Annotated in this window: 107 protein-coding genes, 1 tRNA gene and 3 pseudogenes (2 of these 111 running past the window's edge); 64 read left to right on the top strand and 47 right to left on the bottom strand. The window is 69.4% G+C overall.

Annotated elements, in window-relative coordinates:
• The 9 genes and pseudogenes from B116_RS0108850 to B116_RS28190 all read left to right on the top strand — a co-directional run.
• Positions 1 to 1019, top strand: the end of a protein-coding gene (locus tag B116_RS0108850) for a ribonucleoside-diphosphate reductase subunit alpha (RefSeq protein WP_027659845.1). 1468 nt of this gene lie to the left of the window's left edge; 1019 of the gene's 2487 nt are visible here — the last part of the coding sequence; the start codon falls outside the window, past its left edge; the stop codon is at positions 1017 to 1019.
• Positions 1016 to 2089, top strand: coding sequence for a ribonucleotide-diphosphate reductase subunit beta (locus B116_RS0108845; protein WP_027659844.1), 1074 nt, complete (start codon positions 1016 to 1018; stop codon positions 2087 to 2089). The genes B116_RS0108850 and B116_RS0108845 overlap by 4 nt, the downstream gene beginning before the upstream one ends.
• A 173-nt stretch (positions 2090 to 2262) precedes the next feature.
• On the top strand, positions 2263 to 2784 hold the full coding sequence (locus B116_RS27380; protein ID WP_155255731.1) for a hypothetical protein: 522 nt from the start codon (positions 2263 to 2265) through the stop codon (positions 2782 to 2784).
• Between the two features lie 91 nt (positions 2785 to 2875).
• Complete coding sequence (locus tag B116_RS0108840) at positions 2876 to 3712, top strand: ABC transporter ATP-binding protein (RefSeq protein WP_027659843.1); 837 nt, start codon at positions 2876 to 2878, stop codon at positions 3710 to 3712.
• On the top strand, positions 3709 to 4470 hold the full coding sequence (locus B116_RS0108835; RefSeq protein WP_027659842.1) for an ABC transporter permease: 762 nt from the start codon (positions 3709 to 3711) through the stop codon (positions 4468 to 4470). Before B116_RS0108840 ends, B116_RS0108835 begins: the two co-directional genes overlap by 4 nt.
• A gap of 26 nt (positions 4471 to 4496) precedes the next feature.
• Positions 4497 to 5267: a MerR family transcriptional regulator gene (locus tag B116_RS0108830; protein ID WP_027659841.1), complete on the top strand. Its 771-nt coding sequence runs from the start codon at positions 4497 to 4499 to the stop codon at positions 5265 to 5267.
• 112 nt (positions 5268 to 5379) lie between these two features.
• On the top strand, positions 5380 to 5694 hold the full coding sequence (locus B116_RS0108825) for a WXG100 family type VII secretion target (RefSeq protein ID WP_027659840.1): 315 nt from the start codon (positions 5380 to 5382) through the stop codon (positions 5692 to 5694).
• Positions 5691 to 7318 (top strand): annotated as a pseudogene (locus B116_RS24855) (alpha/beta hydrolase). The gene B116_RS0108825 and the pseudogene B116_RS24855 overlap by 4 nt, the downstream one beginning before the upstream one ends.
• Before the next feature lie 12 nt (positions 7319 to 7330).
• Positions 7331 to 7834: a hypothetical protein gene (locus B116_RS28190; RefSeq protein ID WP_027659839.1), complete on the top strand. Its 504-nt coding sequence runs from the start codon at positions 7331 to 7333 to the stop codon at positions 7832 to 7834.
• Between the two features lie 138 nt (positions 7835 to 7972).
• Here the strand turns inward: B116_RS28190 and B116_RS0108810 are convergent, their stop codons facing one another.
• Both B116_RS0108810 and B116_RS0108805 read right to left on the bottom strand, forming a co-directional pair.
• Entirely contained in the window at positions 7973 to 8155 is a 183-nt protein-coding gene (locus tag B116_RS0108810; protein ID WP_026322036.1) for a DUF397 domain-containing protein, read from the bottom strand.
• A complete protein-coding gene (locus B116_RS0108805) occupies positions 8152 to 8961 on the bottom strand; it encodes a helix-turn-helix domain-containing protein (protein ID WP_027659838.1) in 810 nt (269 codons plus the stop codon). Before B116_RS0108805 ends, B116_RS0108810 begins: the two co-directional genes overlap by 4 nt.
• Before the next feature lie 242 nt (positions 8962 to 9203).
• Here B116_RS0108805 and B116_RS26410 point away from each other — a divergent pair, with 242 nt between their 5' ends.
• Positions 9204 to 9443: a hypothetical protein gene (locus B116_RS26410; RefSeq protein ID WP_082312760.1), complete on the top strand. Its 240-nt coding sequence runs from the start codon at positions 9204 to 9206 to the stop codon at positions 9441 to 9443.
• Positions 9440 to 9778 carry a hypothetical protein gene (locus B116_RS28185; protein WP_027659837.1) on the top strand — a complete coding sequence of 113 codons (339 nt, stop codon included), beginning with the start codon at positions 9440 to 9442 and terminating at the stop codon, positions 9776 to 9778. Before B116_RS26410 ends, B116_RS28185 begins: the two co-directional genes overlap by 4 nt.
• Positions 9779 to 9814: 36 nt before the next feature.
• Here B116_RS28185 and B116_RS0108795 read toward each other — a convergent pair whose 3' ends face one another.
• The gene (locus tag B116_RS0108795; RefSeq protein ID WP_018724500.1) at positions 9815 to 10012 is read right to left on the bottom strand and encodes a hypothetical protein; all 198 of its coding nucleotides are present in this window, start codon (positions 10010 to 10012) and stop codon (positions 9815 to 9817) included.
• 102 nt (positions 10013 to 10114) lie between these two features.
• On the opposite strand from B116_RS0108795, the gene B116_RS0108790 reads away from it, so the two are divergent.
• On the top strand, positions 10115 to 10810 hold the full coding sequence (locus B116_RS0108790) for a pentapeptide repeat-containing protein (protein WP_018724499.1): 696 nt from the start codon (positions 10115 to 10117) through the stop codon (positions 10808 to 10810).
• A gap of 124 nt (positions 10811 to 10934) precedes the next feature.
• Here the strand turns inward: B116_RS0108790 and gadC are convergent, their stop codons facing one another.
• Positions 10935 to 12482 (bottom strand): putative glutamine/gamma-aminobutyrate antiporter GadC, encoded by a 1548-nt coding sequence (gene gadC / locus B116_RS0108785; protein WP_050591845.1) that lies wholly within the window; start codon positions 12480 to 12482, stop codon positions 10935 to 10937.
• A gap of 229 nt (positions 12483 to 12711) precedes the next feature.
• Here gadC and B116_RS0108780 point away from each other — a divergent pair, with 229 nt between their 5' ends.
• The 3 genes from B116_RS0108780 to B116_RS0108770 all read left to right on the top strand — a co-directional run bounded on the left by B116_RS0108780 (position 12712) and on the right by B116_RS0108770 (position 15524).
• Complete coding sequence (locus B116_RS0108780) at positions 12712 to 14112, top strand: amidase (RefSeq protein WP_027659835.1); 1401 nt, start codon at positions 12712 to 12714, stop codon at positions 14110 to 14112.
• 333 nt (positions 14113 to 14445) lie between these two features.
• The gene (locus tag B116_RS26400; protein ID WP_027659834.1) at positions 14446 to 15207 is read left to right on the top strand and encodes a hypothetical protein; all 762 of its coding nucleotides are present in this window, start codon (positions 14446 to 14448) and stop codon (positions 15205 to 15207) included.
• Between the two features lie 116 nt (positions 15208 to 15323).
• Positions 15324 to 15524: a hypothetical protein gene (locus tag B116_RS0108770; protein ID WP_223874535.1), complete on the top strand. Its 201-nt coding sequence runs from the start codon at positions 15324 to 15326 to the stop codon at positions 15522 to 15524.
• Positions 15525 to 15754: 230 nt separating this feature from the next.
• Here the strand turns inward: B116_RS0108770 and rpsD are convergent, their stop codons facing one another.
• A complete protein-coding gene (rpsD, locus tag B116_RS0108765; RefSeq protein WP_018724495.1) occupies positions 15755 to 16363 on the bottom strand; it encodes a 30S ribosomal protein S4 in 609 nt (202 codons plus the stop codon).
• A gap of 48 nt (positions 16364 to 16411) precedes the next feature.
• Between rpsD and B116_RS0108760 the strand changes: the two genes are divergently transcribed.
• The gene (locus B116_RS0108760; RefSeq protein WP_018724494.1) at positions 16412 to 17122 is read left to right on the top strand and encodes a DUF2470 domain-containing protein; all 711 of its coding nucleotides are present in this window, start codon (positions 16412 to 16414) and stop codon (positions 17120 to 17122) included.
• 68 nt (positions 17123 to 17190) lie between these two features.
• On the opposite strand, the gene B116_RS0108755 is transcribed toward B116_RS0108760, so the two are convergent.
• The 4 genes from B116_RS0108755 to B116_RS0108740 all read right to left on the bottom strand — a co-directional run bounded on the left by B116_RS0108755 (position 17191) and on the right by B116_RS0108740 (position 20879).
• The gene (locus B116_RS0108755) at positions 17191 to 18093 is read right to left on the bottom strand and encodes a DUF2470 domain-containing protein (protein WP_027659832.1); all 903 of its coding nucleotides are present in this window, start codon (positions 18091 to 18093) and stop codon (positions 17191 to 17193) included.
• 299 nt (positions 18094 to 18392) lie between these two features.
• Positions 18393 to 18689, bottom strand: coding sequence for a DUF1540 domain-containing protein (locus B116_RS0108750; RefSeq protein ID WP_018724492.1), 297 nt, complete (start codon positions 18687 to 18689; stop codon positions 18393 to 18395).
• A 379-nt stretch (positions 18690 to 19068) separates the two neighbouring features.
• Entirely contained in the window at positions 19069 to 19884 is an 816-nt protein-coding gene (locus tag B116_RS0108745) for an ABC transporter permease (RefSeq protein ID WP_027659831.1), read from the bottom strand.
• Positions 19881 to 20879 (bottom strand): daunorubicin resistance protein DrrA family ABC transporter ATP-binding protein, encoded by a 999-nt coding sequence (locus B116_RS0108740; protein ID WP_027659830.1) that lies wholly within the window; start codon positions 20877 to 20879, stop codon positions 19881 to 19883. The genes B116_RS0108745 and B116_RS0108740 overlap by 4 nt, the downstream gene beginning before the upstream one ends.
• 149 nt (positions 20880 to 21028) lie before the next feature.
• On the opposite strand from B116_RS0108740, the gene B116_RS0108735 reads away from it, so the two are divergent.
• Positions 21029 to 21817: a TetR/AcrR family transcriptional regulator gene (locus B116_RS0108735; RefSeq protein WP_027659829.1), complete on the top strand. Its 789-nt coding sequence runs from the start codon at positions 21029 to 21031 to the stop codon at positions 21815 to 21817.
• 108 nt (positions 21818 to 21925) lie between these two features.
• A pseudogene (locus tag B116_RS26395) lies at positions 21926 to 22069 on the top strand (SigE family RNA polymerase sigma factor); the annotation flags it as partial.
• Positions 22070 to 22336: 267 nt separating this feature from the next.
• Here the strand turns inward: B116_RS26395 and B116_RS0108725 are convergent.
• On the bottom strand, positions 22337 to 23563 hold the full coding sequence (locus B116_RS0108725; RefSeq protein ID WP_027659827.1) for a hypothetical protein: 1227 nt from the start codon (positions 23561 to 23563) through the stop codon (positions 22337 to 22339).
• A gap of 104 nt (positions 23564 to 23667) precedes the next feature.
• Between B116_RS0108725 and B116_RS0108720 the strand changes: the two genes are divergently transcribed.
• The 3 genes and pseudogenes from B116_RS0108720 to B116_RS24850 all read left to right on the top strand — a co-directional run bounded on the left by B116_RS0108720 (position 23668) and on the right by B116_RS24850 (position 26975).
• The gene (locus B116_RS0108720) at positions 23668 to 24420 is read left to right on the top strand and encodes a DUF5131 family protein (RefSeq protein WP_027659826.1); all 753 of its coding nucleotides are present in this window, start codon (positions 23668 to 23670) and stop codon (positions 24418 to 24420) included.
• A 145-nt stretch (positions 24421 to 24565) separates the two neighbouring features.
• Positions 24566 to 25654, top strand: a complete 1089-nt coding sequence (locus tag B116_RS0108715; RefSeq protein WP_050591843.1) for a three-Cys-motif partner protein TcmP — start codon at positions 24566 to 24568, stop codon at positions 25652 to 25654.
• 301 nt (positions 25655 to 25955) lie between these two features.
• Positions 25956 to 26975: pseudogene (locus B116_RS24850) on the top strand (phosphatidylinositol-specific phospholipase C domain-containing protein).
• Between the two features lie 79 nt (positions 26976 to 27054).
• Here B116_RS24850 and B116_RS0108705 read toward each other — a convergent pair.
• Complete coding sequence (locus B116_RS0108705; RefSeq protein ID WP_018724485.1) at positions 27055 to 27693, bottom strand: TetR/AcrR family transcriptional regulator; 639 nt, start codon at positions 27691 to 27693, stop codon at positions 27055 to 27057.
• A gap of 113 nt (positions 27694 to 27806) precedes the next feature.
• Here B116_RS0108705 and B116_RS0108700 point away from each other — a divergent pair, with 113 nt between their 5' ends.
• Entirely contained in the window at positions 27807 to 28283 is a 477-nt protein-coding gene (locus B116_RS0108700; protein WP_018724484.1) for a peroxiredoxin family protein, read from the top strand.
• Positions 28284 to 28335: 52 nt separating this feature from the next.
• Here the strand turns inward: B116_RS0108700 and B116_RS0108695 are convergent, their stop codons facing one another.
• A complete protein-coding gene (locus B116_RS0108695) occupies positions 28336 to 28542 on the bottom strand; it encodes a hypothetical protein (RefSeq protein WP_027659824.1) in 207 nt (68 codons plus the stop codon).
• 625 nt (positions 28543 to 29167) lie between these two features.
• Positions 29168 to 29509, bottom strand: a complete 342-nt coding sequence (locus tag B116_RS0108690) for a hypothetical protein (protein ID WP_027659823.1) — start codon at positions 29507 to 29509, stop codon at positions 29168 to 29170.
• Between the two features lie 147 nt (positions 29510 to 29656).
• Here B116_RS0108690 and B116_RS0108685 point away from each other — a divergent pair, with 147 nt between their 5' ends.
• On the top strand, positions 29657 to 31093 hold the full coding sequence (locus B116_RS0108685) for a helix-turn-helix domain-containing protein (RefSeq protein WP_027659822.1): 1437 nt from the start codon (positions 29657 to 29659) through the stop codon (positions 31091 to 31093).
• A 3-nt stretch (positions 31094 to 31096) separates the two neighbouring features.
• Here the strand turns inward: B116_RS0108685 and B116_RS0108680 are convergent, their stop codons facing one another.
• Positions 31097 to 31663 (bottom strand): NUDIX hydrolase, encoded by a 567-nt coding sequence (locus B116_RS0108680; RefSeq protein WP_027659821.1) that lies wholly within the window; start codon positions 31661 to 31663, stop codon positions 31097 to 31099.
• A gap of 370 nt (positions 31664 to 32033) precedes the next feature.
• Between B116_RS0108680 and B116_RS28965 the strand changes: the two genes are divergently transcribed.
• The 6 genes from B116_RS28965 to B116_RS0108655 all read left to right on the top strand — a co-directional run bounded on the left by B116_RS28965 (position 32034) and on the right by B116_RS0108655 (position 37930).
• Positions 32034 to 32531, top strand: coding sequence for a cell division protein SepF (locus tag B116_RS28965; protein ID WP_155255730.1), 498 nt, complete (start codon positions 32034 to 32036; stop codon positions 32529 to 32531).
• Positions 32532 to 32576: 45 nt separating this feature from the next.
• Complete coding sequence (locus tag B116_RS27375) at positions 32577 to 33392, top strand: SLATT domain-containing protein (protein WP_155255729.1); 816 nt, start codon at positions 32577 to 32579, stop codon at positions 33390 to 33392.
• 616 nt (positions 33393 to 34008) lie between these two features.
• The gene (locus B116_RS0108670; RefSeq protein ID WP_027659820.1) at positions 34009 to 34395 is read left to right on the top strand and encodes a hypothetical protein; all 387 of its coding nucleotides are present in this window, start codon (positions 34009 to 34011) and stop codon (positions 34393 to 34395) included.
• 582 nt (positions 34396 to 34977) lie between these two features.
• Positions 34978 to 36519, top strand: coding sequence for a replication initiator (locus B116_RS0108665; RefSeq protein WP_027659819.1), 1542 nt, complete (start codon positions 34978 to 34980; stop codon positions 36517 to 36519).
• Positions 36516 to 36713 (top strand): excisionase family DNA-binding protein, encoded by a 198-nt coding sequence (locus tag B116_RS0108660; RefSeq protein WP_027659818.1) that lies wholly within the window; start codon positions 36516 to 36518, stop codon positions 36711 to 36713. Before B116_RS0108665 ends, B116_RS0108660 begins: the two co-directional genes overlap by 4 nt.
• Positions 36713 to 37930, top strand: a complete 1218-nt coding sequence (locus B116_RS0108655) for a tyrosine-type recombinase/integrase (RefSeq protein ID WP_027659817.1) — start codon at positions 36713 to 36715, stop codon at positions 37928 to 37930. Before B116_RS0108660 ends, B116_RS0108655 begins: the two co-directional genes overlap by 1 nt.
• A gap of 75 nt (positions 37931 to 38005) precedes the next feature.
• Here the strand turns inward: B116_RS0108655 and B116_RS0108650 are convergent.
• A tRNA-Pro gene (locus B116_RS0108650) sits at positions 38006 to 38079 on the bottom strand.
• Between the two features lie 69 nt (positions 38080 to 38148).
• On the bottom strand, positions 38149 to 39042 hold the full coding sequence (locus tag B116_RS0108645) for a metallophosphoesterase (protein ID WP_027659816.1): 894 nt from the start codon (positions 39040 to 39042) through the stop codon (positions 38149 to 38151).
• A gap of 25 nt (positions 39043 to 39067) precedes the next feature.
• Between B116_RS0108645 and B116_RS0108640 the strand changes: the two genes are divergently transcribed.
• A complete protein-coding gene (locus tag B116_RS0108640; RefSeq protein WP_027659815.1) occupies positions 39068 to 39523 on the top strand; it encodes a GatB/YqeY domain-containing protein in 456 nt (151 codons plus the stop codon).
• Positions 39524 to 39592: 69 nt separating this feature from the next.
• Here the strand turns inward: B116_RS0108640 and B116_RS0108635 are convergent, their stop codons facing one another.
• Positions 39593 to 42013, bottom strand: a complete 2421-nt coding sequence (locus B116_RS0108635) for a penicillin-binding protein (protein WP_027659814.1) — start codon at positions 42011 to 42013, stop codon at positions 39593 to 39595.
• 405 nt (positions 42014 to 42418) lie between these two features.
• Between B116_RS0108635 and B116_RS0108630 the strand changes: the two genes are divergently transcribed.
• Positions 42419 to 42739 carry a WhiB family transcriptional regulator gene (locus B116_RS0108630; protein WP_018745148.1) on the top strand — a complete coding sequence of 107 codons (321 nt, stop codon included), beginning with the start codon at positions 42419 to 42421 and terminating at the stop codon, positions 42737 to 42739.
• Positions 42740 to 42805: 66 nt separating this feature from the next.
• Here B116_RS0108630 and B116_RS0108625 read toward each other — a convergent pair whose 3' ends face one another.
• From B116_RS0108625 to B116_RS0108615, 3 genes are read right to left on the bottom strand one after another with little or no spacing between them, the layout of a single operon-like run.
• Positions 42806 to 43957: an ArsA family ATPase gene (locus B116_RS0108625; RefSeq protein ID WP_026321486.1), complete on the bottom strand. Its 1152-nt coding sequence runs from the start codon at positions 43955 to 43957 to the stop codon at positions 42806 to 42808.
• 54 nt (positions 43958 to 44011) lie between these two features.
• Positions 44012 to 44989, bottom strand: a complete 978-nt coding sequence (locus B116_RS0108620) for an ArsA-related P-loop ATPase (RefSeq protein WP_027659813.1) — start codon at positions 44987 to 44989, stop codon at positions 44012 to 44014.
• A 20-nt stretch (positions 44990 to 45009) separates the two neighbouring features.
• On the bottom strand, positions 45010 to 45603 hold the full coding sequence (locus B116_RS0108615) for an Rv0361 family membrane protein (protein ID WP_027659812.1): 594 nt from the start codon (positions 45601 to 45603) through the stop codon (positions 45010 to 45012).
• A gap of 314 nt (positions 45604 to 45917) precedes the next feature.
• Here B116_RS0108615 and B116_RS0108610 point away from each other — a divergent pair, with 314 nt between their 5' ends.
• From B116_RS0108610 to B116_RS0108575, 8 genes are all read left to right on the top strand, one after another.
• Positions 45918 to 46307: a hypothetical protein gene (locus B116_RS0108610; protein WP_018721049.1), complete on the top strand. Its 390-nt coding sequence runs from the start codon at positions 45918 to 45920 to the stop codon at positions 46305 to 46307.
• A gap of 48 nt (positions 46308 to 46355) precedes the next feature.
• Entirely contained in the window at positions 46356 to 46511 is a 156-nt protein-coding gene (locus B116_RS27370; RefSeq protein ID WP_012184767.1) for a DUF4177 domain-containing protein, read from the top strand.
• Positions 46508 to 46969 carry a RidA family protein gene (locus B116_RS0108600; protein ID WP_027659811.1) on the top strand — a complete coding sequence of 154 codons (462 nt, stop codon included), beginning with the start codon at positions 46508 to 46510 and terminating at the stop codon, positions 46967 to 46969. The genes B116_RS27370 and B116_RS0108600 overlap by 4 nt, the downstream gene beginning before the upstream one ends.
• A gap of 113 nt (positions 46970 to 47082) precedes the next feature.
• Complete coding sequence (locus B116_RS0108595) at positions 47083 to 47910, top strand: MBL fold metallo-hydrolase (protein ID WP_018721047.1); 828 nt, start codon at positions 47083 to 47085, stop codon at positions 47908 to 47910.
• Positions 47907 to 51479 (top strand): adenylate/guanylate cyclase domain-containing protein, encoded by a 3573-nt coding sequence (locus B116_RS0108590; RefSeq protein WP_027659810.1) that lies wholly within the window; start codon positions 47907 to 47909, stop codon positions 51477 to 51479. The genes B116_RS0108595 and B116_RS0108590 overlap by 4 nt, the downstream gene beginning before the upstream one ends.
• Positions 51480 to 51610: 131 nt before the next feature.
• A complete protein-coding gene (locus tag B116_RS0108585) occupies positions 51611 to 52090 on the top strand; it encodes a hypothetical protein (protein WP_027659809.1) in 480 nt (159 codons plus the stop codon).
• Positions 52091 to 52159: 69 nt separating this feature from the next.
• On the top strand, positions 52160 to 53656 hold the full coding sequence (locus B116_RS0108580; protein ID WP_033667438.1) for a serine/threonine protein kinase: 1497 nt from the start codon (positions 52160 to 52162) through the stop codon (positions 53654 to 53656).
• A gap of 96 nt (positions 53657 to 53752) precedes the next feature.
• A complete protein-coding gene (locus B116_RS0108575; RefSeq protein WP_027659807.1) occupies positions 53753 to 54373 on the top strand; it encodes an HAD-IA family hydrolase in 621 nt (206 codons plus the stop codon).
• Between the two features lie 15 nt (positions 54374 to 54388).
• Here B116_RS0108575 and B116_RS0108570 read toward each other — a convergent pair whose 3' ends face one another.
• A complete protein-coding gene (locus tag B116_RS0108570; protein ID WP_018721042.1) occupies positions 54389 to 54772 on the bottom strand; it encodes a nucleotide pyrophosphohydrolase in 384 nt (127 codons plus the stop codon).
• 145 nt (positions 54773 to 54917) lie between these two features.
• Here B116_RS0108570 and B116_RS0108565 point away from each other — a divergent pair, with 145 nt between their 5' ends.
• The gene (locus B116_RS0108565; protein WP_223874534.1) at positions 54918 to 56927 is read left to right on the top strand and encodes a DNA/RNA helicase domain-containing protein; all 2010 of its coding nucleotides are present in this window, start codon (positions 54918 to 54920) and stop codon (positions 56925 to 56927) included.
• A 43-nt stretch (positions 56928 to 56970) separates the two neighbouring features.
• Here B116_RS0108565 and B116_RS0108560 read toward each other — a convergent pair whose 3' ends face one another.
• From B116_RS0108560 to B116_RS0108540, 5 genes are all read right to left on the bottom strand, one after another.
• Positions 56971 to 57669 (bottom strand): copper homeostasis protein CutC, encoded by a 699-nt coding sequence (locus B116_RS0108560; protein WP_027659805.1) that lies wholly within the window; start codon positions 57667 to 57669, stop codon positions 56971 to 56973.
• Positions 57666 to 59843, bottom strand: a complete 2178-nt coding sequence (locus B116_RS0108555) for an ABC transporter ATP-binding protein (protein WP_027659804.1) — start codon at positions 59841 to 59843, stop codon at positions 57666 to 57668. The genes B116_RS0108560 and B116_RS0108555 overlap by 4 nt, the downstream gene beginning before the upstream one ends.
• Before the next feature lie 12 nt (positions 59844 to 59855).
• Positions 59856 to 60758 carry an ABC transporter permease gene (locus B116_RS0108550; RefSeq protein WP_027659803.1) on the bottom strand — a complete coding sequence of 301 codons (903 nt, stop codon included), beginning with the start codon at positions 60756 to 60758 and terminating at the stop codon, positions 59856 to 59858.
• Positions 60755 to 61714, bottom strand: coding sequence for an ABC transporter permease (locus tag B116_RS0108545; RefSeq protein WP_018721037.1), 960 nt, complete (start codon positions 61712 to 61714; stop codon positions 60755 to 60757). Before B116_RS0108545 ends, B116_RS0108550 begins: the two co-directional genes overlap by 4 nt.
• A gap of 73 nt (positions 61715 to 61787) precedes the next feature.
• Positions 61788 to 63590: a peptide ABC transporter substrate-binding protein gene (locus B116_RS0108540; RefSeq protein ID WP_027659802.1), complete on the bottom strand. Its 1803-nt coding sequence runs from the start codon at positions 63588 to 63590 to the stop codon at positions 61788 to 61790.
• 292 nt (positions 63591 to 63882) lie between these two features.
• Between B116_RS0108540 and B116_RS0108535 the strand changes: the two genes are divergently transcribed.
• From B116_RS0108535 to B116_RS0108520, 4 genes are all read left to right on the top strand, one after another.
• Entirely contained in the window at positions 63883 to 65028 is a 1146-nt protein-coding gene (locus tag B116_RS0108535) for an ROK family protein (protein WP_027659801.1), read from the top strand.
• Between the two features lie 13 nt (positions 65029 to 65041).
• Positions 65042 to 66511 (top strand): M81 family metallopeptidase, encoded by a 1470-nt coding sequence (locus B116_RS0108530; protein ID WP_027659800.1) that lies wholly within the window; start codon positions 65042 to 65044, stop codon positions 66509 to 66511.
• Entirely contained in the window at positions 66508 to 67482 is a 975-nt protein-coding gene (locus B116_RS0108525) for an ROK family protein (protein WP_018721033.1), read from the top strand. The genes B116_RS0108530 and B116_RS0108525 overlap by 4 nt, the downstream gene beginning before the upstream one ends.
• A 260-nt stretch (positions 67483 to 67742) precedes the next feature.
• Positions 67743 to 69155 carry a hypothetical protein gene (locus B116_RS0108520; protein WP_027659799.1) on the top strand — a complete coding sequence of 471 codons (1413 nt, stop codon included), beginning with the start codon at positions 67743 to 67745 and terminating at the stop codon, positions 69153 to 69155.
• Positions 69156 to 69456: 301 nt separating this feature from the next.
• Here the strand turns inward: B116_RS0108520 and B116_RS0108515 are convergent, their stop codons facing one another.
• The 8 genes from B116_RS0108515 to B116_RS0108480 form a co-directional block, all read right to left on the bottom strand.
• On the bottom strand, positions 69457 to 70620 hold the full coding sequence (locus B116_RS0108515) for an acyl-CoA dehydrogenase family protein (RefSeq protein WP_027659798.1): 1164 nt from the start codon (positions 70618 to 70620) through the stop codon (positions 69457 to 69459).
• Entirely contained in the window at positions 70617 to 72683 is a 2067-nt protein-coding gene (locus tag B116_RS0108510; protein WP_027659797.1) for an ATP-binding protein, read from the bottom strand. The genes B116_RS0108515 and B116_RS0108510 overlap by 4 nt, the downstream gene beginning before the upstream one ends.
• A 59-nt stretch (positions 72684 to 72742) precedes the next feature.
• Positions 72743 to 74344 (bottom strand): acyl-CoA carboxylase subunit beta, encoded by a 1602-nt coding sequence (locus B116_RS0108505; protein ID WP_027659796.1) that lies wholly within the window; start codon positions 74342 to 74344, stop codon positions 72743 to 72745.
• Positions 74341 to 75504, bottom strand: a complete 1164-nt coding sequence (locus B116_RS0108500) for an acyl-CoA dehydrogenase family protein (RefSeq protein ID WP_018721021.1) — start codon at positions 75502 to 75504, stop codon at positions 74341 to 74343. Before B116_RS0108500 ends, B116_RS0108505 begins: the two co-directional genes overlap by 4 nt.
• Positions 75501 to 77273 carry an acyclic terpene utilization AtuA family protein gene (locus B116_RS0108495; RefSeq protein ID WP_397540680.1) on the bottom strand — a complete coding sequence of 591 codons (1773 nt, stop codon included), beginning with the start codon at positions 77271 to 77273 and terminating at the stop codon, positions 75501 to 75503. The genes B116_RS0108500 and B116_RS0108495 overlap by 4 nt, the downstream gene beginning before the upstream one ends.
• Positions 77270 to 78079 carry a TIGR03084 family metal-binding protein gene (locus tag B116_RS0108490; RefSeq protein WP_027659794.1) on the bottom strand — a complete coding sequence of 270 codons (810 nt, stop codon included), beginning with the start codon at positions 78077 to 78079 and terminating at the stop codon, positions 77270 to 77272. Before B116_RS0108490 ends, B116_RS0108495 begins: the two co-directional genes overlap by 4 nt.
• Positions 78080 to 78116: 37 nt before the next feature.
• Entirely contained in the window at positions 78117 to 78722 is a 606-nt protein-coding gene (locus B116_RS0108485) for a TetR/AcrR family transcriptional regulator (protein ID WP_018721018.1), read from the bottom strand.
• Positions 78723 to 78862: 140 nt separating this feature from the next.
• A complete protein-coding gene (locus tag B116_RS0108480) occupies positions 78863 to 79540 on the bottom strand; it encodes a Crp/Fnr family transcriptional regulator (RefSeq protein ID WP_018222205.1) in 678 nt (225 codons plus the stop codon).
• Positions 79541 to 79757: 217 nt separating this feature from the next.
• Here B116_RS0108480 and B116_RS0108475 point away from each other — a divergent pair, with 217 nt between their 5' ends.
• The 6 genes from B116_RS0108475 (at position 79758) to B116_RS0108450 (ending at position 85178) form a co-directional block, all read left to right on the top strand.
• On the top strand, positions 79758 to 80528 hold the full coding sequence (locus tag B116_RS0108475; RefSeq protein ID WP_027659793.1) for an adenosylcobinamide amidohydrolase: 771 nt from the start codon (positions 79758 to 79760) through the stop codon (positions 80526 to 80528).
• 54 nt (positions 80529 to 80582) lie between these two features.
• Positions 80583 to 81743, top strand: coding sequence for a CapA family protein (locus B116_RS0108470; protein WP_027659792.1), 1161 nt, complete (start codon positions 80583 to 80585; stop codon positions 81741 to 81743).
• A 27-nt stretch (positions 81744 to 81770) separates the two neighbouring features.
• Complete coding sequence (gene nth, locus B116_RS0108465; protein WP_033667435.1) at positions 81771 to 82589, top strand: endonuclease III; 819 nt, start codon at positions 81771 to 81773, stop codon at positions 82587 to 82589.
• On the top strand, positions 82586 to 83200 hold the full coding sequence (locus B116_RS0108460) for a TlpA family protein disulfide reductase (protein WP_027659790.1): 615 nt from the start codon (positions 82586 to 82588) through the stop codon (positions 83198 to 83200). Before nth ends, B116_RS0108460 begins: the two co-directional genes overlap by 4 nt.
• Positions 83201 to 83243: 43 nt before the next feature.
• Positions 83244 to 83936: an NUDIX hydrolase gene (locus tag B116_RS0108455; RefSeq protein WP_018721013.1), complete on the top strand. Its 693-nt coding sequence runs from the start codon at positions 83244 to 83246 to the stop codon at positions 83934 to 83936.
• Positions 83937 to 83999: 63 nt separating this feature from the next.
• Positions 84000 to 85178 (top strand): MarP family serine protease, encoded by a 1179-nt coding sequence (locus tag B116_RS0108450; RefSeq protein WP_018721012.1) that lies wholly within the window; start codon positions 84000 to 84002, stop codon positions 85176 to 85178.
• A 5-nt stretch (positions 85179 to 85183) separates the two neighbouring features.
• Here B116_RS0108450 and B116_RS0108445 read toward each other — a convergent pair whose 3' ends face one another.
• From B116_RS0108445 to B116_RS0108435, 3 genes are all read right to left on the bottom strand, one after another.
• Positions 85184 to 85906, bottom strand: coding sequence for a phosphatase PAP2 family protein (locus B116_RS0108445; RefSeq protein WP_027659789.1), 723 nt, complete (start codon positions 85904 to 85906; stop codon positions 85184 to 85186).
• A 138-nt stretch (positions 85907 to 86044) separates the two neighbouring features.
• Positions 86045 to 87331, bottom strand: a complete 1287-nt coding sequence (gene mycP, locus B116_RS0108440; RefSeq protein ID WP_027659788.1) for a type VII secretion-associated serine protease mycosin — start codon at positions 87329 to 87331, stop codon at positions 86045 to 86047.
• 202 nt (positions 87332 to 87533) lie between these two features.
• The gene (locus B116_RS0108435; protein WP_018222215.1) at positions 87534 to 88040 is read right to left on the bottom strand and encodes an inorganic diphosphatase; all 507 of its coding nucleotides are present in this window, start codon (positions 88038 to 88040) and stop codon (positions 87534 to 87536) included.
• A gap of 463 nt (positions 88041 to 88503) precedes the next feature.
• Here B116_RS0108435 and dacB point away from each other — a divergent pair, with 463 nt between their 5' ends.
• From dacB to folE, 6 genes are all read left to right on the top strand, one after another.
• Positions 88504 to 89889 carry a D-alanyl-D-alanine carboxypeptidase/D-alanyl-D-alanine endopeptidase gene (gene dacB, locus B116_RS0108430; RefSeq protein WP_018721009.1) on the top strand — a complete coding sequence of 462 codons (1386 nt, stop codon included), beginning with the start codon at positions 88504 to 88506 and terminating at the stop codon, positions 89887 to 89889.
• A gap of 89 nt (positions 89890 to 89978) precedes the next feature.
• Positions 89979 to 91049, top strand: a complete 1071-nt coding sequence (locus B116_RS0108425; RefSeq protein ID WP_027659787.1) for a zinc-dependent metalloprotease — start codon at positions 89979 to 89981, stop codon at positions 91047 to 91049.
• A 10-nt stretch (positions 91050 to 91059) separates the two neighbouring features.
• A complete protein-coding gene (gene tilS, locus B116_RS0108420; protein WP_027659786.1) occupies positions 91060 to 92061 on the top strand; it encodes a tRNA lysidine(34) synthetase TilS in 1002 nt (333 codons plus the stop codon).
• 136 nt (positions 92062 to 92197) lie between these two features.
• On the top strand, positions 92198 to 92770 hold the full coding sequence (hpt, locus tag B116_RS0108415; protein WP_027659785.1) for a hypoxanthine phosphoribosyltransferase: 573 nt from the start codon (positions 92198 to 92200) through the stop codon (positions 92768 to 92770).
• A 359-nt stretch (positions 92771 to 93129) separates the two neighbouring features.
• On the top strand, positions 93130 to 95139 hold the full coding sequence (gene ftsH, locus B116_RS0108410; protein ID WP_018721005.1) for an ATP-dependent zinc metalloprotease FtsH: 2010 nt from the start codon (positions 93130 to 93132) through the stop codon (positions 95137 to 95139).
• Positions 95140 to 95174: 35 nt separating this feature from the next.
• Entirely contained in the window at positions 95175 to 95834 is a 660-nt protein-coding gene (folE, locus tag B116_RS0108405) for a GTP cyclohydrolase I FolE (protein ID WP_026321477.1), read from the top strand.
• A 75-nt stretch (positions 95835 to 95909) separates the two neighbouring features.
• On the opposite strand, the gene B116_RS0108400 is transcribed toward folE, so the two are convergent.
• Together B116_RS0108400 and B116_RS0108395 are read right to left on the bottom strand one after the other, a co-directional pair.
• Complete coding sequence (locus tag B116_RS0108400; protein ID WP_027659784.1) at positions 95910 to 96815, bottom strand: hypothetical protein; 906 nt, start codon at positions 96813 to 96815, stop codon at positions 95910 to 95912.
• On the bottom strand, positions 96812 to 99352 hold the full coding sequence (locus tag B116_RS0108395) for an FtsK/SpoIIIE domain-containing protein (RefSeq protein WP_027659783.1): 2541 nt from the start codon (positions 99350 to 99352) through the stop codon (positions 96812 to 96814). Before B116_RS0108395 ends, B116_RS0108400 begins: the two co-directional genes overlap by 4 nt.
• A 193-nt stretch (positions 99353 to 99545) precedes the next feature.
• Here B116_RS0108395 and B116_RS24845 point away from each other — a divergent pair, with 193 nt between their 5' ends.
• The gene (locus B116_RS24845) at positions 99546 to 100121 is read left to right on the top strand and encodes a hypothetical protein (RefSeq protein WP_033667433.1); all 576 of its coding nucleotides are present in this window, start codon (positions 99546 to 99548) and stop codon (positions 100119 to 100121) included.
• Between the two features lie 2 nt (positions 100122 to 100123).
• Here the strand turns inward: B116_RS24845 and B116_RS0108385 are convergent, their stop codons facing one another.
• Genes B116_RS0108385 through B116_RS0108355 form a run of 7 tightly spaced genes read right to left on the bottom strand, consistent with a single transcriptional unit; the run spans position 100124 to position 108369 of the window.
• Complete coding sequence (locus tag B116_RS0108385; protein WP_018721001.1) at positions 100124 to 100717, bottom strand: hypothetical protein; 594 nt, start codon at positions 100715 to 100717, stop codon at positions 100124 to 100126.
• Positions 100718 to 100729: 12 nt separating this feature from the next.
• Positions 100730 to 101893, bottom strand: a complete 1164-nt coding sequence (locus B116_RS0108380; RefSeq protein ID WP_027659781.1) for a M23 family metallopeptidase — start codon at positions 101891 to 101893, stop codon at positions 100730 to 100732.
• On the bottom strand, positions 101890 to 102444 hold the full coding sequence (locus B116_RS0108375; RefSeq protein ID WP_027659780.1) for a hypothetical protein: 555 nt from the start codon (positions 102442 to 102444) through the stop codon (positions 101890 to 101892). The genes B116_RS0108380 and B116_RS0108375 overlap by 4 nt, the downstream gene beginning before the upstream one ends.
• Entirely contained in the window at positions 102441 to 104384 is a 1944-nt protein-coding gene (locus B116_RS0108370) for a hypothetical protein (protein ID WP_027659779.1), read from the bottom strand. The genes B116_RS0108375 and B116_RS0108370 overlap by 4 nt, the downstream gene beginning before the upstream one ends.
• A 1-nt stretch (position 104385) precedes the next feature.
• Entirely contained in the window at positions 104386 to 107646 is a 3261-nt protein-coding gene (locus B116_RS0108365; RefSeq protein ID WP_027659778.1) for an ATP-binding protein, read from the bottom strand.
• Positions 107647 to 107680: 34 nt separating this feature from the next.
• Positions 107681 to 108043, bottom strand: coding sequence for a hypothetical protein (locus B116_RS0108360; protein ID WP_018720996.1), 363 nt, complete (start codon positions 108041 to 108043; stop codon positions 107681 to 107683).
• A gap of 14 nt (positions 108044 to 108057) precedes the next feature.
• Complete coding sequence (locus B116_RS0108355) at positions 108058 to 108369, bottom strand: hypothetical protein (protein WP_018720995.1); 312 nt, start codon at positions 108367 to 108369, stop codon at positions 108058 to 108060.
• 340 nt (positions 108370 to 108709) lie between these two features.
• Between B116_RS0108355 and folP the strand changes: the two genes are divergently transcribed.
• The 6 genes from folP to B116_RS0108325 all read left to right on the top strand — a co-directional run bounded on the left by folP (position 108710) and on the right by B116_RS0108325 (position 112755).
• Positions 108710 to 109603, top strand: coding sequence for a dihydropteroate synthase (gene folP / locus B116_RS0108350; RefSeq protein WP_027659777.1), 894 nt, complete (start codon positions 108710 to 108712; stop codon positions 109601 to 109603).
• Complete coding sequence (gene folB / locus B116_RS0108345; RefSeq protein ID WP_027659776.1) at positions 109603 to 109965, top strand: dihydroneopterin aldolase; 363 nt, start codon at positions 109603 to 109605, stop codon at positions 109963 to 109965. Before folP ends, folB begins: the two co-directional genes overlap by 1 nt.
• Entirely contained in the window at positions 109962 to 110489 is a 528-nt protein-coding gene (gene folK, locus B116_RS0108340) for a 2-amino-4-hydroxy-6-hydroxymethyldihydropteridine diphosphokinase (RefSeq protein WP_027659775.1), read from the top strand. Before folB ends, folK begins: the two co-directional genes overlap by 4 nt.
• A 67-nt stretch (positions 110490 to 110556) precedes the next feature.
• Positions 110557 to 111048 carry a DUF3180 domain-containing protein gene (locus B116_RS0108335; protein WP_027659774.1) on the top strand — a complete coding sequence of 164 codons (492 nt, stop codon included), beginning with the start codon at positions 110557 to 110559 and terminating at the stop codon, positions 111046 to 111048.
• Between the two features lie 121 nt (positions 111049 to 111169).
• Complete coding sequence (locus B116_RS0108330) at positions 111170 to 112375, top strand: ABC transporter permease (RefSeq protein ID WP_033667431.1); 1206 nt, start codon at positions 111170 to 111172, stop codon at positions 112373 to 112375.
• 74 nt (positions 112376 to 112449) lie between these two features.
• Positions 112450 to 112755 (top strand): hypothetical protein, encoded by a 306-nt coding sequence (locus B116_RS0108325; protein WP_018720989.1) that lies wholly within the window; start codon positions 112450 to 112452, stop codon positions 112753 to 112755.
• Here the strand turns inward: B116_RS0108325 and B116_RS0108320 are convergent.
• Complete coding sequence (locus B116_RS0108320; protein ID WP_027659772.1) at positions 112733 to 113788, bottom strand: ABC transporter ATP-binding protein; 1056 nt, start codon at positions 113786 to 113788, stop codon at positions 112733 to 112735. The genes B116_RS0108325 and B116_RS0108320 overlap by 23 nt on opposite strands.
• A 2-nt stretch (positions 113789 to 113790) precedes the next feature.
• On the opposite strand from B116_RS0108320, the gene B116_RS0108315 reads away from it, so the two are divergent.
• Positions 113791 to 114329, top strand: partial view of an ABC transporter permease gene (locus B116_RS0108315; protein ID WP_018720987.1) — the 5' portion only. 151 nt of this gene lie beyond the right edge of the window; the window shows 539 of its 690 coding nt (coding positions 1-539); it begins with the start codon at positions 113791 to 113793; its stop codon lies off the right edge, out of view.

Here is a 114329-nt window from a genome sequence, read left to right as displayed (position 1 = left end):
GGGTGGACTGGGTGAAGCTGCGGGACACCGTCCGTACCGCGATGGTCTTCCTCGACCGCGTGATCGACATCAACTACTACCCGGCCGAGCAGGCGGTGGCCTCCAACCCGCGTTGGCGGCCGGTCGGGCTCGGGTTGATGGGCCTGCAGGACGCCTTCTTCACGCTGCGGTTGCCGTTCGACTCGGCCGAGGCGCGGGAGCTGTCCACCCGGGTGCAGGAGGAGATCTTCCTGACCGCCCTGGAGACCTCCGCCGGGCTCGCCGAGCGGTTCGGCCCGCATCCCGCGTACGCCGAGACCCGCGCGGCCCGGGGCGAGCTGCACCCGCAGCTGTGGGGGACCGAGCCGGCGCAGCCGAAGCGGTGGGCCGAGCTGAAGGCGCGGGTTGCGGAGCACGGTCTGCGGAACTCGCTGCTGGTGGCGATCGCCCCGACCGCGACGATCGCCTCGATCGCCGGCTGCTACGAGTGCATCGAGCCGCAGGTGTCCAACCTGTTCAAGCGCGAAACCATGTCCGGCGAGTTCCTTCAGGTCAACACCTACCTGGTCGGTGAGCTGAAGGCGCGCGGGTTGTGGACGGCCCCGATCCGGGACGAGATCAAGCGGGCGGAGGGGTCGGTGCAGGGCATCGCCGAGCTCCCCGCCGAGGTGCGGGAACTGTTCCGGACGGCGTGGGAGCTGCCGCAGCGGGCGCTGATCGACTTGGCCGCGGCCCGTGCCCCGTACATCGACCAGTCTCAGTCGCTGAACCTGTTTCTGGCCGCGCCGACGATCGGCAAGCTCTCCTCGATGTACCTGTACGCCTGGAAGTCCGGGCTGAAGACCACCTACTACCTGCGGTCCCGTCCCGCGACCCGGATCCAGCAGGCCACCGTCGCCGTCACCCCGACCGCGCAGCAGACCACCGCGTCGTCGGCCCAGCCGGCCGGTGCCGCGGCGTCGACGCTGTCTGGTTTCGCCGACGCCGAGGCGCTGGCCTGCTCCCTGGAAAACCCCGAAAGCTGCGAGGCATGCCAATGACCACCGACGCCGAGTTCCGTACCGCGACCGCCGACACCCGTACCGCGACCGCTGGGACCGGTGGCGAGCGGCAACTGCTGCTCGACCCCGGCATGGACCTGACCCTGCGCCCGATGCGGTACCCGCACTTCTTCGACCGGTTCAAGGAGGCGATCAAGAACACCTGGACGGTGGAGGAGGTGGACCTGCACTCCGACCTCGCCGACCTGGCGAAGCTCTCCCCGGCCGAGCGGCACCTGGTGTCCCGGCTGGTCGCGTTCTTCGCCACCGGCGACACGATCGTCGCCAACAACCTGGTGCTCAACCTCTACCAGCATGTCAACTCGCCGGAGGGCCGGCTCTACCTGTCCCGGCAGCTCTTCGAGGAGGCGGTGCACGTCCAGTTCTACCTGAACCTGCTGGACACCTACGTGCCGGAGGAGAAGGAGCGGTTCGCGGCGTTCGCGGCGGTGGAGAACATCCCCTCGATCGCGCGCAAGGCCGAGTTCTGCTTCCGGTGGATCGACTCGATCTTCGAGCTGCGGGAGCTGCGGACCCGGGCGGACCGGCGGGCGTTTCTGCTCAACCTGATCTGCTTCGCCGCCTGCATCGAGGGCCTGTTCTTCTACGGCGCCTTCGCCTACGTCTACTTCCTCCGCTCCCGGGGCCTGCTCAACGGTCTCGCGTCCGGCACCAACTGGGTGTTCCGCGATGAGTCCATGCACATGGCCTTCGCCTTCGACGTGGTGGAGACCGCCCGTGCCGAGGAGCCGGACCTCTTCGACGCCGACCTGGAGCAGCAGGTCAGGGAGATGATGGCGGAGGCGGTCGACTGCGAGGTGCAGTTCGCCGCGGACCTGCTTGAGCAGGGAGTCTCCGGGCTCTCCCTGACCGACATGCGGGAATACCTCCAGCACGTCGCGGACCGGCGGCTGGTCACGTTGGGGATCACCCCGATGTACGGCAGCCAGAACCCGTTCGCCTTCATGGAGTTGCAGGACGTACAGGAGTTGTCGAACTTCTTCGAGCGGCGGGTTTCGGCGTACCAGATGGGCGTCAGCGGGAGCGTCACCTTCGACGACGACTTCTGATCCCATGAGAATAGTTGGCGGGACTATTACCGTCCTTCAGAACGAACCGGCATTGATGTGAAAGGGTGAGATCAACACCTTCGACCTGTTTGTTACCATCAAGGGTTCTGGAGTAGTGCAGATATGTGGGGTGTGCTACCAATGGCGCTGATAACTGGTGAAGGTGATTTCGTGTGAGGGGCTGGATTACTTGGACTAGTGGATTCTTGCTCTGTCTGCTGGTTGTATTCATGGTAGTGATGTTTAGCCTCAATTCAGCGAACGGTTGGGGCGAGTTGCTGGGTATCGCGACATTCTTCACTCCTATCTGCTACTTGATCTCAATTTTTACCCTGTTTCCTTATGTTCGGGCTACCTCGTCCGGGCTGGTCGTAGTCAATCCCGATAAGATTTTCCGTATTCCTTGGCGTAATGTCAGAGAGCTTTCCGCCGATCAAGGTCTGTACGTTGAACTGACCAACGGGGAGAAGGTCTATAGTTTTGCTTTCCAAGTCTCAATGATTGGGAAATTTCTGCGCTACCCCGGAGCCCGTCGGGCCGTGCGCAAGATGGAAAAGATTCGCGCTAAGGGGGTTGACAGTGGCGGGGGGCTTGATGTGGATTCAGCAGTTCCCTGGCGTCGTCATACAAGTTTTGTTATGGGTTTCTGGGTGACGTTTGCATTGATAATCCCTTCTTTGGTCCGCCTTCCTTAGCCGCCACCCCATCGACACGGTTCGGTTCTTGCTTCGGTCAAACATGTTCGGGCTTGACCTTGACGCAGCGTCAACCCTGCACGCTGGGGTCATGTCGATAGATCTTCAGCGGACGCCGGGGCGGAGCCGGGAGCCGGCGATCCAGGTACGTGGCCTGCACAAGTCCTTCCAGGAGCTGCGGGTGCTACGCGGCGTCGACTTCGACGTCGCGCCGGGCAGCGTCTTCGCGCTGCTCGGCTCCAACGGGGCGGGCAAGACCACGGTGGTACGGATCCTCTCCACGCTGCTGCGCCCGGATGCCGGAGCGGCCACCGTGAACGGCTTCGACGTTGCCGCGCAGGCGGGAAAGGTGCGTGCGTCGATCAGCCTGACCGGGCAGTTCGCCGCGGTCGACGAGATCCTCAGCGGGCGGGAGAATCTGGTGCTGGTCGCCCGGCTGCGGCGGCAGCGGGAGCCGGGTCGGGTCGCGGATGACCTGCTGGCCCGCATCGCCCTCACCGACGCGGCGAACCGCCGGGTGGCGACGTACTCGGGTGGGATGCGTCGTCGCCTCGACCTCGCGATGAGTCTGGTCGGGAAGCCGCTGGTGATCTTCCTCGATGAGCCGACGACCGGGCTGGACCCGCAGGCGCGGCTGGAGGTGTGGCAGGCCGTCCGGGAACTCGCCGGCCAGGGTACGACGGTGCTGCTCACCACCCAGTATCTGGACGAGGCCGAGCAGCTCGCGGACCGGATCGCGGTCCTGCACGAGGGGCGCGTCATCGCCAACGGCACGCTCGCCGAACTCCGGCGGCTGTTCCCGCCCGCGACCGTGGAGTACGTCGAGAAGCAACCGTCCCTGGAGGACATCTTCCTGGCCATCGTCGGCGGGGACACCGCCGTGCCGACCGCATCGACCCCGGTACGAGCAGCTAAGGACCCCCGATGACCGGCAACTTCTTCAGCGACACCACCGCCCTGACCCAGCGTTCCCTGCGCCACATCGGCCGCAGCCCGGACACCATCATCACGACCGCGATCACGCCGATCGCCCTCATGCTGCTCTTCGTCTACGTCTTCGGCGGTGCGGTCGAGGCCGGCTCGGATAACTATGTGAACTACCTGCTCCCCGGCATCCTGCTCATCACCGTGGCGTCGGGCATCTCCTACACCGCGTACCGGCTCTTCCTGGACATGAAGGGTGGCATCTTCGAACGGTTCCAGTCCATGCCGATCGCCCGCTCGGCCGTACTGTGGGCGCATGTGCTGACCTCGCTGGTCGCCAACCTGATCTCGCTCGTGGTGGTGGTGCTGGTCGCCCTCGCGATGGGCTTCCGCTCCGGGGCGGGCGTGCTGGCCTGGTTGGCGGTCGCTGGGATCATGCTGCTCTTCACCCTGGCCCTGACCTGGCTGGCCGTTATCCCCGGGCTGACCGCGACGTCCCTGGAGGGGGCGAGTGCCTTCTCCTATCCGCTCATCTTCCTGCCGTTCATCAGCTCGGCGTTCGTACCCACCGAGAGCATGCCCGGTCCGGTACGCGCCTTCGCCGAGAACCAGCCAGTCACCTCCATCATCGACACGGTCCGCAGACTGTTGGCGCAGCAGCAGGTCGGCGCCGACCTGTGGATCGCTCTCGCCTGGTGCGTCGGCCTGCTCGCCGTCGCGTACGTCGTAGCCAGGGCCGTCTACCATCGCAAGGTCAGGTGAGGTTGGGTCCCGGCGGGGAGGTAGCCATGCTGACGATCGGGCGGCTGGCCTCCTACGCCGGGGTTTCCATCCGCGCCGTGCGGCACTACCACCAGATCGGGCTCCTGCCGGAGCCGGAACGCGACGCCTCCGGCTACCGGAGCTATGACGCCGCCGCGGTGCTGCGCCTGATCCGGATCCGGACCCTCGCCGAGGCCGGCGTCCCGCTGGCCCGGGTCCGGGAGCTGCTCGATGCCGACCCCGAGACGTTCGCCGCCGCGAGGATCGAGGTCGACCGGGAGCTGCGGGCGCGGATCCGCACCCTCCAGGAGCACCGGCGGCGGGTCGCGCAGCTGGGCTCCGTCGAGTCACTGGCGGTCCCCGAGGAGGTGGCCGACTACCTGGAACGCCTCCGTGGCATCGGCGCACCGCCGATACTCGTCGAGGCGGAGCGCGACGCGTGGATCCTGCTGGCGGCACGCTTCCCGGAGACGATCACGGCGATCATCGCCGACAAGGTAGCCCAACTCGCCGACCCGCGGGTCCGTCGGCTCTACCAGCTCCTCAGCCGACTCACAGTGGAACCGGAAAACGACGATCTACTGTGCGAAATCGCCGACCTGCTGAGCGACCAGTACGACGAGGCGGCGGCGAACGGAGTGCTGGACCAGCAGGACGAGTTCATTCCCGACCAGGCGTTCTACCGGTTGCTGGATTCGTACTCCTTTGCCGCCCACCCCGTCGTCACCCGGCTGGCCGAGTTGCTCACCGAACGTGGCTGGACCGGATGGAGCCGGGTGGAGAAGCGCATGCCTTGAGTCGGGGCCAAACCCTTGCACTCATGGTCACTCTGGATGATCGATCACGACGTGTGCTGTTACATCCAAGGTGGTGGACCTCCGGTATTGTGCGGGGTCGCACGAGGGGGAGGTGCTGATGCATCCGGGATTCGCGGTTGATGTGGACGCCCTGGGGAGTGTGGGGGCGCAGGTGGAGGCGACTGCGGCGATGTTGCGGGAGTCGGTGCGGGTGGCTGGTGCTGGGTTGGCGCCGTCGTCGCCGCCGGGTTCGGCTGCGGTGGTTGCGGTGCAGGGAGCGGAGCGGGCGTGGTTGGCGGAGCTGCGTCGGCTGGTGAGGGAGTTGGATGGCTTCGGTGCGGACTTGAGCGCTTCGGCGCGGGAGTATCGGGCCGTGGATGAGGCGAATGCTGACGGGTTGCGGCGGATGGGGGTGCTACCGCGGTGAGTGATCTGACGTTGCGGGATGTGCTCGAGTTTCGGCCGGATCCGTGGCATGAGTCGGCGCGGGTGTGGGGTCGGCTGGCGCAGGGGATTGACGATGCCGCTGAGCAGCTGATTCGGGGGAGTCGGGATCTTGTTCATGTCTGGCCGGACGGTCGGGCTTCCGCGGCTGCGGTGGGCAAGGGCGAGGCGTTACGGGCCGAGGTGAGTAACGCGTACAACCCGGCGAGGCGGGTCGCGGATGTGTTGGAGCAGCATGCGTACGCGATGGTGGGGTTGCGTCGGCAGGCGGAGGAGATTGTCGCTTCGGCGCGGCTGGCTGGTTATCAGGTGGACCTGGTGACTGGGGCGACTGCTCCGCCGCCGTCGGCGGATATGGCTGGTGGCTTGGATCGTTCCAGTCGGGCTACCGAGTCGGTGCTGCAGTATTTGCCGACGGTGGTGGGGTATGCGCGGGCGCAGGATGATGCGACTGCTAATGCCATCGCGGTTAATATGCCGTCGCCGCGGGTGGGTTTCGGGTCGGGCCGGCTTGGTGGGGTTTCTCGTGCGGTGTTGGAGGCGCAGGCGGGGCGGAGTCCGGCCGAGGTACATGCGTGGTGGGAGTCGTTGACTCCGTTGCAGCAGGAGCAGGTGTTGCGGGGGTTCCCGGACCTGGTCGGGCAGCTGGACGGCATTCCGATCTCTGATCGGATGTGGCCAATCGTGCGGTGCTGGATCGCGAACGCAGTCTGATCCAGCAGCAGTTGAGCGAGTTTGAGGCTAAGCGTGAATTCATGAAAGATAGGTTCGAGCGGGGGGAACCCTGGGACCCTCAGTATATCGACTATCTGGGCTCTCCTGCCAAGGAGGCTGAGCTGGCCAGAAAGCTGCGGGGAATCGACGCGATTACCGCCCGGTTGAACGATGCGGGCCAGCCGGACGCCTACCTGATCGGGTTTTCCACTGATGGGGACGGCCGGGCGATCGTTTCGGTCGGCAATCCGGATACTGCCGATAACGTGCTCACTTATGTGCCTGGCACCGGCGAGCAACTGTCCAGTGCCGGTGGCGGGCTGAACCGGGCCGACGAGATGGCCGAGGACGCCGCCCTAGAGGCGGGGGGCGAGATAACCTCGGTGGTCTACTGGTATGGCTACGACGCACCGGACTCGATTCCTGCTGCTGGTCGCGAATCCTATGCCGAGGACGGTGGTCCGATCCTCGACAGGTTCCAGAGTGGGCTGAGGGCCACTCACGATGGGGAGAGCCCGTCGCGCAACACGGTGCTCGGTCATAGTTATGGTTCTACGGTTATCGGTCACGCTGCTCGGGGTTCCGATTTCGATGCCGATGCTGTGGTGTTCGTTGGTTCGCCTGGCGTTGGCGTTGATCATGTCTCCGAGTTGACTGGAGTGCACGCCGATCAGGTCTGGGCGACCACGGCGAAGCATGACGTTATTGGTTTGGTGCCGGACTGGGGTTCCACGCACGGCAAGGACCCTAGTGAAGCCGACTTCGGGGCGCGGGTCTTCGCCAGTGACCAGGGTAGCTTCTTTGATATGACTGGCGCACATTCCGCCTATTGGGAGGCCAAAAACAGCGCGCGTGAGAACATCGCGATGATCGTCACCGGTCAAGCTGGATAAGGGTGAACTGACATGGCGTGTCGGCGTGTAGGTGCCGTGCTGGCCACGGCTGTCGGGATCGCATTGGCGATATCTGGCTGCTTGGGGAAGGGTGGGGAGTTGCAATCCACGGAAACGCTCGCGCAAGCGGCTGAACGAGTTGACGAGCTTCTGGAGGAGGCGATCACCCAGCTACCTTCCGACGCTACTATCGATAGACGCCTGAGTGTGGATGGTGCGCCGTGTGATCATTCCGGCGGGCCGGTGCTATCGGAGCGGAACACCGAGGTTATTCCGTCCGTCTCTGGTATGTGGTCGGCGACTGACGTCTTACCTATCCTTTCTGAGTTCTGGGAGCGAAAGGGCTACCAGGTTGTCGTAGACGATAATTCCAGAAATCGGCACCGCTACTTCGTTCAAGATGAGAACGGCTACCAGGTTTTTGTCCGAATTTATGATCGAGGTGAGCATTACCAAGCCTATCTTGGTGCTAGTTCGCCCTGTGTGTGGGAGTTCGGGACGCCAGACCCGCAGTAGTAGCTGCGAGGCAGTGGGCAGGTGCGGCCGCATCGTGGTCGCCGGTGGGTGACGGCTGTGCCGAGCAGCGGGTCCACCCGTTCGGGGCCAGTAGGAAGACCCGGTCTCCGTGGGGAGCCGGGCCTTCCTTGGTGCTAGTCAGTGTCGCTTGGCGAAGTCGACGAAGTTCTGCCACACCGTCGGGTTGAACTGGAGGGTGCCGCCGTCCCGGTCCTTGGTGTCGCGCACGAGCACGACGCTGGGCAGGTTGTCGGCCACCTCGACGCACGACCCACCGTTGGTGCCGGACCGCGTTGATTTGTGCCACCGGGCACCAGTCATGTCCATGTCTGCGCCGCCTTTTTGATCAGGTCGAGGGACTGCCTGCGGGGGAGGGTCACACTCCGGATCGCCTCCCACGTTCGCTGGAGGGTAGCAAGGTCATCGGCTCCGTCCACCACCTGCGCGCGCACCTGGTGGTCCAGGTGGGTCACCATCGAGCCGTCACCGAGAGTGGCCAGGATGAAGCCGCCCTGCAATCCAGGGTAGATTCCGGCTTCCTCGGGCACCACGAGGATCTGCACATGCGGTAGCTCCCCCATCTTCACCAGGTGGGCGACCTGCTCGGCCATCACGCCCGGCTGGCCGACCACTGGCCGGCGGAGCACCATTTCGTCAATGACTGCCACCAGTGGTGCAGCGGAGTCGCGAGTGAGGATCGCCTGCCGTGCGAGCCGGGATTGGACGCGCTGCTCAACATCAACAGGTTGGAGGATGTCCGTGGTGAACATTGCGCGTGCATACGCCTCGGTCTGAAGCAGTCCGGGTACGAAAGCCGGCTCGTACCAGCGGAGTAGTGTCGCCTCCTGCTCGCACTCGATCCACTCGCGCAACCAGTCCGGGTCGGCCTTGGCGAGTTCTCGGAGCATCCGGCCGACTCGGCCGTCCTGGCCCTCCCGGAACGTGGGGTCGTGGGCCCGGTCGACCGCGACCGCGTAGTCCGGCGTGAGTGGACGCCCGCCGGTCTCGACGGCGCTCACGTGCGACGCCGAGTAGCCGATGCTGCGCCCGAAATCCTCCTGGCTGAGGCCCAGGGTTTGCCGTAGTAAGCGAAGCTCCATCAGCACGTAGTCCATGACACTGCCCATCGCTGCCCACTCTCTGCTCGGTTTTTCGCGCGTCTCCTCACGACCGCCCAACGCTGCCCAATCAGGCCCAAGATCTGCTCGATCAGCGTGAGCAGGTATCGAAACCAGGCCGGTCCTATCGAGACTGTCACTCATGCGGACCTGTTCTTCGCCGAGCGTAGCGGGGATGGGTCCTGCCCAGGGCCCCGCCCGCATTCGGCAAGAGCGGGTGGGGACCTGTCCAAGAACACAAGGAGGTAGTCGTGAAGATCCGTTGGTTCAGCCGGCACCGGAGGAACAAGCCGCCGGCCGGGGCGCACCGATCGAACGCCCCGTACCGCCCCCCAGCACCATCACCAAACCGGCCAGCGAACCGCCCAGCGAACCTGCCGGTCAACCTGCCGGCCTGGATGACTCAACCCACCCTCGCCGACCCCCGACCCGGACGGGTCGGCTGGCTCACCCCCGCCCAACAATGGCGCGCCAACGGAGGCCACTGGTGAACTCCCACCACCTCCCCCAACCACGACTCGGCCCCCACCCCCAACACCCCCGCCACCGAGCAGGAAACCGACCACCCCACACACCCCTACGACCCACCTGGACCTGCCGCGCCTGCGGCCACCCCTGGCCCTGCGCCGAAGCCCGCCTCCTCCTCAAAGCCGAATACGAAACCCGACAGTCAAGCCTGTCCATCTACCTCGCCGGACTCCTCTACGAAGCCATGCACGACCTCTACCACCTCAACCCCCACGACGGACCAAACCCCCGCGAACTATTCGACCGATTCGTCGCCTGGGGACCATTCCGGCGGTCGGCCGGAACGGCGCCGGGGTGAGGCCCGCGGTGCCAGACCGCGAGCCCTAATCGTCGGTTAGCCGAGCACGACCTCATGTCGGTACGCCTGCACCCGGGCGCCGTCGACGAGGACAACCTCCACGCGGCTCCCATCGTCGGCGCGCCGCTGCACGGCGTGAATCGGCTTACCGGCATGTTCGGCGATCCGGTCCTGGTCGGCGCGATCGGGCCGGAAGACCCAGTTCAGGTTTACGGGATTGTTCGACACCTGCACCCCCGGGTTGGCACGTTTGTTCGAGCGCCGAGTTTAGTCCCGCCAGCGCCCCGCGTCGGTGCGCGACACGTCGACCGTACGGTCAGAGCCAGGTCCTAGGGTGTGGGTGTGCCTGCCCGATCCTCTTCACTGCGACGTGCCACCGGCTCACGCAAACAGCGAGAACCCCGTAGCCCGGTCCCGCCGGCCGAGGTCAGCCTCTGCGAGGCGACGGCCCTGGAGCCGGAGTCGACGCTGGAACACCAGGCCCTCTACCGGGTGCGGTTGGCCGGCCAGGATGCCGCCACGGTGACCTTCCGGCAGTGCCGCTTCCGTGGCGCAGACCTCTCCGAGTGCCGGCTGGATCAGGTGGTGTTGACCGACTGCCTGGTGACGGATTCCAGCTGGGCCAACCTGCGCGCCGACGGCGGAGAGCTGGCTCGGGTGCGGCTGGAGCAGTGCAGGATGACTGGCGTGACATTGGCGGACGGCGTACTGCGGGATGTCACCCTGGTGGGGTGTCGCGTGGACCTGTCGGCGTGGCGGATGACGACATTCGACGCGGTGCGGTTCGAGGACTGCAACCTTCAGGGCGCCGACTTCACCAACGCGGACCTGCGGGGTGCGACGTTTCGGAGCTGCGACCTGACCGGGGCGGTGTTTCATCACGCGTCGATGGAGGGCACCCGGTTTCGGGGCTGCACCCTGGCCGGTGTCGGCGACTTCTCCAGTTGGCGGGGCGCGGTGGTGGACCACGAGGATCTGATCAGCCTCTCGTACGGCCTCGCCCAGGCGGCCGGCATCCGCGTGGAGAGCTGACAGCGGGCTGCCGGCAGTGCGGTCCCGATGACGACTGTACTGCTGGGGGTCTCCGTACCAGCTATCCGACTCTTTGAAGCAGTGCCCGGCGGTGAGGACGTAGCACCCGTGTCGGTCCTCTTGCTCACTCGTCGGCGGCATCGGCTTCCGCGTCAGCTTCGGCGCGTCGGTGCCTCGGCGTAGGAGTGTCGCCGGAGCGGTCGCCCCGGGCCTCGGCGGCGAACAGTGCGACCTCGCTGCCCGGGTCGCGCCAGTGCGGCTCGCGACGCGCGAACAGCAGAAGTGGAGCTGTGATGATCAGGGCAGCCAGCCCGACGAGGAGGCCGAGGTAGAGGGCGGGGCTGCCGATACCGATCTGGCTTGGCGGCACGAGGCTGGAGGCGAGGGCAAGTGCCGAGGCGACGAAGCCGGCTCCGCCGATGATCCATATGCCGACGAGTCCGCCCGGCACTCGGTATGGCCGTGGTCGGTCGGGTTGACGGTAGCGAAGGTAGATCGCCGAGGCGAACATGATCAGGTAGACGACTAGATAGAGGAGCCCGGCGAGTTGGCTGAGGATCTGGAAAGCCGCCTCCACCGACGGCATGAAGACGAACACCACCGCCACGGCACTGACCGCGAACGCCTGAACCAGCATGATTCGGAGGGGCATCCCATTCTTGTTGGCGGCCTGGTAGAAGGGGGGAAGGTAGCCTGCTTTCGCCACCGCGTGCAGGGCGGTGGATGGGCCGGCCACCCAGGTGACGATGCCGGCCAGGACGCCGATCGCAAGTGCGCATGCCAGAATCGGCGTTGCCCAGGACAGGCCAAACCAATTGAACACGTCGATATATGTGATGAGTAGGGACTGAGTGCTGCCAGTCTCGTTTCTTGGTACGACGAAGGCGATCGTGAGTGTTCCCAGGATGAGAATGACTGCTGTACCCAGTGCTGCGATCAGTATCGCCAGCGGGTAACCCCGATCCGGGTTTTTCACGTCTTGCACGTGGACCGCGTTCATTTCCATGCCGGAGTAAAAAAGAAAAATGCTCGCGGCGAGCGCCAGATTGCTGAGGCTGCTCAGGTCGGGAATCGCGTCATCCCAGTCCAGTCGGATCTGCGGCGTGCCACCGGAGATCAGGTAGGCGAAGCCGAGGGTGATGAGGGCGGCAGCAGGGATGATCGTTCCGACAATTCCACCCCACTTTGCGATGCGGGTGAAGGCGGCTACCCCACGGGCGGCGATGGCGGTCGCGAGCCAGTAGACCGCAAGCACGGAGAGTAGTACGTAGAGCTGGTTGCCGGAGAGCTTCTCGTCGACCGGGGCCTGCGGACCGGTGTATGCCAGCGAGATCGCGGCGAACGTGAGAACCAGGGGGAACCAGATCGTCACCTGCGCGATGAGCAGGAAAATGGCGAGGAACCCCCAGCGGGCCCCGAACGCCTCTCCGGCCCACCTGAACACGCCGCCCTTCTCGGGCCACGCGGTGGTGAGTTCGGCGGCGACCAGCGAGACCGGAATGAGGAAGAAGACTGCCGCAAAAAGATAGAAGAAAGCTGCGCTCAATCCATACTCGGCCTCGGTCGGCGGGGCGCCCAGGCTGAGTACCGCGACGATGTTGAGCATCGCCAGCCCGACGACCGTGATCGTGGCCGGGCTCTTGGCCGATGGCATCACGTCTGAGGAAGCCATCGCGACCCCCGGCGGTAGCCAAGCTCCGTCCGGCTCACCCTACGTGGTACCCGTAATCCGGCGCGGGCGAATCCCGAGCCAGGTCGCGAGGTGGTACTGCCAGTGTCACCTACTGGGCTGGCCGCTGCGGCGGTGCGGAACGAGACGGCTGAGGCGGTGCGAAAAGACAAGACTGCTCATTCACTGACGGAGCCTCTACGTTCGTCGCATGACTGAGCGGCAAGGTGATATGTCGGAGTTGTGGATGCTGAGCGTAAGAGAGTTGGCGCAGCAGATCAGAACGGGTCAGGTTTCCAGCCGCGAGGTGGTGCAGGCACATCTGCAACGGATTGACGAGATCAATCCTGTCGTGAACGCCCTCACCGCCGTACTCGACGAGCAGGCCCTGGCCGCTGCGGACGCGGTCGACCAGGCGTTGCGGTGCGGCGAAGAGCCTGGGCCACTGTGCGGCATACCCATGACGGTAAAAGAGAACATCGACGTCGCCGGCTCCGCAACGACACAGGGTATCGCCGCGCTACGCGATGCCGTCGCCACTCAGGACGCACCGCATATCGCCGAGCTTCGCGCGGCAGGGGCGATACCGATCGCCAGGACCAACATGCCCGAGTTCGGGATGCGGTGGCACACCACCAACGGGCTGCATGGTGCCACCCGCAGCCCATGGTCCGCCGAGCACACCCCGGGCGGCTCCAGCGGGGGCGATGCCGTCGCGGTCGCCACGGGCCTGGCCCCGCTCGGGCTGGGCACTGACGGCGCGGGCTCACTGCGCTGGCCAGCGCAGTGCTGCGGCGTGGCGGCCCTGAAACCCTCGCTCGGCCGGGTAGCGCAGAGCGATGGTCGTCGGCCGACGCCATTCGCATTTCAACTGCTGGGGGTGCATGGTCCCATCGCGCGCCATGTCGACGATCTTCGCCTGGCGTTCTCGCATATCTGTGCGAGCGATGGGGGCGATCCGTGGCATGCGCCGGTTCCGCTCAACGGACCGCCCGTGTCACGGCCGATCCGAGTGTCCATGGTCACGGCACCAGGGGGGATCGACATTCACCCAGCGGTACGGCACGCGCTACGACGGGCAGCCGACCTGCTCGCCGACGCCGGCTACGTCATTGAGGAGTGCGACGCTCCTGCACTGGAGCGAGCGGGTGAGATCTATACCCAGATCATGGCGCGCTATGGCCGTGTGCAACGGGAGCAGCCACCCGTAGAGACGGTCGCCTCCGACGAATTCGCCCGCTTCTGGCACGTGTATGAACCGTTCTGGAACCGGGCCCAGGGGGAGCCGGCATTCGATCCGATGATGGAACGAGCAGCTATTGCCCGCCGATGGAGTGACTGGTTTGGTCGAACGCCTCTGGTGCTGGCCCCGATCCGTACGCAGCCGGCGTTCGTGCTTGGATGTGACCTCGATCCCGTCTGGCTGTCCGACTTTCCCGCGACGATGCGGTTGGCCGTGGCCGTCAATCTGCTCGGACTACCTGCCGTCGCGGTCCCAACCGGGGAAACCGACGGCCTCCCGCACGCCGTGCAGGTCATTGGACCACGCTTCAGGGAAGATCTCTGCCTTGATGCGGCCGCAGCGATCGAAGCTCGCATCCCGTCGTTTGCACCGATCAATCCGCGCCCGTAGTAACCGTATCCCGATCATGATGCTGGTGATCATGCTGGCGGAGTCGTCGGTTCGGGCCTCGCGGTCGCGGACGAGTCGGCCCTGACGCATGAGCCAGCGAGGACCGCCGAAGCGCGCCAGAGGCGCTGGAAGTCCATCTGATACATTCAGTTTTGTCGAATTCTCTACAGTGGCAGTAGTTTCCAAAAATTGACCCTCAGGCGTACGGTGACCAGAGGCTGGCGTTGATCCATGAAACTGTCGATGCTGCCAGTTTCGGACTGCCGGGTTTCTCGGCAATGTCGCATGGGAGGGATGGGCACAATGAGGCTCGTTGATCTCGACAAAAGGAATGTGACCAAGGCGGAGATCCAGAAGACGGACGAGTACAAGGAGCTGTGTCGAAGCAACGGGCAAGACCACGTCCTCACAGCGTGCATCCTCGTCCTTCGCGGTGACTTCGCCGAATTCAGTGACGCCATCACTCAGGCGAAACTGCAAATGGGGGTCGCCCATACTGCCGAGCGAGAATTGGTGGATTCACCTGCGAGGATGCAGTGGGTTCCGTCCGGACCCGTGCGCGAAATCGGAATTGCTACGAACAACAGCTTCGTCAACCTCATCTCTGGCGAGCGCGATGTGAATCTCCGTGACGGAAGTGCCGCGATGAACTGTTGGGAGGCGGTAATTGTCGCAGCAATCCTGAACAGGGACATCGTGAATTCAGATACACTGAAGTGTGTCTACGAAAAGAATCCAAGCGGTTTTACATCGACACTTGTTCAAAGCCTGAAAATGCGAGCACACACCTACAACCGGGGAGGCCTACTGTCCCGCCCTGTCATGGGTGACGTCGTCATGTTCTCAAACCTGAATCATGTCGTTTTGGCCAACGGCAAACACACAGCGGGACCGACACCACCTGACCGTCCCGACCGGGCTGCAGGTACGCAGGTGATTAGCTTCTGGCCCGCGCCGAAAGAATCCCATTTTGGACCGGGGTCCGTGGCCACCGTGGACGTGTTCACGGTGGAGGGCCTCTGCATGTGGATGGAAGACAAGGGAATGCCCGGGGAAGTGACCTTCGGTTGTCCCAATTGGGGAGCTCTCAAGTAGGCCTGGACTAGGAGCCTTATGAACGAGGGTCGCCGTCGATGCGCGAGCGGCGTACCATCGCTGTTCGGGAGGTCGGGGATGCATGGCTGGCTGGATGTGTTCATCACCTTCGGGGCGTGCTCCCCGCTTTTCTCGCCAGCATCGCCGCGGTCAGTGGTCTGATCGTCTTCGTCAGTGAGATTGTCGATGCACCTCATTCGGTGGGACGGCTCGGGTCTGGCTGGTTTCTGCTCGCCGCGGGTGGCCTGTTTTTCTGCTCGTTCGTCCTGCGCAAGTGGTACCGGGCACGGTCCGGTGATCCGCTCGACGAGGGCTGACGGGAGGTCTACGTCGAAGCGGCGAGGGCTCAACCAAGGTCATGCCACGAGCGAGCAGCAACTGGTCCAGGAGGAAACGAGAAGACGATATTCAGGATTCCGGCGGCGGTTGTGCGGGCGACACGGCGGGGGTCCACCACCACAGCTCGCTCGGGCGGGTGACCCGCCGTCGTCGTGCCGCCCGGCATCGCGCCGCCCGGACGGTGATCCGCTGTCGTCGTGCCAGTTCCTCAGCGTGAGTAGTACTCGACGACGAGTTGCTCTTGGCAGGTGACCGGCACCTCGGACCGCAGTGGTAGCCGGAGCAGTCGTACGGTCAGGTCGGTGAGGTTGACCTCCAGGTAGGGCGCGGACTTTTCCCCGGCGTGTGCCCCGGCCGCCGCGACGACGAAGGGTGTCTTGGTGCGGCTGCCGGCGGCGACGGCGATGACGTCACCGGGGCGGAGTCGGGCCGAAGGGCGGTCGACCCGACGTCCGTTCACTGTGATGTGTCGGTGGGTGACCGCCTGTCGGGCCTGGTAGATCGTCCGTGCCAGCCCGGACCGCAGCACCAGCGCGTCCAACCTGGTCTCCAGATCCACGATGAGGGCCTCGCCGGTCTTGCTCTCCAGCCGGGCGGCCCGGGTGAAGGCCTGCCGTAGCTGCCCTTCGTTGACGTGGTACTGGGCCTTAAGCCGCTGCTTCTCCAGGAGCCGGATCTTGTAGTCGCTGGTGCTCTTGCGGGATCGGCCGTGCTGACCGGGTGGGAAGGGGCGGCGCTCGAAGTAGCGCACGCACTTCGGGGTCAGGGGGATGCCGAGGGCGCGGGAGCGCTTGACCTTGGGGCGGGACTGGTTCATTCTGCACCTCTCTAGTAAGGTAAGCCTAACCTAATAGGAGGTGGCAGGTTGAGCAACACCTACCCCGAGGCTTCCGCGCAGCGGCTGCGGACGATCGTCGCCGCGGCCACCTCGCTGGAGCTGCGGACACCCGGGCACCGAGCCGACCTGATCAACCGGCACACGCTCGATTCGAGCGGCCGGATCCGGGTGGACCTCCCGGTCAACAGTCGGTTAGCCACCGACATCACCCGCCAGCGCGAGGTCGCGGCGATCGTTGAGATCACCGATGTGGCGCCGACGCCGGTCCGGGAGCGCGTCCGCGGTCGCGGCACCTTCAGTGGTTGGCTCACCCCGGCCGGTCCCGGCGACACCGACGACAACGAGGACCTGACCGTCGAGTTCGACCTCGCCACCGTCGAGCTCAGCGTCGACGGGGTCACCACGACGGTGGATCCGGCAGACTTCGCCGCCGCTGAACCGGACCCGCTCGCCGCCGAGGAGGCGGAGCTTCTCTGCCACCTCGACCGTCACCATCCGCGTACGGTCGAATCGCTCTGCCGTCTGGTCGCACCACGACACCGGTACGGCGTACGGCGGGTTGTCCCGCTTCGCCTGGACCGGCACGGACTGGTGCTGCGGCTGGAGCGAGTGAACGGCCACCGCGACGTACGGCTCGGGTTCACCCCGGCGTTGCGGCACCCGGACGAGCTCCGTGAACGCATGTCCGCGCTGGTTGAGCGGGGTGCCGCCTGCGGCCGGCGCTCCCGAATCTGGTGATCGGTAGCGACCTGTCGCCCGCTAGCTGCTGAGTTTTCCGATCAGGGCGGGCCGGGCTGAGTTGACGATCAGACCGAGGGAATTCCACACTCCGCCGCTGGCAGGTCGCAGGCGGCAGTCGCGGCGGCCGTGCCGTGGGGCGAGCAACTGGACCGGTGCGGTGCGGCCTTGGCCAGCAGGCCCTGCAGCCCCGCAGTGAGGTCGGCGCTGGAGGTGACCCGGCGGGCGAACGGCAGCCGGACATCGAGGTGTCCGTCTGGCGCCTCGGCGCGGAGCACCACGCCATCGGCGTCGACCGCAACCGGTACGACGCGCGTCGCCTTTGCCGTCAACTCGGGGTTGACCAGGGTAATGAGCTGGTCCACCGCGTCCCGGTGGTGCCGGATCAGATGCTGAAGATGGGCGACTTCGACCGCGGCGAGCGGATCCGGACAGGTCGCCCGATAGGTGCTGGTGCCCACCAGGGCTTCGTCGTCGCCGCTGGTGACCGCGACCTCGACCGGTTCGACCATCCAGAGCGCGACGGGGGGCAGGTCGAGCAGGGACATCACCGTGTCGGCGTCGCAGGACTCCAGGTTCGCCGGGTCGAATCGGTGCGCGGTACCCGTTACCCGCACTCTGGCCCGCACCCGGGAGCGCACGGCGACCGGGACGAGCTGGGTTACGTCGAGCTGCACTTCGCCGCGTCGCCCCCGAGCCGCCACCAGCAGTCCGCCGGTCGGACTCATCGCGTCGACCGCCAGGATCACCGTGCCGTCGGGCAGCACGGCGTGCGACTGGATCAGGTCAACGGAGGTGTCGCCGAGCCGCAGCCGCAGGGACGTGGCGGTGCAGAGGGCGGAGCGCGAGATCACCGCGTGGTGGTCGGTTGGCAGAATGCGGGTGCCCGCGAGCGCTGTTTCCGACATCGCCCCACGGGCGAGCGCTGAACCGGTCAGACTCGCTGACCAGTCGCCTGGATGGAACGCCATGTAGTCCCCTCGGCCATGGAAGTGAAGTGAACTCGGCCTCGGGACTTGACTCTAATAGGTAAGGCTAACCTTGCCAAGCGCGATGCGCGGCCGCCGATGTCGCAGGTGAGGCAGGTCACCGCGGGCCGGTGGGGCGGGCGTTCGGCTACCTCGGTGATCGGCTGGCGGCTTCGGTGAACGGTTGCGGCCTCGGTGATCGGCTGGTGGCCTTGGTCAACGCGTCGGTGACGCTAACCGAGCACACACCAAAGCCCCCGGCTGCTCAGCCGAGGGCTTTGAGTGGACCGGTGCGCCGCCGGTCAGGCGGGCCGGTAGGTGAGGCAGTCGCTCGCAGTGGCGCCGGGGCCGACGGTGATGGACTCGGCGGTGCAGGCGAGGTTGGTGTTGAAGGTGCACTCGGAGCGGGCGCAGGCGCCCACCGCGCCGGTCACCTCGGCGACCCCGCCGGAGACGGCGGACTCCACGAACGTCGCGCAGGACGCGGCATCCCCCGCCGAGGCCACCGTGATCGCGGGAGCATGGCAGCCGCCGTCGTTGAAACTGCACGCCGTGGCGGCGCATTCGCGTACCGGGGGTGACTGCAGCAGAGTCTTCATTGATGCCTCCAAGGCCGTGCGGGCCGGCAGGCCGGAACGAGCCAGCGCGGCGTTTCAAGGTGTCAGTGAGTATTGCCGCAGCGGCGAGACGTAAACGTTGAGCCGGTAAGGTCTGCGGGCTTTCCGACGCCAACACTGTAGCAGTAAACCTCGCCCAGTAAGGAATAATCATGTCTCGTTGTTTGTCGCGCTCAAGTGGAGTAAGTAAGCCTTACCTAGGTTAGGTAAGTCTTACTTTGCCTGCTCGCTAAACCTCGTTGGAGAACTTGTTTTGGCGCTTTACTTCGACGTTTCTAGGCAGGATGTTGGCCGAACTCCGACCCGTTTGAGTGATGGCCACCTGTTGGCGTGCGAAGGGTGGCGGTATGGGTTTCGGCCCTCAGGCGTACCGGCGGTGGTAGAGCCGGGTGGCCACCGGAGCTGCCACGCCGAGGATCGCGACCCACCAGAGCACCGCGTACCAACCGGTGTTGCCGACCGGTAGCCCGAGCAGGAGCGCGCGAACGGTGTCGACAACCAGGGTCACCGGTTGGTGCTCGACGAAGCCGCGCAGACCGTCGGGGAGCGACTCCGGCTGGACGAAGGCGCTGCTGGCGTAGGGGCTGAACATGAGGATCAGGCCGAGCCCGCTGGCGCCGTCCGCCGACCTGGCTACCAGGCCGAGCGTGGCGGCGACCCAGGCCAACGCGAGGGCGAAGAGGAGGAGCGTCCCGGCGACCAGCACCCAATCGAGAGCGGAGCCGGCCGGGCGGAATCCCACGGCGATTCCAAGGCCGACCATGGCGACCAGCGAGATCGCCGCGCGGACGACGGCGGCGACGACGTGACCGATGATTACCGCGGAATCCGCCATGGCGATCGTGCGGTACCGGTCGACCACGCCCTCCTGCATGTCGGACTGGACGGCCACGCTGGTGGAAACAGCGACCATCGTGACGCTGATGACCAGAATGCCGGGGACGAGGTAGTTGACGTAGGCGGTGTTTCCGACATCGATCGCCCCACCGAACATGAAACGGAATAGCAGCAGCAGGGTCGCCGGCAGCATGAGCGCGGTGAAGAGCTGGTCGGGGCTACGGGTCAGGTGCTGCAGATATCGGCCGATCAGGACGAGGTTGTCGTTGATCGCCCAGTACAGCTTCGTTCGGATGTCCGGCCGGTCGACGCCCTGGCCGGTCTGGGCCTGGGTGGTCATCGGGTGGCTCCCAGCTCGTCGTTGGGCTCGCGGCGGGCGGGCATCGGGTCGGGATCCGGAGGGTCGCTCGCCCGCTGGGTGAGGGCGAAGAAGACGTCGTCCAGGGTGGGCTTGGTCAGCGACAGCGAGTCGATCGCCAGGCTGTGCTCGGCAAGGAGGTCGAGCAGCTGCTTGACCCGCGACGGCCCGTCGATCGCCACACTGATCGTTCGGGTCTCCGGGTCGCGGGTGAGGCCCGGCCCGACGAGCAGGTCGCCGGCCCGGCGGAAGTCTTCGGGGCCGCTCAGCACGACTGCCACCCGCTCCCGTCCCACACCTTGTTTGAGCTGGTCGGCGGTGCCCCGGGCGATGATCCGGCCCTCGTCGAGGACGGCGATCTGGTCGGCCAGCCGGTCGGCCTCCTCCAGGTACTGAGTGGTGAGCAGGATGGTGATGCCCTCGCCGAGTAGCTGCCTGATCGCCTCCCACAGCACCGCCCGGCTGCGCGGGTCGAGGCCGGTCGTGGGCTCGTCCAGCAACAGCACGGGTGGGATGACGATCAGGCTGGCGGCCAGGTCCAGCCGGCGCTTCATACCCCCGGAGTAGGTCTTGACCGGCCGGTCGGCGGCCTCGGTCAACTCGAACCGTTCCAGTAGCTGCGCTGCCCGGCGGGCGGCGCTGGTCTTGCTGAGCTTCTGGAGCCGGCCCAGCAGCACCAGGTTTTCCCGGCCGCTGTGCAGCCAGTCGAGGGCGACGAACTGGCTGACCACCCCGATTGAGCTTCGCACTCCATCCCGTCGCCGCGTCACATCGTGGCCGTTGACGACGACGGACCCGCGCGATGGTCGGGTGAGCGTGCTCAGCGTCTTTACCACGGTGGTCTTGCCGGAGCCGTTGGGGCCGAGTAGGGCCAACAGGGTGCCGCGGCGAACGGCCAGATCGACCCCCTTGAGTACCTCGACCCTCCCGTAGTTTTTTCGGAGTTCGTGAACCTGAATCGCGTATTCGTGCTCCATCGTGCTCCTTCCTCTGCTGTTCGGTGGCGGGGGTGCCAGCGCCGTCAAAAGGGCCGGTACCAGGCTCGGACGGCACATAGTATATGGGCTATACTGATAGCTATACGCTATACATGGTTAGCGTGGGGTGTCAACGAAAGGGCGGCACGATGGGTTCCGAGCAGACTCCGCCGGGTGGTGGGTCAAGCACCTTCGAGTTCCTCTGGCGCGAGGGCGACCGCCCGCGCATCAGCCCCGGGCCGAGGCCCGGGCTGAGCGCCACCCAGGTCGTCGTGGCCGCCATCGCGATCGCCGACGCCGACGGCATCGACGCCGTCTCCATGCAGCAGGTCGCCAAGCGGCTCCAGGTGACCCCGATGTCCCTCTACCGCTACGTGCCGAGCAAGAAGCACCTGGTCGAGGCCATGTTCGATGAGGCCTCCGGCGCGCCGCCCGGCCTCGACGCGGTGCCCGGCGGATGGCAGGTGCGGGTCGAGGCCTGGGTCACAGCGCTCTGGGGCCGCTACCAGGCCCACCCGTGGATGCTGCGGGCCCAGGTCAGCCAACCGATCGGCCCCCACCAACTGGCCTGGTTCGAGGCGCTGCTGGCCGTCATCAAAGACACCGGCCTGACGTACGAGGAGATGGTGTCGCTCGCCCTCTTCCTCACCGGCGCCACCCAGGGCCTGGCCAGGATCTCCACCGACCTGGCCCGGGCGGCCGGGGAGGACGACCTGATTCCCTTCGGGGAGGCGCTGGCCGCGGTGGCCCACCCGGACCGCTTCCCCACCCTCAGCGCCCTGCGGTCGGCCGGCACCTTCGATATCCCGGCGGGCGCCCTTGACGCCCCGACGGGGGCCGTCGGCGGGGTCACCAGCACCGAGCCCGATCTGAGGTTCGGCCTGCGGCAGCTGATCGAGGGCATCGAGGCCCACGTCGCCGCCCGCGCCAAGCGTTGAGGCGATAGGCGCAAAGCCCTCGGCCTACGCCGGCTCCCACGTCGACGACTCAACCCGCGCACCGCCAACCGGCGTTCTATAGGTAGCGGACGTGGGCAGGAGCCTCAGATGGCAGGTCAGGATCAGTACGCCGGGTTTCGGGAGTTCGTTCTGTCCCGGGGACAGGAGCTCTCCCGTGCCGCCTACCTGCTGACCGGTGATCACCAGGGCGCCGAGGACCTGCTGCAGGAGGCCCTGGCCAAGACCGCGCGGTCCACTGCTCACTCGCCGATCGAGGCGACACGACCTGCCAGCCGTTCGGAGACGGTGACACCCTGGCCGCATTCGATGCGGGCGGTGGCGTGACCCGGATCCGGTTGTCGTGGGCTGGCGATATGGCTGCTCACCTCAGGTATCCGAGCAGCTCAGCAGTGTCAATCTTCCCTACGGCGGTCAGCGCTACAGCGATGAAGGTCCCCGCCACTCCTGCGACGGCGGTCAGGACGGCAGCGGTTCGCTGCGCGCTGTCGGTGAGCCTTGTCAATGCCACCGCCAGGCGCCAGGGGGCTTGACGAATGTCTCTGCTGTCGGGGTTCCGTCCTCGTCGAACGCCTGGACCCTGGAGGCGAGTTCGCGTAGTGACGATGTCCCTTCCGGTTCGACCAGCAGGTCCAGCACCATGCGCAGCGTTTCTCGCAAGTCGAGGGGAAACGTCGGCTCGCACGACTCTGGGCTTTGCAGGTGTCGTCGGATCGACGCGCTCACTGCTCGCAGGACGGTAGCCACGGGGTGCGGGGTGTACCCCCGTGGTTGCCGGCGATCCCATAGCCCAGCGGTTCGATCGAGCAGTACGGCGATGTCGACCAGGCTGCTGCGGTGGGCGTCGGCAACCGCGCGGAGAGGCTCAGGCATTTCCAGCGAGTCGGCGCGCCCTTCTAGGACAGGCGGGGACAACAACTGGCAGATCTCTACCGACAACTCCCATCCGGCCAAGCGACGACGCAGGAAGGACGCGGCAATGTGAGCAGGCACCAGCATCGGCATTACCGCCAGGAAGAACACGATTAAGCCGAGCAGAGGAGGCAGCATGGAGCCGGCGTCCGATGACGGCGTTGCAGCACTTGACGGCGTTGTAGCGGTGCCCAGGTCGGGTATCACCGCTACCAGGACGAGGATGGGATACATAGCGGCGAGCAGCTCGACGGTATGGGCCATCCTGAACCAGAACGCGTTGGCGGCGAGCCGGTCACGTCCCCTGCTGGACAGGTCGTCCGGAATACGCAGGCCCGGGACCTTCCCGCGCGGCTTGCCGGGCTGGGCGATGTAGCGCAGCCCGTTGAGGAAGATGCGTATCGCCACCAGCACGCCGAGGGCGCCTGTGAGGTGACCCACTCTGTTGATCGCCTCCGCGAACTCGCCACCTGCGGTGGCCCCTGGCACCAGCAGCAAGACGACGTAGGGAAGACTCACCGGCACCAAGAAGCCAATGATCGGGACCAGCAAGATCAGCGGTATTCGACGCCACGATTCGCGGGCGACCAGCCGGCCAAAGATCCCGGGCCCGGCAGCCGACCGGATCAGCTCCCATGCACCCCTGTGCAGCCCTCGCCATCGGATGGGTTCAAACGATGTGGACGAGACGCATCTCCACTGCATCGCCCAGAGCATCGAGCCACCAAAGGCGGCTGCCGCAACGATCCAGCCGACCATCAGGGCGATGATGCAGACGAGCAGAAGGGCCGCGATCACGGTCACATCGACCGTCATACCAGCCACGGCCAAACATGCGTCCGTCCAGCTCGATATTCGTCGGTGTCGGATCTGTCGAACCTGCGTTCGAACCAATACGCTTTGCGGCGTGAGGATGAGCCATGGGTGACCGCAGCGCCATCGAATGGACGGAGGCGACGTGGAACCCGACGACGGGCTGCGATCGCGTGAGCCGCGGATGTGACAACTGCTACGCGTTGACGCTGGCCAAACGGCTCAAGGCGATGGGGCAACCCCGGTATCAGCGGGATGGAGACCCGCGAACGAGTGGGCCAGGGTTCGGGTTGACCCTGCACCCGGACAGCCTTGAGTTGCCACTGACTTGGAAACGTCCTCGGCTCGTGTTCGTCAACTCGATGAGTGACCTGTTCCACGCCCAGGTGCCGACGAGTTTCGTTCGACAGGTCCTAGAGATCATCGCGGCAACCCCGCAGCACACGTATCAGGTACTGACCAAGCGAGCCCGCCGCCTACGCCGGATAGCTCCCTCTCTGACCTGGCCGTCTAACTTGTGGATGGGCGTCTCCGTCGAGGACCTCAGCGCTGTGCACCGAATCGATGATCTGCGAACAGTGCCGGCGGCACTGCGCTTCTTGTCGTGTGAACCGTTGCTGGGACCGCTCCCGAGCTTGCACCTAGATGGTATCGGCTGGGTGATTGCAGGCGGCGAGAGCGGCGCCAACGCCCGACAGCTAGAACCGTCATGGGTCATAGACCTGCGTGATCAGTGCACGAGCGCTGACGTGCCGTTCTTCTTCAAGCAGTGGGGCGGGCGGACGCCGAAGGCTGGCGGCCGGGTCTTGAATGGCCGGACCTGGGATGACATGCCCCTCAGCCTGGCCGCCGTCTGCTGACACCCACCCGCCAGTAGACGCGACGCCGGGCGGGATTGCGCGTCCGGCTACTCGGTCTTCACGTCGTGTCGTTCATCGCCCGTTTCGCTTTGCGCGTCACGATGAGAGACTGTCTCGCAACCTGTTGTGATGGGATGGGGGCTGGATGCCGGTCGACGGTCCGGTGCCGTGGCCGTGTGCGGAGCACACGGGCGCGAAGCACGACATCTATCGCCACTACCTCGGAAAGTGGTTTCCCATCCTGCTCGCTTCCTCCAACGCCTACCCCTCGGTCACCTACGCGGAGGGATTCGCCGGGCCCGGGATCTACAGCGGAGGGGAACCAGGCTCGCCTGTCATAGCGATCCGCGCCCTCGTGGAGAACGTCCCCCCGACCAAGGGCGTCGCCCGATTCGTCTTCATCGATGACGACCAGCGCTGCGTCGACATGCTGCGGGAGACGCTGCAACAAGCGTTTCCCGACCGGCCAAGGTCCAAGGTCGCGATGCCCGTGACGATGGGCAAAGGCACCTGCGCCGGCGACCTCGAAGCCGCGCTGGACCGCATAGGCGCCTGGGGTCAACCGATATTCGCGAACCTGGACTCCTGGGGTAATGCACCCGTGCCCTTCAAGCTGCTGCAGCGCCTCGCCTCGAACGTGTCCACCGAGGTCATCGTTACGCTGCTGCCGCAGCATTTCGTGCGCTTTGTCAGCAACCTTGGCGAGGCAGGCGACGACGTGTTCGGCGGCGACCCGCGCTGGCGGGAAGTCGTCAACCTTCCGCCAGCGGCGAAGAGCCGACACATCCTCACCTGCTATCGACAGACCCTGCAGGCAGCGGGCTTTGCCTACCTGCTGGACTTCGAACTGATCCCCCGCAATGGTCAGCCCCTCTATCTCGTCTTCGGCACCGGGCACCCACTTGGCGTGCAGAAGATGAAAGACAGCCTCTGGGAGGTCGACCGTGCCCAAGGCGTGGGCTTCCGCGACCCCCGCGACGAACAGGCGGAGACGCTGTTTGCCATCGATGAACCACTGCTCGGACCGCTGACCCGGCTACTGCAGCAGAGGCTGCGCGGCAGTGAATCGGTCCGAGTTGAGGACCTGCGCAACTTCGCCCTGCTCGAAACGGTGTACCGGCCAGAGCACGTCATCAAGGCACTCAAGCCGCTCGTTGACGTCGGCACTGTGAAGATTGAGGGCGGCGGCCGGCTACAGAGATCATCCTTCGTCTCGCTGGCACCGTCGACCTGAGCGCTCGCTATGCGCTCACCGCATCGGTGCTGCTCACTGTTAGGCGTTCCTAGCCAACCTGGCGAACGCCGTACCCTGTCGATTCTCAGCTCGCCCGGCTCGCCGGGAGGCCGCTGATCCTTCCATCCGTGGGCCCGGTCGCGGTCCGCGTCGATCCGGCTACCTCGATGTTCGGTTGGACGGCACCCGAGGTGCAGCTGCTAAAAATCTTATATACATCGATCCTCTGTTAGCCTTGGCGGGCCCCTGGCATCGAGGAGGATGAGTGTTAGCACGTCATGCGGCGGCCGTAGCCGCCATCATGATCGCAAGCCTGGTGGTGCCGGTCCAGCAAGCCGTAGCCGCTCCGGCCAACGACATGCCCTTCGCGTCCGCGACCACTGTCGGAATCCACAACACCTACGAACGGGGGGCCTTCGACTACCTGGTTGAGGCGCTGGACACCGGCACCAGCCTGATCGAGATCGACATCTGGCCGAACGTCTTCACCAGGAAGTGGAAGGTCAGCCACGATGAGCCACTGAGCAACAACAACAACTGCACCACCGGGTCAACCCTCGCCGACCTCTACACCGGCAACCGGAACAAGCACTTCGGTGACTGTCTGGACAACATCCGGGTCTGGCTCGACGCCCACCCCGACAGCGGCCCACTTATGATCAAGGTCGAGCCGAAGCTGGGTCTCGCCACCGCTTTTGGCATGGGTGTGGATCAGGTCGACAACCTGGTCCGAAGCCGCCTCGGCGATCGTGTCTTCCGCCCCGCGGACCTGCTGGCCAAACCCGACGGGGGTTGGTACGACTCTCTCGACGACGCGGCCCAGGCGGGGAACTAGCCCACCCGGGAGGAACTCGCCGGACGCGTGCTCCTCCACGTCGTACCCGGCACCGTGGAGAACCGCAATCCCTTCGACTGGTCGCCCACCAACGAGCAGTACGCGGAGCATCTCCGTGATCTCGCGGCAGCGGGAGAGGCCGAGGACGTGCAGATCTTCCCCACCGCCAAGGGGACCGCCGGCGACGACCCGCGGGGCCAGTATGACGTCGACATCCGCCCCTGGTTCGTCGTCTTCGACAGCGGGGCCTCCGGCTGGCTCAACCGGGACACCACCTGGTTCGCGGAGAACAATTACCTGCTCGTGATGACCAGCGCGCACGCAGTGGAGCCCGCCATCAGCAGCACCAATCCCACCGAAGCGGAGGCGCGGGACCGACTGCTGCTCCTGGCCGACGCCAACGCCAGTGTCATCACCAGTGACTGGACCCAGTTGCCGCAGATCCAGTCGATGGTGGTTCCGCGCGGGGAGCAGGGAGCTTCGTAGCAGCCCGCGCCCCCTTGTTCCGGTCCGCGACGTGCCGGCGGCAGGTATCGCCGTGGGTGGGGCGCGGACCGAGCGGAGCTTACGCCACCGGGGCTTCCCGGACGGTGGCGAAGCTGGCCACGTGATCGATCGCCATATCCAGCGCTCGGGCGAGTGGGCGGCTGGACCGGGAGGTTTTGCTCAGCAGTAGCCCGCCCTGTAGAGCGGCCATGATGGCTTCGGCCAGTGCGTCCGGATCAGCGTCCGGCCTCAGATGTCCCTGGTCTCGCATCGCGGTGAGTCCGATGAGCAGTGGGGATGCCCACGCGGCGAAGCACTTCTGCAACACGACACGAGTCTGTGGATCGCCGTCGGCGAGTTCGCTGGCCAGGGACCCGAGCGGGCAGCCACCCACATTTTGGGCCCCGTCGCGCGCCGCAACGAACTTGTCGCGCCAGCGGCGCAGGCCGGCCAAGGAGTCCAGCTGGTCCAGATCGGGGCGCTGTGCCTCCACGATTCGGTCGGTCTGCTGCCATGCGACCGCTCGGAGCAGATCTTCCTTGTTCGCGAAGTAGTGGTACAGCTGCGACTTACTGGTCCTGCTCGCCGCCATCACATCGTCGAGGCTCGTGCCCGCCGCCCCGTGCTCGCGTACGAGGTCGGCTGCGGCCGCCACGATGCGTGTCCTGGTCGCTGCTCCCCGGGCGGTCAGCTTGGGGGTGTGCTGCGCGGTTGTCATGGCAAAAGCCTACAAGAAAACTGGACTTGCTGGTCCAGTTCTCGTCACCCTAGTCTGGACTAGTCAGTCCAACTCAGGGCGCCTGGGAGCGCCGGCGTGATAAGGAGAACGACGTGGCTCGACTCAGCAACGGACAACGCTTTCCGCACCTTCAGGTCCCCGCGGTCGGTGGTGGCACGCTCAACCTGCCCGACGATTTCGCCGGCCAGTTCGGTGTCGTGTTGATCTACCGTGGATCGTGGTGTCCGTACTGCAACGCACAACTCGCGGCGTTCCAGCGGGCCAGCGACACTCTCACCGAACTCGGCGTACAGGTCGTCGCGCTGTCGTCCGACGACGAGGAAGCCTCCCGCCAACTCGTGGCGAGTCGTCGGCTCGGCTTCCCCGTCGGGCACAGTGCCGACATCGCCACGGTGGCCGAGGCGACGGGTGCCTACGTTAATGACGAACCGCACCACCTGCAGTCGACTGGGTTTGTCCTCGCGCCCGACGGCACCGTGCTGACGGCCGTCTACTCGAGCGGAGCGATTGGTCGCCTGGTCCCCGACGATGTCGCCGGCATGGTCCGCTACATCCGCGAACAAAGCTGAGCGCCCGCCGGCACCTGACTCGGCTGCCGGCACACCCCGGATCGAGCGGAGCCTACTGTTCGTCGGGAGCCTGGTAGCGGTAAGTGTTGGGGTTGACCGCCGCTGGCTTGGGATCCTCCTGCCAGGCTCCCTCGCCGGGGCGGGCGACCAAGGAATCCAGCAGTTCCTCCCGGTTCATGTCGACCGCGCCCTCAATGCCACCTCGCACCGCCATCTGTCGCAGGTCCTCCGTGTCCAGCTCCGGTATCGGACGCGCCATGGATCGACTCCCTCGACGTCGGCTGGTGGCTGCCTTACCCAGTGTGTGCAGCTTCGAACCGGGCTCGTCGTGCGAACCATGACCTCCTACGCAAACGCTGCTCGCTACCTATGAGGTGACGTCATGTCGCCGACGACGGATGGAGCAGCTTCGGCGAGCGTCCGGGTGAGTTGCGGGACTCGGCGGTGGTGGCGTCAGACTTCTCCCACGAGGGACTGGGAGAAAAAGTTCAGGGCCGGTCTCCGTTTCCGGAGACCGGCCCTGGCCTGCACTTACTCTGGTCGGGGTGGCCGGATTCGAACCGACGACCTCTTCGTCCCGAACTCTCGGCGGGCCGGCTCGGTCGGGTGTCATCCGAGGTCGTCTGGCCTGTTGGGGCTGCTTCGGGTCGGGTTCGGTGGACCGGGTTGCGTACTTCGCTGTTGTACTCCTCGCCAATGAGGAACTGCCCGAAGTGGGCGCGCATGCGTAGCCAGTGCTTGCGGTCGTCGCAGGGGTGGAGTCGGCCGCAGCGGCACAGGCTTAGACCCAATTCGGCGTGCTTGATCAGCAGGATATCCGCATAGGCCACCTGCGCCTTGGCGTACTCGCGAAAGGCCATCGAGGTATAGATGATTCCCACCGGTCACCCCCGTCCCGCACTGCGGCGGTGGCGGTGGCGCCAGAGGAGTTCGGCGACGGCGTCCACGGGGTCGATGTCCCCGGCCGCCATTCGCTGGCGGGTAACGGCGATCCAGGGCGGCGACGCGGGGGTTGTTTCACCGCAGGCGGTTCGCATCCCCTCTTGGGCGAGTTGGGCCAGCCGGCAGGGATTGCGTTGGTTCTCATGCCAGTAGCCGGCGACCACGCAGAAGCCGGCGCTGTCGGGTCGGTGGGCCTCCCAGAGGGCGCGGGCCAGTCGCCACAGTAGGCGGCGCCGGCACTCTGTGGGCGGCTCGATGGGCGGATTTTCGACATCGAAGAACATGCGCCAACCATCCCGCCCTGCGACGGACCGCCCCATGGCCAGCGGTCATGTCACGGTGACATGGGACGGCTCGACCAGCGTGAATGGTCGCCCTAGGCTGTCGGCCGGAACACCTTGAGTAGTCGGAACGCGATGCTGGGAGCTGCCGTGCTGCTCGATCTACTACGAATACCGGAGGATGCGTGGTCGCACGGCGAGGTGCTGGCCGCCTTGGCCGCCCGCGACATCGGCGCGCTGTTCCGTCTGATCGCCAGCCTCACCGGGGCGAGTCAGAGCCAGATCGGGGCCGCCGTCGGGCTGGAACAGGGCTACGTCAGCCGGATCATGGCCGGCCGCAAGGTCACCTCGATCGACGTCCTGGAGCGGATCGCCGACGGCTGCCGGATGCCCAACCGGGCGCGAGTAACGATGGGCCTGGCGCCCCGACAGGCCACATCTCCGGCCACCCCCGGCCGGCTCACCCGCGGTGGGCTCACTCCCGGTCGGCTCGGCGAGCCGCCGGCCAACCGGACCTGGCAAGACGACGTACGCAGTGCCGCAGAGCTTTGGCGAGGTGACGTGAACCGTCGAGACGTACTCCGGCAGGTGACCTTCCACACCGCCGGCTACACCCTGCCCGCACTGCGCTGGTTCACCGCCCCCGACCCGGCTCCCGTCACCCAGCCCGGCCGCAACGCGGTCGGCCAACCGGAGATCGACACCATCCGCGCCATGACCGCCACCTACCGCCAGCTGGACAACCAGTACGGCGGCGGACACGCCCGCGACACCGTCGCCCGCTACCTCCACCAGGAGGTGACCCCACTACTCACCGACGGCCGCTTCGACCACCCCACTGGTCAACGACTGCTCAGCGCCGCCGCCGAACTCGCCCAACTCGCCGGCTGGCAGGCGTACGACACCGCCCAACACGGCATCGCCCAGCGGTACCTCACCCTCGCCCTGGACTTCGCCCACGCCGCCGCAGACGACGGCCTCGGCGCGGAGATCCTCGCCGCGATGAGCCACCAGGCCACCTACCTCGGTCACACCACCGCCGGCCTCGACCTCGCCCGCGCCGCCGGCCAGACCGCCCACCGCGCCGGACTTCCCGTCCTGACCGCCGAAGCCCACGTCATGCAAGCCCACGCCCTGGCCAAAGCCAACGACGAACGAGCCTGCGCCACCGCCCTGCACCACGCAGAACAAGCCCTCGACCGAGCCGACCGCAGCGCCGACCCGCAATGGCTCAGCTACTTCGACGAGGCATACCTGTCCGCCAAGTTCGGCCACTGCTTCCACGCCCTCGGCCGCAACACCCACGCCGAACGCTTCGCCGCCCGATCCCTACGCATGAACGATCGCTTCGTACGCGGCAAAGCCTTCAACCTCGCCCTACTCGCCAACATCCACGCCCACCAGGGGCAACCCGAACGGGCCTGCGCCATCGGCGCACAGGCCCTGGCCCTGACCACCCAACTCCGCTCCGCCAGAGCCGTCCGCTACCTCCGCGACCTGCAAACCCAACTCACCCCGCACCGGCGACTACCCGCCGTCCGGCACTTCACCGGCCGCATCAACGCCACCCTCGGCCCGCGACGCTGACCATCACAGTTCCCCCCGGGCCCTACGCGCGACCAGCTCCAGCACCACGATCACCGTACCGGCACCGACGATCTCCCCCCGGGACACCAGCTCGTACGCCTCGTCGAGCGGAATCCACGCGACCTGCTCCGCCTCATTCACGTCCACCGGCGCACCGATGTACTCAGCCCGCCGGGCCAGAAACAGCAGGTTCTCGGCGTCGGCGGTCCCGACCCAGGGCTGGAAGGACAACAACGGCTCGACCACCTGGGGCCGCCAACCGGTCTCCTCCTCGACCTCCCGCACCGCACACCGCGCTGGGTCCTCGTCGTCGTCAACATAGCCGCCGGGCAGCTCCCACACCCACCGATCGAACACGAACCGATGCCGCCGCATCAACAACAGGCGCTCCCGATCATCAAGCACGGCCACCATGGCCGACCGGGGAGCCCGAATCACGTACTGCTCGAAGCGAGCTCCATCCGGCAACTCGACCTCGGCGATACTCAGCCGCGCCCGCCGGGTGTCATCCACCACCCGCTCACCATGAATCGTCCACCGGGTCAACTCCGTCGCCTGCTTCTCCACCACCCCGCCAGTATCCGCGCCGAACCCCACACCCTGCGCGGCAGGCGGCACCTAATGGTCACACCACCCCAGCCGCCAAGCGATGCACCACTAGCACCCTAGACTTGGTTGGCCGATCGTTTTGTATACCTACAGCCACCAACATGACCGGGCCAGCCTCCAAGATAAGTCCACCTACAAAGACTTCCGCCGCGAGGTCTACAGCATCTTCTGGCACAGCCACGGCCTTAGTGAAACTACAGAGATTGTAAGGAACCCGACACTTTACATAGGTACCGGGCAATGAGATAGTTTCAGGTCGAAGATCCCCTACCCAAGCCGCGAGCAGTTGCTCACCCCGGCAAGCACGAAGCCCGTGCTGGGTCGGGGGTACATGAGTGACCAAGAGAGGCCCGCTGCGCTAGTGCAGGACGAAATGACCCTACTGGCATATGTCATGATCTGCAGCGTTTTCCTTTTAGCCCTGCTAGTGGCAGCCATCCTGATGGTGATCGCCCGAATTTTCATAGGCACAAGGGCGACACAAATACCCATCAAGGGTAGCTCATTCAGGCCTCGCTTAAGGCACAGCGATCTAGAGCAGGCATTAGATCAAGCATCTGCTTTTAATGCCTACACCCCAGGACGATCCAGCGACTCCTACGCTCAATGGGGGGACATATTCAGATATACCCCCGAAGATTATGAACAAGCTATACAGGAACTTCCTTCCCTATGCAAACAGAGTCGAGTACTTTCCTTGGATCTCAGCCATATGGATCGACAGCAGGCTATTCGCCTGGTTGACTTCTGTAGTGGAGTGTCACATGCGGCAAATGGATGGATACTACGCGTGGCAGATCGGGTTATTTTACTAGTCCCTGATCATTAATAGCAGCCACGACGAAGATGAATCCCGACAATACCAAGGAGTCGCATGCCGGACAGCGCTAAAGAAAATCTCCTCGTGCTCAGTCATAAGATTCGCTTAGAAGAGCACGCACTGGCGGTTGCGCAACGTCGAAAGAAACTATCCAATCTATCCCTCATCTTCGGCCCGCTCCTCATCCTGCTTCTGTACGCAATATTTTGGGTGCCACAGATTCCATCCATCACGCGAACCGCAATCTACATTCCCGCAATCCCTATTGCTCTCGCCTTTTGCGTATCAGCGTTTCACCTAAAGCGTAGACCAGGATACCCGGAAGGAAACAGGACTTATAGAGACCAAGGTGACATCGAGTTAGCTCTTGCCAGGCTGCAAGACAGTCGAAAGCTGCTCGTAGCGGACGTAGACACGCCTACGAAGGTTCGGCGCATTACATACAAAGAGGATGCATTCTCAGAGATTAACAAGCTCCGTGCCGACAGCAAGCAGTATAGACGCGTAAACAACATCCTCCAAGGAATCCTCATCGTCGGCGCACTAGCTGCGACCGGACTGAATGGAATCGGCGAACTCAATGCGTTGCGTTGGACTACGCTCACCATCACCTTCTCCGTGGGGCTGGCAAGTGGCTTCATGGGCTACTACAAATACAAAGAACGCAGCTTCTATCTTCAGCAAACCGCCGATGCCATCGAAACCGAGTGGGAGGCTGTTGAGATCGGCGTTGGCCGATATAAGAGAAGTGAAAGCGAAGAGTTGGCGCTAGCCGATTTCGTTGAAGAGGTTCATCGCTTGAAGTCCGAACAGAAAAAGCGTCAGCAGAACCTAGAACAGCCACCAGAGTCTCGCGACCCGAATGACTGATTCCTTGACGGCTTACAGGGACCGAGGCTTTCGGCCACCACGAGCATGCAAGATGCTGCCATCCCGTCTGCCGTCGCCCGCCCTCCTGGGGAGCGGGCCACCGCCCGGCCCGCCACGTCGAGACGGCCTTGACGCACGGTCGGACGCTGGCGGGTCGGGTGGTGGTCTGCTCGGCTCGCCCGGGTCGTCGGCTGGCGGGATGGCCCGCGCAACCACCCACGGACCGCAGCCCACCCACGAGGCCCCGGGCATCCCGGAGCCCGAGCACCCCCGCCGGAGGCACAGTAGCCGCCACCAGCTCGCCACCGTGACCCGCCGCGCGGACCCGGCGTGCCCTACCCATACGCCGCGTCGCTCCGGCGCGTCGCCGCCGGCTGCCGGCTGCCGGCGGCGACGAACCCCACCACTTCCCCACCCGGCCCGTCTACGGCGGCCCCGGGCTCCCCGCTCTCCGCGCCAGCCGCCGGGCATCAGGCGGGACGGCCGCAGAGCGACAGCGGCAGCGGCTGGCACGCGCCCAGGCGGCGGCGCGTGCGGCCCGTCAAGGGCCGCCTTGATGGATGTACAGAAAGTCCTCCCACCCGGGCTGGCAGCCATGCTGCCGTAGCCTTCCGGGGTGAACATTTACGAGGATCCGCCGGTGGTGTCACACGGTCTGGCGGATGAGGTGCTCACTGCTGCTCTTGAGGGCCGGGACCAAGCGCTTTCGCCGAATTCGGTGTTGGTGGGGCTGGCGCTCTACGACGACGACCGCCTCTTCGTCGAGCGATGGTGCTACCGGATCGCGCAGGGTTGCGCTGACCTTTGGCTCGTCGCCACGGCGTCGCTTTGCCTGGGTCATCTCGCCCGACGCTTCGGGTATTTGGAGCCCGCGTCAGTCGTGCTCGTCCGCGAGCTTGCCGAGCGGACGGACCTCGACGGTCGGGTCTTCTCCGCACTGGAAGACGTGACGTTCTTCCTTGAGGAGTTGCCCAACCGGAGGAAGGCGGAACAGGGCAACTAGGCCGAACGTCAAGCATGTCCTGGGACCGAACCGTCAAGCATGTGGTGGGACCAGACTGGCGGCAATCCGGTTCGAGCGCCTTCGACGTGGGGTCACGGCGGGTTGACGTATCGGTACCCGGTGCTACTCTGGCCCCTGTCGAGCACGTCAGCGCGGCCTTCCCGCCGGATCGCTGAACTCGACTCCGGAGTTGCCGAGCGGCCTTCCTGCCGCTGACGCGGGTCACGTCCCGCCGGCTCTCGATCGCACCGGCCGTTGCATCAGCCTGAAATCCGCTGAGCGGCCCAGCACGGCTTTCCCTGCCGTCCACGATGGCCCTCGGATTCGCGCACCTTGACGGGTGGGATCGCCTGCGGCAACCAGCCGGAAGCCGACGACCAGGCACCCACCCGTCCCGGCATCACCCACGATCCAAGAACCCAGCTCAACGGCGGTCCAAGGCCGATGGCCTGCACCCGCCCTCCGGCGTGAGCCGCCCTCTCTGGCGGTGCCAGGAGACACCACGAACACCACCGACGGACACCGCTCCGGCGTCCGGTGGCAGTTCGTCGCCCGTCCCCTGCCACCCCTTGAGGAGAAACCGTGTCCACCTTCACCGCCGGCCGTGACGCCCAGGCCCTGCGTCGCGCCGCCGCCCCGGACTACTTCGGCTGGCTGGAGCACACCCGCGCCGCCGGAGGCTGTACCCGCCCGATCCGTCTGACCGGCACCCTCACCGCCTTAGAACCCGGCACCGGCCGAGTCCTGGCCGAGCAGCACACCGACGAGCTGCCCGACCGGACGCTGTACAAGGCGTGCGGCAACCGGCGTGCCGCCCAGTGCCCCGACTGTGCCTGGGTCTACGCTGGTGACGCCTTCCAGGTCGTCCGCTGCGGTCTGACCGGCGGCAAGACCGTCCCCGCCACCGTCAGCGCGCATCCGGTCGTCTTCGCCACCTTCACCGCGCCGTCCTTCGGCCCGGTGCACCACCGGCACATCCCCCGGCACACCTGCGCCCACCGGCGGCGCTGCGACTGCCGTCCCGCACCCTGCCGCGCCCGGAGCACCGCCGGCACCTGCCCGCATGGGCGGCCCGCGGCCTGCTTCGCCCGCCACGACGCCGACGATCCGCAGCTCGGCCGGCCACTATGCCTGGACTGCTACGACCACGACCACCAGGTCGTCTGGAACCACTTCTCCGGCGAGCTGTGGCGACGCACGAAACAGGCCATCGAACGCCACCTCACCGCAGTGTGCCGCCGACGCGGCATCCCGCACGTCCAGGTCGTCACCGACTCCGGCCGAATCCGGCGGGTGCCTCCGGTGCGGGCGTCCCACGGCAAGGTCGCCGAGATGCAGCGTCGGGGCGCGGTGCACTTCCACGTCCTGCTGCGCCTCGACGGCGTCGACCCGGACGACCGGCAAGCCTTGGCGCAGCCACCGGCCGGCATCATCGTCGACGACCTCGACGCCGCCGTCCACGCTGCCACCCGACAGATCACCGTCACCACCCCGCCGCACCCCGACCGCCCGCAGGGCTGGCCGATCGCCTGGGGTGAGCAGATCGACGTGCGCCGCATCGGCGCCTGCGACGGCGACGTGACGGACGCCAAGGTGGCCGCTTACCTCGCCAAGTACGCCACGAAGTCCACCGAGGTCACCGGCCATTGCTCCACCCGACTCACCCCGGACACCGTCGATGCCTACGCCGACCCGGAAGGCGACCACCTCGCCCGGCTCATCGACGCCTGCTGGCGACTCGGCCGCCCCACCCGGCACCACGTCACCCGGACAGCCAGGAAGACAGAAGGCCGTCAAGGCGACCTTGACCCCACACTGAACGAGTACGCCGGGCTGCGCCGCTGGGCGCACATGCTCGGCTACGGCGGCCACTTCCTCACCAAGGCTCGCCGCTACTCGGTCACCTTCGGCCTGCTCCGCGACATCCGCGTCGCCTACCGCCGCACCGAGCACACCGACACCGCCGGCACGGTCACCGTCGGCACGCTGACCTTCGTCGGCTCCGGCTGGCTCACCGACGGCGACACCCTGCTCGCCAACACCGCCGCCTCCCAACGCCGGGAACGCCAACGTCTCGGCCGCGAGGAACTCGCCCACGAGGCGTGGTCGGGGGTGGCGGCATGACCCGACACCTCACCCCACGGTGGTACTCCCCGGTTGAGGTCGCCGTCCTGCTCGGCTTCGGCCTGTCCAAGGTCAAGATGAAGATCGCCACCGGCGAGCTGCGCTCCATCAAGGACGGCAAGTACCGCCGCGTCCTGCCCGAGTGGGTCGACGAGTACGTCCGCGAGCAGGTCCAGCGGCAGGAGGCCGCCTGATGCCCGCCCGCACCCGCGCCAACGGCGAAGGCTCGATCTTCCCCTACCGCAACGGCTTCGCCGCGTACGTCTGGGTCACCAAGCCCGACGGGAAGCGGACCCGCAAGTACGTCTACGGCCAGACCCGGGAGGCCGTCCACGACAAGTGGATCAAACTGCATCAGCAAGCCAAGGTCGGGCCGGTCGCCACCCGGGTGCCGACCCTCGGCGACTACCTGACCTACTGGCACCGGGAGGTCGTGCGGCCCAACCTCGCGCCGCTGACCTGCGCCACCTACGAGACGATCCTCAGGCTGTACGTGATCCCCGGCCTCGGTGGGAAGCGGCTCGACCGGCTCCAGGTGCGCGACGTGCAGATCTGGATCAACGAGGTGGCCCGCGCCTGCCAGTGCTGCGCCCAGGGCAAGGACGCCCGCCGCCCGGAACTCAAGAAGCGTTGCTGTGCGCTCGGCCGGTGCTGCGGTGACGTGCCGTCCGCCCGCACGGTCAAGGACGTCCGGGGTGTGCTGCGATCCGCGCTCAACCACGCGGCCACCGAGGAACTGGTTACCCGTAACGCCGCCACCCTGGTCAAGCTCCCACCGATCCGTCGCCGCAAGGGCCGGGCGTGGACCAGTGACGAGGCGCGTCGCTTCCTGGAGTCCGCGCGGGCCGACGGCGATCCGCTCTATGCCGCGTACGTGCTGATCCTGGTGCTCGGACTGCGCAAGGGTGAGGTGCTCGGCCTCACCGGGGACACCGTGGACCTGGCGGCGGGGGAGTTGTCGATCGGTTGGCAGTTGCAGCGGGTCGGCGGCCAACTGCTGCACCGGGAGACCAAGACGCAGACCTCGGACGCCACGCTCCCGCTGCCGGACATCTGCGCGGCGGCACTCGACCTCCGCCAGCAGGCGAGGCAGGCAGACCGCGACCAGGCGGGCATCGCCTGGCAGGGCTCGCCGCTGCTGTTCACCACCCGCTACGGGACCCCCATCGAGCCGCGCAACTTCAACCGTTCCTGGGACGCCCGCTGCGCCCGCGCCGGGGTCCGGAGGATCACCGTGCATGACGCCCGGCGTACCTGCGCGACCCTGCTCGTCGACCTGGACGTGCACCCGCGCGTCATCATGCAGGTGCTCCGGCACACGGAGGTGTCGGTGACGATGGAGATCTATTCGCAGGCATCGTCGGACGCCACCCGCGACGCGCTCAAGCGCCTGGGTGAGAGCCTGCGCTGACTGCTGCTGTACTTCGTTGCTGTACAGACACGTAAGAGGGCACATCCATCGATCAGATGTGCCCTCTTACCTCGGTCGGGGTGGCCGGATTCGAACCGACGACCTCTTCGTCCCGAACGAAGCGCGCTACCAAGCTGCGCCACACCCCGAGGCGTGCCGACAAATACTAGCCCACCCGTTCCGAGGGTCAAATTCGGTATCCCCGTGACGCCGCCGCCTCAGCGGGGGATCAGGGTCAGGATGCTCGCCTCAGGCGGGCAGGCGAAGCGGACCGGCGCCGTCGGATGGGTGCCGAGGCCAGCCGATACGTGTAGCCAGGCGTCCGAGCCGGGCCAGCGGTGCAGCCCCTTGGCCATCGAGCGGTGTAGCCCACAGTTCGTCACCAGGGCTCCGACCCCCGGTACGCAGACCTGACCACCATGGGTGTGTCCGGCGAGTAGCAGACTGAACCCGTCCGCGGCCATCTGGTCCAGCACGGCCGGTTCCGGGGAGTGGCTGAGGGCGATCGAGAGGTCGGCCGAGGGCGAGACCGGGCCGGCGACGGACGCGTAGTCGTCCCGCTCGATGTGTGGGTCGTCCACCCCGACCAACTCCACCGACCGACCGCCGGCCTTGAGCGTGGTACGGGCGTTGCTCAGGTCGGCCCAGCCGGCACCGGTGAAGATGTCCCGCAGTTCGTCGTAGGGCAGGGTCACGCCCTCGGTGTATTCGCGGTCGGGCAGGAAGTAGGTGAACGGGTTCTTCCAGACCGGGCCGGTGTAGTCGTTGGAGCCGAAGACGAAGGCACCCGGGTGGTCGAGGAGCGGCTGCAGCGCGCACAGGACCGCGGGGACCGCGTCGGGGTTGGCCATGTTGTCGCCGGTCACCACGACCAGGTCGGGGTCCAGCCCGGCCAGCGACGCCACCCACTCCTGCTTGCGTCGCTGGTTGGGCATCATGTGCAGGTCGGACAGGTGCAGGATGCGCAGTGGCTCCGCGCCGGCCGGCAACACCGGCACCTCGTACCGCCGCAGGGTGAACATGTTGCGCTCAATGAGCGATGCGTACGCCAGGGTGGCCGCACCCATGACGGCAGTGCCGGCGGCGAACCGGAATAGTGTGCGCTTTCCCATGGAAGACAGAGTAGTTTGACCGTCCATGGGCACATTGAAGGACCGCCTGACCACGGACATGCGGACCGCACTGAAGGCGCGTGACGACATGACCACCTCCACGCTGCGGCTGGCGCTGGCAGCCGTCGGTGTGGCCGAGGTCGCCGGTGAGGCCAAGCGTGAGCTCGGTGACGACGAGGTGCTTGCCGTGCTGGCCAAGGAGGCGAAAAAGCGCCGGGAGGCGGCTGCCGCCTTCGCCGAGGCGGGCCGCGACGAGCAGGCCGCGAAAGAGACCGCTGAGGGCGTGGTGCTGGAGCGCTACCTGCCGAGTCAACTCTCTGACGATGAACTGGCTGAGGCGGTCCGGACTGCCCTGACCACTGGTGGTTTCGCCGGCATGGGGCAGATGGGCCCGGCGATGAAGGCCGCCCAGGCCGCGGTGGCCGGCCGGGCTGCCGGGGGCCGCGTCGCCGCCGAGGTACGCCGACAGCTCGCCAGCTGATCTGGCTCCGGGTATGCGAAGGGCGGCCACCCGATTGGGTGACCGCCCCTTCGACGTCTCAGCGAGCCGCTAGTCGCCGGGGCGTTCCGTCGGTCGGCCATCGGTCGGCTCGGGCCGCGCGGTCGGCTCGGTGGGCTTGGGAGCCGGGCCGGAGCTGACCTTGATGGAGACGACGCTGCCCTTGGCGGTACGGCCGGTTGGGCTGGTCCCGGCAGCGGTGCCGGCCGGGCAGTTGGACTCGACCCGGCTCTGCGAGACGACCACCGCGAATCCGGCCCCGGTGATGCGGGACTTCGCCTTCTCCACGCTGACGCACTTGACGGACGGGATCGTCCGCTGGTCCCCCAGTCGGAGTTTCTTCTCCGGCGGGGTGAAGTCGACCCTGGGCTTGCCCTTCATGGCGTCACGCAGCGTCTCGTACACCGGCGGGTTGATGCCCGTGGACACGTTGTGACCCATTCGCTGGGTGGTCTGCGGCCAGTCCGGGTCGGCCATGATGCCGGCGACCGAGTACTGCTTGGTCATCGCGACCAGGGAAGAGGTCTTGTCCTTGTCGGTGGTGCCGGACTTGCCGGCGACCGGGGCGCCAACGATGCGCCGCACGTTGCCGGCGGTCGCGATGGTGCACTTCGTCGTGGACGAGCGGTCACCGACCGGGCAGCGGGCGGCGTCAACGGCGGCGCGGGCCACCTCGGTGCTGATCCGCTGCTCGCAGCGGGGGGTGGCGATGTCGAGCTTGTTACCGGCCGAGTCGCGGATCTCCTGCACCGGGATCGGCTCGCAGTAGAGCCCTTCGGCGCCGAGGGTGGCATAGGCGTTGGCCAGCTCCAGCGGCGTGGTCTGGGAAACGCCGAGGGTGAAGGCACCCCACTGGTGGGCGTCCTTCTCCAGATCGAGGTCCTCCTGGCTCCGGAAGGTGATGCCGAGCTTCTTGGCGGCCTCGACCACCTTCTCGGCGCCCACCTGCTGCTGGAGGGGGACGAAGTAGGTGTTCACCGATCTTCCGAACGCGCTCCACATGTTGTGCACGCCGGCCATGCTGGGGCTTGCGTTTCCCGGGCAGTAGAAGTGGCCGTCGCAGGCGACGGGGTTGCCCTTGTTGATGATGTACTCGGACCGGAACCGTTGCTCGGCGTTGATGGTGTGGCTGAGCGGGATGCCCTTCTCCAGCGCAGCCACCATGGTGAACATCTTGAAGGTCGAGCCGGCCTGGTAGCCGGTGATGCCGTCACCGCCGGTGAGGAGCGGGTTGACGGTGTTCGGATAGTTGCCGAGCGCCCCGGTTTCCCGCTTCGCCGGGTTGCTGTGTGGCTTGTTCTCCGGGTTGTCCGGATCGTCGAGCTGGTAGTTGCGGTTGGTGGAGAGGGCGCGGACCCGGCCGGTGCCGGGCTCGATCACGGCGAGCATCCGCGCGGCCTTACTGGTGGTGGGGAGGTTCTTCCGTACCGCCTTGTCGGCGGCCTTCTGGACCTGGGGCTCCATCGTGGTGATGATTTCGAAGCCGCCGCTCTTGAGTCGCCGCTCCCGGTCGTACGAGGTGGAGCCGAACGCCTCCTGCTCCATCCACCAGCGGTAGAAGTAGTCGCAGAAGAATCCCCACTCCTGCGTGTTGGTGTCGACGCAGCCGTTCGGCGCCCGCTTGCCGACGATCTTCGGCTCGCTGGCCTTCGCCTTCTCGGCCTCCTCCTGGGTGATGGCGTTGATCTTCACCATGTTGTTGAGGACGTAGTCGCGCCGGGCCACCGCGTTCGGGTAGCCGCTGGTGGTGGTCGGGTCCAACGTGCTGGGGGCCTTGACGAGGCCGGCGAGGAGCGCTGATTCGGCGATGGTGAGCTTGCTTGGGGGCTTGGCGAAGTAGACCTGGCTGGCGGCGTAAATGCCGTACGCGCCGTTGCCGAACGCGGCGATGTTGAGGTAGCGCAGCAGGATCTCGTCCTTGGAGAACTCCTTCTCCACCTGCAGGGCGAGGTTCATCTCGCGAAGTTTGCGGGCGTTGGTGTCCTCGGTGGCCGCGACCACGTCGGCCGGGTGCGTCGCCGAGTACGCGATGGCGAGTCGGACGTACTGCATGGTCAGCGTGGAGGCGCCCTGCTGCTGGGAGCCTTCCTGGCTGTTGTTGACGAAGGCTCGGACGATGCCGTTGAGGTCGACGCCGTTGTGCTGGTAGAAGTCGTGGTCCTCGGCGGCGAGGATCGCCTGCCGCATTGCCGGCGCGATGTCGTCAATCTTGGTGATGTCGCGGCGGTTCTCGTCGTACATGGTGGCCAGCGGTGTCTTGCCATCAGCAGCGAGTAGGCGGCTCATCTGCGGCCCGGCAGCGTCCACAAACAGCTCGGGGAGGGCATCGAAGGTCTCGGCGCCAGCCTTCGCCGCCAGTCCGGACAGCGCCGCCGCAGGGAAGGCCGCTGCGGCGACCACCACTCCGGCGAGTAGGCCACAGACGAGTAGCGATGCGGCGTTGGTCAGCACATTATGATCACGTTTCCGCATCCAGGTCACCTCGACAGAGTAGCGAACCGGCGACGAGCGGCGCGGGGCGGCTTTTCCCCATTTCCTGCGCACGCCGTCCTCGTTGTGCTAAACGCACGACCCCCGGTAGGCGGTTGCGGACCAGGCGTCGCTGAGTCTCCTCTTGGCGCGGGATGGGCGTCCAGCGTTTTCGTGGACCTCGGTGGGGTATGCGGGCGGCAGCAGGCCCGGTAAGCCGGGAGTGTCCGGAATAATGGATTTTGCCGACAACGTTGCGTAATCAGGCAACTACAGAGCATGATGGGAGCGGCGACAGCGCCACAGGTCGTTCGTGCCGCCTTGGGGGAGGTCGGCGGGGGCGATCGGGGGAAACAGCCGGCTGGTCCGCGATGGGGTCGGTAGTACTGCAAGGGGGGACGTGTACAGATGGGCATGATCACTGACTGGCCGTCGCTGGCGGCATGTCAGAACGGGGACCCGGACGCGTTGTTCGTACAGGGCGCCGAACAGAACGTGGCGAAGCGGATCTGCCGAAGCTGCCCAGTCCGGTACGAGTGCCTGGCGGACGCGCTGGACAACCGGATCGAGTTCGGCGTGTGGGGCGGCATGACCGAACGTGAGCGACGGGCGCTGCTGCGCCGCCACCCGCAGGTCGCCAGCTGGCGCAAGATGTTCGAGGCCGCGATGAAGAAGAACGCCAAGGAGAAGGCCGACCGGGACAAGGTCCTGGCCGCCGCGGCTGGCTGACGGATCACTCCTAGCCGCCGCGGCTGACTGATGGATCGCTCCTGGCCGCCGCGGCCGGCTTACGGATCACCCCTGGCTGGCCAGCGAACCGATCATCCGTAGCCCGTCGATGTCGTGGACGTCGGCGGGCTGCGCGGCTACCGAGGCCATCGGCACGGTCGGGAACGCCGCGGTGAACCGGGCTGCCACCCGTTGTTCCCGTATCGCCTGGTGGGCCAGCGTGGCATGGGCCCGGAGCGCGTCCACTATGCCCTCGTGGCCGCCCAGCCCGGCCAGCCGATCAGCGGCGGCCAAGCTCTCATCCGGGCCGAGCTTCGGTGCCGCCGAGCGATGCACCCGGTTGAGTATCAACCCGGCGAGCGGCATCCGGTCGGCCCGCAGCCGACTCGCGAAGTACTCAGCCTCCCGGACCGCGTCCGGCTCCGGCGCCGCGACCAGGAGGAACGCCGTCTCCTGGGCCTGCAGGATGCGGTAGGTCTGCTCCGCGCGTTGGCGGAAGCCGCCGAACATCGAGTCGAGGGCTGCGACAAAGCCGGACAGGTCACTCAACAGCTGGGCACCCAGTAACTTCTGGACAACCTTCGAGAACACGCCGAACCCGGCAGTGACGAAGCTGAACATGCTTCGCCCGCCCGAGCGGGCCGGGGCAAGCAGCAGCCGCAGCATCCGGCCGTCCAGGAAACGGGCGAGGCGAGCCGGCGCATCGAGGAAATCCAGCGCCGAGCGGGACGGCGGGGTGTCCACCACGATCAGGTCCCACTCGCCCCGGGCGTGCAGCTGCCCGAGCTTCTCCATCGCCATGTACTCCTGGGTGCCGGCGAAGGTGGAGCTCATGGCCGCATAGAACGGGTTCGCGAAGATCTCCGCGGCCCTCCCCGGGTCAGTGTGCTGGAGCACCACGTCGTCGAAGGTGCGCTTCATATCGAGCATCATGGCGTGCAGCTCACCGCCGCTGGCCTCGACGTCGATTCCCTTGACCTGGCGTGGAGTGTTGTCCAGCTCGGTCAGCCCCAGCGACTGGGCCAGCCGGTGCGCCGGGTCGATGGTGAGCACCACCGTGCGGCGGCCATGCTCCTCCGCGGCCCGGAGCGCGAGCGCGGCGGCGGTGGTCGTCTTGCCTACTCCACCCGCCCCGCAGCAGACCACGATCCGTACGCCGGGATCGGCGAGGATCTGGTCAACGTCCAGCGGCGGCGCCACGTTGTCGGAAGGCACCAATCGAGCGTATCGGGCCCGGTTCAACAACGCTGAAGAGCCGACGGGAGCAGTGCGTCAAGCCGCTTGGATGAGCGCCGCGGCCAGCCGATCCAGACCCGCCCGGTCCACCCCGTCGGGCAGCAGCGGCAGCTCGACCAGCGGCAGGCCCAACTCGGCCAGGTCGGTCCGGAGCGAATCCTCCAGGTCACGGCGGACCGCCTGGTCGCGTACCTCGGTCGCCAGGCCGCGGACGGTTGCTTCGTCGGCGGGTAGCCCGGCGGCGAGCAGCCCGGCGGTGAGCTCCGCCGCGGTGACCGCGGAACTGCCCGATGCCGGCGGTCGGGTGGCGTTGACGATGATCCGTCCGACCGGGAAGCCCAGCGCGGCGAAGTCGGCGATGGCGTCCGCGGTCTCCTGGACCGGCATCTCCTCGAGCAGCGTCACCACGTGCACGGCGGTCATCGGGGAGCGCAGCAGCGCGGCGACCCCCTCACTCTGGGTTTTGATCGGCCCCATCCGGGCCAATCGTGCGGTCTCGGCGGTGACGTTGAGGAACCGCGCGATCCGCCCGGTCGGCGGGGCGTCCAGCACCACCGCGTCATATACCCGCTGCTGGCCCAGCGTGCGGGTGGTGGCCTCCTTCACCTTGCCGGTCAGCAGCACATCGCGCAGCCCTGGGGCGATGGTGGTGGCGAAGTCGATGGCGCCCAGCTTGCGCAGGGCCCGCCCGGCCCCGCCGAGTTTGTAGAACATGTCCAGGTACTCGAGCAGGGCCTCCTCCGCGTCCACGGCGAGGGCCCGCACCTCGCCGCCGTCCGCGGCGTCGGTCAGGTGCTGCTCGGCGTAGGGGAACGGGTCGGCGCCGAAGAGCTGGGCGATGCCCTGCCGCCCCTCGACCTCGACCAGTAGGGTGCGTCGGCCCCCGGCGGCGAGGGCGAGGGCGAGGGCGGCGGCGACGCTGGTCTTGCCGGTGCCGCCCTTGCCGGTCACCACGTGGAGGCGGGCCGGCCACTCGTTGCCGGCCGGCGCGGCCGGTCGCTGTGCTGCTCCCACCCGTCGAGCCTAACCAGGCGTCACCCTTGCGCCACCTCGCAGACCCGCCAACCCATCGACTTGACCACGGTGAGGCGCAGGGGCAGGTCAGCGACCTTCTCGTCGGCGGTGGTCATGGTGACGGTGGTGGTGATGACGGCCCGGTCCTCGGTCTCGTCGTCAACCTTCAGGGGGCTCCACCGGAAGTACGGCTTTTTGTAGTCGGCGGCGTACTCCTCCACCTCGGCGACCTTCGCGGAGATCTTCACCTGGTCCTTGGCGGCCGAGCAGACCAGGCTCGACGCCTGGGCCGCGTCCCGGTCCCGGTAGACGGCGGTCAGGAACTCCTCCACGGCGGCTGTGGGCTCCTCGGCGCCCGTGCCGTCCTCGGCGGCGCGCACCGCCAGGAAGGCAGCGACCCCGCCGCCGAGGCATAGCACCAGGGTCGCCGCGAGGGCGATCGACGCGATCAGCAATCCGCGTCGGCGGCGGGGCGCCGGGCTCTGCTGGTTTGGAGGGTAAGGGGTGGCCGGAGCTGGGAGCGCCGACGGATCCGGTTGTGGCGCGGAGGGGATGGCCGCCTCGGCTGGGCCGTCGGGCTGACTGGTCGGATCACCGCTGACTGGCTGGGACATCGCTCCCCCGGGGATGGGACTGCGTCGGCTCGGCGAGGCGACGGGTGGCGGTAGGCCGCCGGTTACGACCGGAAGAGTAGCGGTTGGCCCGGCGGTTGGCATGACGTCGTTCTTCTGTCCGGAACCCGCCCTCCCCGACCGTTGTCCGCATTCCGCCAAGACAGGTGTCGCATATGTGACTTGGCAGCTGGATTGCCGCGCGCCCTGTTGGCGGCCATCGACCAGCGGCCTACGTTCCGATGGTGCCGGGATCGGGCCGTGGGCCGGGCCGAACGGCGTGGGCACGATCAGGTACAAACCGCCGGAGGCAGGGCATGCACGACGTGGAGAACACCCCCCGGACCCAACTCCCGGCCGCGAACCGGCTGCCCGCCTTGGGTGGTGCCCCGGACCAGTCCGCTCTGCCGCCCCGGGACGAGGAGGAGCCCGGTTACGTGGTGCATCTTCCGATCCGGGTCGCGGACTGCGCCGCCGCTGTCGCGCTGGCCGGCACGATCGCCACCTCGCTGAGCTTCCTCGGTGCGGTTGACGCCGGAGAGACCACCGTCTCCACGGCAGACGACCAGAACAACCGGCACCGGGTTTTCTGCGACCTGCCCCTGCTGGACCGATCCCGCTGTCCACGGCCCTACGAACACGTTGGCCCGTGCGGGGAGGCAGTGGCTGAGCAACGTCCCGCGCCCCAACCCGTCGTCGGACCGTAGGCTGTGCTCTGGAAAGAACCGCACTCCAGGAAAGAGAGCCTTCCAGCGATGCAGAAGTGGGAGTACGCCACGGTCCCGCTGCTGGTCCATGCGACCAAGCAGATCCTCGACAACTGGGGCGAGGACGGCTGGGAACTGGTGTCCGTGGTTCCCGGGCCGAACCCGGAGCAACTCGTCGCCTACCTGAAGCGGGCCAAGGCATGACCGGGCCGCACGCGAAACTCGCCGAGTTGGGGCACAAGTTGCCCGAGGTGGTGCCCCCCGTCGCCAGCTACCTGCCGGCGGTGCGGTCCGGGCAGCACGTTTACGTCTCCGGCCAGCTACCAATGGCCGAAGGCAAGTTGCTCGCCACGGGCAAGGTCGGCGCGGATGTCTCTGCTGATCAGGCCAAGGAACTGGCCCAGCGGTGCGCGCTGAACGCGCTCGCGGCGATCAACTCGTTGGTCGGGCTGGAGCAGATCGTCAAGGTCGTCAAGGTGACCGGCTTCGTGGCGAGCGCCCCGGGCTTCACCGGCCAGCCGGGCGTCATCAACGGCGCCTCCGACTTCTTCGGCGCTGTCTTCGGCGAGGCCGGTCGGCATGCGAGGAGCGCGGTCGGGGTGGCGGAACTCCCCCTGGACGCGCCCGTCGAGGTCGAGGTCATCGTCGAAGTTACGGCCTAGCACCTGTCGCGATCTTGCACTTCCCGCCGGTCAAAACCCCTGAACGGGTACGAAGCGGAGGTTGGAGGTGCAAGATCGCGGAGGCTGCTGCCGGTGGTCGTACGATCGCAGCCATGAGCGGGCACTTCACGGCGCCGGCGACAGCTCTCGCGGGCGCGCTGCCGGGGTGGGTCACGCTGCTGCGGGCACCGAACCCCGGGCCGATGACGTTGACTGGAACCAATACCTGGGTGCTTCGCGCCGCCCCCGGTGAACCCGCGGTGGTGATCGACCCCGGGCCGGCCGACGAGGTACACCTGGCCGCGATCGCCGCCCAGGGGCCGATCGCGCAGGTGCTGATCACCCACGGGCATCCCGACCACACCGAAGGCTCAGCGCGCCTACACGACCTGCTCGGCGGGGCACCCGTGCGCGCCGCGGACCCGGCACACACCATCGGCGGTACGCCGCTGACCGGGGACCTCGGTGGGCTCGACGGCAACCCGCTGGAACTCCGCCTACTGGGCACCCCCGGGCACACCGCCGACTCGGTCTGTTTCCTCGTGACGTACGGCGGCGAGCGGGTGGTTTTCACCGGTGACACCATCCTCGGTCAGGGCACCGCCGTGGTCGCCCACCCGGATGGCCACCTCGGGGACTACCTGGCCAGTCTGGAACTGCTCTCGACCTACGCCGGCATCCCCGCGCTGCCCGGGCACGGCCCGGCGCTGGCAGACTGCGGCGCCGCGGCGGAGTTCTACCTGGCCCACCGGCGGGCCCGACTCGACCAGGTCCGAGCCGCGCTCGACGCCGGCGCCCGTACCGCGGCCGAGGTAGTGGCGGTCGTCTACGCCGATGTCGATCGATCACTGTGGTGGGCCGCCCAATGGTCGGTCCGGGCGCAGTTGGCGTACCTGGGCCGGGAATCCGGTGCCACCGATTCGGAGTTGGAGCAGACGTGACCTGCCCGGTGTGTGGAACCGTCGCGGTGCCTGGTGCCCGGTTCTGCCACTACTGCGGCGCCGCGCTGCCGGCTGCGGCGACGCTCCCGGCCACCGAACGTCGGGTGGTCACCGTGCTCTTCGGTGACCTGTCCGACTTCACTTCCTGGTCGGAGGATCTTGACCCGGAGCGGGTCGGTGCCGTGACCGACCGGGTGCTCGCGGCGCTGGCCGGTGCGGTCAAGACCTTCGGCGGGCACGTCGACAAGCTGACCGGGGACGGCATCATGGCGGTCTTCGGTGCGCCGGTGGCGCACGAGGACGACGCCGAGCGTGCCGTTCGGGCGGCGCTGTCCATGCAGCGGGCGGTGCGTCGGGTCCTCGACGACGAACGTGGCGGCGGCGGGCCACTGGGCCTGCGGGTCGGGCTCAACACGGGGGACGTTATCGCCGGAATCCAAGCGGCCCTCGAATACACGGTCATCGGAGACACGGTCAACACCGCCGCCCGGCTCGCTGACGCGGCGGCGGTCGGCGCGGTCTACGCGGGGGACCGGACCGCCGCCGCCACCCGGCACGTCGCCTCCTGGCGGGCGCTGCGCCCGCTGCGTCTGAAGGGCAAGCGCGAGCCGGTCACGGCGTATGAACTGCTTGGCCTGCTGGACGCCACGGGTACCCGGTCCGGGCTCGGGGACGAGGCGCCCTTCGTCGGCCGAGAGACCGAGATCGGGCGGGTGGCGGGTCGGCTCGCCGAGGTGGTCGACCGTAGTGAGCCCCGGGTATTGCTGATGACCGCCGAGGCCGGCATCGGCAAGTCCCGCTTCGCCACCGAGGTGGAGCGTTTCGCCGCCGGCTACGACGTGGGCGCCGGCCGGTTCGCGGCGTACACCGGTGCGCGGGTGCTCTCCGTGCGCTGCGTCGCGTTCGGTGAACGGCGCCGGCTCGCTCCCCTGGCGGACCTGGTCCGTGCCGCGGTCGGCCTGCCCACCGACTCAGCCACTGCGCTCACCCGACCGGCGGTCGAGGAACGACTGCGTCGGCTCGGTCAGCGCCTCGGCCGTACCGGTGGCGACCCCGCGCCGGTCGCTACCGAGCAGTTGCTGGCCCTGCTTGGATATGCGGAACTGCCCAGTGGCCCCGCCGACCAGGGCGAGTGGCGCTCGGCGAGTCAATCCGCCGACGGCGACGCGGTGCCGACCGCCGTCGCCGACCTGCTCAGCGCCATCGCCGCGGAAGCGCCGCTGGTGGTCGTGGTCGACGATCTGCACGACGCGACCACCGAGAGCACCCACGCGCTCGGCGAGACCCTGTCCCGGCTCGCCGGCCCGGTGCTGGTGCTGCTGCTGGGCCGGCCGGAACTGGTCCGCACCGCGGGCGCCCTGACCCGGGTGGCCGACGCCGAGGTCCATGCGTTGCCCCCGCTGCGCGGCGCGGATGCCGCGCGGCTGCTCACCAGCTACCTCAGTGGGGGCCGGCTGCCGCAGGTCGATGCCGATCGCCTGCTCGCCACCGCGCAGGGGAACCCGTTCTACCTGGCTGAGCTGGTCACCCTGCTGATGGAGCGGGGTGCGCTGACCGCCGGTACCGACGATGACTGGCAGCTCGTGCCGGGCTCGCTCGACAGCCAGCTTCTCTCCCGTGACCTCGCGGCCGTGCTCGCCGCGCGAATCGACGCGTTGCCGCCGGACGCCCGTTCGGTGCTGCGGGACGCGGCGGTGGTCGGCGACACCGTACCGGCGGGGGCGCTGGAGGCGTTGCGGGAGCAGCGGAGCGGTCGGGACGGTCGGCCGGCGGCGGTGGCGGCCGTGGAGCTGGAGCGCGCGGTCGAGGAGTTGCTGCAACGCCGGATGTTGCACCGCGCGTGGTCTGGCCACACGTTCGCCACTCCGCTGATGCGCGAGGCGGCCTACGTCGGGGTCAGCAAGGCCGAACTGGCCGAACGACATGCGGCGCTCGCCCGCTGGGCGGCGGCCGATCCGCCGACCGGCACCCCTGCCTCCGGTGGGTTCACCGAAGCCGCCCGGGATGACTTTGTGGCCGGCCACGTGGAGCGGGCGACCGCACTCGCCGACGCGGTGGGTCTGCGGCCGGACGCGTCGGCGCGGTCCGTGATCCCGGTCGGGATCGCCGCGTTGGGTAACGCCGCCCGCCGGTCGATGTACGTCGGGGAGCCGCTGCTGGCGGTGGAGTACGCCGAACGCGCCAGCGAGCTGGCTCCCGACGGGGTCCCGGCGGCCGACCGGGTGGTACACGCGCGGGCGCTGCTCCAGGTCGGCAAGGCGGCCGATGCGCTCGCGAACGCGGAGAAGATCGCCGCCAACGCCGGGGACGAGGCGGCTACCCGGGCCAGTGCACTACTCCTGGCTGGGCAGGCGCACCAGGCGGTCGGCGACCCGGACCGGGCGGTGAGTTCGTGGCAGGAGGCGTTGCAGGTCGCCTCCGCCCACGAGTTGCCGACGCTGCGTGCGGCGGCGATGCGGCAGCTCGGGATGGCCGATTTCATCGCCGGCCGGCTGGGGCAGGCGAGCAGCCGACTGGCCGCGTCGTACCAGACCAGTCTCGCGGTGCAGGACCGCCGCGGGCAGGCGTGGTCGTTGCAGAACCTGGCCTGGGTCACCACCACCCGGGGCGACTTCGCCGGCACCGACGCCGTACTCGGCCGAGCCGCGCGGTTGTTCGCCGAGCTGAAGGATCCGTACGGGCGGGCCTGGCTGCGGGGCACCACCGCCTTCGCCCGGCTGCTCGCCGGCCGGCTGCACGAGGCGGGCCGCCTCGCCCGGGCGTTCCTGCCGTTCGGTGAGCGGGTCGGCGAACAGTGGGCGGTCGGCACCCTGCGGGCGGTGGAGGCGTTCGCCACCGCCGAGCTGGGTGATCTGGCCGAGGCCGACCGGGCGGCCCGGCGGGCGTATCGGGACTTCGACGCCGCCTCCGACGAGTGGGGGCGGGGCTTCGCGTTGGTGGTGCGTGGGGTCGTCGCGCGCGGCCTGGGCGAGCCGGAGCACGCCGCGGATCTGCTCACCGACGCGATGGAGTACGCCCGCCGTACCTCGCATCCATTGTTGACCGGCATGGCTGGCACGCTGCGGGGTTTCGTGGCGTTGGACTCGGGCGACCACGACCTTGCCGAGCGGGAGGCGCAGGCGGTGCTGACCGCCGTCGAGCCGTACAACCCGTGGGCGCCGGCGCAGGTGGCGCCGCGGGTGCTGCTGGCTACCGCCCGGCTGGCGGCCGGTGATCCCGCCGCCGCGGTCGGCCTGCTCGCCCCGGTGGCGACCGCCGCGCAGACCACCCCGGCATTGCTCTTCTCCCGTCGTCTGACGCTGGCCCAGTACGCCTCTGCCCTGCTCGCCCACGGGCAGGCCGAGCAGGCGCTGGACTGGGCGCAGCGGGCCCATACGGTCCCAGCGGAGGACGTGCGCAGCCAGGTGATCGCCGCCGTCGTGTTGGCGAAGGCGTTCGCGGCTACCGGCGGATCGGTGGCGGCGCGGGCCAGCGCCGAGGAGGCGGTACGCCTGGCGTACGCGACCGAGCAGCGGAGCGAGCGGCGGGACGCGGATGACCTTCTCGGCCGGTTGACGGCGGACGACTGATCCGGCCGTTGGCGGCGTCGCCGGTGGCAAGATTTTGGCAATTCCGGTGATGCGGGACAGGGTGGGTGGTCGATAGCGTGGGGGCCGCGCACGATCCCGGGATGTGGGCGTGCTGAACGGGAAGGGGTCTGATGAAGCTGCCGCGTTCCGCTGCCGGTTGGACAGTCGCGGTCTTTGGCCTGCTCGCATTGCTTGTGGGCGCGGTCGGGTTGATCTGGCCGGAGGTGCTGCTGCGGTTGCTTGGCTTCGAGGTGTTGGAGTCCCGCGCGTCGGGTGACTACACCGTTACGTTCCTGACAGCGTCCTCGATGGCATCGTTCAACATGGGGGTCTACTATCTGCTCGCCTCGGCGACCGAGTGGCGGGCCTTCTATCGGTTCACGGTTGGGTTTCGGCTCCTCACGTTCACCGTGTTCAGCGTCCTGGTGCTGGTGGACGTCGCTCCGGGCCGGTTCTTCGGGGTGGCTGCCTGGGAGGCGCTGGGCGCGTTGGCGACCGCTGCGGGTCTGTGGTGGGATCGACGCGGCTCGGGTGCCGCGGCGCCGGGCGGTGCCGTCTCGGCTGCGGCCGACCCAGTTGGTCCGGCGCCCACCGCTGACGCGGTTCGCTGAACAGTCCGCCTAGTTCGGTATTTTCGAGCTGTGACCGAGACCTCGCCTGGCGCGCTACCAACGCCCCTTGTGCCCGGGCTGACCGATTTGCGGGTTTTCGCCCGGGGTGGTTACGCGACGATCTACAAAGCCACCCAGATCTCGGTGGGGCGCGAGGTGGCGGTCAAGGTAGAGAACCGCACTCTGGACAGTGAGCGGGATCAGGCCCGGTTCCTCCGTGAGGCACGGGCGGCCGGTCGGATGTCGTCGCACCCGCACGTGGTTGACCTCTTCGATGTCGGGGTCACCGTGGACCAGCACCCGTACCTGATCATGGAGCTTTGCGACGGGTCGTTCGCTGAACGGATGCGTACCTCGCCGCTCGGCCCGGTGGAGGCCCGCGACCTCGGGGTCAAGATCGCCGACGCGATCGCCCATTCGCACGCGGCCGGGGTGCTGCACCGGGACGTCAAGCCGGCCAATGTTCTCTACTCCCACTTCAACCCGGCCGTGCTGGCCGACTTCGGGCTGGCGGTCGTCGCCGAGCTGCGGGATGCCTCAGTCGCCCTCGAGGTGCTTACCCCGGCCTACGCGCCACCGGAGATGTTCAACCACAGCCCGCCATCACCGGCAGTGGATGTCTACGCGCTCTGCGCCACCCTCTACGCGGTGATGCACGGTCGGCCGCCGCGCTGGCGGTCCGAGCGAAACCCCAGCCTGGTGACGGTGCTGGAGATGTTCCATCAGCCGGTCCCCGATCTACCCGGGGTGCCGGAGGAGTTGGTCGACATCCTGCGGGCCGGCATGTCGAACGACCCGGCGGCGCGACCGTCCGCCGCCGAGCTGCGGGATCTGCTGGCCGCGCTGCCGGTTGGCGGGACCGCTGCCAGCGCCCCCGCCGAGCCGGGCGCCGGCGGGCACCCCGGGATGGCCCCGAGCGGGCATTCCGGAGTGGCCGCGGACGGCCGGCCGACCCACCCGGCACCCCGAGCGCCGGTCGAGGACGCGCACCCCACCCTTCCCTCCGCGGCCCGGCGGCGGCGGCCCTGGTTCCTCGGTGGCGCGGGAGTGGCCGCCCTCCTCGTGGCCGGCATCGGGCTGGTCGGTGTTGGGCCGGATCGGGTTGGGCTGGATCGGGTTGGGCTGGATAGCGGTCTGGGCGCGTCGCAACCGACGTCGAGCGCGGGCCGGACCGCCGATCCCACCCTCCGGCCCGCCTGCGCCCAGGCAGCGGCGCTTCCCTCCGGGGCCCGGTGCGGAGACGAGCTGGAGTGCTTCGGTCCGATCTGGGGCAGCGGGTCGCGGACTCCCGCGGAGAAGGTGCCCTGCTCGGGTGAGCACACCTGGGAGAGCTACGCCGAGGGCGAGCTATCCGAGGCGGCACGCGGGGTCCGCTACGCCGATATCAGCGTTGACCCGACGGTTCGCCGGGTGTGCAACGAGACCACCTTCAAGCTCGCCGCCGGGCTCAACCACACCGAGGGGTGGAAGCTGGAGGTGCTGCCCCCCGGAGAGGCGGAGCGGACGTACCGCTGTGTGGCCGGGCGCGGGCTGGACGCGCTTGCCGCCCCGACCCTCGTGAGCTGAGCGCCGCCGTGCGGTCGGCGTGAACACCTCGAACCGACAGCACCCCGGCCTCGGCCACCGGGATCGCCGGGGACGAACGTGAAGGCCAGGTGAGCCATGGATCGGTCGGTCCTCTTCGACATCGACGGCACCCTCGTGGACTCGACCGAGGCGGTCACCACCAGCTGGCGTACGGTCGCCTCCCGCTATCGGGTCGACGCCGAGGCCATCCTGCGGGTCTGCCACGGCCGGCGGGACGAGGATGTGGTGCCGGAGTTCTTTCCGCCCGAGGCAGTCGCGTCGGTCCTGCGGGAGATGGCCGACCTCGAGCTCTCGTACGCCGATCTGGTGCGCCCGATCCCCGGCGCCACCGCCGCGCTGGCCACGATCACCGATGGCCGGTGGGCCGTCGTCACGTCCGGGTCCCGCCGCCTCATGACCGCCCGGATGCGCGGTGCTGGGCTGCGAATTCCACCGACCTTCGTGGCGGCGGAGGATGTCCGTCACGGCAAGCCCGACCCCGAGGGGTATCTGTTGGCCGCCCGGCAACTCGGTGTTGCCGCCTCGTCCTGCATCGTGGTGGAGGATTCCCCCGCCGGAGTCGCCGCCGGCAAAGCGGCCGGTGCCGTGGTCGTGGCGATCGCCACCACCCACGCCCCGGCGGAGCTGGCCCACGCCGATGTCGTCGTCGACGACCTGCGTGAGCTGGACCAGGTGATCACATCTTTGCCGGCCTGAGGCCGGCCCGGGGCCTCAGGCGCCCTGCGCTGTGCTCGCCCCCGGCGGGTCGTACGTGTGGTATTTGTCGCTCCGGCCGCGTGCTTGATCAGCAGGATAGCGAAGGGCATTGAGCTCGGTCTTCTCGTGCAGAGCCGCGGCGAGGTCGACCTGGAGCACGTCCGTCAGGCGGAGCAGGTAGGCGAACACGTCGGCCAGCTCGTGCCGTACCGCCTCGGCCTGGACCGGGTCAGTCATGACGGCGGCGGATTCTTCCGGGGAGAGCCACTGGAAGATCTCGAGCAGTTCCCCAACCTCGCCGGCCAGCGCCATGGACAGGTTCTTCGGGTCGTGAAACCGCTCCCAGTCGCGTTCCTGGGCGAAGTGCCGCAGCTGTTCTTGCAGCTCCCGCAGAGTCATCTGCCATGAGTACCACGTCAACCGGTGCGGGCTCCAACCCTGGTCTGCGCGGGCGGGCGCAGCCCAGTAGACCGGCACGACCCGCGAGCAGGGTCCATTGTCGGGCCTCCCGGGGGTAGTGCGATACTCGCCCACCAACAGGTATATGTATCGATCGTCGGTTCCCGGCCGCGCCGGTCAGCGGCACCTGGTCGCGGCGGGACTCCTGCCGTCGGGGGGAGCGTGGTCAGGAATGGTCGTCAAGGGTTCGTCGACACCGCTGGAGGCATATTGGCCCGCGGCGGAGTTGGTGCGGGACATGGACCGGTCGGTCCGAAAGATCGAAGAGTGCTACCGGGCGGCGCATCGCAGGGGAAAGGGGCCTTCGCAGAGCGAGGTCGAGTCGTGGCGGGAAAGCCTCTACGAAGTGGCGGCCACGCTGGTTGATCTCGACCTGGGGCAGGTCTGGATGTTCGTGGAGTACCGGGTGGGTGACATGGCTCCCATCGATGTGGTGCTCGCCGGAACGCATCCGTCCGGCGGCTTGAGCTACGCCGTGATCGAGCTGAAGCAGTGGAGCGCGGTCGAGCGGCCCAACGCCCCCGACCCCAAGTGCCCGTCGTGTGGACCCGGCAAAGTCGATCGGTACTGCAGGCGTTGCACCCTCAGGCGGGTCTACGCGCCTTTCTACGGCAAGCACAAGGCGCACCCAGCTGTCCAGGTGTGGGAGAACCTGTGCACACTTCAGCGATACCACAGCATGTTCGACGATCGATATGTCAACCTCGTCGGCGCCGCCTATCTACACAACCTCAAGGATCCGGGCTCCCAATGGATCAGTCAGGTCGCGCCGTGTCCCGGCATTAAAACCTTCACGGCTCGGCAGCCATCCGACCTGCGGAGCTTTCTGCGGGTGAACTTCAGCGCGGTGTCGGGGGAAAAGTCGGCCCAGGCGCTACTCGAACGCCGCCGCTCAAACTCTCTGCTCACCGACGAAGTCGGAGCCATCGTCAACGGGCACACCCGGTTCAGCCTGGTGGAGAACCAGCTGCGCGCTGTGACAGATGTGAAGGATGCGCTCCGGACCCGGGCTTCGTTCGGCGCGAAGAAGGTGTTCGTCGTGACTGGCCGGGCCGGCACCGGTAAGTCGCTCGTCGCGCTCACCCTCCTGGGTGCCGCCCATGGAGATGGCTATGCGGTGCGGTACGTGTCAGGCGGGGTCGCCTCACGGGAGACTTTCAAACGTGCGGCCACGGGCTTACGGGGCACCTTCACCACCTTGAACAACATCGCCGACCGGGTGCGGACCGATGAACTGGACCTGATCCTGTGCGACGAGGCACACCGGCTCACCGCGCGGCCGATGGCGGGTTCCTTTGTGATGCGCCCGGGCGAATCCACCGTTTCGGTGATCGTCACCCGAGCGAAGGTGCCGGTCTTCTTTGTCGACGGAGATCAGCGGCTCTTCGGCGAGGAGGTCTGGACCCCGGAGGCGCTGGTCAAAGAAATTCAGCACCTCGGCGTGGAGGTCGTACCGATCAGTCTGGACCGCCCGCTGCGCGCGGTCGGTAGCGCGACGTACGACACCTGGGTCCAGCGGTTGCTGTCGGATAGCCCGGTGCGGTGGAACCCTGATGTCGACGATGATCCGGAGCCTTTCGGGCTCTACTATGCCGACACGGCCGCAGCCATGGAAGAGTTCCTACAGGACAAGATCGATGCGGGCTTCAGCGCCCGGATGTGCGCCGGGATGTGTTGGGAGTGGACCGATGACTCCGGGACCGTTCCGGATGTCAAACCCGAGGCGGGCTGGGCGCGTCCGTGGAACGCCGGTGACAACCACCGGACACCAGGCGTGCCAAAACGGCGGTTCTGGGCCACCGAACCAGGCGGGTTTGGCCAGATCGGTTGCGTACACACCGTGCAGGGGCTGGAATACGACTGGGGCGGGGTGATCTTCGGCCCCGACCTGACCTGGAGCGGCAGCCAGTGGCTGTTGCACCGCAAGCACGTGCGCAGCAAAGCCGATCGGATCCAGGACGACGCGGAACTCCTACGGGCGATCCGAAACGCCTACGGTGTCCTCCTGACGCGCTCCATCCGTGGGACCGTGCTCTACTCGGTTGACCCGGCGACCCGACAGCTCTTCGCTGACCTGGGAATTCCGAAGATCTGATCTTCGGCTCGGTACCCCACGCGGCCGCCGGACCGGCGGTCGCTCACCGTGGACGCACGGCGGCAACGAGGCGGCTCACCTCAGCGCCGTCGGTCGCCTCACGCCCGTCGCGACTGACGGGTGCGCGTAGGTGGATCTCCCGCGCCCCGGTTTCGGCGAGCACCTGCCGGACGTTGTGCGAGCGGATTCCGCCGGCGGCGATCACCCGAAGTCGATCGCCGGCCCGCTGCCGAAGCGCGGCGATACGGGTGGCGCCGGTCAGCGCGGTGGCCGCCGCGCCCGAGGTGAGCACGGCGTCCGCCCCGAGGTCGATGACCTGGTCGATCGCCACGAGCTGGTCGTCGACCTCGTCGAAGGCCTTGTGGACGGTTACCGGCAACGGCCCTGCCGCCTCGATCACGTCGCGCAGCACGGCCAGGTCGAGGTTGTTGTCGGGGGTGAGTGCGCCGACCACCACCCCGACCGTGAGACCGTTTGGGTTGGGTAGGGCGCGGAGCGCCGCGATATCGGCGAGCATGACCTGCTGCTCGATCTTGCTCACCCGGAAGTCACCGCCCCGGGGCCTGATCATGACGCGTAAATCGGCCACTCGCAGCGTACGTAGGGCGACCTCAACCGTCCCCAGGCTCGGGGTGGTGCCACCCTGGCCGAGGTCGGCGCAGAGCTCCAGCCGGTCGGCCCCGGCCGCCTCGGCCACCAGCGCGGTCGGCACGTCACTGACGCAGATCTCTACTGTGGTCATCCGACGGCCTCCACCGGTGTGGGAGTGCCGGCCGGCTCCGGGCGTAGCGGCAGGTGGCAGGCCACCTGGTGCAGGCCGCCGACCAGCGGGGGCTCCGTCGTGCAGATGTCCGCCGCGCGGGGGCAGCGCGTACGGAACCGGCACCCGGTGGGTGGGTCGAGGGCGCTGGGAAGCTCGCCCCGGATGGTCGTGCCGTCACGAGTGGCTGCCCGGTTCGGCGTGATGGACGGGACCGCGTCGACAAGTGCCTGCGTGTACGGGTGCCGGGCAGCCCGCACCACTTCCCGGGCGGGCCCGATCTCGACGAGCTTGCCGAGGTACATCACCCCGATCCGGTCCGCCATGTAGTCGACCACGGACAGATCATGGCTGATGAAGATGTACGCCAGACCAAGTTCGCGCTGCAGGTCCCGCATCAGGTTGAGCACCTGCGCCTGGATCGACACGTCCAACGCGCTCACCGGCTCGTCGCCGACGATCAGCCGGGGGTGCAACGCCAGCGACCGGGCCAGCCCGATCCGCTGCAGCTGACCGCCGGAGAACTCGTGGGGGTAGCGTTCCAGCGCGCGCCGGGATAGCCCCACCTGGTCAAGGAGAGTGGCGATCCGTTCCTGCCGTGCCGAACTGTCACCTACCTTCTGGATCTCGAGCGGTTCGGCGAGGATGGCGTCAACCCGCATCCGGGGGTTCATTGCGGCGTAGCTGTCCTGGAACATGAGTTGGACCTGGCGGTGCATCCGGCGTCGTTCCCGGCCGGTGAGGTCGGTGAGATCCGTACCGTCCAACACGATCTGTCCGGCGGAGGGTCGTTCCAGGCCGACGGAGAGCCGTCCCACGGTGGACTTGCCGCAGCCGGATTCACCGACGAGCCCGAAGGTTTCCCCGGGCCTGACCTCGAAGGAGACGTCGGCCACCGCGCTGACCTGCCCGGCTGCCCGGCGCAGCAGCCCACGGCCGTGTACCGGGTAGTTCTTGACCAGGTTCCGCACCGACAGGACAGGCGACTCCGTGAGTTCGGGCGCCGCTGCGGTGACCGGCTCGGCTGCCGGTTCGACCCGCGCCGGCTTTGCCGCCGGTTCGACCTGCGTCGGCTCGGCTGCCGGTTGGACCTGCGCCGGGACCGGCCCGGTGGCCGCCACGGCGGGCGTGGGTACCGGGTTCAGACACGCGTGCTGGTGCGCGCCCGGGGTCAGGGACGGGTCAGTGGTCCGACATTCGTCGCTGACATATGAACACCGCGCCGCGAACCGGCATCCGGTCAGGGGACCGGAGAGGTCCGGTGGCAGTCCCGGGATGCTGATCAGCCGGTCGTGTCCGCCGCTGTCCCGGATGGCCGACTCGGGTAGCGCCCGCATCAGGGCCTCGGTGTAGCGGTGTCGGGGTGCTTGGAACAGCTGCTCAGTAGCCGCGGTCTCCACGACTCGTCCGGCGTACATGACGGCTACCCGGTCCGCCCGACCGGCGATCACTCCGAGATCGTGGGTGACCAGGATGACGGCCATCCCGAACTCTTCCCGGAGGTCGTCGATGAGTTCGAGGATCTGCCGCTGGGTGGTGACGTCGAGTGCGGTGGTTGGTTCGTCGGCGATGAGCAGGCTCGGTGAGCAGACCAGGGCCATGGCGATGGCGACTCGTTGCCGCATGCCGCCGGACAGCTCATGCGGGTAGTTGTCGACGATCCGTTCCGGGCGGGGCATCCCGACCCGGCGCAGGATCTCGATGGCCCGGTCCCTGGCCTCCGCCCTGCCGACCCGCTTGTGTACGCGCAGCGGCTCGGCCACCTGGGCACCGATGCGGATGGTGGGGTTGAGCGAGGTGAGCGGGTCCTGGAAGACCATGCCCATCCGGACACCTCGGATCCGGCGCACCTCATCGGTTGGCAACGATCGCAGATCCCGTCCCTCGAACAGAATCTGCCCACCGGTGACGCGACCGCCGGACGGAAGTAGCCCCATGATCGACAGCGCGGTCATCGTCTTGCCGCTGCCGGACTCACCCACAACGCCGAGGGTCTGCCCGGGCGCGACGTCGAGACTGATGCCGTCGAGGGCGTGTACCGTGCCCCGGCGCAGCGCGATGTCGGTGTCGAGTTCACGTAGTTCCAGCAGGGGCTGGCCGGCTGCCGCGTTCACAGACGCAGAGTGCCGGGCGGTTAGACCGATCGATTCGCTCATTCTCTGCTCCTGCTAGCGTCGCCGGAGGCGAACCTCGAAGGCGTCCCTGAGTCCGTCACCGATGAAGTTGAAGGCGAGGACGATGAGGATGATGGCGATTCCGGGCGGATACAACAGCCACCAGTGGCCGCTGTAGGTGTCCGCGAGACCGTCGGAGAGCATGCCGCCCCAGTTCGCCGCCGGTGGGGGGATGCCGAGGCCGAGGAAGGACAGGTAGGCGACGTAGAGGATGGCGTCGGCGACCTGGAAGGTGGCGTTGACGATTACCGTGCCGATGGCGTTGGGGATGATGTGTCGGCGGACCGCACGGCCACCCGTGCCACCCATCCCGCGCATCGCCTGGACGTACTCACGGGAGCGCAGCGTCAGTGCCTCGCCCCGCACGAGCCGGGCCGGGCCCAGCCAGGCGAAGGCGCCGATGATGAGGATGAGCATCGGCGCACTCGGCGTGACGATGGCGGCGAGCAGCATGAACAGGAACAACGAGGGGATCGACATCATCGCGTCGACAACGCGCATCACCGCGGCGTCCACCCAACCGCCGAAGAAGCCGGCGATGGCACCCAGGAGCGTACCGACGATGGTGGCGAGGACCCCGGCGGCCAGTCCGACGATGATGGAGGTCTGGCCGCCGAGCATCAGCCGCCCCAACTGGTCGTAGCCGACCCCGTCGGTGCCGAGCAGATGTCCCTGCTCTCCCGGGGCCAGGTAGACGGCGGTGAGGTCCGTGTGCACCTGGTCGGTCTGGTAGACCAGCGGTCCGAGGAAGCAAACCCCGGCCAGTAGGACGAACAGGCCCAGTCCCACCAGGGCGAGCCGGTTCTCGCAGAAGACGGTCAGCCCCTGCCGCCAGAGGCCACGCGGTGGCGTGTCGTTCGGCTCGACCGAACCGACTGCTTCGGACAGCGTGCTCATGTGGCGCTCCCACGGAGTCGGACACGGGGGTCAACGGCGGCGTAGAGCAGGTCGGCGACCAGCGCGCCGACGACTGTGGCGATCGAGATGATGACGGTGACCCCGAGCAGGATCGGGAAGTCGCGCTTCAGCGCCGCCTGCCAGAACAACTGGCCCATTCCGGGGAAGTTGAACAGCGACTCGACGACCAGCGCCCCGCTGAACAGCGCGGGCAGGTACATCCCGAGCAGCGTGATGACCGGGAACAGTCCGTTGCGCAGGGTGTGCCGCAGCACGACCCGCCGCTCGGAGAGCCCTTTGCTGCGGGCGGTGCGCACGTAGTTCTCGTTCAGGTTGTCGATCATCGATGACCGTACGTACCGCGCGTAGATCGCGATGGTGACGATGGCGAGGGTGGCCGTGGGCAGGACCAGCCCGGCCGGATCCGCGAACAACTCGGCCACCGTGAACCCCTGCGGCGCCTCCGGGGGCAGGATCGGCCAGACCTGCGAGAAGAGGATGATCATCATGAGGCCCAGGAAGAAGATGGGGGTGGCGTACGCCAGCAGCGACAGCGCGGTGATGGCGTAGTCGGGCCAGCGGTTACGGCGGATCGCCTGGAGCACGCCGAGTGGGATCGCCAACACGACGGCGAGCAGGGTCGACAGCAGCGACAGCACCATAGTCTTGGGTAGCCGCTGTTCGATCGCCTCAAGAACAGACTGGTTGAGCTGGTAGGAGTAGCCGAGATCGCCCTGCAGCAGGCGTTGCACGTACATGCCGTACTGCTGGATCAACGGCCGGTCGTAGCCCATCTCGTGGTTGAACGCCGCCAACTGCTCCAGCGTCGCCTCCTTGCCGAGGGTGGCGCGGGCGGCGCCCCCGGGCAGCAGGTGCAAGATGAGGAACGCGATCACCGTGACGAGCACGATGACGATGAGAGCCTGCCCCAGACGTGCGATGAGGTACCGGGCCACTGTGCGGCTTCCTCTCCCTGGTCAGGGCCCCGACGACGCACGGTGCGTCGCCGGGGCCGGGACGATCAGTCGGCTACTTCCAGGACCAATCCTGGAAGTACATGAGGTTCATCGGGTCCTGCGGCTCGACGCCCTGCAGGCCGGAGCGGTACGCCGAGACCTGGTACACCGGGTTCGGCATCCACAGCACAGGCAGGTCCCTGGCCAGGAAGTCGTTGTACGCCGTCAGTGCGCTCTCGTCGCCGGCGAACTGGGTGGCCTCGATGAGCTTGTCCGCCTCAGGATTGCTGTAGCTGCCCAGGTTCACCGGGGCGTCGGTGGCGAAGAGCCGCTCGCCGCTGGCGAAGGCCGGGTAGTACCAGCTGCCCTGCGAGCCGAAGAAGGACATGTCCCAGGAGCAGCTCGCCTCGGTCGGCTTACAGGTCGGCGTGACCGCGACCGAGTCGGGCACCTCCTTGATCGTCAGCTGGATACCGAGCTTGGCCATCTGCGACTTGATCTCGGCGAACATCTTGGTCGTGGCGGCGAACCCGGTCTGGCTGGTCACCGTGAATTCGAGCGGTGTGCCGGCGGCGATTCCCTCGCCGCACTGGTTCGGGCCGGTGCCCGGCGACTGGCAGGTGGTCTGCCCGTCCGGCGTTACCTTCCAGCCGTGGCTCTCCAGCAGTTCCTTGGACTTCGCCGGATCGAAGGAGTACGCGCACCCGGCGGCGTCGGTGTTGGTGCCGGGTTTGGCGGGTACCGGGCCGCAGGTCGGTGCGGCGGTGTCCGACCAGATGACCTTGCTGATCGTCGGCTGGTCGATGAGCATCTGCAGCGACTGCCGAAGGTAGGGCTGCTTGAACAGCACGCCGGACTTCGGGTTGTTGTAGTTCAGCTGGAGGTAGGTGATCGACCAGCCGTACCACGGTGAGACCGTGTATCCCTTGGACTCGAGGTAGCTCGTCTGGGACATGTTGGCCGCCGGCACGTACCCGTAGTCGATGTCGCCGGCGCGGAGCACGTTGAATTCGGCGTCATCGCTGGTGAACGGCCGCAACACGACCTTGGACAGCTTCGGCTTGTCCGTACCGGAGTAGTTCGGTTGGGCGGCGAGGGTGACCTCACCGTTGGGTACGTACTCTTCCAGCTTCCATGCGCCGCTGTTGACCTGCCACAACTCGTTGGAGTCGTACGTCTTGGGGTCCTTCGCGGCGGCGGTGAGGAAGTCGAAGACCTTCTTGGCGCCCTCCGGGCTGCTGGCGAGGTCGCTCACCTCGGCGGTCGCGGAGTCCTTGTCCCAGACGTGCTGGGGCAGGGGCGTGATGCGGTTGAGCTGGTTGTCAACGAACCACGCGGTGTTGTAGACCTCCGTGGTGGTGATTGAGAAGGTCTTCTCGTCCTCGATCGACCACTTCTCGACGTTGTCGGGGAAGCCGCCGGCCCGGTAGGAAGCCCACTTGTCCTTGTTCGCCGTGACCAGGTCGTACCAGAACTGGATGTCCCTGGTGGTGATGGGTGTGCCATCGGACCAGGAGTTGTCCTTCAACGTGATCGTCAGCGTTCGGCCGCCGTTGCTCACCTGCGGTGGTTCGGCCATCGAGCGCTGTGGGTCAATGTTGTACTGCGCCGTGCCGTCCAGCCGGTACTGGTAGAGGGAGCGATAGAGCGCCTGGCCGAAGATGGCGTTCTCACCCTGGGTGAATCCTGGTGCCGAGATCGGCAGGATCCAGTTGGGGGTACGGAAGGCGACTGTCACGGTGTCCTTGCCCTGACTGCCGCCGTCCTCGGACGATCCACTGTTGTCACCGCAGCCGACCAGACCTGCCCCGAGGGCGATCGTGGCGGCTGCCGCCACCGCGCCACGCAGGGCGCGGCCCGGAATTCTGCTCGTCATGAGTCTCCTCGTTTGATGTGCACGTGCCCCTACGTCACCGGGTGTCGGCGCCTTGCCGGGTACCCCCGCCAGGCGCAGCTTCGGCGATCAACGCGAAGAATGTATCCAGGTAGAAGTGCTACGTCAACGAAAATTACCCACTTCATTCACTAAGTTTGGCCGGGGTACGATCAAAGTCGCCCGAAGCATCGACCGTTACTCCTCGCCGGGGGCGGCCGGAGTCCACCCTCGACTCTGGGCTGCTACACACTGGGCGGGCGCCCGAGAACCACCCGACCAAGGGAGAGGCAACTTGGAGCCACTAATCTCCGCCACGCTGCGTGACCAGACCCTCGACCTGCTTGCCAGAGGTGTGGCCACGTCCCGTGCCGACCTCGTCGAGGCCTTGCAGGTCGCCCCGTCAACCGTCACCGCCGTGGTGCGCCGGCTGTTGGAGGAGGGCGTCCTCGCCGAGGAGGGCATGGGCCGCTCCACCGGTGGGCGACCACCCCGGATCCTGCGCCTGCGAGAGATCAAGGGAGTCCTGGCCGTCGCGGAACTCGGCGGCCGGCACGCCAGAGTGGGCCTGTGCACGCCCGGCGGCGAACTGCGCACCACCGAGGAGGTGGCGATCGACATCGCCGCCGGGCCCGAGGAGGTCTTCGCCGTCGTCGAAGCCACCTTCACGCGCCTCCTGGCGGCGACCGCTCCTGGTCAGGCACTGCTCGGAGTCGGTGTCGCCCTCCCGGGACCGGTGGGTTTCCCGAGCGGGCGGTTGGTAGGCCCGGCCCGGATGCCCGGTTGGAGCGGCGTCGACGCCAGCGCCCACCTCACCGACCGCTTCCAGGTGCCGGTGATCGTCGAGAACGACGCCAAGGCGGCGGCGATGGGTGAGTACGTCACCCGGAGTCGGGAAATCGGCGACATGATCTACGTCAAGGCCGGCACCGGCATTGGTGCCTGCCTGGTCACTGGCGGACAGATCTACCGTGGCGGGCGCGGACTCAGCGGCGACGTCACCCACGTACGGGTAGCCGACAGCGGCGAGCGGCACTGCTCCTGCGGCAGCCAGGGCTGCCTGGAGACCGTCGCCAGCGGTGCCGCTCTGGCCCGCCAGCTGGCCGAGCAGGGCTCCCCGGCGACCACCGTCCCCGAGATCATCACGGCGGTCGGCGACGCCGACCCGACCGTCGTGACCATGGTGCGCCACGCCGGTGGGCTGTTGGGCGTGGCGCTCTCCGGTCTGGTCAACTTCCTCAGCCCCGACGCCATCGTCATCGGCGGCGTGCTGTCCAGCCTCGACGTCTACGTGGCGGCGACCCGCGGAATGCTCTACGAACGCTGCCTGCCGTCCATGACCCAGTCCCTGACCATCGAAGCCAGCGTCGCCGGTTCGAATGCGGCCCTCATCGGCCTCGGGCACCTGCTACGCACGACCGCCGACGTACGACCCACCTGAGGAGCCAACACCCGTGCCTCGTCCCCTCCGTGTCGCCATCGGCGGCATCCACATCGAGTCCAGCACATTCTCTCCCCACCTGAGCACCGCCGACGACTTCGAGGTCACCCGGGAGGCGGCGCTGCTGTCGCGATACGCCTGGCTCTCGCCCACCCAGCCGTGGGCCGCCGACGTCGAATGGATCCCACTCGTGCACGCCCGGGCCCTGCCCGGCGGCGTCGTGGACGCTGCGGCGTACGAGGAGTGGGCAGCGGAGATTACGGAGAAGCTTGCCGCGGCCGGCCCCGTGGACGGCATGCTGCTGGACATTCACGGTGCGATGAGCGTCGTCGGCCGGTCCGACGCGGAGGGCGACCTGGTAACCGCCATCCGGTCGGTGATCGGGCCCGAGCCGCTCATCTCGGCGGCGATGGACCTGCACGGCAACGTCTCACCGGTGCTCTTCGACGCCTGTGACCTGCTCACCTGCTACCGCACCGCCCCGCACGTCGACGTCTGGGAAACCCGGGAGCGTGCCGCGCGCAACCTCATCGAGGCGCTCCGCCGCGAGCAGCGTCCGCACAAGGCGCTGGTTCACGTGCCGATCCTGCTACCCGGCGAGATGACCAGCACCCGGGAGGAGCCCGCCCGGGGGCTCTACGCGCGGATCCCCGAGATCGAGGCCCGAGACGGCGTGATCGACGCGGCGATCTGGGTCGGGTTCGCCTGGGCCGACCAGGCACGCTGTCAGGGCGCGGTCGTCGTCACCGGCATCGACGCCACCGCCGCCGCCGCGGCGGCCCGCGAGTTGGGTGGGCACTTCTGGGCGGCCCGCGACGAGTTCACCTTTGTCGCCCCCACCGGCTCGATGGATGAGTGCCTCGACACCGCCCTGGCCGCCGTCGCCGATCGGGCGAAGCGGCCGTTCTTCATCAGCGACTCCGGGGACAACCCGGGCGCCGGCGGCGCCGACGACGTCACCTTCGCCCTCGACCGGATGTTGGCCCGCCCCGAGATTCGCGACGGCTCCCGGCGGGCCGTGTTCGCCTCGCTGGTCGACCCGCAGGCGGTGGCGCTGGTCGCCGACCAGCCGGTCGGCTCTCCGGTCCGGGTGACAGTCGGCGGGCAGATCGACTCCCGGCCCCCGGGCCCGCTGGAACTCGACGGGATTCTGGAAGCGGTCGCCGACGACCCCGACGGCGGGCGCTGCGTCAGCGTACGGGTCGGCGGGCTCAGCGTCTTCGTCACGTCCCGCCGGACGCAGTACCGGCTGTTGGCGTCGTACGCCCGGCTGGGGGTCCGGGTCGACGAGGTGGACGTGGTCGTGGTGAAGATTGGCTACCTGGAGCCGGAACTCTTCGCGGCCGCCGGTGACTGGCTGCTCGCCCTGACCCCGGGCGGCGTCGACCAGGACCTCGCGCGGCTGCCGTACCAGAACGTGGAGCGGCCCATGTTTCCCCTGGACCGCGACTTCGGCGCGGACCTCGCCGTGGTGCTCGGGTGAGCGGCGTGACCCAGCCCGAGGGCCACTGCGTCCTCGCCGTCGATGTCGGCGGGACGACCATCAAGGCGGCCGTGGTCGGCGCGGACGGCCGCTTCCTGAGCTCACTGACCGTGCCGTCGCAGGCGGACGATGACCCCGTCCTGGCGATCCGCTCCCTGTGCCGCCAATTGCGCGAGCACGCGCTCTCCCTCGGCCATGAACCCGCCGCGATCGGCGTGGTGACGCCCGGCCTCGTGGACGAGCGGGACGGAGTGGTGCGGTACGCCGCCAACCTCCGCCTCCGCGACGTGCCACTGCGCGCTCTCATCAGCGGCGACCTCGGACTGCCCGTGGCGATCGGGCACGACGCCCGGGCAGCCGGCGTCGCGGAGGCCACGGCTGGCGTGGCCGTCGGGTTGGACAACTTCCTGCTGCTGCCGCTGGGCACCGGCATCGCCGCGGCGGTGGTGGTGGATGGTGTCCCGCTGGCCGGCGCGACCCGCGCGTCCGGCGAGGTCGGCCATATGCCGGTCTACCCGGGCGGGGAGCCGTGCAGTTGCGGGCAGCGGGGATGCCTGGAGGTGTACGCCTCGGCCGGTGGGATGGCCCGCCGCTATGCCCGGCGCGTCGGCACCTCGGGGGCGGACAGCCAAGCCATTGCCGACGTGGTGGCCACCGATCCGGACGCCCGCGCGGTCTGGGACGACGCGACCCGGGCGTTGGGGATCGCCCTGGCCACTCTCACCCTGGCCCTCGACCCGGCCCGCGTCGTGTTGGGAGGTGGGCTGGCCGAGGCGGGCGCGTTCTTCCTCGACCCGGTGCGTGAGGCGATGCGCGACGCCCTCGCCTGGCGTACCCCGCCCCCGGTGCTGCGCTCCGCCTTCGGCGCTCAGGCAGCGCAGGTCGGCGCCGCCATCTTGGCGCGGCGGAAGGCCGGGCTGTCCGTTCCGGACGGCTGGGGCGCACCCGACCTCGTGCCGCCTGCCGGATGAGAGCTGCCACGGCCGGGGCTAACCGGTCGTCGGCACGCTGTCCGGACACCCATGTACCCCGGCAGGTCGGATTGCCGGAAATGTACCTCAAAAAAACTTGTGTCACGTCTGGGGGGTTTGAAGGGCTTGGCCTACTTGTGAGGCTTGCTTCGGGTTTAGCTCGGGATGGTTGCTACCGCCTTCGGTAGCCGAGGAACACCACCCGGGCCTCGGGGCGGCGGAGTTCCTCGCCGTTCACGGGGAAAGGCACCGAGATCGCGATGAACCATCAGGACCAAACCCGGGGGTACGAACCGGTGCGCCCCGACGAGGGCCGGCCGGGATCACGGTGGCGGTGGTGTGCTGTCGGGCTGGCCGGGGTGACCGGCCTGGCTCTCACCACGATGGGTGTCGCCGTCCCGGCCGCGGCTGCGGTCGGACGCCCACTCACCTCCGCCGACGAGCGGCCCTCCGCCGACGAGCGCCGTAGCGGAGACGAGTCCGGCAAGGGTAAGGGGAAGAAGCAGCCGAAGCCGAAGGGCATTCCGGTCCCCTGTGACGCGGACCAACTCATCGCCGCGATCACCCTGGCCAACGCCCGCGGTGGTGCCGTGCTCGACCTCGCCAAGAAGTGCACCTATCTCCTCACCGCCGACATCGACGACGGTGCCGGCCTACCCGCCATCACCGCCCCCATCACCCTCAACGGCGGTAAACACACCACCATCGAGCGCGCCGCCGCCGTCGAGCAGTTCCGCATCATCGCCGTCGACACCGGCGGCCACCTCACCCTTAACCACCTGAAAATCACCGGCGGACAGACCGACGGCGACGGCGGAGGAATCTTGGTCAACACCGGGGGGGCATTGACCACCAACCACAGCATCGTCACCCGCAACATCGCTGGTAACGATGGCAGCGGAAGTAGCGGCGGTATCGCCAACAACGGCACCACCACCATCAAACACTCCACCGTCAGCCGTAACACTGCGGCAACCGCCGCTGGAGGCATCGGAAACGCCGGTCAACTCGCCATCAAGAAGTCCTCCGTCACCACGAACACGGCCAATGCCCTCGTGGGCGGCTTCGGCGGAGGTGTCGGTAGCTTCCCCGGTGGCACCACGGTCGTGACTGGCAGCACCATCAGCGGTAACCGCGCTGGCGAGGGTGGTGGAGGTGCCGGCGGCTTCAACGCGAACGTCACCATCACCAACACCGCCATCACCGGCAACAGAGCCAGCAACGGCGGCGCGGTCTTCGCGGAGGGGGGCATGCTGGCCCTACGTCACGTCACGGCCATCAACAACACCGGCACCTTCCAGGGTGGCGGCCTCGTCCTCCGAGCCTTCAGCGCTGCGACCGTGGCCACCGTCGAGGACAGCACAATCGCGCAGAACGTCGGTACTCTGAACGGTGGAGGAATCGTCAACTCTGCGATCGCCTTCGCCTCCACACTCGATGTGCGGAACACCCACATCACGGCCAACCAGGCGCCATTTGGTGGCGGAATCTTCAACGTCGGCGGCGACGCCGCGGTCACGCTCACCAATACGAAGGTCATCAAGAATATCGCCACCAGTAACGGCGGGGGAATCGTCAACTCGGGAACGGTGAACCTGAACACGGCGACCGGTACCGTCGTGGTCAAGAATCGGCCCAACAACTGCGTCAACGTGCCCGGCTGCGTCGGATAGCGGCCTGATTGTGTTGGGCTTCGCGGGCCCGTTCCTGCCGGCATGTGGTGGGAACGGGCCCGCCGGCTTCGCCGTTGGCGCCATGATCGTCACCCAGAGTGGATGCGGTCGGCTGGATCGGCGTGTGGGCTACCGGGGGAGTGGGTTCGTCACGTACACGCCCTTGCCCTGTCGGCCGTCGATCAACCGAATTTGGGCGGGTCGACCGCTGTGGGAGCGGGCCGCCAGGACGCCTGGCGGCCCGCTCCCCGTCTCGGCCATGGTCGCGGGATGGACCGGGGCACCGCGGAGCGGCCCGAGGTCAGTACGACTTCTCCTGGCCGAGGACGTGCTGGGCCACGAAGTTCAGGATCATCTCCCGGCTGACCGGGGCGATCCGCCCGGCCCGGGACGCCCCGAGCAGCGTCGCCACCCCGTACTCGGTGGTCATGCCGGCCCCGCCGTGGGCCTGGATCGCCGTGTCCACGGCCAGCGCCGCCGCGTCCCCCGAAGCGTATTTCGCCATGTTGCCGGCGACCCCCGCCTCCAGGTCCCGCCCGGCGTCGTAGAGCACCGCCGCCTTCTGGACCATCAGCCGGGCCAACTCCACCTGCACCGCCGCGTGCGCCAGAGGATGCGACACCCCCTGGTGGGAGCCGATCGACCGCCCACCCCACACTTTCCGGGTCGCCGTGTACTCCGAGGCGCGTTCGAGCGCGTACCGGCCGGAACCGATACTCATCGCGCCGATCGTGATCCGCTCCGGGTTCAGCCCGGAGAAGAGCGCCGGCAGCCCGGCGTCCAACGACTCGCCGACCAGCGCGTCCGCGGGCAGCCGTACCTCGTCCAGGTAGAGCAGGAACTGGTTCTCCGGGGAGAGGATCTCCATGTCCAGCTTGGACCAGGTCAGCCCGGCCGCGTCGGTCGGCACGACGAAGAGCGCCGGCTTGAGTTTGCCCGTCGTGGCGTCCTCGGACCGCGCCACCACCAGCACGTGCCCTGCCTGGTCAACGCCGGAGATGTAGCACTTGCGTCCGGAGACCACCCAGTCGTCGCCGTCGCGGCGGGCCACCGTGCCGAGCCGATGGAAGTTCGAGCCGGCCTCCGGTTCGGTGATCGCGAAGGCGATCCGGTGCGAACCGTCGGCGATGCCGGGCAGGTAGCGCTTGCGCTGCTCCTCGGTGCCGTGTCGGTTGATCACCGTCGCGACGATCGCGGGGGAGACCACCAGCAGCAGCAGCGGGCAGCCGGCCGCGGCCAACTCCTCGCAGACGATGGCGAGCTCGGTGATGCCACCGCCCCCGCCGCCGTACTCGGTCGGGATGTTCACGCCGAGGTAGCCGAGCCCGCCGGCCTCGTTCCACAGCTCGGTGGTGTGCTCGCCGGCCTTGGCCTTCTCCACGAAGTACCGGTGGCCGTACTGCTTGCCCAGCGCCCGTACGGCGTCGCGGAGCTGGTCCTGCTCGGGGGTGGGGTCGAAGTTCATGGTTGTGCCTCCTCGTCGGGGTTGACCACGGCCAGCACCGCGCCCGTCTCGACCTGGCCGCCGGCGGGTACCGGCAGCTCGGCGACGACCCCGTCGGCGGGGGCGAGCACGGGGTGTTCCAGCTTCATCGCTTCCAGGGTGAGCAGCAGGTCACCGGCGGCGACCCGCTGGCCGAGCTCGACCTGCACCCGGGTCACCGTGCCGGGCAGCGGCGCGAGCAGCGACCCGGCCGCCAGCTCCGCGCCGGGCAGCGGGAAGCGGGGTAGCTCGGTCAGGTTCACCGCGCCCTCCGGGCCGTCCACGAAGACCTCCGAGCCCACCCGGTGTACGCGGTAGCTCCGGCGTACCCCGGCGATCTCCAGCACCACCCGGTCCGGATGCGCCTCGACCAGCGTGAGGGCTGGCGGCACGTCCGGCCCAGGTGGGGACGTGGCTGATCCGGGCGGTGCGGCGTCCGGTCCGGCCGGGGTGGCGGCAGCACCGGCGGCGGGTGCGGCGCCGTCCACCGCCCACTCGACGAGCGCGCCCCGGCGGTCCCGGCGGTAGCGCACCTCGATCTCGTCACCGTCCGGGCTGGCGTAGCGGGTGACCTGTGCGAAGGCGGGCACATTGCGCCAGCCCGACGGGAGCCCGGCGAGCACCGGCGCGGTGGCCCGTCGGCCGGCGGCCGAGGCGAGCGCCGCCGCCAGTGCGACCACGGGCAGCTCCCCGGTGGAGACCAGCGGGGTGAACACCTCGGGGTGCCGGTCCAGGAAGCCGGTGTCGAGCTCGACGGCGGCGAACTCCGGGCTGCGCAGCACGCGTACCAGCAGATCCCGGTTGGTGGCGACACCGTGCAGTTCGGCCCGGGCCAGCGCGCCCGCCAGCGCTCGGGCCGCCTCGCCCCGGGTGGGCGCCCAGGCGATCACCTTCGCGAGCATCGAGTCGTAGTGGATGCCCACCACCGAGCCGTCCGTCACCCCGGAATCCAGCCGCAGGCCGGCCCCGGTCAGCGGCCCGAACTCGGTCGCCACCCCGGGGATCGCGAACCGGTGCAGGGTTCCCGTCGCCGGTCGGTACCCCTGGGCGGGGTCCTCCGCGCAGAGGCGTACCTCGATCGCGTGTCCGGTGGCCGCTGGGGTCGCGTCGATCGGTAGCGGGTTGCCCTCGGCGACGAGCAGTTGCAGGCGGACCAGGTCCAGGCCGGTGGTCAGCTCGGTCACCGGATGTTCCACCTGCAGGCGGGTGTTCATCTCCAGGAAGAAGATCTCCCCATCCGGAGCGAGCAGGAACTCGACCGTGCCCGCGCCGACGTAGTCGACCGCTCGGCCGGCGGCCACCGCCGCCGCGTGGAGCCGCTGGCGCACCGCGGGCGCGAGCACGCCCGGTGCCTCCTCCACAATCTTCTGATGGCGCCGCTGGATTGAGCAGTCCCGCGCCCCGAGGGCCAGCACCGTCCCGAACTGGTCGCCCAGGATCTGCACCTCGACGTGCCGGCCGCGTTCGACGTACCGCTCGATGAAGACAGTGCCGTCGCCGAACGCGGAGGCCGCCTCGCGGCGGGCGCTGGCGACGGCGTCGGCGAGACCGTCGGCGGTGCGGACCACCCGCATGCCCCGCCCACCGCCGCCGGCGGCCGCCTTCACCAGTACCGGGAAGCCGTTGACCTGGTCGGTCTCGGTCCAGCTGGGCAGCATGGGGACGCCGGCCTCGCCGAGCAGCGTCTTCGCCGCCAGCTTGTCCCCCATCGCGGCGATCGCCTTCGCCGGTGGCCCGACCCAGGCCAGCCCGGCGTCGGTGACCGCCGTGGCGAACTCGGCGTTCTCGGCGAGGAAGCCGTAGCCCGGGTGGACGGCGTCCGCGCCGGCCCGCCGGGCCGCGGCCAGGACGAGGTCGATCCGCAGGTACGTCTCGGCGGGCGTGTTTCCGGGCAGCCGGACGGCGTGGTCGGCCTCGGCGACGAAGGGCGCCTCGGCGTCCGCGTCGGAGTGCACGGCGACCGTCTCGATCCCGAGCGCCCGACAGGTGGTGAAGATCCGGCGGGCGATCTCGCCCCGGTTGGCGACCAGAAGTCTGCTGATCATCCGCGCTGAGTCTCCTTCGTTCGCGACTACGGACCCGGCCTGACTGTGCGGTTCGCGCTTCACATCCGGAAGACGCCGAAGCGCTCGGCGCCCCGAACCGGCCCGGTGTGGATCGCCGACAGGCAGAGCCCGAGGACGGTACGGGTGTCCCGGGGATCGATGACCCCGTCGTCATAGAGCCGACCGGAGAGGAAGAGTGCCCCGGACTGGGATTCGATCTGCTGCTCGACCATCGTCCGCATGGCGGCGTCGGACTCCTCGTCGTACTCCCGGCCCTTGGCGGCGGCCGCCTGCCGGGCCACGATGGAGAGCACCCCGGCGAGCTGGGTCGGGCCCATCACCGCCGACTTCGCGTTCGGCCAGGTGAAGAGGAACCGCGGCTCGTACGCCCGGCCGCACATGCCGTAGTTGCCGGCGCCGTAGGAGGCGCCGAGGTTCACCGTCAGGTGCGGCACCGTCGAGTTCGACACCGCGTTGATCATGAGGGCACCGTGTTTGATGATGCCGCGCTGCTCGTACTCGGTGCCGACCATGTAGCCGGTGGTGTTCTGGAGGAAGATCAGCGGGGTGTCGGCGGCGTTGGCGAGCTGGATGAACTGGGCTGCCTTCTGCGCCTCCGCGTTGAACAGCACCCCCCGGGCGTTGGCGAGCACCCCGACCGGATAGCCGTGCAGCTCGCCCCAGCCGGTGACCAGCGCGGTGCCGTAGGCCGGCTTGAACTCGTCGAATTCGCTGCCGTCCAGCACCCGGGCGATGATCTCGCGCGGGTCGAACGGCACCTTCAGGTCGGCGCTGGCGATGCCGAGCAGTTCCTCCGGGTCGTACCGGGGTGGCCGGGGGTCGGCGGTACGCGGCGGCGGTCCCGCCTTGCGCCAGTTGAGCCGGCGTACGCACTGGCGGGCCAGCCGGATGCCGTCCCGCTCGTCCTCGGCCAGGTAGTCGGCCAGACCGGAGGTGGTGGCGTGCATGGCCGCGCCGCCCAGCGACTCGTCGTCGGCGTCCTCGCCGGTGGCCATCTTTACCAGCGGCGGCCCGGCCAGGTAGACCTGCGACCGGTCCCGAATCATGATCACGTGATCGGACATTCCCGGGATGTACGCGCCGCCGGCCGTGGCGTTCCCGAAGACCACACTGACCGTCGGGATGCGCTCCGCCGAGAGCCGGGTCAGGTCGCGGAACACCCGCCCGCCCGGGATGAAGATCTCCGCCTGGGTGGGGAGATCCGCCCCGGCCGACTCGACCAGGTTGATCATCGGTAGTCGGTTGGCCAGGGCGATCTCCCCAGCCCGTCGAGTCTTCGCCAGCGACCATGGGTTGACCGCGCCGCCGCGTACCGTCGGATCGCTGGCAATGATCATGCACTCGACGCCCTCGACCGGGCCGATGCCGGTGACCACGCTGGCGCCGACCGGGAAGTCCGTGCCGTACGCGGCGACCGGAGACAACTCCAGGAACGGGGCGTCCGGGTCGAGTAGCAGCTCGACCCGCTCCCGGGCGAGCAGCTTGCCGCGCTTGCGCTGCCGGGCGCGGTACTTCTCGCCACCGCCGTCGCGGGCCTGGTCCAGCGCGGAGTCCAATTCGGCCAGCCGGGCCAGCAGGGCCTCCCGGTTCTCCTGGAAGGCCGGTGCGGCCGGGTCGAGCACGCTGTCGAGTGTGGTCACAGCTCCATGCCCTTCGCGATGATCTCGTTCATGATCTCGGTGGTGCCGCCGCCGATGCTGAGGATGCGCTGGTCACGGTAGTGTCGCTCCACTTCGGCGTCGCGCAGGTAGCCGAAGCCGCCGTGGAGCTGCAAGGCCGCGTCAACCACCTCGGCGCAGGCGGCGACCGCGGTGTTCTTGGCCATCGCGACCTCGGTCATCTCCGCCTCCCCGGCCGTGACCCGGGTCGCTACGTCGAGCACGTAGGAGCGGGCCGACTCGGCGCGGGTGTGAAGCTCGGCGAGGCGGTGTCGGACGAGCTGTCGGCTCGCCAGCGGGCGGCCGAAGGTCTCCCGGTCCCGGCACCAGCCCAGCGCCAGCTCCACGCAGCGCTGCGCCGTCGCGTACGCCTGGGTGGCCAGGGAGATCCGTTCGGCGGCGAAGTTCTGCATGATGGAGAAGAAACCGGTGTTCTCCGCGCCGACCCGGTTGCCCACCGGTACCCGAACGTCGGCGAAGGAGAGCTCGGCGGTGTCCGAGCAGTGCCAGCCAAGCTTCTCCATCCGTCGGCCGACGGTGAAACCCGGCATGCCCTTCTCGATCACCAGCAGGGAGATGCCCCCCGCCTCCGACCCGCCGGTACGCACGGCGGTGGTCACGAAGTCGGCCCGGTGCCCGCTGGTGATGTACGCCTTGGCCCCGTTGACCAGGTAGTGGTCGCCGTCGCGGCGGGCGGTGGTGCGCAGCCCGGCCACGTCCGAGCCGCCCCCCGGCTCGGTGACCGCCAGCGCGCCGATCATCGTCCCGGCGAGGGTCGGTCGGACGTAGCGCTCGACCAGGTCGCTGCCGCCGGACGGGGCTTGGGTGCCGGCGCTGGCGGCCACCAGGTGCGGCAGGGCGATCCCGTGCGTGAAGAGCGCCGCCACCAGCCCGGAGGAGCCACCGGACCGGATGATCTCCTCGGTGACGACGACCGAGTCCAGCAGGTCGCCACCGCTGCCGCCGACCTCCTCGGGAAAGCCGATACCAAGCAGGCCGACCTGCGCGGCCGTGGCGTGCAGCTCCCGCGGGACCTCGCCGGCCCGCTCCCAGTCGTCGAGGTGCGGTAGCACCTCTTTGGCCATGAACGTTCTGGTCAGCTCGCGGAGTTGCCGACGTTCCGGGGTGTTGACGGTGGTCATGCTGTTGCCTCCGGGATCAACTCGACCGGGACCTCAACCACACGGGAGCGCAACAGCTCCCCCAGCGCTTTCGCCTGCGGGTCGAAGCGGGTTGTGGCCGCCACCCCCGGCCCGAGCAGCCCCCGGATCATGAAGTTGACGGCTCGCAGGTTCGGCAGCTCGTACCGCTCGACGGTCAGTGGGGCGGTCTCCGGCAGCAACTCGGCGAGGCGCACCACGGTCAGCCAGCCCCGCAGCCACGCCCAGGTCGCGTCGGTGCGGGCCCAGACCCCCAGGTTGGCGTCGCCCCCCTTGTCCCCCGACCGGGCTCCGACCAGTTCCCCGAGGGGCCGGCGTCGCGTCGGGTACGCCGTGCGGTCCGGGCCGGACACCGGCGCCCCGGTCGGGTACGCCGTGCGGCCCGCGCGAGACACCGGCGCCCCGGCCGGCTGCGTCCGCGGTGGCGGGGGGATCGGTACGCGGGTGCCGTCGGGCAGGACCGCCATGTGCTCGACGGCGTCCTGCCCGACCGTGTCGGCGGTGAAGACCCCGTACGGAGTCGCGTCGCCGGGGGGAGTGGTCAGCGTGCACCCCGGGTACGAGGCCAGCGCCAGCTCCACCGCCGCGGCGGAGAAGGCACGCCCGGCCCGGGCCTTGTCCCCGTCGCGCAGGTGGACGTGGAGCAGGGCGCTCGCCGGCTCGGTATCCGGTGCGTCGGGGTGGTCGGTGCGGGCGAGGACGAACTCCAGCCCTTCCTTGCCGACCGTCTCCTCCAGTTGCCCCCGGACCAGGGCGGCCTTCGCCGGGATGTCCAACCCGCAGAGCACGAAGGTCATCGAGTTGCGGAAGCCGCCGAGGTTGTTGACGCCGACCTTGAGCGTCTCCGGTGGGGGTGTCCCGCGGACCCCGGACACCCGGACCCGGTCCGGCCCGTCCGGGGTGAGGCGTACCGAGTCCAGCTGGGTGACCACATCCGGCCCGAGGTAGGCGGGCGTGCCCACCTCGTACAGGAGTTGGGCGGTCACCGTCTCGACGGTGACCGCGCCCCCGGTGCCCGGGTGCTTGGTGAGCACCGACGAGCCGTCGGCGTGCAGCTCGGCGAGGGGAAAGCCGGGCCGGTGCCCGCCGTCGGGCAGCTCGGTGAAGAAGCTGAAGTTGCCCCCGGTCACCTGTGCGCCGCATTCGAGCAGATGCCCAGCGACGGTTGCACCGGCGAGGGCGTCCAGGTCGTCGCGGTCCCAGCCGAACCGGGCGATCGCCGGCCCGACCACCAGCGAGGCATCGGTGACCCGCCCGGTGACCACCACGTCGGCGCCCGCGTCGAGTACGGCGGCGATTCCGAACGCCCCGAGGTACGCGTTCGCGGTCAGCGCGTCCGGCCGGGGCAGCGAGTCGCCCTCCACGTACCCGACCTTGAGGTCGAGCCCGAGCCGTTCGGCGAGGGAGCGGACGGCGGCGGCCAACCCCGCGGGGTTCAGCCCGCCGGCATTGGTGACGATCCGGACGCCGCGTTCCTGTGCGGTGCCGAGGGTCCCTTCGAGTTGGCGCAGGAACGTCCGCGCGTAGCCGAGGTCAGGGTCGCGCATCCGGTCCCGGCCCAGGATGAGCAGGGTCAGTTCGGCGAGGTAGTCCCCGGTGAGCACGTCCAGGTCGCCACCGTCGAGCATCTCCTGCCAGGCGGAGAAGCGGTCGCCGTAGAAGCCGGAGGCGTTGCCGACCCGCAGGCAGGCGCTCCTGCGGTCGCCGGTGCCAATGCGGTCACCGCTGCGCATGCTGTCGTCGGTGCTCATGCCGTCGCCTGTGCTTTCGGCGCCCGGCCAGCGCCGGGCGGGCCGGCGAAGGCCTGAGCCACGTCCAGCCAGGCCTCGGCAACCGACCCGGTCGCGGTGAGGCGGAGGTCGGCCCGGTGCCGGCGTTGGGTCACCAGCAGGCAGAAGTCCAGTGCCGGCCCGGTGACCCGGTCGGCGGCGTCCGCCGGACCGTAGACCCAGGTCTCGCCGGTGGTGTCGGCGCTGGTCGGCGGCGCGGTCAGTTCGATTCGGACCGGCGCGGTCGGCAGCGGGCGACCGTGTGCGGCGAAGGAGTGCGGCAGCGTCCGGAAGCCGAGGTGCGCGATGTGCCGCAGCCGTGCCGTGGCCGGCCGGGTGACTCCGAGTGCGTCGGCCACGTCCGCGCCGTGTGCCCAGGTCTCCATGATCCGCGCGGTAGCCATCGACGCGGGGGACATGTTGGTGCCGTACCAGGGAAGCTTCTCGCCAGTCGGGATGGCCACCAGGGCGGTGGCGAGCGCCGCCCGGCCGGAGCGCCAGCGGGGCAGTAGCTCGGCCGGTGGGGCAAGGAACTCCTCCGCGCCCGCGTCCACCAGGCGGGCCGGGTCGGCCGCGGTGGTGACGGAGGCGTAGAACGCGTCGGCGTCTGTCGCGGCGAGCTGCGCGGCGTGATCCGTCCAGGCCAGGTGCGCGATCTGGTGGCCGATCGTCCAGCCGGGTGCGGGCGTGGCGCGGGCCCACTCGGCGGTCGACAGCGGTGCCACGAGAGCGTCCAGTTCGGCTGACTCGGCGGCGAGATCGGTCAGCAGGTCCGTCAGGTTGACCATGGTGCCTCCGGGGGAGTCGGCGGTGGTGCGGGACGGGTCAGGGGGCGAGGAGCACGGTGAGCTGGCGTTTCCAGGCGGTGAGCAGCGTGGTGCGCCGGGCCGAGTCGTCGTTGAGCAGGTTCGCCACGCCGAGGCCGCGGAGCAGGTCGAGGGTGGCCTGCACTGCCTCCCGCACCCCGGGTCGGCGCTCGTCGACCTCGAGTAGGGCGACGGTCAGTCGGTGCATTTCCCGGCCGAGGCGGGCTTCCAGCGGCACTAGCGCCGTCCGTAGTTCATGGTCAGTACGGGCGGCGACCCACAGCTCCAGGGCGGCGATGAAGAGCGGTCCGGTGAAGGCCGCGGCGAGCAGGTCAACCACCCGGTCCACCCGTTGTGGGCCGGCGGGTAGGGTCTTCGCCTCGACCCGTAGCTCCTCCGCGCGCCGCTCAGCGAGGTGCCCGACCGCGGCGGTGACCAGGGCGGCCTTGGTGGGGTAGTGGTGCAGCTGGGCCCCCCGGGACACCCCAGCCCGGGTCGCTACGACGGTCGTCGTGGTGCCCGACCAGCCATGCTCGACCAGGCACGCCACGGTGGCCTCAAGGAGCCGGGCCTGGGTGGCGCGGCTGCGTTCCTGCTGTGGGACGCGGGTCGATGTGCCAGACACGGCCTCAGCGTGCCGCCCCCAAAACAAACAGTCAAGCCTGACTTTTTTGGGGCGAGAAAACGGCGGCCGGCGAACCGGCCGCCGTTGCAGCGGGTAGCACCGTTCCCCGTGGACTCAGGGTCAACGGGCGGGCGGTGCGATCAGACGCGGGCGCGACGAGCCAGGCGCTCCGGGTCGAGGATGATGATGCTCTTGCCGTCCAGGCGTAGCCAGCCCCGCGAGGCGAAATCGGCGAGGGCCTTGTTGACCGTCTCCCGGGAGGCGCCGACGAGCTGGGCGATCTCCTCCTGGGTCAGGTCATGGGTCACCCGCAGCACTCCGCCATCCCGGGTGCCGAACCGTCCCGCCAGCTGGAGCAGGTTCTTCGCGACCCGACCGGGCACGTCAGTGAAGATCAAGTCAGCTAGCGAGTCGTTGGTCCGGCGCAGCCGGCGGGCGAGTACCCGGAGCAACTGCTCAGCGATCTCCGGCCGGTTGTTCAGCCAGGGGCGCAGCGCCTGCTTACGGAGCCGCACCAGGCGGGTGTCGGTCACTGCCGTCGCCGTCGCCGTCCGGGGCCCCGGGTCAAAGAGCGACAGCTCGCCGACCATGTCCGAAGGGCCCATGACCGCGATCAGGTTCTGTCGCCCATCGGCCGCCCGGCGGCCGACCTTGATCTTGCCGGAGAGGAGGATGTACAGGCTGTCACCGGGCTCGCCCTCGTTGAAGACGACATCGCCCTTGCGGACCTCGATCGTCTCCATCTCCTTGGCCAACGCCTCGGCAGCCTCCGGGTCGACCCCCTGGAAGATCCCACTCCGGGCCAGTACCTCGTCCATCGCGCACCTCCGCCTGCGCGTGCCGTCCGTTCGGCGGGTCCGCCGTCCGCTTCTCCCTCGCGCTCGGTCAGTCTAGGCGCACGTGCGCAGATATTCCGAGGTGCACCCCGGTAAACGTGAGCGTTGGGCGTAACCCGCCGCCCGTCGTCAACGTCACGATACCCTGCTGCACCAGGTGAGATGTGCCGCGCGCAGGATCGGGCCGTAGGGTCGCCCCGTGCTGAACGAACCGTCACTGTGTACCCGTCGTGAGGACGGACGGAACCTCCCGGTGCTGGTCTGGCGAGCCGAGCGGCCGTTACTCAGCGCGAGTTCAGCGGCGTTCGGCGGCGGACTGGGCGTCCGGAGCTGGGTGATCAACGCGACCGTCCCGATGTCGTACGACCGGGACGACCCCGTCGCGCACCTGGCCGAACTGGCCGAGGGGTTTGGTCTCGACGGCCCCGGTGTGGGCCTGCTGACCGGGGTGGACGTCACGGAGGTGGTGGCCCGAACCGACACCGGAGTACGGGTCTGGGCGACCGTCGGGCTCGGCGTTCCGATCTGGGCCGCCGCCCCCGCCGAGCGCGCCCCCGCCGAGCGCGCCCCAGTCGAGCGTGCCCCCGTCCCGGCTGCACCCGAGCGCGCTCCGGTCCCGGCCCCCTCCGAGCACGCTCCGGCCACGGCTGCACCCGGCGCGGGCGGTCATCCGGTCGGCACCGTCAACACCGTGGTGTACGTGCCGGCCCGGCTCAGTCCCGCCGCCCTGATCAACGCCGTGGCGACCGCCACCGAGGCGAAGGCGCAGGCCATCGCCGAGCTGGGAATGCCCGGCACCGGCACCCCGACCGACTCGGTCACCGTCTGCTGCCCGACCGAGGGGCCCGAGGCGCCGTACGGTGGCCCCCGCTCCACCTGGGGTGCACCACTGGCCCGGGCGGTGCACCGCGCGGTCCTGGCCGGTGGCGCCCGTCCGGTGCTGCCGTGGTCGCAGCAGCCGGCCAGTTGAGCGACCCACTATCGGCCTCGTCTGCAGGGCGCGGGCCCGGTAGGGTCGCGGGCGATGCGTGCCCACCCCAACACATTGACGTTCGCGACCCGTACGCGTCGGCTCCTGTCGGCCGGCGCGCTGCTCGCCGTACTGGTCGTCACCGGTTGCGGCGCGGTCGACTCCGGTGCACCCGGGTCCGGCGGGGCCTGGCAGCCCGGGGCCGGCGGTGGCACCGGAGCCCCCTCCGCCTCCCCCACCGAGGCCGCGGCAATCTCCCTCAGCGCCACCGGCGACATTCTCCTCGGCAACGCCCCGAACCGACTGCCCCCCAACGACGGCGCGGGCTTCTTCGACGAGGTGCGCCCGGAGCTCGCCGCCGACCTGGTGATGGGCAACCTGGAGGAGCCGCTCACCGTCGATACCGGGACCGGCAAGTGCGGCAACGACTCCACCAACTGCTACCAGTTCCGGGCCCCACCGGAGTACGCGGCGCACCTGCGTGACGGTGGGTTCAACCTGCTCAACCTGGCCAACAACCACGGGAACGACTTCGGCGCGAAGGGCCTGGAGAACACCCGACAGGCGCTTGAACAGTACGAACTGACGCACACCGGGGCCCCGGACCAGATCACCGTCATTGACGTACGCGGCGTCCAGGTGGCGGTGGCGGGCTTCTCGTCGTACGCGTGGTCGAACCCGCTGACCGACATCCCGGCGGCGAAAGAGGTAGTCACCAAGGCCGCTGAGCAGGCGGACCTGGTGGTGGTGCAGGTGCACATGGGTGCGGAGGGGGCCGACAAGACCCGGGTCAAACCGGGTACCGAGCTGTACCTGGGGGAGAACCGGGGCGATCCGGTCCGGTTCGCCAAGGCCATGATCGACGCCGGCGCGGATCTGATCATCGGGCACGGCCCGCACGTCCTGCGGGGCATGGAGTTCTACCAGGGCCGGCTGATCGCCTACAGCCTGGGCAACTTCGCTGGCGGCGGGAACACGTTCAACCGCAGCGGCAAGCTCGGCTGGGGCGGCGTGCTCAAGGTTTCGCTGCAGCCCGACGGCACCTGGGACGGCGGGTCGTTCGCCTCGACGTTCATGAACGGGTCGGGTCTGCCGGCGACGGACCCGGACGATCGGGGCCTGGGGCTGGTGCGTGAGCTCAGTGCCGCGGACTTCCCGGAGACCGGTGCGATCTTCGACGACCTGGGACAGATCAGCCCACCGCAGCCGAGCTGATGGCCGGCCCTACCGCACGGGCACGAAATGGGGACCGGCGGCCGGCGACGTAGGCTGGCCAGCGTGACCATCAGCCTCAGGGAAGAGACCGACCTCGGTCGGACGCGTCGCGCCCGGCGGATTGGGCGGGTGCTGGCCGACACCCACCCGGACGCGCACTGCGAACTCGACCACTCCAATCCGTTGGAGCTGGCCGTGGCGACGATCCTCTCCGCTCAGTGCACGGACAAGCGGGTCAACGAGGTCACCCCAAAGTTGTTCGCCCGGTACCCGCAGGCGGCCGACTACGCCGGCGCCGACCGGGCCGAGCTGGAGGAGCTGATCCGGTCCACCGGCTTCTACCGCAACAAGGCAGATTCGCTGATCCGGCTGGGCCAGGGGCTGGTCGAACGGCACGACGGCCAGGTTCCCGGGAAGCTGACCGAACTGGTCTCCCTGGCCGGAATCGGCCGCAAGACGGCGAATGTCATCCTCGGCAACGCGTTCGGCGTGCCGGGAATCACCGTCGACACGCACTTCAACCGACTCGTACGGCGGTGGGGGCTGACCACCGAGACCGACCCGGTCAAGATCGAGCACGCGATCGGGGCGCTCTATCCGAAGCGCGACTGGACGATGCTGTCGCACCGGATCATCTTCCACGGGCGGCGGGTCTGCCCGGCCCGGAAGCCGGCTTGCGGCGCCTGCACCCTGGCGAAGCTCTGCCCGTCGTACGGGACTGGGCCGACCGATCCGGCGGTGGCCGCGCGACTGCTCAAGGGCCCCCGGGCCCGGGACCTCGCGGTGGCCGCCGGAGTTGATCCGGAGCTGGTGCCAGCCCAGGACGGGGCGGTGGAGGCACCGTGAGGAAGCGGCTCGTAGCCCTACTCGTCCCAGCGTTGCTGACGGTGGCCGGCTGTACCGACGCCGGGCCGGAGAACGCCCCCATCACCCGGGACGAGGCGGCGCAGAGCCGGCCGTCCCCGTTCGCGGACTGCTCCGGCCTGACCACCGACCGGCCCAGTGCCCCACCCGCCGCCCCGGCCCCCGGCGGCACGCCCCTGCCGGAGCTGACGCTGACCTGCTTCACCGGCGGTGCTCCGGTCGAACTGCAGCAGCTCAAGGGCCCAGCAGTGATCAATCTTTGGGCCTCGTGGTGCGCCCCCTGCCGGGCCGAGCTGCCCGCGTTCCAGCGGCTCAGCGAGCGGACCGAAGGGCAGCTGACGGTCGTCGGGGTGAACATGCGGGACACCCGCAGCGGCGCCCAGTCAATCGGCGAGGACTTCGGGGTCCGCTTCCCCAGCCTGATCGACCAGGGTGAGGCGTTGCAACGGGCGTTGGGACGCAACGCCATCCCGATGACCGTCCTCATTGACGCGAACAGCCGGATCCGACACGTCGATGTCTCCGGGGCGCTCGACGACGCCCGCCTCGCGGAGCTGGTCCGGGTGCACCTGGGCGTGGCGGTGCCGGAATGAGCCGCCCGTACCTCGCCCGCTACCTGGGTGCGGCGGTGGCGTGATGAGTCGGCAGCCGCCCTCCTGGCTGGACCCGCTGCTGACCCGGCTGGGCAGCGCCCGGACGGAGGACTTCACCCGGCTGGTTACCCCGCAAAGCGGTGGGCGGGAGAGCGCCGTGCTGGTGCTGCTCGGCGAGGCCCCCGGCGCCGGCCCGGACGTGCTGATCCTCCAGCGAGCCGCCACCCTGCGCAACCACGCGGGACAGCCGGCCTTTCCCGGTGGCGCCGCCGACCCGGAGGACGCGGATGCCTCCGCGACGGCGCTCCGCGAGGCGAACGAGGAGGTTGACCTCGATCCGAGAACCGTCACCGTCCTCGCCGAACTGCCGAAGCTGTGGATTCCGGTCAGCGACTTCGTGGTGACCCCGGTGCTCGGCTGGTGGCACGCCCCCCACCCAGTGCACCCACGGGAGCCGGCCGAGGTGGCGCACGTGGCCCGGATGCCGATCACTGAACTGGTTGACCCGGAGAATCGGCTGCGCGTACGCCACCCGAGTGGCTGGATCGGCCCGGCCTTCTCCGCCCGCGGCATGCTGGTGTGGGGATTCACCGCGGGGGTGCTCTCCGCCCTGCTCGACATGGGGGGCTGGGCCCGCCCGTGGCGTCCGGGACCGGTGGTGGACCTTCCCCCGGTGGGCGCCGATCCGGCACCCTCGGCCGGGACCGACGCGGCGGACGAGAGCGCTCTGCGCTGACTCCAGTGACCTTGCGTAGCGGCAGCAGCCGGTACGTGGGCCCGGGCCCCGTAGGCTGGACACGTGTCCGCCGTGGATCTCGTACTGCTCCTGCTCATGCTCGTGTTCGCGATCAGCGGATACCGCCAGGGCTTCGTCACCGGCGTGCTGTCGTTTTCCGGGTTCTTCCTCGGAGCGCTGGCCGGCCTTCAGATCGGCCCCCGGCTCGCCCAGCAGTTCCTGGACAGCGGCACCCGAGTGCTGGTCTCACTGGTGGCGATCTTCGGGCTGGCGGTGCTGGGGCAGGCGCTGGCCGGCTGGCTCGGCACGCGCCTGCGACGCACGATTCGTAGTGACTTCGGGCGACAGGCGGACGACATCGGTGGCGCCTTCGTCTCGCTGTTCGCCGTGCTCCTGGTCGCCTGGTTGGTCGCGGTCCCGCTGGGCTCGTCCTCGCTGCCCTGGCTGGCCTCCGCGGTCCGCAACAGCGCGCTGCTCACCGTGGTGGACCGGGTCCTGCCCGACCAGGCGCAGGAGCTCTCCACCGCGCTGCGGGAGACCGTCGACACCAACGGCTTCCCGGACGTCTTCGGTGACCTGGCGCCCACCCGCGCCCGGCAGGTGGCCCCGCCCGACCCCGCCCTCGTCGGATCACAGGTGGTGGCCAACAGTAAGAGCTCCGTGGTCAAGGTGCTCGGCTCCGCCCCAAGCTGCTCCCGCCGCCTGGAGGGCTCCGGCTTCGTCTACGCCGACGACCGGGTGATGACCAACGCGCACGTGGTGGCCGGAACCCGCTCCACCGTCGTCGAGCTCAACGGCGAACGGTACGACGCCCGGGTGGTGGTGTACGACCCGGACCGAGACCTGGCAGTCCTGCACGTCCCGGGTCTGCCCGGCCCGTCGATGCGCTTCGCCGCCGGCAACGAGGACAGCGGCGCGGACGCGATCGTGCTCGGCTTCCCGCTCGACGGCCCGTACAACGCGCAGTCAGCCCGGGTCCGAGAGGTTGACGAGATCACCGGACCGGACATCTACTCCAGCGGGAAGGTGACCCGGGAGGTGTACACCATTCGGGCCCTGGTGCAGAGCGGAAACTCCGGCGGCCCGTTGGTCTCCACGAACGGCCTGGTGCTCGGGGTGATCTTCGCGGCGGCGGCCGACGACCCGAACACCGGCTTCGCGGTGACCGCGGCCGAGGCCCGCTCGGTCGCCCTGGCCGGAGCCGAACGTGTGCGTGGCGTCAGCACCGGCGGGTGCACCTGAGTGGCTCAACGACGGCGCGGTGGGGTGACCCGCCAGACCGTGAACACCGCGGCGGTCGCGGCCACCACGCCGGTACCCAGCAACCACCCGGCAACCACGTCGCTGCTCCAGTGCACGCCCAGCGCCACCCGGCTGAAGCCGGTCACCCCGGCGAGGAGGAACGCAGCGGCCCAGACCGCGTACCGCTTGGCAAAGTGGCCCGGCCGGGGTCGGAAGACCACCAGCAGTACGCCGGCGGCGAGCGCCGCGTTCAGCGCGTGCCCGGACGGAAACGCGAGCCCGACCGCCTGGGCCAGGGGGTTCGAAAACTCCGGCCGGGGACGCCCTACGAGCAGCTTGAGCAGCGGGCTCAGCAGCCCGCCGACCGTCATGGTGACGGCGACCCAGAGCGCCAGCTGCCGAGCCCGACGCCGGGCCAGCCAGCCAACCACCACCAGCGCGCCCAACCGCAGCGGCATCGGTGCGAAGACCTCGGTCCACACGTTCAGCGCCCCGGCCCACCCCGGATGCCGCAGGCCGTACCCGACGAGCGCCTCGGTTACCGCCCGGTCCAGCCGCCGCAGCGGCGACCAGGACGCCAGCACCAGCAGCGCGAGTAGAAACGGCACCAGCACCAGGAACGCGGAAACGACGGCGAGGGTCAGCCGCAACCCCAGCCCGTCGTCGGGGTGCAGGCGGCGGTCGCGCCACGACGGCCGGGCGGCGGTACCGAGGCCGGACGCGCGCATAGCTCCGTCTACCCGGATCGCCACCGGGCATGCCGATGCGGTGGACCTGCCCGGCGCGGCATCCCTACCAGCGGAATCGGCCCGCCTTGCGGGCACCATCGGCGGGCAGCGCGGCGGGAAACGCCAGCCCGGTCACGGTTACTCCGACGTGGAGCCGGCCCCCGCTCCAACCGACCACGGCTCCCACGGCTCCCACGAGGCGGATGGGACAGCCGGGACGAACTCGAGCCCGGCACGGTCGGTGTTCGCGCTGGCCGTGGATGGCGCCGGACCGAAGCCGACCACCCCCGGCGAGGACTGGTCATCCAGCGGGTTGAGCCCAACCGGGTCCACCTCGGCGGTCAGTGCCGCGACCGGGTCGATCAGCCCGTACCCGAAGCTGTCGTCCCGCCCGGCGGGACCGATGTCCCGAGCGGTGCGCAGCATTCGATTGATCACATCGCCAGCGGGCATCTCTGGATACCGGGCGCGGATCAGCGCGGCGGTGGCGGAGACCAGTGGCGTGCCGAAGCTGGTGCCCTGAACCCGCCAGTACCGGTCTGGCGGCCGCGCGCCCACCAGACCGGCCGCGGGCGCGGTGAGCACCGTCTCCCGGCCAGTGATCGCGCCGGACCAGAGATTCTCACTCTCCCGGTCCAGCCCGGAGACCGCGATCACCCCCGGCTCCCGAGCCGGGTACCAGACCGTGCTGGAGCTTGCGGCAGTCTCGTTGCCGGTGCAGGCGACGACCACCACGTCCCGGGCGAACGCGTAATCCAACGCGGCGGCCAGCGCCGGGCTGGCGCTGCTGCCGCCGAGTGACAGGTTGATCACCCGGGCGCCGTTGTCAACGGCCCACCGTACGCCGTTCGCCACGATCAAGGCGTCGTCGTAACGGTTCTCCGCGTCCAAGACCCGTACCGGCAGGATCCGGGCGTCGGGGGCGAGGCCCACCACCCCGCGGCTGTCGTCGCGGCGGCCCGCGATCAATCCGGCCACGGCCGTACCGTGACCCACCGGATCCGGGTCGGCGGTGCTCGACGGATCGACCAGGTCGAGACCGGGTAGCACCCGCCCAGCCAGGTCCGGATGGTTGGCATCCACGCCGGAGTCGATGACCGCCACCACCACCCCGGCCCCGGTTGAGGTGCGCCACGCCATACTGGCGCGCAACAGGTCCAGCTGCCACTGATCGTCGCGAGCCTGGTCGGCGGAGCGGTCGGTCGACTCCACCAAGGTCCTACCGGCCGAGTGGCCCGGCCCTCCGGCGGCGATCTGCCCAATGTGGCCGGGGAGGGTGGTGCTGACCTGCCCGGCGTGCGGGACGACGGCGACCGGCACGGCAACGGCGACGGCGACCGAGGTCAGCGAGAGCCACACCCGTCTGGCTCTCCGGCGGGCGGGGGACCTGCTACCACGCCGCACCCCGGTCACGTCCTCGACCATTTGCGTTCGACCAACCTAGCCATAACGTTCGGAGGCTACCGGTTTCCGCGGCCCTGCTGGTGCATTCGGGCAATATTTGCCAGCCAACGACTGGTGGGTGAGCTGGCCAACCCCGTCCGGGTACGCGCGGTTGCCGGTCGACCGGCACGAACGGGCCCGGGGGCTGCTCGGTTGAGCGCCCCCGGGCCCGCCGGTGTTTGGGTCAGTGCGCGGAGTCGCCGTGCTCCGCGGCCTCCCGGCCGCGCCGGATCGACGCGACGATCTCCTCCTCCGCCTCCTGCCGGCCCACCCAGGTGGCGCCCTCGACGGACTTGCCAGGCTCGAGGTCCTTGTACACCTCGAAGAAGTGCTGGATCTCCAGGCGGTCGAACTCACCGAGGTGGTGGATGTCGCGGAGGTGCTCCTGACGTGGGTCCTCGTACGGGACGCAAAGGACCTTGTCGTCGCCACCCTTCTCGTCGGTCATCCGGAACATGCCGATGGTGCGGCACCGGATCAGGCAGCCCGGAAAGGTCGGCTCCGGGACCAGTACCAGAGCGTCCAGCGGGTCGCCGTCCTCGCCCAGAGTGCCCTCGATGAAGCCATAGTCGGCTGGGTACTGCGTGGAAGTGAAGAGGGTGCGGTCCAGCCGGATCCGACCGGTCACGTGGTCAACCTCGTACTTGTTGCGGTGACCCTTCGGGATCTCAACCGTGACGTCGAAATCCATCTGCACGCTCCTCGTCTGCCCACGCTGGCATTGACCGGCGGCGTTCGTCGCCAGACAGGTGAAACCCCGCCCGACGGTCCGGTGGCCGCTTAGTCTTCGGACCGAAGTAGTGTCACCCAAGCAGGTTCCGCGGGGCGAGGAGGGGGCCGTGGGGAGGGAAGATTCACACTACCGTCCGGAGCATAGTCCTGGACGGGAGACCGGTAGATCTGCTCGAGGTAGCGCGGTTGGGCGGGCGCCAGTGCCCGAGGCGCACCCCAACCACTGGCCCGCTGCCGAGCCCGAACCGGGAGCGTCGCCGGACCAGCCGAGCTGGCCCAAGCCGGAACCGGGAGCGTCGCCGGACCAGCCGAGCTGGCCTAAGCCGGTGCCACCGGCGGCTTCCTCCGACAGCGGCAGCCGCGGCCCTGTACCGTCCGGTGCGACCTCGTCCGGTCGCCCCCGGCGTTGGCTACTGCCGGCCGTGCTGGCCTCGGTGGTGCTCCTCGCGCTGGGCGCGGTCGGGGTCATCATGGTGCGGCCGGATCCGGAGGCCCAGTGGAGTGATGGGGACGCCGCCGCGCAGCCGCCGGCGGTGCTGGCCGCGGCCGACGTGACCGCGCCCGAACCCGCCGCCGCCGGGGTGCGCGCCGTGCTCGACCCGCTGGTCAGCTCCGCCGCGTTGGGTGACCGGGCCAACGTCTCGGTCGCCGACGTCGCGACCGGAACGATCCTGTATGACCAGGGCGCTGGTGACGGCACCGTGCCCGCCTCGGTGACCAAACTGGTCACCGCCGCGACCGTGCTCGCCGCGCGTGGTCCGGGGCACCGGATTCCCACCCGGGCGGTTGCCGGGGCAGCCCCGGGCGAGGTTGTGCTCATCGGTGGGGGCGACCCGACGCTCGCCGTGGACGGCTCCGGCTTCTACCCGGGCGCGGCGCGCCTTGATGAGCTGGCCGCGCAGGTGAAGACGGCGCTTGGTGGCGTCGCCCCGACACGGGTCGTGGTCGACTCGTCGCTGTACTCCGGGCCGGCGTACGCCTCCGGCTGGGACGACGACATTTTCTCTGGAGGGTACGGCTCGGCGGTTACCGCGCTGATGACCGACGGCGCCCGCAGTGACCTGGAGCAGGCGAAACGGGAATACGACAACGGCGATAACGCCACCGAGCGGGTGCCAGAGCCGGATCTGCACGCCGGCGAGGCGTTCGCCCGGCTGCTGGATGTACCGACGGAGGCGGTCGAGCGGGGCCCGGCGCCCGCGGCCGGAGCGGGTGCGACGGCGGGTGCGCCCGGTACTGAGCTGGGTGTGGTGCAGTCGCTGCCGATGGTGCGGCTGGTCGACATCATGATCGTCGACAGTGACAACATGGTGGCTGAGGCTCTGGCCCGGCAGGTGGCCCTGGCTCGGGAACAGCCGGCGTCATTCTCCGGTGCGGGAGAGTCGATGGAGGCGGTCGCGGGGGAGCTGGGGCTGCCGGTTGATGCGCTCACGCTCACCGACGGCAGCGGCCTATCTCGCGCCAATCGAATCAGCCCGGCGCTGCTCACCGACCTGATCCGGCTCGCCGCCGACGGCAGCCGTCCGGAGCTGGCGGCGCTCTTCGGTGGCCTGCCGATCGGCGCCTGGTCGGGCACCCTCGCCGGCCGCTACACCGATGTCGCGGCTCAGGCCGGTGCTGGGATGGTCCGCGCCAAGACCGGCACGCTGACCGGAGTGCACGCGATGGCCGGGCTGGTAACCACCGCCGACGGACGCCTGCTCACCTTCGCGGTGCTCACCGACCGGGCGCCCAGCGGCGGCCTGATACAGGCCCAGGTGACGCTGGACCGGATCACCGCGGCCCTCGCCGCCTGCGGCTGCCGCTGACCTCAGCTTGGGCGGGGCGGTGGGAGTGGGGCCCGACCACGACCGCCGTGGCCCCGGTCGGCGGGCGACCCCACAGGTACGGTGGGCCCATGGCGCAGTTCGTGGACTGGGATCTGGCCGCAGCGACCGCGGGGACGCTCGGCAAGACGGGCCCGCGCGTCTCCTACGCCGAAGCCACGGAGGTCGTCGGCGACCTGCGCCGGCTGACCGACGAGGCGGCCGAGCACGTCGGTGACTTCACCGGGCTCCGATCGCAGGTGTCGCACCCGCCGGTGCAGGTGGTGGACCGTCGTGACTGGGCGGCGGCCAACGTCGCCGGTCTGCGCGAGGTCATCGGCCCCCTGGTCGGTCGGCTCGCGGGAGACAAGCAGCCCGGCATGTTGACCGACGCGATCGGTTCGCGGATCACCGGCGTGCAGGCTGGCACGGTGCTGGCTTACCTGTCCGGCCGGGTCCTCGGCCAATACGAGGTCTTCGCCGGCGAACCGGGCCAGCTACTGCTGATCGCGCCGAACATCGTCGAGGTGGAGCGGAAGCTGGCGGCTGATCCCCGCGACTTTCGGCTCTGGGTCTGTCTGCACGAGGTCACCCACCGCACCCAGTTCACCGCGGTGCCGTGGCTGCGGGCCTACTTTCTCGGTGAGGTGCAGGCGTTCGTCGACGCCGCCAGCAGTGGCGCCGACCCCCTGGTCGATCGGCTACGTCGCGGCGTCGCCGTTCTCGCCGACGCGGTGCGGGAGCCGGCCGGTCGCACCAGCGTCCTGGACATCGTCCAGACGCCGGCCCAGAAGGCGGTGCTGGACCGGCTCACCGCGCTGATGACGCTGCTCGAGGGGCACGCCGAGTTCGTGATGGATGGCGTGGGGCCGCAGGTGATTCCGAGCGTGGAGCGGATCCGGGCCTCGTTCAACCGCCGTCGGGAGTCGGGCAACCCCGTGGAGAAGGCGCTCCGGCGGCTGCTCGGGGTGGAGGTGAAACTGCGCCAGTACGCCGAGGGGCGGAGGTTCGTCCACGGTGTGGTTGAGCGGGTTGGCATGGCGGGCTTCAACCGGGTCTTCGCCTCCCCGCTGACCCTGCCCCGGCTCGCCGAGCTCAGCGACCCGGACGCCTGGGTGGCCCGGGTGCACGGGCCGGCCGGTCCGCTCCCGGCCGGCGACTGACCGACCGTCCGTGGCCGCACTCGCCCCACCGGTCGCCGCGATCCGCCGCGCGATCCGGCATGCGTTGACCGAGCTACCCGGTTCGGGGCCGGTGCTGGTGGCCTGCTCCGGGGGAGCCGACTCGCTGGCACTCGCCGCCGCGACCGCCTTCGTGGCGCCCCGACTCGGGCGATCCGCCGGTCTGGTCACCGTTGACCATGGTCTGCAGAAGGGCTCCGCACAGCGGGCGGCGGCGGTGGCCGACTGGGCCCGGGCAACCGGCCTCACCCCGGTCGAGGTGGTCCGGGTGGACGTGTCCGGGCGGCCTGGTGGCCCGGAGGCCGCCGCCCGGGCGGCCCGCTACCGGGCGTTGACCGAGGTGGCCGACGGGCTTGGGGCGGCGGCGCTACTTACCGGACACACCCGCGACGATCAGGCGGAGACGGTGCTGCTGGCGTTGGCGCGCGGCGCCGGGCCACGCGGCCTGTCCGGGATGCCGGCACGGCGGCGGCTCGGCTCGGCGCTGCTGCTGCGTCCGCTGCTGGAGGTGAGTCGGGAGCAGACCCGGGCGGCCTGCACGGCGCTGGGACTCGACCCCTGGGAGGACCCGCACAACTCCGACCCGGCGTACGCCCGCGCTCGGGTCCGGGCCGAGGTGCTGCCGGTGCTGGTGCGGGCACTCGGGCCGGCGGTGCTGGACAACCTGGCCCGTACCGCCCGGCTGGTCGCGGTCGACACGGCGGCGCTGGATGAGCAGGCCAGCACCGCGCTGGGCGGGGTGCGGCACCCCGATGGGGGGCTCTCCGTGGGCGGGCTCGCGGAGTTGGCGCCGGCGGTCCGCGGGCGGGTGTTGCACGCCTGGGCCCGGGAGCTGGGGGCTCGCCCGGCCGCCCTGTCGCACCGGCATGTGGATGCGTTGGAGGCCCTGGTCACCGGCTGGCGCGGGCAGGGGGCGGCGCACCTGCCGGACGGGCTGCGGGTGCTTCGTCGGGCGGGTCGGCTCACCGCCGACGACCCGGATGCGCAGGTGTGACCGAGGGAGCTTCCGCTGGTCAGCGGGGCGGGGATCGGTCCCGTTTGCTGGTCTTTGCGGAGAAACCCGGCCTGGGTCGTATAAAAGGAGCGGCCCCGCCGACGGAGACCATCGTGCGTACGGCAGGCTAGGAGCCATGGCTGACGGCTCCTGGTACGACGCCGATATCGACCACGTGATCATTTCGGAGGCGCAGATCCGCGAGAAGACGGCGGAGTTGGCCAAGCAGATCTCGGCGGACTACGCCGACATCGAGGACGGGCTACTGCTCGTCTGCGTCCTCAAGGGCGCGGTGATGTTCATGGCCGACTTCGCCCGGGCGCTGGGCCGGCACGGGCCCCCGGCCGAGCTGGAGTTCATGGCGATCTCCTCGTACGGGCAGGGCACCACCTCCTCCGGCGTGGTGCGGATCCTCAAGGACCTGGACCGGGACATCGCCGGCCGGCACGTGGTCGTGGTGGAGGACATCGTCGACTCCGGGCTGACCCTCTCCTGGCTCCTGCGCTACCTGGAGTCCCGCTCGGCGGCGAGCGTCGAGGTGGTCGCGCTGTTCCGCAAGCCGGAGGCGGTGAAGGTGCCGGTCGCGGTCAAGTACGTCGGCTTCGACATCCCGACCGAGTTCGTCGTCGGCTACGGGCTTGACTTCGGCGAGCGCTACCGGGAGTTGCCCTTCGTCGGCGTACTCCGACCCGAGGTCTACGCCCGGTAGGAGCGCTCGCTTCGACGTTCAGCGGACTCTCAGCCGTACGGACTAGGGTTGGGGCCGGCGGCGTGGAGGTAATCTCCACGCCCGACCTCCGCAACCGCGGGACCGGGCGGTTGGGTGGCCGGGTGCGGAGCTCCCGTCCCGCTGGCAGGAACCCCGGTTCGCCCTACGCGTAAGTGCTGGGGCTGGCATGCTCGCAACCGGCACGAACGGTGTACGGTCGAGTGACCGTGGCGCGACGTGGTGCCCCGGGGGTTAGACCGGCCCGCACGGCGGCTCCGCCGCCGCGCTGGCGGCGACACTATTCAGACGGTCCGGACGTCGATCAGGAGGATGCGAGCGTCTCGGCGCTCGACAATAGTATGGAACGTACGCGTTTCTTCCGCCGACCGTTGGTCTGGGTCCTCCTGGTCGGCCTCGGCGCCTTTTTGCTCTACAACGTGGCCTTCAGCGAGCCCGACTACCACCAGGTGGAAACCTCCGTCGCGCTGGAGCAACTCGACAAGGGTGGCATTGAGAAGGCCGTCTTCGCCGACAAGGAGCAGACGCTCCAGCTTGACTTGGCCGAGCCGGCCGAGTTCGGTGATACCACCACCAATCGGATCGAGGCGCAGTTCCCGTACGAGGTCGGTGACCAGGTCTGGAACGACGTCCGCGACGCCGAGGCGAACAACCGCATCACCGGCCCGGTCGACGCGGATGTCTCCCGCGACAGCGTCTGGATGACCCTGCTGATCAGCCTGCTGCCCATCCTGCTGCTGGTGGCCCTGCTGCTGTTCTTCATGTCGCAGATGCAGGGTGGCGGCTCCCGGGTGCTCAACTTTGGCAAGTCCAAGGCCAAGATGATCACCAAGGACACGCCGAAGACGACCTTCGCCGACGTGGCGGGCTCCGAGGAGGCCGTCGAGGAGCTGCACGAGATCAAGGACTTCCTGCAGAACCCGGCGAAGTACCAGGCGCTCGGCGCCAAGATCCCGAAGGGCGTGCTGCTCTTCGGTCCGCCCGGCACCGGTAAGACCCTGCTGGCCCGCGCGGTCGCCGGGGAGGCCGGGGTGCCCTTCTACTCCATCTCCGGCTCGGACTTCGTCGAGATGTTCGTCGGTGTCGGCGCCAGTCGGGTCCGGGACCTCTTCGAGCAGGCCAAGACGAACGCGCCGGCGATCGTCTTCGTGGACGAGATCGACGCGGTCGGTCGCCACCGGGGCGCTGGCATGGGCGGCGGTCACGACGAGCGGGAGCAGACCCTCAACCAGCTCCTCGTCGAGATGGACGGCTTCGACACCAAGGGCGGTGTCATCCTGATCGCCGCCACCAACCGGCCGGACATCCTCGACCCGGCGCTGCTGCGGCCGGGCCGCTTCGACCGGCAGATCCCGGTGGACGCGCCGGACATGGAGGGCCGCAAGGCGATCCTGCGGGTGCACGCCAAGGGCAAGCCGTTCACCCCCGATGTTGATCTCGACGCGGTGGCGCGGCGTACTCCTGGCTTCAGCGGTGCCGACCTGGCCAACGTGATCAACGAGGCTGCACTGCTCACCGCGCGCCGGGACAAGCGGGCAATCACCGACGAGTCCCTGGAAGAGTCGATCGACCGGGTGATCGCTGGCCCGCAGCGCCGTACTCGGGTGATGAGTGACAACGAAAAGAAGATCACGGCGTACCACGAGGGTGGGCACGCGCTGGTCGCCTGGGCGCTGCCGCACGCCGCTCCGGTGCACAAGGTCACCATCCTGTCCCGGGGCCGGTCCCTGGGGCACACCCTGGTCCTGCCAACCGAGGACAAGTACACCCAGACTCGGGCCGAGATGGTCGACACCCTGGCCTACGCGCTAGGTGGCCGGGCCGCCGAGGAGCTGGTGTTCCACGAGCCGACCACCGGCGCTGGCAACGACATCGAGAAGGCCACCCAGCTGGCCCGCGCGATGATCACCCAGTACGGGATGAGCTCGAAGCTCGGTGCGCTCAAGTACGGCAGCAGCGGCGACGAGCCGTTCCTCGGCCGCAACATGGGCAACGAGCGGGGTTACTCCGACGCCGTCGCCGCCGAGATCGACGCCGAGATGCGAGCCCTGATCGAGTTGGCGCACGACGAGGCCTGGGAGATCCTGGTCGAGTACCGCGATGTCCTGGACAACATCGTGCTCGAGCTGATGGAGAAGGAGACCCTCTCCACGGCCGACATGGCGCGCATCTGCGACCGGGTCGTGAAGCGCCCGCCGATGGCTCCGTACAACGGGTTCGGCAAGCGCCAGCCCTCCACCGAGCCGCCGGTTCGCACGCCCGCCGAGAATGAGGCGCTCAAGGCTCAGGGCCCGGCCGACGCCGCATCCATCAGCGGTGCCGCCTCGAACAACTCGGAGGGACCACACTGAACAGCGACGACGAGGTGGCCAACCGCTCGGAGGGGTTGGCCGCCTCCGCCACCAAGACCGACGGCGACCTGGACCACGTCGCCGCCCGGTTGGTCAGCGGTCGGCTCACCGGCGGTCCGGTCGAGGAGAGCGTTGACCTGGTTCGGCTGGAGAAGGCGGTCCGCGAGATCCTGATCGCGGTCGGCGAAGACCCGGACCGCGAAGGGCTCCAGCAGACCCCGGCCCGGGTAGCCCGGGCCTACGTCGAGTTGTTCGCCGGGCTCCGGGTCGACCCGGCGCAGGTGCTCAACACCACCTTCGAGGCCAACCACGACGAGCTGGTGCTGGTCCAGGGCATCGATGTGATGAGCCTCTGCGAGCACCACCTGCTGCCGTTTCGGGGCAGTGCCCACATTGGGTACATTCCCGGCTCGGACGGCCGGGTTACCGGGCTGTCCAAGCTGGCCCGACTGGTAGAGGTCTTCGCACGTCGTCCCCAGGTGCAGGAGCGGCTCACCGTACAAATCGCCGACCTGCTGATGGCGCAGCTCCAGCCGCGCGGCGTGATCGTCGTCCTGGAGTGCGAGCACATGTGCATGGCGATGCGCGGCATTCAGAAGTCGGGGGCCTGCACGATCACCTCCGCGGTACGCGGCAGCCTGCAAGAGGACGCGCGAACCCGCGCCGAGGCGATGGCCCTGATCAACTCGCGCTGACCCCACCCGCCCGGCGGGTCATCAGCGCCGGGCGGCCCCACTCCGCCCCGGGACGCCGCTACGCCTGCGCCGAGCTCAGCCCAGTAGGGCGAGCAGGAGCACCGCACTGGTCAAAACGGCCGGGACTAGGCAGACCAGCGCCCCGAGCCGCGGAGTGCGATCCGGCTGCCCGCCCGCCTTCGGCCCGGCGAGGCGCCCCACCCACCACCAGCCCGCTGCGAACGCCGCCGCCGGCGTGGCCAGCCCGACAACCAGCGCAGCGGCGCTCACCGTGCTGGGGCCGGTGACGGCGAGCAGGATCAGCTGGACCAACGGCATCAGCAGGGCCAGCGGGGCATAGCAGAGCAGGTTACGGGCGATGACGGGCCAGCCCGCCAAATTGACCAGCCCGCGGGCGGTCAGTGCGGCCTCCGCCGACTCCACCCGGCCGGCCGCCCCCCGCAGCGCCGCCAGCACCTTCGCCGGCCCACTCGCCATCGACCGATTCGCCGCCGAGAGCTCCGGTGGCGTCGGCGCCAGCGAGATCGGCGGTACGCCGGACTCGCGCAGCCGCGCCTCCTGCCCGGCCAGCTGGGCCCGGACCAGCGCCAGCTCCTCCCGGGCGGCCGCGACCGCGCGGGCCTGCTCGCCCGCGGCGGTGGCCGCGCTTCGGCGTACCTCGTCGAGCTCCCGGGTGGCCGCGAGGTACTCGTCCCACGCCACCTCAACCGGCTCGTGGGCGGCCTCCGCCTCGTGGGCTACCTCGACCCCTTCGTGGGCCTCCTCCAGCTCGTGCGCTACCTCGACCGCTTCGGGGGCTGCCTCCGACCCGTGGGCTGGCTCAGGCTCAGGCGTTGCCTCGACCGGCTCGCGGTCAGGTAGCGGCTGGTGGGCCGGCGCCGGCGGATGAACCGGCCGCGGAACGTGGATCGGCGGCATCGGCGGGGCAGCCGGGGGGTGCTGCCGGTCCGGGCCCCGATCCTGGCTGGGAATCCGGCTCACGTTAGGGCCGGATTCGTGGCGAACGGAACCAGGACCACACCCTGCCCGCTGTGGCCGTCCCAAAGCAACGCCCGGTCTGGTCGAGGACGCCACTCCACCGGGCGACCACAGAGCGCCCCGAGCTGGGCCCCCGGCACGTCCACGACGGCGACCGTGGCGAGCTTGGCCAACTCGTCTCCTGGTTCGAGTAGGGACGCGAATGAGGATACGGTGCCCCACCGGCCGAGCAGGTGACGACCGGCCGGCGGACCCTCCCGGAGCAGGGTGGCGAGCCGGTCCGGCGGAACCTGTCCGGAATCCAGCCCGTCCAGGTCGAAAACGACCAGGTAGGCCGGCTCGGCCGAGTCGAGGACGGCCGGCAGGTCAGCCTGATCCACCACCTCGACCGAGTGCTCAGTGGCCAACTCGGCGGCGAGCGCCGCCGCGAGGGGCCCCGCCTCGTCCGCGGGCGGCACCACCACGAACCGGGCGGAACCCGGCTGGTGGTGGGCGGCGACACTGCGGGCCGCGCTGACCAGCAGGCCAGCCGCCGCCACGCCGGCGCCGAGCACCGCCAGATTGCGCCCCGGGGCGGGGTCGAGCGACACCGCCACCGTCGACCGGGTCACATCCACCGCCCGGCCCAGCAGCGCCACCGGCCCGGTCGCCCCACCGGCCACCGCCGACCGGTACCGGGGGTCGTTGCGGAGCTGCGGCTGGGCGTAACCGGCGAAGACGACCGGCGGTGCACTCCGCTCCGGGCGGGCATCCCAGAGCCGGTGCCGCAGGCCCTCCACCGCCTCGCAGTGATCCAGTGGATCGGGGAAGCGGACCACCCGCTCGTGTCCCCGAATGGCGCCACGCGGCCCCCCGAGGCCGCCCGCGGTGTTGACCACCGCACTCCCCACCGCCAGCCCGGCCGCCGAGTCGTTGGTCGAGGCCAACACCGCGCCCCCGCCGGGAAGCGCCACCCGCACCGGGAACTGCCCGAGCAGCGGATCCCGGTCACTGCGCGCCCGAAGGCCCAGGTCGCCCTCCCCGGCCAGGAGCAGATGCACGCCGTACGACCGGCCGGTGTGCGCCACGGTCTCGAGCAGGGCCCGCGCCTCGGAGGCGATCCGGTCCCGGCCGGTGAGTAGTCGCGGAAGGCCGTCCACCGCGGCGACGATCCGCGGTAGCTCCCGGTGCTGCCGCAGCTCCTGGTACCGCTGCCCGCCGGCCCGGACACCGGCTTCCTCGCGGCGGCGGACCTCGGTGGCCAGGAGGTCAAACAGATCCAGCACGTACTCCCGGTCGGCGGTGATCGCGGCCGCCCGGACCTGCGGAATCCAGGAGCGGTCGCGTTCGGTTTGGAGGAACTCGGCGAAGGACTCCCCGGCGCCGAGGTCGGCCAGGTAGACGACGAGCTCCTCGGGACCGTAGCGGGCGGTCAGGCCGAGCAGGGCGGTGGCGAGGAACGTTGATCGGCTGGTGTCGGAGCGGCCACTCACCAACCAGTGTGGCGTCAGCTCCGAGAAACCCAGGGAGACCGGCCGCCCCCCGGCGTCCCCCACCGTCGTCGTCATCCCCGCGCGGGAACTCGTCGTCCACAGCGGCTCGCTCGGCGCCGGAAGTAGCTCGGCCAGGGCCAGCCGTGAGCCCTCCTCCACCTGCTCGGCGAGGCGCCGGCAGACCTTGTCAACGAGGTCTGCCGGCGGATCCGGTTCGAGGAAGACCGGTGAGTTCAACCCGCCCGGAGGATCCGCCTCCGGCGCCCCGAAGGCCGTGCCGGGAGGGCCAGTGAGCAGTGCGTACGCACTGCGGATCGTCAACGAGGCGGCGTGTGGCAGCGGCGCGCGGCCGACCGGCCACCCGGCCACCAGCAGGTGCAGGCCACTCGCGCCACCCTGCTCGGCAAGCGCCTCCAGGCGGATCAGGTCGGTGTGGTCGGTGGATTCGGGCAGCGCGGCGACGACCAGGAGCAGGGTTCGGTCGTACCGGCGTCGACCGTCTCCGGCCGGGGCCACCCACCGCTCCGCCTCCGCCAGCACCGTCCGCAGGCCGGCGACGTCCGTAACCGGGGGTGGCAGGAGGCCGGCGTCGGCGAGCGCCCCGAACGGGGCCAGCGCGGTACCCGTACCGTCGACCGCGCGGACCAGCAGCGCTCCGGCCGGCGTGGCCGCCAGCAGTCGCAACAGGACGGCCCGGACCAGGCCCGCCACCCGCGGGTCCCCGGTGTCGGCATCGATCGCCAGGTTCCCGGTACCGATCAGCGGGACCAGTGCGGGGAAGCGCGCCTCGTCGAGCGGGGCGGCGGTGCCGACCCGGACGAAGGGCGGCGGCCCCTCCCCGGCGACGGTCCCCGCCGGCAGGGTCTCCAGCGCGGCTCCCGCCCAGCCGGGGGCGAGTTGGTCGGCGGCGCTCCGCAGCCGGTCGGCGAGCTCGTACTGGCGGGCGTGGTCGGCGGGAGCGGGACGAATATCGTCCAGGACGTCGGCGGCGGCGACCGCGGTGGCGGCGGCCTGCCGGTGTAGGGCAGCGGCCCGGTTCGCCCGCCTCCTCGGACCCACCGTGTCCACCCCCTTTTCGCGAGGTCGGCGACCCACCCCGCGCGAAGACCGTAGCGCAGGACGACCTGGTTCCGGCGGAGGCGCCGCGGTGCTGCGTCGGTGTTGTTGCCGACGTTACCGGTGGGGAGGAAGCCGTCACGATCCGCCTAATCTGGGCATTGGGCCAGCGGCCGGTAGCCGTTAGCCTCAGGGAGTGGAATCAGTGCAGCCCCCCGCCGGTTCCCAGGTGTCCCGCCTACCGGCGCAGCGGCCCCCCTCCGAGCAACTGGCGGCCCCACCCTCGGCGCCCGCGCCAGGAGCGGGGACGCCGGTCCCGCCGCGGCGGCAACGCCTTCGCACCATCCTCACCGTGACCGCCGCCGTGCTGACGGCGCTCGTGCTGGGCGGGATCGTCGGTGGCTACGTCCTCTACGACCGGGCCACCACCCCCGACCGCAGCGCGCCCGAGGTGGTCGTGGACAACTACCTTCGCGCGTTCCTCGTGGACCGCGATGACACGCTCGCCGACCTGTTCGTCTGCGCCGAGGGAGCGTCCGTCGCTGAGCTGGGGGCGCTGCGTGAGGAACTGGCCGCGCGGGAGGCGCGCTTCGCGGTGCCGATCTCCGTCAGATGGGGAAATCTTGTGATTGGGCGCGAGGGTGACGAGGCGGTCGTCGAGGTGGAATTGGTGATCTCCGCCTACGTTGACGGTGGCAGCTACAGCGAACGGCAGCCGTGGCGCTTCACCACCCGGCTGGGCGAGGACTGGCGGGTCTGCGCCGGCGCGCGGGTTGACTGACCCTATTCGATCCAGAGCAGGTGGACGGGGACCTCGAGTGTGGTCGGGGTCTGCCCGCGCCAGGCCCAGCGATACCACTCGACCTCGGGGGTGACCCGGACGCAGATGTCCCCCTCGGCGCTCGAGTAGGTCTCGGTGACCGCGCGGAGGTCCCGGTGCTCGACCGAGCCCTCCACGTGCACGACCCGCCGGCCGGCGACGGCGTCGGCCTCGAAGACCGGCGTCGGCGCCCGATGCGTGGGCGCGTCCAGGGAGACCAGCCGATCGGCCTCCGCGGGCGGCGCCTCCGGCCGTAGTCCGACCGTCTCCACCCAGACCCGGTCGACCGGAACGAGGGGGGCGAAGACCTCGACCTGATCGGCCTCGGCGCGGTACCACTCGTGCTCGGCGATGACCGGCACGTAGGTGCGGCTGCCCTGCACCACGCGGTCGTCCGCGCGGAGGTCACCGCGCCAGCCCAGCCCGGGTTGACCGACCCGCACCCGGCGTCCGCGCAGCTCGACCGGGCCGGAGGCGGGCAGCACCGCGATCGGTCGGGGTGGCAGCGGCGCCCAGTCCGGCTGGTCCAGGAAGGGGTCTGGGAGGGGGTCTGTCATCGCCGTCGTGCCTCACTCCACGCTTCGCAGCGGCGCGCCTTGCTCCCGCATGAAGCGCACCGGGTCGATTGCGCCGTGGCGGCTCCGATCCCCGTCGACGTGCACCTCGAAGTGCAGGTGCGGGCCGGAGGAGTTGCCGCTGCTGCCGATCACCCCGATCTCCTCCCCGGCACGCACGGTCTGACCCGCGCTGACCTTGGGTTGCTCCGCTAGGTGGCAGTAGCGGGTGATGATCTTCCCGGCGTGGGCGATGTCGACGAACCAGCCGCAGCCGCCCTTGCCCGGCCAGCCGTCCACGTCGCAGCTCAGTTCCCCGGACCGATCCGGGTCGCAGCGGGAGACCAGGACCCGTCCGCTGGCGGCGGCGCGGATCGGGGTGCCCTTACCGGCGGCGATATCCACCCCCTGGTGCGCCGGCCGCTCCTGGGTGCGGAAGCCGGAGCCGACGTCACCGGGGATCGGGGCGGTCCAACCGGAGGCGGCGATCCGGCCATCCTCCGCGGCGTCGCAGGCGTGCCCGTCGCCGACCGGCACGGTCCGGGCCGCGCCGCCGGCCAGCGAGTTGACGATCGTCGAGGCCAGCGCCTCATGCTTCGCGTAGGCGTCCGGGAAGGCGCTGATCTGCACGGCCTGCGCGGCCCGGGTCAGCGGAAGCTGCTCCCAACCGGAGACCGCCAGCAGCTTCTCGTAGAACTTGCGGGCCGCGTACTCCGGCGTCATCCGCTCCTTGACCGTGCCCCAGCCTGCCCGCTGCTGGAACAGGCCCACCGAGTCATGGTCCGAGCCGACGCCCTCGTTGGGGAGCTGCTCCGACCCGGGGACCGTGGGGTTGGCGAGATTGCGCAGCCGGGACTCCTGCATCGCGGTCGCCACGGCGATCACCCAGCCACGGGGTGGCACCTGCAGCTCCTGCCCGACCTGGATGATGCGGGCGGCGTTGCGGAGCTGGAGCTCGCCGTACTGCGACATCTGCGGCATCGCCCCGGTGACCTCGACCCGGAAGTCGTCGGTGCACTCCTGATTGGTGAGCCGGAGTTCGTCCTCGCCGCCGAGTTCGGTGAGGAAGAAGGCGGCCGCGCCGCCAGCGCAGCAGAGCAGGGTCAGCGTCGCGGTGAGCGCGAAGGCCAACACGCCGACGCGCAGGCGACGGTGCTTCGGCTCCGCTGCTCTGCTCATTTCTGCTCCCAGTCCACCGCGTCCACCCGCCACTGTCCGTCCGGCGCCACCAGCTCCAGCCGGAGCTGGCCGGTGTCGAAGGGCACCCGCGCCTCGACGACCGTCTCCGATCGAGCCCTGACCGTCGGGGTGCCCGCCACCTCGCCGGTCGGGACATCGGCCGGGTCCACGTCGACGAGCTGCTCGGCCAACACCGGGGTGGCCAGGGGGCGCAGCCCGGCGTGCCAGCGCTCGGCGGTCATCCCCGGCTCTCCCCGCCAGGCGGTGACGAACTGGGCGGCGACCTGCTCCGGCGCCGCCGCCCCGGGCCGGGTCACCGGCGTGGGGGAGCGCGTGTCGATCAGTCCGTCGTCGCCGACCGTCGGGTGCACCGTGGTGATGGGCTGCTCCGGGCGGTTGCTGAGTCCGTTCCCCGGCTCCTCGGCCCCGGCGACCAGCCGGGTGGTGCCGATGATGCCGAACACCACCACGGCGAGCGCCAGCGCGATTCCCACCCGGGACCGGAGCACCCGGGTGAGGAACTGTTCGATCGTCCGCCGCACCGCGATCACCGGGCCTCGGAGCGGATCCGGGGGTTACTTCGTTCTGGCGCGGGCTTCGCCGTGCCGGGTCGGTAGATGACGAAGGAAGGGCTCTCCTGCGGGCCCTCCGGCTCAGTCCAGCTCGCCGGTGCTCGCCGCGGCCGCGGTGCGGGAGTGGTGCGCTCCGGGGAGCTTCGCTCCCCGGAGGCCGGTGCCCCGTCCCCCGGCCGCTCGCGATGCTCCGGCCGGGCCCCGCCGCCGGTCGTGGGCGTCAGCTCCTCGTGTCGGGCCTCCGGCCGCAGCTTGCCCTGCTCCGCCACCACCGCCCCGCGGCGACCCGAGCTCGGCTCGCCCGCGCCGCGGGGCTCCGCGTCGAGGCGGGACGCCGCGCGCATGTCCCGGAAGAACCGGCGGTGCCAGGAGCTGTCCGAGCCGCCCGTCGCGCTCCCACCCTTGCCGCCGAGCTGGGTGACCCGTCGGTAGGGGCGCAGCAGCAGCCAGCCGACCACGCCGCAGAGCCAGACCAGCACCACCTGGAGCCAGCCGGGCAGCGTCGGGGTGCTCATGATCAGGTCTACGGCGAAGAGGTAGATCGCGGCGCCAGTGCCGAAGATGGCGATGTTGAAGACCGCCGCGACCACCGCGTTACCCAGCCGGCGCAGCCCGGCGCTCGCCGGGCGGAGCAGGCCGATGGTGCCGAGGATCGGCGCGGCGATCACCGCCCAGCGGAAGAGTAGGAAGCCCAACAGCACCAGCACCGACGCGGTGAGATCGAACATCGCGAAAAGCAGCGCGGCGAGCACCGCGATGAAGCCGGCGCCGACCCGGTCCATGTCCCGGATCCCCTGGAGGTACTCGTAGGCCTCGGGATCCTCCTGCTTGATCTGCTGCGCGACCCGCGCCCACTGCTGTTGCTTGGCCCGGACGGTAGCCTCCCGGGTGGCCGGGAACTCCCGGAGCTTTTCCACCTCTTCCCAGGAGAAGGACTTCGCGTCGTAGAGCGCCGGGCCGTACTTCTTCGCGGTCTCGCTGTCGGCCGAGCCCAGCACCCCGCGTAGCCAGTTGCGGTAGAGCATCGTCTCGGTCGCCGTGTCGCTCGCCCGCACCGCCGGCGGCCGGTTGTCGGCACAAGCCGCTGGATTCGGGACCGGGCACTGGTCCGGTGGGACTTCCTGGGTGGCCGGTCCGACCGCATCGTGGACCACCCCCAGCGTGGTGACCAGGGTGCCGTCGGCGACGTTGGCGGACTTCACCGGCCAGGCGGCCAGCGCGGTCACCGCCACCATCACGAGCAGGGCCCAGCCCGCGGTCGTCAGGGCGTTGCTCATCTCCGACTGGCGGGAACGCCAGAGCAGATAGAGTCCGACCACGCAGAGGGTGACGATCCCGAAGACGCTGAACACCTTCTGGTAGACCGCCGTGGTCGCCTGCTCCACCAGCGGATCGGCCCAACCCCACATCGACCGCGGATCCCAGGCCCGCTCCCGCAGCGCGTTCGAGGCACCGATGATCGCGGTGGCGATCATGAACTCGCCGTTGGCGACCGTGTTGGTGAACTTGTACTCCGGGTGCAGCACCGTGGTGGCGCAGCCGGTGTCGATGTCGTAGGTGGTGTAGCCGTAGCCCGCGTAGCCGTAGTCGCTGTAGTACCCCTGGCGGCCGTCTTCCTTCGCGGAGTCCGGGCGGGCCGCGAACCAGCCGGCGAGGCCGGAGTCCGGCGCCGTCGGCGTCGGGGCGTTGCGGCAGGTGACGTCGTCCTCGGCGACCTCCGCGAGCCGGGACACACAGGCGCGGAAGTCGGCCTGCCACTGTTCGGTGGTGCAGGGGCTGGCTGGGGCCTGCGTGGGAAGCTCCGGTGCTGCCGCTGCCGCTGCCGCTGCCGCGCCGATCCCCGGCCAGCTGACCGTGGCCCCGGCGAGGACGCCGAGAGCCAGCAGGAGCGCCACCGTCCGAGCCCGGGCCCCGGCCATCTCACGCCTCCAGATCCGCTACGACGGGTAGCACTCCAGCCGCGGCGGCGATCGCCGCCGGTGTGGTGTCGAGGTGGTCGAGCAGCCCATCGACGTACGAGACGTCGACTCGGACCTTCTGCACCCGCCCGTCAACGTCGCGCATGACGAACTCGCGGTAGCCGAGGCGGGCGGCCGAGGCGCTGTCGGCGGCGGAGAGGGAGGCGAGGGTGGCCTCGTACCCGTCGTTGACCGGGACCCGCAGCAGGCGTAGCGCCTCGGAGGCGATCTCCTCATCTTCGGCGATCCGCCCGACGAAGACCGTGGAGACCAGGTTCTGCACGTCGAGGCCGAGAATGTCCTTCGGGTTCTGCGAGGCGACCAGCGCGGCCAAGTTCCACTTGCGGGAGTCCCGGGCCAGCCGGACCAGGAACGACCGCCCGGACCGCCAGCCCTCCATGAAGTGCGCCTCATCCAGCCCGACCAGCTTGCGCGACGACATCGAGCCGCCGTAGCAGCGGCGGACGGCGAGCCGGTGCGCGGTGTGCAGCATGGGTAGGGCGAGCGCCTCCTCCGCCGACCAGTACTCTCGCTCGATCTTGAGGTCGGGGAGGCGGAGACCGGCCATCGTGATCACGGTGAGGGTGGCGTCCGGCCCGAGCAGCCCCTCCGGGGGGCGACCGAAGAAGAGCATGGCCAGCGGCATCTCGGCGGTGTCCAGCAGGAGGTTGGCCAACTCCCGGCCGGCGTCGTCGTCGAGCTTGCCCAGGGTGGCGACCACATCGTCCAGAGTGGCCGTCTCCTCCGCCGGCACCTGGCGTACGGCGTGCCGGAAGAGCGTGGCGGTGGAGGCCTCCCGCGCGACCTGCGGCGGCACCAGCATCATGCAGATGTCCTGGACCAGCATCCGGCGCTCGGCCCGGGCGTTGGAGACCGCGATCTCGAACTCCCGCTCCCCCGCGTCACCGGCGCTGAACTCGCTGCGCAGCGGCGTGGGGATCAGCGAGTACGGCGCGAGGGTGCCGGGCTCGGAGCCGGTCAGGTTCAGCACCCGCGCGTACGGGGCCAGCTCCGGCATGGCGCAGAGCCGGGCGAGCGGACCGGAGGGGTCGAGCAGCGTCACCTGCACCCCGCGGCGGGCAGCGAGGTAGCCGAGGGCGCCGAGCAGGGTGGACTTGCCGCCGCCGGGCTCGGCCACGAAGACCCCGAGCCCCGAGCGCTCCCGCACCTCCATCGGGAAGTGCAGGTCGAGGAAGACCGGCCGGCGGCAGGTGCCGGCGGTACGCCCGATCAGGTCGCCCCGGCGGTCCCCGACGGTCGAGGCGGCCTGCGGGAGCGCGGCGGCGAAGAGGTTGACCGGCATCCGGCGGACGTAGCCGGTGTTGGCGATCGGCTCGCCGGGGATGAACTCGCGGGCCAGCCAGTCCTGGTTCTTCGGGTGCTGGAGCGAGACCCGCAGCTCTCGGGAGTAGAGCTGGATCAGCCGGCGGGCGCGTTCCAGGCACTCCTCTCGGGTCCGGCCGCCGACGGCGAGTCGGTGCCAGCCGTGCGCGCGGGCGGATTCGACCGGCAACCCGGTGGTCATCTCGTCGCCGATGACCAGGGCCCGCTCCGCGAGGCGTTCCAACTCGGGCGGGGCGTCGATGCCGTGTTCGGCGTAGTCGAGCTGCTGGGAGCGGATCATCCGCAGCCGGTGCTCCAGGTTGCGGAAGGAGTCGCCGGAGCCGAGGATGTCGACCCGGCTGGACAACTCCATCGGCCAGGGCAGTCGCTCGTGAAAGTGCAGCCAGGGCTCGTGTCGTTCGGGGATCTCCAGTGGCTCCATCCGGCCCACGGCGAGGACGGCGACGTGCCCCTCCTCCCCGGTCATCCGGTTGACCAGCTTGACCGTGGACCCGTACGGGGTGCGGTAGCGCTCCACCTGTTCGGTCAGGGCGAGCAGGTCGCCGCGTTCCCAGTGCCCGTCGGTGACCGGGGAGAGTCGCCCGGGCGGGGCCATGCAGAGCGCCACCGAGCGGTAGAGGAGCCACTCCAGCTCGGGGGTGGTGACCCGGCGTCCGCGCATTCCGAAGGCACCCAGCACCTCGTCGAACTGCTCGACGGTACGGCCGAGCTTGCGTCGTTCGCCGTCGGCGACGCCGCGACCGAAGGTGCGTCGTACCCGCTCCACCAGAGAGTCGCCCAACGAGCGCCGGGCGAAGGTCACCCCCAGGTACGTCTGTCCCTCGGCATGGTTGACCGAGAGCAGGTGCCGTTGCGCGGCGACCAGATGATCTGCCCAGCTCGGTGTCCCCGGGACGTCGGGTAGCGGTGCCCGGGTGTGGGTGTCGATGGTGCGGGCCCACTCGTCGGCCGGGAACGGGCGGGTGGTGCGCCGCAGGTGCAGGCGGAATCCGGCCAGCCCGGCGTACTGCTCGGAGATCGCCGCGAGCAGCGCTTCCCGCTCGGCGTCGGGACGGAAGGCCCAGCGCACTTCGGGTAGCCAGTACCAGGCGGTGACCGTGTTGGGGGTGAAGGTCAGGTGGCCCGCGATCTCGGTGATGGCCAGCTCCACCGACGGGTCCCGGTCCCTGAATTTGATCTTTGGTGGTCGAACTCGCGCCGGTTTGGTGGCGCGGCCCCGACGGCTGGTGGAGCGCCGATCGGACGGGGGCGCGTCTCCGGTGTCCGGCTCCGGCCGTTCGCTGGGGTGGCGCTGCGGCGCGGCGTCGGCTGGCGGCGGAGCTGTCCGCTCGGTCGCTGGCCGGGCGAGCCGCTCGCCGACCTGGTGCGGTACCCGGGTGGAGCGCCGGGCCGGCCCGGCTGGCGGCCGCTCCACCTCTGTCAGTGCGACGGGGGCGGCTGGTGCGGCGGGAGCGGCTGGTGCGGCGGGAGCGGTTGGTGCGGCGGGGGTGGTTGGTGCGACGGGGGTGGTTGGTGCGGCGGGTGGGTCCGCGGCGACGAGTGGGTCCGCGGCGACGAGCTGCTGGGGGATGGTTGGCTGCTGTTCGCGCGCCGCTGCCCGGCCCGGCGTGGACCGTGCCGGGCGGGTCGCGCCAAACAGGTCGAGGAAGGGGGAGTCGATGTCGGTGCCGGCGGCCGGTGTCGGCTCCGGGGGCGTCCGCTGCTGCAGTGGGCGGGGTGCCTGGAAGACGCCGACCCCGCCATGGCCGGGGGAGGTAGCCCGGGCCGGGTCGGGTCGGGCCTCCCCCCGCTCCAGAGTGTAGTCAAGAGACTGCGTTGCGTCACTTGGGGGCGCGTCCGGCTGCCCGGCCGGGGGTCCCGGCGCGTAGTGGGAACTCATGCGACCGCCTCACCCGCGTCGTTGCACTGCCCGGTCATGCCAGTTCCTCTCGGATCCTGATCCGGCTGCCGACTAGGCGGGGGTCGCGTTGCTCGGCGGCCGGCTCCCGGGTGCGTCGCCAGTCGGTCAGCGCGGTGTGGATCACCATGCGCGCGGGCCGGTCCGGGTCGACGTACCGGAAGACGAACGAGGTGGTCACGATCGCGAGGGCGATCTCCCACGCCGGGAAGAGCTCGACCTGCAGCGTGACCAACCAGTGGATGAACATGTAGAGGGGAACGAGCAGGATGAAGAGCCCGTACTGGGCGTACGGGAGGTGGACCGGGAGGGTGTAGCCGGGTGGTCCGAGGTAGACCAGGCGAGCCCGGTAGATGTCGTCGTCGGTGCGCAGCCGCATGCTTGTGCCCGCGCCTATTCGAAGATCAGGTCGATCAGGTAGTCACCGACGAAGAAGAGGGTGGCGGCCCCGGCGATGAAGGCCAGGCCGACGATCGCGATAGCCGAGCTCGTCAGCACCTTGGAGATCTCGCCCCGGCTCGCCCGCCCGATGAAGATGACGCCCAGCACGGCCAGCAGGATCGGGGCAATCTTGCTGGCGAAGAAGCCGACAACGCCCTCGGTGTCGATGCCGGTGGGCGCGGGCTCGGCGAGCGGTGTCGCGCTCATAGCGGTGAGAGCGTGGGCGGCGGACGATGCCGCCTCCGTCAGCTCGATGGCGATCACTGGAAAACCTCCCCATTTCGCGGCCGGCGGCGCCGCGGCGGTGCAGTAGGCATGCCTGGCGGGAACGGTGCTCACGTTGCGGCTAGGCCGCCGCGGGTCGTCACCCACCATGTGTCGGTGGGTCCTGGGCGGATTTTCCCGCTTCGGCCCTCCCTCCAGGCTTCGCCATCTCGATGCTCGGCAATTCCAAAGCGTACGGCCACCCACTGTCTGCGACAAGCCGCGAAGAATGACCCCGATCCGACTCTGTCGTCCGACCCCGCACCTGCACCGACGCGCATGTCAGCGCCCCCGGGCCGGGTGGCGCGGGAGCGCCAACGAGGACCGGTACGGTCTCCTTGTGACCGATCTGGTGCAGGCCTCGTCCCCGGTGGTGATGGGCATCCTGAACGTCACGCCGGACTCCTTCTCCGACGGCGGACGCTACGCCGATCTCGATGCCGCCATCGCACACGGCGTGCGGCTGCGCGACGACGGTGCCCACCTGGTGGACGTGGGTGGCGAGTCCACCCGACCCGGGGCGGACCGGGTGGCCGCCGACACCGAGGTGGCCCGGGTGCGGCCGGTGATCCGCGAGCTGGCCACCGCCGGCGTGCCGGTCAGTATCGACACCACCCGGGCCCGGGTGGCCGAGCTGGCGCTCGCCGCCGGGGCGCGGGTGGTCAACGATGTCTCCGGCGGGCTCGCCGACCCGGAAATGGCCCGGGTGGTCCGGGACGCCGGCTGCCCCTGGGTGCTCATGCACTGGCGCGGGCACTCCCGCGAGATGCGGGAGCTGGCCCGCTACGGCGACGTCGTCGCCGACGTCAAGGCTGAGCTGGCGCAGCGGGTCGAGGCGGCCCTCGCCGCCGGGGTGGCGGCCGACCGCATCGTCATCGACCCGGGGCTCGGCTTCGCCAAGACCGCCGCCCACAACTGGGAGCTGAGCGCCCGGCTGCCGGAGCTGCTGGCGCTCGGCTACCCGCTGCTCTTCGCCGCCAGCCGCAAATCCCACCTGGGCGGCCTGCTCGCCGTTGACGGCACGCCGCGGCCGACCGAGGGCCGGGAGGTCGCCACCGTCGCCACCAGCGTGCTCGCGGTCGCGGCCGGCGCCTGGGGAGTACGGGTGCACGACGTCCGGGCGACCGCGGACGCGCTGGCCGTCTGGCGGGCCACCGGATCGCCCCGGCTGGCCTCCGCCGGATCGTCTGGGCCGGCCTCCACCGGTGGCGCCCGGCCCAGGGGAGAACAGTGATGACCGACCGGATCGAGCTGACCGGCCTGCGGGTGCACGGCCGGCACGGGGTGTACGACTTCGAGCGGGCGCATGGGCAGGACTTCGTCGTGGACGCGCTGCTGGAGCTGGACCTCGCCCCGGCCGCCCGTTCGGACGAGGTGACCGACACCGTCCACTACGGCGAGTTGGCCGAGCGGCTGGCGGCGGTGGTGGCCGGGGAGCCGGTCAACCTGATTGAGACCCTCGCCGACCGGCTCCTCACGGTCTGTCTGGCCGACGCCCGGGTCCGTACCGCCACGGTGACGGTGCACAAGCCGCAGGCCCCCATCTCGGATAGCTTCAGCGACGTGGCCGTCACCATGACCAGGTCCGCCTCGTGACCCGCGCCCTGCTCTCCCTCGGCAGCAACCTCGGCGACCGGGCCGACCACCTACAGTCGGCGGTCACCGCGCTGGGGGCGTCAGTGCTCCTGGTCTCCGGCGTCTATGAGACTCCGCCCTGGGGCGACCGCGACCAGCCCGCGTATCTGAATGCCGCGGTGCTGGCCGAAGATCCGGAAGCGGCGCCGGAGGATTGGCTGGTGCGGGCCCAGGCGGCCGAGCGCGCGGCCGGTCGTGAGCGTGACCCGGCCCGGCACTTCGGGCCCCGCACCCTCGACGTCGACATCATCGCGGTCTGGACCCAGGACGGCACACCAGTGCTCCGGGACGATCCCGAGCTGACGCTACCGCACCCCCGCGCCCACCTGCGCGCCTTCGTCCTGCGGCCCTGGCTCGACCTGCAGCCGTACGGTCGGCTGCCGGGCCACGGCTGGGTAACCGACCTGCTGAACTCGGCGCCGGTCGGTGCGGACGCGTTGGAGCTGCGTCCCTGCCCCGAAGTGGGGTTAGAGTCAACGGCATGAGGCAGCGGAGCCGGCGGGCATGACGCGGGCGAGGTCATCACCTCCGGACGGCGCGGGGCCCGGCCGGATGGGCCCCACCCGGATCTCCACACTGGTGGTCGCTGGCCTCGCCGCCGCCGGGCTGGCGTGGCTGCTGATCAGCTTCTTCTACTACGACTACCTCCCCGGCGACCTGCCCTGGCTGCCGGTGATCACCCTGGCCGGGCTCGCCGTGCTGGAAGCGTACGCCGCGATGAACACCCGGGCCCGGATTGAGCGCCGGCCGGGGCAGGAGCCGGTGAACCCGTTGTTGGTTGCCCGCTTCGTGGTGCTGGCGAAGGCGTCCGCGCTGGCGGGGGCGATCTTCGCCGGCTTCTACGCGGGCGTGACCGGGTGGCTGTTCGTGGAGCGCACTCAGGTCGCGGCGAGCGACCGGAATGTTGCGGGGAGTAGCCTGCTCGCTGCCTTGGCGTTGGTGGCCGCCGCGCTCTGGTTGGAGCGCTCCTGCCGGGTTCCCGAGCAGGAGGATGACCAGGACCGCGAGCCCGGCGACCGGGAAGGCCGCTCTGGCCAGCGCTGAGCAGGGCTTCCGCCGCGCTTCCCGCGCGGGTACGGTGCCTGCCACCGGAGAGTAACGGCTGCCCCCGGACCGCTTTCGCGCGTCGGGACCCGTGACGGGCGGCCAGGTGGAGGGCGGCTGCATGGGGTACGACGAATCGGTGCGAGGCAATTCGGAGCCCTCCCCCGATGCCCACACCGTCGTCCTCGGCCCGGCCCCGGCCCCGGCCGAGTCTGGTGGAGACCGGCTCGGCGTGCATGTCGTCTGGGAGCTTCTGCTCCTGGTGGGCGCGGCCGGAGTCGCGTACCTGCTCTGGCAGGAAAACCCGGACACGCTGCGCGGCGACGGACTGCGGTCACTGCTCGTTGACGGGGCCGTACTCGGATCGCTGGCGCTCGCCGCCGGGCTGAGCCTGCGAACTGCGGCGGTGAATCTGGCGATCGGGCCGGCGGCCGTCGCGGCGGCGCTGCACATGGCGGAGCAGGGGGACCGGGGTGCGGTGGCCGCACTCGGACCGGCGATCGCCGCCGGGGTGCTTGGCGGGCTGCTCCTGGCGTTCGTGGTGACGGTGTTGCACGTCCCCGCCTGGGCGGCCAGCCTGGCCGCCGGCGCGGCGCTGGTCGGGTACATCGAGCAGCGTAGCAGTGACACGGTTCTGCCGCAGGGTAGCTACGATCCGACGAGCGACGCGTTGTACCTGTTCGCCGGGTTCGCGGCGCTCGCCGTGCTCGGCGGGCTCTTCGGCGCGTTACGGCCGATCCGGCGGCTGGTTGGCCGGTTCCGGCCGGTTGCCGATCCGGCCCGCCGGCAGGGGGTGCTGGCCCCGGTGGTGGCCGGCGGGGCGCTGGTCGCCTCCAGCGTCTTGGCCGTGCTGGCCGGGTCCCTACTGGGGACTCCCGCCGCTGGCCCGGTCGCGGTGGGGTCGGGGCTGGACTGGACCGTTCTGGCGGTGGGAACGGCGCTGCTCGCCGGCACCAGCGCCTTCGGCCGCCGGGGTGGCATCCTCGGTGACCTGCTGGCCGTCTCGTTGGTCACGCTCGTCCTTACGGACCTGCGGGCGAGCGGACTCTCGGCGAGTCGCTGGGCGGTCGGGGCGGTGGTGCTCGGGGTGGGGCTGGTGGTCACCCGGCTGGTCGAGGCGTATGGGGGGTCGCGGGACGACCCGGAGGAGGTGGCCGACCGCCCCGATGCCGACGAGCAACTGCCCGCCGATTGGAGCGTGCGGCGGCCCGAGCCGCTCACGGACTGGGCCGCGCCCCTGCCGCCCCAGCCCGTCGAGAGCCCAACAGATCAGTGGGATCTCCCGGACTGGGGGACTGGACGGCACTGGGATCCCAGCCGCCGCTGACCCGCGTTCCAGTAGGCCGCTGCTGACCCGCGTCTAGCAGGTCGGCGGGGAGCCCGACGGCTAGGCTCGGCCGCATGACCGACACACCTTCGACCTTCCCCGCCGGCCGGTCGTTCGAGGAGTTGGACGCGCTCTCCACCGAGGAGCTGCGCACGCAGGCGTTCGCGGCCGCGCGGGAGCGTCGGGACGTGCGGTTTTTCTGGTCGGTTCTGCGGCACCTGCCGAACGCCGATGAGGCCGCCGCCCTGGATGGCGCGCCGAACTCGGTCGGACCGACCATCGACGAGGCGGTCGCGCTGTGGCGGGAGCTGACCGGCCACGGCTACGAGGAGTCGGCACCGCTGCTGCGGGCGGCCTTCATCGACTATCTGCGGGGGTGACTGCCCCGTTGGGAACGGGCGGCCGGCTCTGGTTGTCGGGGTGGCCCAGGTCGAGCAGGCGGGATCGGGTGAGGACACCCACGGGCTGTTCCTGGTCGATCACCACCACCCGGTCCGCCGTAGAGGTCAACAGGACCCCCAGCGCGTCGTACGCCGATGCCCCGAGCGGCACCGTGGGAAGTTCGGCGGAGACCGGGGTGGCGGAGACCGGTTCGACCGTCTCCCGGGTGACCGGGGTGACGGCCAAGCGTCGGATGCCCCGGTCGGCACCGACGAACTCCCGGACGAACGGGGTGGCTGGCGCGCCAAGCACGGCGGCCGGGGTGTCGAACTGCTCCAGGCGGCCGCCCTCGGAGAGCACCGCGATCCGGTCGCCCAGCCGAACCGCCTCGTCGAGGTCGTGCGTTACCAGCACGATGGTCTTGCGGACCTCGGCCTGCAACCGCAGGAACTCCTCCTGGAGCCGGGTCCGGACGATCGGGTCAACCGCGGAGAAGGGCTCGTCCATCAGCAGGACCACCGGGTCCGCGGCGAGCGCCCGGGCCACGCCAACCCGCTGCCGTTGACCACCGGAGAGCTCATGCGGGTAGCGGGAGCCGAACTGGGCCGGGTCCAGGCCGACCAGCTCCAACAGCTCGGTGACTCGCTGCCGGCGGCGATCCCGGGGCCAGCCGAGCAGCTGTGGCACGGTGGCGACGTTCGCACTGATGGTCTGGTGCGGGAAGAGGCCGACGTTCTGGATCACGTAGCCGATGCGGCGGCGCAGCCGTACCGGGTCCACCCGCGTGACGTCTGCTCCATCGAGCAGGATCCGGCCGCCGGTCGGCTCGATGAGGCGGTTCACCATCCGGAGCACGGTTGACTTGCCGCAGCCGGAGGGGCCGATCAGCACTACCAACTCGCCGGCCGCGACCTCCAGGGTCAGCTCCTGGACCGCCTCAGTGCCGTCCGGGTAGCGCTTGCCGATCTTGTCGAGGGAGATCGAGGCCGCACGCGCCTCATCGGCGGCGGATCCCCGCAGGGTAACGTCCACACATGTCCTTCCGCTTGAGCTACCGGGCCGACCCGGGTAACCCGTGGTTTTCCTGGCAGTACGTGCGGGACAACTCTGACACGATCCTCACCGCGCTGCGCGAGCACACCTCGCTTACCGTGCGGGCGGTGCTCATCGCGGTGCTGATCGCGGTGCCGCTGGCCGTGGCCGCGTACTGGTTCCGCGCTCTGACCGGGCCCATCCTGGCGGTCACCGGTGTGCTCTACACCATCCCGTCGCTGGCGTTGTTCGCCTTCCTCGCGCCGTACCTGGGGATCGGGGCGGTGACCGTGCTCACCGTGGTGGTGCTCTACGCGCTGTTGGTGATCGTCCGCAATGCGCTCGCTGGGCTCACCCAGGTGCCGCCCGAGGTGCGGGAGGCGGCGGAGGGCATGGGATACGGCCGCTGGGGGCGGTTGTTCCGGATCGACTTGCCGCTGGCCCTACCGGGCATCCTCACCGGGCTGCGCCTGGCCACGGTCTCGACAGTGGCGCTGGTCACCGTGGGTGTGGTCGTGGGGCGGGGCGGGCTCGGTCAGTT

Source organism: Salinispora fenicalii (assembly GCF_000514815.1).
Classification (GTDB): domain Bacteria; phylum Actinomycetota; class Actinomycetes; order Mycobacteriales; family Micromonosporaceae; genus Micromonospora; species Micromonospora fenicalii.
This window is presented reverse-complemented; position numbering and strand designations above follow the sequence as displayed.

What these genes read in the sequence shown, in the direction of transcription:
- B116_RS0108690 (WP_027659823.1), bottom strand. Translation starts at nt 29,509, where the DNA reads ATGTTCTTCGATGTCGAAAATCCGCCCATCGAGCCGCCCACAGAGTGC.
- B116_RS0108540 (WP_027659802.1), bottom strand. Translation starts at nt 63,590, where the DNA reads ATGACGAGCAGAATTCCGGGCCGCGCCCTGCGTGGCGCGGTGGCGGCA.
- B116_RS0108845 (WP_027659844.1), top strand. Translation starts at nt 1,016, where the DNA reads ATGACCACCGACGCCGAGTTCCGTACCGCGACCGCCGACACCCGTACC.
- B116_RS0108600 (WP_027659811.1), top strand. Translation starts at nt 46,508, where the DNA reads ATGACCGGGCCGCACGCGAAACTCGCCGAGTTGGGGCACAAGTTGCCC.
- B116_RS0108630 (WP_018745148.1), top strand. Translation starts at nt 42,419, where the DNA reads ATGGGCATGATCACTGACTGGCCGTCGCTGGCGGCATGTCAGAACGGG.
- B116_RS0108740 (WP_027659830.1), bottom strand. Translation starts at nt 20,879, where the DNA reads ATGGAGCACGAATACGCGATTCAGGTTCACGAACTCCGAAAAAACTAC.
- B116_RS0108560 (WP_027659805.1), bottom strand. Translation starts at nt 57,669, where the DNA reads ATGACCACAGTAGAGATCTGCGTCAGTGACGTGCCGACCGCGCTGGTG.
- B116_RS0108435 (WP_018222215.1), bottom strand. Translation starts at nt 88,040, where the DNA reads ATGGATTTCGACGTCACGGTTGAGATCCCGAAGGGTCACCGCAACAAG.
- gadC (WP_050591845.1), bottom strand. Translation starts at nt 12,482, where the DNA reads ATGGCTTCCTCAGACGTGATGCCATCGGCCAAGAGCCCGGCCACGATC.
- B116_RS0108335 (WP_027659774.1), top strand. Translation starts at nt 110,557, where the DNA reads ATGGGCCCCACCCGGATCTCCACACTGGTGGTCGCTGGCCTCGCCGCC.
- B116_RS0108725 (WP_027659827.1), bottom strand. Translation starts at nt 23,563, where the DNA reads ATGACGGTCGATGTGACCGTGATCGCGGCCCTTCTGCTCGTCTGCATC.
- B116_RS0108640 (WP_027659815.1), top strand. Translation starts at nt 39,068, where the DNA reads ATGGGCACATTGAAGGACCGCCTGACCACGGACATGCGGACCGCACTG.
- B116_RS0108750 (WP_018724492.1), bottom strand. Translation starts at nt 18,689, where the DNA reads ATGAAGACTCTGCTGCAGTCACCCCCGGTACGCGAATGCGCCGCCACG.
- B116_RS0108425 (WP_027659787.1), top strand. Translation starts at nt 89,979, where the DNA reads ATGGCGCAGTTCGTGGACTGGGATCTGGCCGCAGCGACCGCGGGGACG.
- B116_RS28965 (WP_155255730.1), top strand. Translation starts at nt 32,034, where the DNA reads ATGAGTGACCAAGAGAGGCCCGCTGCGCTAGTGCAGGACGAAATGACC.
- B116_RS0108595 (WP_018721047.1), top strand. Translation starts at nt 47,083, where the DNA reads ATGAGCGGGCACTTCACGGCGCCGGCGACAGCTCTCGCGGGCGCGCTG.
- B116_RS0108615 (WP_027659812.1), bottom strand. Translation starts at nt 45,603, where the DNA reads ATGTCCCAGCCAGTCAGCGGTGATCCGACCAGTCAGCCCGACGGCCCA.
- B116_RS0108735 (WP_027659829.1), top strand. Translation starts at nt 21,029, where the DNA reads ATGGGTTCCGAGCAGACTCCGCCGGGTGGTGGGTCAAGCACCTTCGAG.
- B116_RS0108705 (WP_018724485.1), bottom strand. Translation starts at nt 27,693, where the DNA reads ATGACAACCGCGCAGCACACCCCCAAGCTGACCGCCCGGGGAGCAGCG.
- B116_RS0108695 (WP_027659824.1), bottom strand. Translation starts at nt 28,542, where the DNA reads ATGGCGCGTCCGATACCGGAGCTGGACACGGAGGACCTGCGACAGATG.
- B116_RS0108495 (WP_397540680.1), bottom strand. Translation starts at nt 77,273, where the DNA reads ATGAGCACCGACGACAGCATGCGCAGCGGTGACCGCATTGGCACCGGC.
- B116_RS0108575 (WP_027659807.1), top strand. Translation starts at nt 53,753, where the DNA reads ATGGATCGGTCGGTCCTCTTCGACATCGACGGCACCCTCGTGGACTCG.
- B116_RS0108555 (WP_027659804.1), bottom strand. Translation starts at nt 59,843, where the DNA reads ATGAGCGAATCGATCGGTCTAACCGCCCGGCACTCTGCGTCTGTGAAC.
- B116_RS0108385 (WP_018721001.1), bottom strand. Translation starts at nt 100,717, where the DNA reads ATGACAGACCCCCTCCCAGACCCCTTCCTGGACCAGCCGGACTGGGCG.
- B116_RS0108610 (WP_018721049.1), top strand. Translation starts at nt 45,918, where the DNA reads ATGCACGACGTGGAGAACACCCCCCGGACCCAACTCCCGGCCGCGAAC.
- B116_RS0108840 (WP_027659843.1), top strand. Translation starts at nt 2,876, where the DNA reads ATGTCGATAGATCTTCAGCGGACGCCGGGGCGGAGCCGGGAGCCGGCG.
- B116_RS0108835 (WP_027659842.1), top strand. Translation starts at nt 3,709, where the DNA reads ATGACCGGCAACTTCTTCAGCGACACCACCGCCCTGACCCAGCGTTCC.
- B116_RS0108715 (WP_050591843.1), top strand. Translation starts at nt 24,566, where the DNA reads ATGCCGGTCGACGGTCCGGTGCCGTGGCCGTGTGCGGAGCACACGGGC.
- B116_RS0108780 (WP_027659835.1), top strand. Translation starts at nt 12,712, where the DNA reads ATGTCGGAGTTGTGGATGCTGAGCGTAAGAGAGTTGGCGCAGCAGATC.
- B116_RS28190 (WP_027659839.1), top strand. Translation starts at nt 7,331, where the DNA reads ATGGCGTGTCGGCGTGTAGGTGCCGTGCTGGCCACGGCTGTCGGGATC.
- mycP (WP_027659788.1), bottom strand. Translation starts at nt 87,331, where the DNA reads ATGGTCGAGGACGTGACCGGGGTGCGGCGTGGTAGCAGGTCCCCCGCC.
- B116_RS0108370 (WP_027659779.1), bottom strand. Translation starts at nt 104,384, where the DNA reads ATGGCCGGGGCCCGGGCTCGGACGGTGGCGCTCCTGCTGGCTCTCGGC.
- nth (WP_033667435.1), top strand. Translation starts at nt 81,771, where the DNA reads ATGGGGACCGGCGGCCGGCGACGTAGGCTGGCCAGCGTGACCATCAGC.
- B116_RS0108755 (WP_027659832.1), bottom strand. Translation starts at nt 18,093, where the DNA reads ATGGCGTTCCATCCAGGCGACTGGTCAGCGAGTCTGACCGGTTCAGCG.
- folB (WP_027659776.1), top strand. Translation starts at nt 109,603, where the DNA reads ATGACCGACCGGATCGAGCTGACCGGCCTGCGGGTGCACGGCCGGCAC.
- B116_RS0108645 (WP_027659816.1), bottom strand. Translation starts at nt 39,042, where the DNA reads ATGGGAAAGCGCACACTATTCCGGTTCGCCGCCGGCACTGCCGTCATG.
- B116_RS0108565 (WP_223874534.1), top strand. Translation starts at nt 54,918, where the DNA reads ATGTATCGATCGTCGGTTCCCGGCCGCGCCGGTCAGCGGCACCTGGTC.
- B116_RS0108655 (WP_027659817.1), top strand. Translation starts at nt 36,713, where the DNA reads ATGCCCGCCCGCACCCGCGCCAACGGCGAAGGCTCGATCTTCCCCTAC.
- B116_RS0108570 (WP_018721042.1), bottom strand. Translation starts at nt 54,772, where the DNA reads ATGACTCTGCGGGAGCTGCAAGAACAGCTGCGGCACTTCGCCCAGGAA.
- B116_RS0108585 (WP_027659809.1), top strand. Translation starts at nt 51,611, where the DNA reads ATGAAGCTGCCGCGTTCCGCTGCCGGTTGGACAGTCGCGGTCTTTGGC.
- B116_RS0108660 (WP_027659818.1), top strand. Translation starts at nt 36,516, where the DNA reads ATGACCCGACACCTCACCCCACGGTGGTACTCCCCGGTTGAGGTCGCC.
- B116_RS0108470 (WP_027659792.1), top strand. Translation starts at nt 80,583, where the DNA reads ATGCGTGCCCACCCCAACACATTGACGTTCGCGACCCGTACGCGTCGG.
- B116_RS0108455 (WP_018721013.1), top strand. Translation starts at nt 83,244, where the DNA reads ATGAGTCGGCAGCCGCCCTCCTGGCTGGACCCGCTGCTGACCCGGCTG.
- B116_RS27370 (WP_012184767.1), top strand. Translation starts at nt 46,356, where the DNA reads ATGCAGAAGTGGGAGTACGCCACGGTCCCGCTGCTGGTCCATGCGACC.
- B116_RS0108810 (WP_026322036.1), bottom strand. Translation starts at nt 8,155, where the DNA reads ATGACTGGTGCCCGGTGGCACAAATCAACGCGGTCCGGCACCAACGGT.
- rpsD (WP_018724495.1), bottom strand. Translation starts at nt 16,363, where the DNA reads ATGAACCAGTCCCGCCCCAAGGTCAAGCGCTCCCGCGCCCTCGGCATC.
- B116_RS0108745 (WP_027659831.1), bottom strand. Translation starts at nt 19,884, where the DNA reads ATGACCACCCAGGCCCAGACCGGCCAGGGCGTCGACCGGCCGGACATC.
- B116_RS0108500 (WP_018721021.1), bottom strand. Translation starts at nt 75,504, where the DNA reads ATGACCACCGTCAACACCCCGGAACGTCGGCAACTCCGCGAGCTGACC.
- B116_RS0108360 (WP_018720996.1), bottom strand. Translation starts at nt 108,043, where the DNA reads ATGCGGCTGCGCACCGACGACGACATCTACCGGGCTCGCCTGGTCTAC.
- ftsH (WP_018721005.1), top strand. Translation starts at nt 93,130, where the DNA reads ATGGAACGTACGCGTTTCTTCCGCCGACCGTTGGTCTGGGTCCTCCTG.
- B116_RS0108480 (WP_018222205.1), bottom strand. Translation starts at nt 79,540, where the DNA reads ATGGACGAGGTACTGGCCCGGAGTGGGATCTTCCAGGGGGTCGACCCG.
- B116_RS0108635 (WP_027659814.1), bottom strand. Translation starts at nt 42,013, where the DNA reads ATGCGGAAACGTGATCATAATGTGCTGACCAACGCCGCATCGCTACTC.
- B116_RS0108330 (WP_033667431.1), top strand. Translation starts at nt 111,170, where the DNA reads ATGGGGTACGACGAATCGGTGCGAGGCAATTCGGAGCCCTCCCCCGAT.
- B116_RS0108805 (WP_027659838.1), bottom strand. Translation starts at nt 8,961, where the DNA reads ATGGGCAGTGTCATGGACTACGTGCTGATGGAGCTTCGCTTACTACGG.
- B116_RS0108445 (WP_027659789.1), bottom strand. Translation starts at nt 85,906, where the DNA reads ATGCGCGCGTCCGGCCTCGGTACCGCCGCCCGGCCGTCGTGGCGCGAC.
- B116_RS0108325 (WP_018720989.1), top strand. Translation starts at nt 112,450, where the DNA reads ATGACCGACACACCTTCGACCTTCCCCGCCGGCCGGTCGTTCGAGGAG.
- B116_RS0108550 (WP_027659803.1), bottom strand. Translation starts at nt 60,758, where the DNA reads ATGAGCACGCTGTCCGAAGCAGTCGGTTCGGTCGAGCCGAACGACACG.
- hpt (WP_027659785.1), top strand. Translation starts at nt 92,198, where the DNA reads ATGGCTGACGGCTCCTGGTACGACGCCGATATCGACCACGTGATCATT.
- B116_RS0108720 (WP_027659826.1), top strand. Translation starts at nt 23,668, where the DNA reads ATGGGTGACCGCAGCGCCATCGAATGGACGGAGGCGACGTGGAACCCG.
- B116_RS0108515 (WP_027659798.1), bottom strand. Translation starts at nt 70,620, where the DNA reads ATGAACTTCGACCCCACCCCCGAGCAGGACCAGCTCCGCGACGCCGTA.
- B116_RS0108510 (WP_027659797.1), bottom strand. Translation starts at nt 72,683, where the DNA reads ATGATCAGCAGACTTCTGGTCGCCAACCGGGGCGAGATCGCCCGCCGG.
- B116_RS0108830 (WP_027659841.1), top strand. Translation starts at nt 4,497, where the DNA reads ATGCTGACGATCGGGCGGCTGGCCTCCTACGCCGGGGTTTCCATCCGC.
- B116_RS27375 (WP_155255729.1), top strand. Translation starts at nt 32,577, where the DNA reads ATGCCGGACAGCGCTAAAGAAAATCTCCTCGTGCTCAGTCATAAGATT.
- B116_RS0108520 (WP_027659799.1), top strand. Translation starts at nt 67,743, where the DNA reads ATGAACCATCAGGACCAAACCCGGGGGTACGAACCGGTGCGCCCCGAC.
- B116_RS0108365 (WP_027659778.1), bottom strand. Translation starts at nt 107,646, where the DNA reads ATGAGTTCCCACTACGCGCCGGGACCCCCGGCCGGGCAGCCGGACGCG.
- B116_RS0108490 (WP_027659794.1), bottom strand. Translation starts at nt 78,079, where the DNA reads ATGGTCAACCTGACGGACCTGCTGACCGATCTCGCCGCCGAGTCAGCC.
- B116_RS0108380 (WP_027659781.1), bottom strand. Translation starts at nt 101,893, where the DNA reads ATGAGCAGAGCAGCGGAGCCGAAGCACCGTCGCCTGCGCGTCGGCGTG.